We start from the raw sequence: 115,343 nt of genomic DNA, 5'->3' as shown, positions 1-115,343 counted from the left end.
GGATTGATAACAATATGTTGGATCATAAATATGGCGGGATAGATGTGTTATTTAGTCCAGATGGCACCTTTACATGACATTAAGGTTGTTAGGTTCAATACTTTAATTATTCGTTAATAAAATATAGGATAGTTCTATGATTAAGATAAGTCACTCTTTATATATTCTTATACTTTTTCCATTTTTAGGATTTAGTTTATCCATGCATGTTTGTGTCTATAGTGATGATGCGCAAAATACGCACAAGTATCAATTCAATTTTAACAGTATTGATGATACCAATAGTTACTACCCTCTTAGTGTCAAAGTCAATGGTAAAGGAATCTTTTGTTCGCCTGATAGCGATACTCTACTGTATACAAAGCCGATAATGATTTCAGGGTATGAAGTGGGTGATTATGAAAATGTTCCTGCTGATATCAATTACTCTTTTCAAGCGTTCATTACTACCGACATTGGACAAGATATATATCGTCAAATTGCGCCTAATACTAACGATAATAGTGGTACATTCGATCATCCTATGGTAGGCATTGTTGCCAACTCATCCAATTCTAATTCTGGTGTTTATCCACAAATTACCACAGGTAAGAAAAACTTTGTTAACACATTGCAACTGTCATTAGGTCCAGTAATGAGTGGCTTGAATTATGTATATTGTGCTCATTCTGGTCCTAATGATTTGTGTCAAGATGATGGCAGTAGTTATGATGTAATCACAGGCGGTATTTATGTGATATGGTCGCCAAAGCATGAACTTACATCTTTAATCCCCGTTTAACTTATATTTAGGAAATAATTATGCGTACTGTTTTATTAATGATCTTGATTGTATTATTCAATAATGTTTTTGCAGCAACGACTGGTGATCTAAAAATGTGTGTTTATAACTCAATAGATGTTAATAATATTTATACTATAACTATTCCACCAAAAAAGTATGATCACTGTTGGTATTATGGCGGAAAAGATCATAAAGGTCATCAGGTTACTATCCCTAGTAAGGATAGTTACCAAGTACATGTCCTAGTAGCTTATGGTAAAGGTTTGCACTGTATATCAATAGGTCACTTTAGAACAGATAATGGCGGTTTGGTTTGTGGGCCTTCTTCTAGTTTTTTCTATATTTCTATTGTGAGTCTGATTGATGGCAAAGGATTTTTGTTTATTGTAGCAGATGGTGAAAACCATGATTTTGGTGATGGTGATCGCTCATATGACATTGGTATAATGCCTCCCAACCAATCTGTTGATTCAAGTCATCCAGCACGCCTAAATATACTAACTAAATACCTGCGTGTTGGTGATTCAAATGTCAAAGCTGGTCGATCTGCTTATGTGCATTGTCAGGATGGCTATTGTTACGATAAATGCTCGAATGGTGATAGTTTTTGCTCTGGAGGTGTCTATGTACAATACTCACCTAACGGTGAATGGACGTAGTGTCAGATAACTATGATACGCGAATAATTTAAAGATCGATGTAACAACAAAGTTTGTATTCTGTTTCTGTTCCTTCTTAGATTGCGTGCTATAATACTAGCATGTGTATGGACAGCACCTGACTTTAGCCAATAGTATAATTTTATCTACATCTACATCTACAATGGCAATATTTATCAATTGTCTTTACATTATCTTTATGGGGAAAGTATGAATAAGCAATTAGTTAGAATCCTGATTGGTGTCTTTGTCATTACAAGCACATGGCAGAATGTGGCATTAGCGGCATCATTGCCTGTTGTTAAGAGTAATCATTCAATGGTGATGATTAATAGCATTAATAATACAGATAGTGCAACCACCACATACTGGTATAACGATTTAGATCAACTAACGAGTGTCCAGAATCCACATGATTGGTCGGCACGTGAGCAAACATATAGTCAAGATGGTGATTTAATCACAGCTGCCGATGGCAAAGAATATACATTTAACGGTCAAGATCAATTGGTTGAAGTGAAGTTAAAGAGTGGTAAAACGATAAACTACCAGTATTATCCTAATGGTTTACGCTCAGATCGCATTATTAAGAACGGTGAACACGTCAGGTTTTATTATGATCAATCGGGTCACGTGTTAGCGACAGAGAATGTCACAGCAACCCAGAAAATTAAGCACAGCTTTTTTCTCTCAGGTCTTGGCAAAGATATGGCAACTGTTGCTGAGTATAACACTCAAAACAATCAAGACAGTTATTATGTTCATCAAAATGGTGATACGGTGATGATGTTAGCGCACGCTGTTGGCAATGGTGTATTAAAATCAGGTGGTTTAGAGGTAATGGGTAATCAGCATTATGATGCCTATGGTAATCCAAAATCCTTAGGTGATAGCTATCTTGCCCAAGCTTTTAAGTTCGCCCATCTAGAGAATAGCAATCAAGACAAAAACGTAAATAATAGCAATAGCTTAGATACCAATGCAGCGAATAACTTCACTTACAAGGGTGAGTATCAAGATGTAGACAGTAACATCGTTTACTTAAAAGCACGTGACTATGATCCTGCTAGTGCTAGATTTTTATCTAGAGACAGTTATGATGTATGGAATCATTATAGTTATGCTGATTCTGATCCTGTGAATAAGATTGATCCGAGTGGGCATAGCGCAATGCATTTGTATGGTATATTGCAATTTGTAGGCTCATTTATGCCTGTCATTGGTGAAATCGAAATGGGCGCAGACTTAGTTCAAAAAATTTCTAAAGCGACACAAGAAAAAGGTGGGCTTTCGGCAGGTGCTATTACTGGCATTGTCGTAGGAGCAGTTGCTCTAATTTCACTTATATCGTATGGAGTGTATAAAAAATATTTAGGATCGCGATCTCTTGCTAATAGTGTAGTGGATGTACCAAGACCTACTAATAGACATTTTCAGATATCTAGTAATCGAAAAATCTATATAAATTTACATTTAAGACAAGAGGAGAATACATTTACTGCTTTGGCTTCTAAACTAAAAGGAGAGCTAGATAATATGAGTAATGAGGAGCTCAAAAATATGTTCAAGAACAATAAGCAATCTTTAAAATTCGATTTCAATCAATATAAGAATGCATTTTCAAGTATGGGTATGGCTTCTGGGCGCGGCATGCAAAGGCTTACATTTAAATATCGCTTTTATGAAGCTTTAAGAAATGTTTTAGAAGACGTGAGCGTAGCAGACCCAATAGATGATATCTATGAGTTTTTGACAGACGAGAACCAAATTGACTTATTTGCAAACTATTATTTTGAAATATCTAATACTAACAATAGTGACGCTATGTATCAGACTGCTAGAGATTTTGGGTTCTTTAGAGAATGATCATTGTTAAAAATATCAGGCTTACCGTAACACAATAACACACCTTCTAATGTGCCAATACAGAATGAGGCTTCGATGGAGTTGTTGTAGCATCCCCAACTATTTGGCATTGATAGTCCCAGGGTAAATGCGGAGATCATTTCAGTCATACCGTACCCATACGGATAGCACCTAACTTTAGCTAATAGTATAATTTTATCTACATCTATATCTACAGCGGCAACAGTTGTTCATTATTTGCGTTTTTATTTTATGGGGAAGTTATGAAAAAGACGATTGTGCAACTACTGATAAGTTTGTTGTTGATCACAAGCACATGGCAGAATGTCGCATTAGCGGCATCATTGCCTGTTGTTTCAAGTCATCATCCAACGGCGATTATTAATAGCGGTAATAATACAGATAGCACAACCACCACATACAGGTATAACAATTTAGATCAACTAATGAGTGTCCAGAATCCACATGATTGGTCGTCACGCGATCAAACATATAGTCAAGATGGTGATTTGATCACAGCTGCTGATGGCAAAGAATATACATTCAATGGTCAAGATCAATTGGTTAAAGTGAAGTTAAAGAGTGGTAAAAAAATAAACTACCAGTATTACCCTAATGGTTTACGCTCAGATCGGATTATTAAGAATGGTGAACATATCAGGTTTTATTATGATCAATCAGGTCACGTGTTAGCGACAGAGAATGTTACAGCAACCGAGAAAATTAAGCACAGCTTTTTTCTCTCAGGTCTTGGCAAAGATATGGCGACAGTTGCTGAGTATAATACCCAAAACAATCAAGGCAGTTACTATGTGCATCAAAATGGTGATACGGTAATGATGTTGGCGCGCTCTGTTGGCAATGGTGTATTGCAATCAGGTGGCTTAGAGGTAATGGGCAATCAACAGTACGATGCTTATGGTAATCCAAAAGCTTTGAATGACAGCTATCTTGCCAAGGCATTTAAATTCGCCCATCTAGGGAATAGCAATCAAGACGATAACTCTAATAAGAACAGCTTAAATACGACTGCTGCCAATAACTTTACTTACAAGGGTGAGTATCAGGACTTAGACAGTAACACTGTTTACTTAAAAGCACGTGACTATGATCCTGCCAGTGCCAGATTTTTATCCAGAGACAGTTATGACGTGTGGAATCATTATAGCTATGCTGATTCGGATCCGGTGAATAAGATTGATCCGAGTGGGCATATGCCAAAGGCATTAGAGCTTTTGATGTTAATAGCGCTAACTGTGGTTGTTGATTCATTAGCTGGCTATATAACAGGATATGCCTTAGGTTTATTCTTTAAATCAAATATTACGATACAAAACATGATAATCCCATTTCTAGCTGGAGCTACAGGAGGGGCTGCTAGTGATATATCTTCTCAGCTCATATTTAAGAAAAAAAATCAAAAAATTAATTCTGGTGAGGTGATTGCAATGAGTGCTATTGGTGGCGGTTTATCGATTTTTACGAGTTTATTTGGAGCATCTAAAGGGTTAAAAAAGTTTAAGACTCAGCAGATAAGAGAAGATTTAAAACAATTAAATGAGATTTATGATAATTTATCTTTTAATGGTTCTAATCATACAGCAGCTGCAACATCAGAAAATGATTTACTGGATAAGTATACTAGAGCTTATAAAGACAAAAACGGAAATGATCGATTGATGCTTAATAATATGGTTAAGAAGGAAAGTGAAAATTACGATAAAGATTCAAAACTTTTCATATTTGTCAATAAAAGTGATAAAGACTTATCTGTACATTATGCCTCTAATGAACGATATTTGACAGGATAGATGATATGGAAAGCAACACACATAGGGAAAATAAAACTGTACAGTTCTTAGCTAGTTTATTAGTGGTCACAAGCACATGGCAAAATGTGGCATTAGCGGCATCACTGCCTGTTGTTTCAAGTCATCATCCAATGGTGATTATTAATAGCATCAATAATACAGATAGTGCAACCATAACATACAGGTATAACGATTTAGATCAACTAACGAGTGTCCAGAATCCACATGATTGGTCGTCACGCGATCAAACATATAGTCAAGATGGTGATTTGATCACAGCTGCTGATGGCAAAGAATATACATTCAATGGTCAAGATCAATTGGTTAAAGTGAAGTTAAAGAGTGGTAAAAAAATAAACTACCAGTATTACCCTAACGGTTTACGTTCAGATTGCATTATTAAGAACGGTGAACATATCAGGTTTTATTATGATCAATCGGGTCACGTGTTAGCAACAGAGAATGTCACAGCAACCGAGAAAATTAAGCACAGCTTTTTTCTCTCAGGTCTTGGCAAAGATATGGCGACCGTTGCTGACTATAACACTCAAAACAATCAAGACAGTTATTATGTGCATCAAAATGGCGATACGGTGATGATGTTAGCGCGTGCTGTTGGCAATGGTGTATTAAAATCAGGTGATTTAGAGGTAATGGGTAATCAGCACTATGATGCCTATGGTAATCCAAAAGCATTGAGTGATAGCTATCTTGCCCAAGCCTTTAAGTTCACCCATCTAGAGAATAGCAATAACGCCAATAATGGCAACAGCTTAAACACCAATGCGGCGAATAACTTTACTTATAAGGGTGAGTATCAGGACTTAGACAGTAACACTGTTTACTTAAAAGCACGTGATTATGATCCAACCAGTGCTAGGTTTTTATCTAGAGACAGTTATGATGTCTGGAATCACTATAGCTATGCGGATTCTGATCCTGTGAATAAGATTGATCCGAGTGGGCATGAGTCGGAGAAAGTTAGTGCTTATACTTTCAATATAATTGCAATTATCGGTGGAGTGTTAGGTTTCTTCTTTTCAGGTGGCTCTTATTTGTTTGCAGCATCGGCATTTTTCGGAGGTGCCTCAGGTACATTAGGAGTTATTGGTTTATCATTAGAGAACAAGACCTTTAATAAAATTTCTTCATATACTGGATATCTAGGCATGATATTAGATTTTGGAGCACTTGCAAAAGGAGTCTATGAAGGTAATAAAGGATTGAAGCTTGTCTCTAAGCAGAGTAATGAATTAATTCTAGAATTAAGCAATAGTGAAGCCTGTTCAATAAAAGACATAATAAAAGGTAAGCTTGGCGTTGAGATGAATCATGATGAACTTGTTAAAATACTTAATGATGCGTTAACAGACGCGTTAACTAAAAACAAGAAAAAGATTTGGTTAAAAGGTTTCAGATCAGGCAGTCGAACTGTTGTTAAAAAAATCAATAGAGCAATTGATAGGTTAAATGATGGACTGAAGCCAGGCTTACTTCAAAAAGTAAAATTGATGAAAATAAATTTAAAGAAGATCAGCGGAAATATCGAAGTGATAAGTCACAAAGAAATCATTGAAAATGTGATTAATCAATATATAGCAAGCATCAAAATCTAGACCACTAAGACCAAAAAATTAAGAGATAATTCGATCTAAATGAAGAGGAACAGATAATGACTACTAAACGCGAGAGTTTTAGCAAGTGTAGCATCCCAAACTATTTGGCATTGATAGTCCCAGAGTGAATGCGTAGATCATTTCAGTCATACCGTACCCATACGGATAGCACCTGACTTTAGCCAATAGTATAATTTTATCTACATCTACAGCGGCAATATTTTATACATTATCTACGCTGTTATTTTATGGGGACGCTACAGAAGTTATGAAAAAAACGATTGTACAACTACTGATAAGTTTGTTATTGGTTACAACTACATGGCAAAATGTGGCATTAGCGGCATCTTTGCCTATTGTTTCAAGTCATCATCCAACGGCGATTATTAATAGCATTAATAATCGCATTAATAATACAGATAGTGCAACCACCACATACTGGTATAACGATTTAGATCAACTAACGAGTGTCCAGAATCCACATGATTGGTCGTCACGCAAGCAAAAATATAGTCAAGATGGTGATTTAATAACAGCTGCAGATGGCAAAGAATATACATTTAATGGTCAAGATCAATTAGTTGAAGTGAAGTTAAAGAGTGGTAAAACGATAAACTACCAGTATTACCCTAATGGTTTGCGTTCAGATCGCATTATTAAGAACGGTGAACACCTCAGATTTTATTATGATCAATCGGGTCACGTGTTAGCAACAGAGAATGTCACAGCAACCGAGAAAATTAAGCACAGCTTTTTTCTCTCAGGTCTAGGCAAAGATATGTCAACTGTTGCTGAGTATAACACCCAAAACAATCAAGATAGTTACTATGTGCATCAAAATGGTGATACGGTGATGATGTTAGCGCACGCTGTTGGCAATGGTGTATTAAAATCAGGTGGTTTAGAGGTAATGGGTAATCAGCATTATGATGCCTATGGTAATCCAAAAGCCTTAGGTGATAGCTATCTTGCCAAAGCATATAAGTTCATCCGTCTAGAGAATAGCAATCAGGACAATAACGCTAATAATAGCAACAGCTTAAATACCAATGCCGCCAATAACTTCACTTACAAGGGTGAGTATCAAGATGTAGACAGTAACACCGTTTACTTAAAAGCACGTGACTATGATCCAAACAGTGCCAGGTTCTTATCAAGAGACAGTTATGATGTGTGGAATCATTATAGCTATGCGGATTCAGATCCTGTGAATAAGATTGATCCGAGTGGGCATATGCCTAAATGGCTCAAGGGGATTTTAATCTCTGCAGGAAGTGCTTTAGTGATTATGGTTTTGTCTTACGTGGCTACATATGCAATATCGGAATGGATTAGTGCTGGATTTGATAATATAGATTTATTTGGAGAGAACAATACAAGTTTTACTAAACCTGTTAAATTAGATACTGAAGTAGATCTCTCAAAAATAAAATATAAAGAAGGCATCACTATGTCCGAGTATTACGATCTTATGGAAATAGAAGCAGAGGGAAATAAGAGTGCATATTTCGAAAATCATACGATTGCTCAGAAAATATTGAAAAACTCATTGGAAAATCCTGCAGAGAACCTGAGTGAAGATATGATTGAGAGTATTTCATCTGAATTCTCCGAGAATGATACAGCGCAAAGCATTATCGGTAACATTAATGAAATAGGAAGTAATCTTAATCAATCTTTAAGTGAAACCGAACAACTTAGCTTAAAGAAAAACTTGTTATCTCTTAAGGAAAAACTTCTTGAAGATAAAGAAATATTGGAGTTTGTGAAAAACAAATTTACTACTGAATTCAATAATAATTTTGAATATGGAAGTCAGTTTATGAGGAAATATAACTCCCTGCAAACTCAAATGAAAATATTCAGACAAAGCGGTTTGTAGCGTCCCCAACTATTTGGCATTAATAGTCCCAAGGTGAATGCGTAGATCATTTCAGTCATACCGTACCCATACGGATAGCACCTAACTTTAGCCAATAGTATAATTTTATCTACATCTACATTTACATCTATAGCGGCAATATTTTATACATTATCTACGCTGTTATTTTATGGGGACGCTACAGAAGTTATGAAAAAGACGGTTGTGCAACTACTGATAAGTTTGTTATTGATCACAAATACATGGCAAAATGTGGCATTAGCGGCATCTTTGCCTATTGTTTCAAGTCATCATCCAACGGCGATTATTAATAGCATTAATAATACAGATAGTGCAACCACCACATACTGGTATAACGATTTAGATCAACTAACGAGTGTCCAGAATCCACATGATTGGTCCGCACGTGAGCAAAAATATAGTCAAGATGGTGATTTAATCACAGCTGCTGATGGCAAAGAATATACATTTAATGGTCAAGATCAATTGGTTAAAGTGAAGTTAAAGAATGGTAAAACAATAAACTACCAGTATTACCCTAATGGTTTACGTTCAGATCGCATTATTAAGAATGGTGAACATGTCAGGTTTTATTATGATCAATCGGGTCACGTATTAGCGACAGAGAATGTCACAGCAACCCAGAAAATTAAGCACAGCTTTTTTCTCTCAGGTCTTGGCAAAGATATGGCAACTGTTGCTGAGTATAACACTCAAAACAATCAAGACAGTTATTATGTTCATCAAAATGGCGATACGGTGATGATGCTAGCGCATGCTGTTGGCAATGGTGTATTAAAATCAGGTGGTTTAGAGGTAATGGGTAATCAGCATTATGATGCCTATGGTAATCCAAAAGCCTTAGGTGATAGCTATCTTGCCACGGCCTTTAAGTTAGCACACCTACAGAACAATAACCAAGACAATAACGCTAATAATAGCAACAGCTTAAATACCAATGCGGCAAATAACTTTACTTACAAGGGTGAGTATCAAGATGTAGACAGTAACATCGTTTACTTAAAAGCACGTGATTATGACCCAACCAGTGCTAGATTCTTATCCCGAGACAGTTATGATGTCTGGAATCATTATAGCTATGCGGATTCTGATCCGGTGAATAAGATTGATCCGAGTGGGCATCTGTCTCAAGGTACCAAAACTGCGCTTAATATAGGCATATATATCATTGGTATGCTGGGCATGATTTTATCTGATGGTGCAATAGGTGCTTATTTTTCAAGTGCGAACGGATTAAGTAAAGCATTTGGTTTTGGTGTTATGGTAGGCAAAAATGAAGTAGCAATGTTTCTAATGGGTGTAGCCCAAGGTGCTGTCTCAGGAGTAGATCCAGTAGATAGTGGCTTGGAGGCTGCGGGATTAAATAATTATGGTAAAGGATTTGCGCAAAATTTCTTAAGCACACTTGTTTGGGCTGTAATCAATATAAAAGGACCAGGTGATCCATCCGAAGAGCTTTTTAAAACAATGCGGCAGCGCAAGTGGACATTTATGGCGCAGGGGCCTTTTAGCTATTTAACGTCCAAAGTTGTAGGTACGCTATATGGTGATAAATTTATAACAAAAGATGATACAGCACCATTCATTATATCACTCGTCATGGGCCCTTTATGGGATACTGTTACTGAGACGGCTGGAGTACTTAGGCGTAATGCTAAACAAATTGTAAAATCCTTGACTCAGTCTTTCTTTCATACGGTGTGGGGTGCTGTTCTTAATGAGTCAAACAGCATGGTAACTAATGAAGATAAGGTTGATTTTCTTAAGTTAACAAATCAATCGATAAATAACTCAATGATGTTTAGTAGTATCTTTTCAATGTAGGTGTGAAAACAGTGATATGATTAATGTCAGCAAACAACACTAATATCAACCGATGGACGCAAGGTTGAGCAGACGGCTAACGCTTCATGTACAGGGTGGTTTGCAAATTTTGTAAATGGTGCATTATCTTGTGCTTTTTGATCGATTGCAGGAATTGCTTGTTGCATTAGGTTGTAATCAAAGCGTGGCGCCCATTTACGTGCGCCAAGACGTGCAGTGGTTGAACAGTTGTCAACCATGTGCGCAACACCTTTAAAATGCATATATGGATTAAGTGAATCAACGGCTTCGATAATTGACTCATTCACGATCTCTGAATAGCTGTGACCTTTTTCCGCTAAAACATCAACTTGGGCGATAATGCAGGCAAGGTAAACACCAGCAGTAATTGGGTCATTTGGCATATTGTTATTATCGCGCCCACTACGTACTTTCTCGCCGACTTTCCACATGTCAGTACCATCGATTTTGCCCATTGGTAGGCGCGAATGACGTTTGCCTGCCAAGGTGACTGATCGAAATTCATTGCCGCTTTCAACATCTTCATAGATCTCAAAAAGAATATCTAAGCAGGGTGTATAGGCAGCATTGTAGGCATTTTCAAATTTTTCTTTATCAGCTAGGCTAAAGCTGTCATAAACCTTTTTAAGCCCTTGTGTTGAGATGGTTTTTGAGATATTACCTGTGATTGCTTCAGCAGTACGCTTGAAGGCTTCTTCAGGATCAACACCATTATCGGTAAAGTGGCGATAAAGCACTTCAATAATGCCATGAACGGCACCGAGTAATACGCCGCGCTCGCCAAAAATGTCTGAACGATATTCCATCTCCATTGTTGTTGGGAAAACAAATGGTGCGCCACAGGCGATTGCCCAAGCAAGCGCATATTCAGTTGCCTTACCATTGATGTCTTGATAAACGGCAATGCTACTGTTAATGCCGGCACCATTAACTGTTTTACCTTGTTCATACAGTCGTCTTACCGAAGGCCCCATACCTTTTGGACACATTGCAACAATATTAATATCATTGCGAATCGGTGCATTGATTGTCTTCATATAGCCGATCAAAAAACCATGGGAAAAGCCAAGGGTACTTCCTGGTTTTGCCGCAGCAAAAATTTCTTTGTAAAGTTCAGCTTGTGCTGCATCTGAGATTAAAATGATCGCTAAATCAGATTTAGATATCACGTCAAACATCTCACCTAATGTGCCATCTGCTTTAGAGAAGCCCGCAGCTTCAGCAGATTTTTCTGATTTGGAATTAGCGCGCAAACCAACGCATACTTTAATATCAGTATCAGCGAGTGAATCACGCAAGTTTTGCGCCTGTGCTGGACCTTGTGAGCTCCAGCCAATCACACCGATTTGTTTGATACCATCAAATGCTTGTGGCAGCTTCGAGAATAAATGACGACCTCCGGCAACAATTGTTTCGCTGCTGCCGCCTAAGTTGTACTCTTTAACGTCAAAAATATTGCTTTGGATCTTCATGGGGTCTTACCTCGTTGTTTTTAATATTTAATATTTTAAAAATAAAATTCGCCGATAAACTTATTGTGCTATAAATTTGGTGTTGAAATAAAGTGAATTATCATCAATTATATATTGCGTGTTATGCAATAATTATTAAATCACGTGAATGTTGGAGTGATAGTTGATGAATGTGAAAAGTTTAGAGGTGTTTAAAACATTGGCAGAAACGCTTAGTTTTAGCAAAACCGCAGAGCGTTGTTACTTAAGCCCCTCAGCGGTGACAAGAGTTATTCAAAAGCTTGAAGAAAGTTATGAGGCAAGTTTTTTTGAGCGCAACAATCGTAATGTTTCATTAACTGACGCTGGTAGATATATGTATGACTTTAGTATTAAAGTGCTTGATGCAAATGATGAGTTATTTGCGTTATTACATCCGGATGAGGATAATTTGCGCGGTGATATTCGTCTGTTTTGTACGGTGACGGCGTCATATGTGATTTTGCCACGGATTATTGAGGCACTTAATGCACGCTATCCCAATGTGCAGTTGCAATTAGAAACAGGATCAATGCAAAATGCGCTTAATTTGGTTGCTAGTAACCAAATGGATGCGGGTATTTCATTTATTGATGAGCATAAGCTTGATGATAATCTATATGCCCATCCTGTACTGATCACCAGTATGGTATTAGTCGTGTCAAAAGACAGTGATGTGCAGTCGATCGATCAAGCCTTAGCGCAATATCCTTTTATTATGCCCATTCAGTTTTTAAACGATAACACGATAGATACATGGTTAATAAGGCAAAAAAAATCACCGCGAATATATGGTGAAGTTGATGGCAATGAGGCGATTTTATCACTTGTTGCATCAGGTGTTGGTGTGTCTGTATTGCCGAGAGTTGTCGTTGAACATAATCATTTGGCAAGCAAAATCAAAATGCTCAATATTGCTGATATGACAGCGGTAACGGTGGGTATTGTGATGCGTAAACAATCCCTAAAATCACCAGTAAAGCTTAAATTTTGGCAGTTATGCCAGAGCTTGGCGTTATTGGATTATCATTGATTAAATATATAGAGGGATGTACCACAAAGAACAAGAAAATCAATAACAGAAATGCTGTAAAATGATTCACGGGCGGTATATACTCAAAAACGACAATTAGGATTTGGAAGGGTTTGTAAACAAAATGATTACATTAGATTGTTTGAATAACATGCTTGATGATAGCAAGGTCAAGATTCGCCAAGCTGCAGAGAAATTTAATCTCACAGTTGATGATGAGCAGATCAATCGTTTGATTGATTATTTATCATTGCTTAAGAAGTGGAACAAAACCTATAACATGACGGCAATTACTCAGTGGGATGAAATGCTGGTAAAACATGTCTTTGATAGCATGTCGGTGGTTTCTTTTATCAAAGGAAAACATGTTGTTGATGTCGGTAGTGGTGGTGGTTTGCCAGGTATCGTCTTGGCAATCTTATTACCTGAAGTTAACTTTGTGCTGATTGATAGCGTTGGTAAAAAAGTACGTTTTTTAAACCATGTCAAGAAAGTGCTCGATTTGGATAATGTTACTGCGGTCAATATTCGCATTGAGGATTACGAGCCGTCGACCTTGTTTGATACGTTGATTTCACGTGCCTTTAGCTCAATTGCTGATTTTGAGCGTTTATGTCGCCATTTATTGGCAAGTGACGGGCAAATGATTGCGATGAAAGGAGCTGAAGTTGAGCAAGATACATTAGATGTATTGCCACTAAAATATGAGATATTTGAGGTCGATGTGCCGCTGTTAGATGCTACGCGTCATGTGATCCGGATGTATAAAGCATGAGTAAAATAGTAGGGCTCATATTTTGTGCGCTATTAGCTGTTATTGCCTATATCGTGGCTTTTCTACCCTTTGCCCCTTTTACGATTTATCATCAAAGCTTAGAAGTTCATCCATTGGAGCCGATGGTGTTATCAATTATCATTGGTATTATCTTTGGCAATGTGTTCTTTCGTCATAAAGCAGCAGCTCATCAACAGGAAAATTTGCAAGGTGTGATCAGCTCAGCGCACTTGTGGCAGAAACTCACTCCAGGTGCCAATTTTGCGGCAAAATCGCTATTGCCATTAGGCATCGTGCTAATGGGGGTGAAGTTTGATTTGCTTTCGGTGCTTAAAGTTTCAGGACAAGCATTATTGATTAACCTCATTTGTTTATTAATTGCCTATATTGTCACGCTTTGGTTATGTAAGCGCTTAGGTGTTGATGAGAAGATGTCAGCCCTTATCACCATTGGTACGGCAATATGCGGAGGTTCAGCAATTGTTGCAGCAGCTCCCGTTGTCAAAGCCAATCAAACGCAAGTGGCGATTGCGATGACAATCGTGTCGTTATATGGTTTAATTGCCATTTTTGTCTTGCCGTTACTGGGACATGCCTTGAGTCTAGATGAGTTTCAATTTGGCGTATGGGCGGGGACCTCCATTCAAGCAGTGCCACAAGTGGTGGCAGCAGGCTTTGCTTTTGGTGCGATTGCCGGACAAACAGCAACGATTGTTAAGATGGTCAGGATTTTACTTCTTGCGCCGATGGTGATGCTAATCGGCATTAGGCATCATAAAGCCAATAAAACGGATGGTGAAGTGCAAAAGAAAGTGCCGTGGCATCAGTATTTCCCTAAGTTTATTTTATATTTCTTGGCAGTGGTTGTGCTAAATACCTTGGGGTTATTTGGCTTTCTAGATCGACTAATTGATCTTTCAGTAAGCCATTATATTGCCGAGATTTCTGCTTTTTGTATGACGATGGCAATGGTCGGAGTGGGTTTAAATACCGATCTGATTGTCTTGCTTAAATCAGGCGGTAAGCCATTGTTAGCCGGCGGTTTAGCGATGATTATCCTGCTTGTCATATCACTGGGCTTGATTATTGTGCTGTGACCAGTTTTGAGTTAAATTTTGTATGAGTTCTTTAATTGGCATCGGTCGATAGAAATAATAACCTTGGATGCAATCACAGCCTAGCTCAATCAGTTTATCCACTTGTGCTTTGGTTTCAGCGCCCTCAGCAATCAGATTGATATTGAGCTCATTGGCTAATAGCACAATGGCTTTAACCGCACCAATGACAGGTTGATTGTGTGATTGATCAAGGCGTTGTGTGAAGCTTTTGTCAATCTTGATTGTATTAAAACTGTAATTGATAAAGCGATTAAGAGATGAATATTGCGTGCCAAAATCATCCATTGATAATCCGATATTATGCATTTTAAGTTGTGCAAACATTTGGTTTATATTTAATGAGTTGCCTTCTAAATGCTGCATCAGTTGAGATTCAGTAATTTCAAACTCAATATTAAGCCACTTGGGAACAGGATGTTGTTTAATTTGCTCAATCAATGATTGCATATGTGCTGGAAAGTTATAAACAACTGGGGAGATGTTAAGAGTAAGTTTAAAATGTTTGGAGGGTACTAAATCTAACAGACAGAAATAGTATAATACTTCATTAACGACATAGTAATTGAGCTTATCGGCAAGCCCCATACGTTCCACAATTGGAATAAAAATATCTGGACGAATATTACCAAGCTCAGGGTGATTTAAGCGAATAAGGCTCTCACAGCCAATGATGGTCCCATTATGCCCATCGACAAGCGGTTGAAAATGGAAGTAGAAAGATTTCTCGGCAAGTGCTTCATACATATAGTTTTCAAGGGTTTGTTCCGTATGATAGAAATTATCAATAGTTTCATCATAGGTAACACAGTCTTGTTTGTGACTCTTGGCATAAAATAACGCTAAATCAACGCGCCGTAAATTTAAGGTGTAATCCAGCTGTGGCGTAAACAATGCTATTCCTAATGTTGTGGTAATGCTTAGTGTTTTGTAGTCTAAGCGATAGCTTTGTTGCATTTTCTCTTGTAGATGGCTGCCAAATGTTTGTATATCCTCGTTCACCGGGAGTGTCACAAGGATGCTAAATTCATTGCCGCCAGTGCGCGCAGCAATACTACTTTTGGGTAAAGTTTCAATTAAACGTTGTGAAAAAGCGATTAATAGTTTGTCACCTGTATCATGCGAATAGGTATCATTGATACGTGAAAACTGGCGGATATCAATCACTAAAATATAGTGATGGTGTTTAGTGACGGGGAGTAGTTTCTTAACAACATTCAAAAAAGCTCGGCGATTATACAGTTCAGTCAGACTGTCGGTCATCGCAAGTTCTTCTAAAAGTACAGCCTTTTTGCTAAGTAATGCATTGCGATCATTGACATGTTGCAATAAGCGTGAAGTTAAGCGACGCATCGAGATAATCACAAAGCTGATAAATAGTAAACTAAATATCAATAAGCCTATTAATAACAGCCACGAATAAATCGAACCAAGATAAGTCATAGGTTGGATATGCCTATCGTGCCACATGGTTATATGCAGACAGGTAATAATTGCTACAGTAATAAGTATTGTGCTTGAAAAAATCAGTGCAGATTTCTCGGCATAAAAGCTTAAAGCATAAACAATAGCAAGACCGTAGATAATGCTAACAGGTGATAGTAGACCATAAAATAAATAATCATTAATGATGGCTATCGCGGCAACAATCATAATAATATGTGATTTGGCTTTGTTGCTTAGCTTGGCGCGATAAAGCATCAAAACAACCAAGGCTAAAGCTAAAGATAAGTCCAAAGTGTATTTAAGCGACCAGCCACTATCAAACGCGCGAAATACCGACAATGTACTTAATAAAATTGATGAAATAGCAATTAAGATAAGCATGGCATTAATCAAGCGAGTATGTGCCTTTAAGGTGATGACCTCCTCAAGCGTGCCTTTTGAGCGATTAATATGCTTTGCCATAGGTTATCCTTATCGTCCTCCATGGAAACTTAAGTTGAGTATAGATTAATAATCGGTTAAATCAGTACTTGAGGCTCAAAGTTTAATAAAAAAATAATTAGCGCTATCACATTATCTGGCGATTGGGTATAATTTGCGATCGTATTTTAACTGAGCTAGCATTTTTAAGGTTTTGCCGATGTCACTAAAAGTCAAAGAGCGCAGACGCGCGCGTTTTCATGCCGTGCAGGCTTTATATCAGCAATCATTGGCGCATACACAAGTCAACGAATTGAAACTTCAGTTTTATGCTGATAATGTTGATCGTCATCCTGTTGAGTGGGATTTTTTCTATCGTTTAATCGATGGTGTCGATAAGAATAAAGAAGCGATTGATCAGAAAATCAACCATTATGCGATTAATGATTTATCGTCAATCAACCCAATCGATTTGGCGATTTTACGCTTAGGGGCTTATGAGCTTATCGATTGCTTAGATGTACCTTATCAGGTGGTTTTAAATGAGTATGTTGATCAAGCAAAAGAGCTAGGCACTGAAGAGGGACACCGTTTCGTCAATGGACTCTTGGATAAAATTGCTAAAGAAATGAGACAGCAGTCATTCTAAATTTCTGATCAGTGGTATATGCCACTGTAAAATATCATCTGACATGTATATAATCTTTTGAGCTTCAAATGCTTCAAATATAGGTTATAGACACGATGGAAAAAAAGGTAAGTCGCCTTCGTTGGCAAATGGATCGCGTATTTTGGTGTGATTTGTTATTGATAACAATCATTATGGCAATTGCCTTATGTCTTTACGGTCTGCCGGTACTGTTTACGCCTGATGAAGGGCGCTATGCTGAGATTGCGCGTGAGATGGTCGTCAATCACCAATATATCGTGCCACACTTAGATGGTGTGATTTACTTTGAAAAGCCACCAATGATTTATTGGCTAACTGCTTTATCACTCAAAATCTTTGGCTTTAATATTTGGGCGGCACGCCTGCCTAATCCAGTATTATCGATTATTGGTGTGTGGTTTGTGTATATCGTTTGTCGTATTGTCTATCAAAAGCGCCGTGTATCACTGTGGGCTGCATTGATTACGGGCACATCGATCTTATATTTAGGTGGTGGGCGCTATCTAAATCTTGATGCCGGTGTCGCCTTTTTCTTAACGATAACCATGTTGTCATTCTGGGCATCAAGACAATATCGCCAGACAAGTTGGCAAGCAAATATATGGCTATTAAATGCCTTTATTTTCTCAGGCCTTGCGGTAATGACTAAAGGACTCATTGGTATTGTGTTTCCGATGATGATTATCGGTTTATGGGCGCTTATCGTTGGTAAATATCGTCTGCTATTAGATTATCGCTTATATCTTGGTTTAATCGTCGTATTAATCATTTCAGTGCCATGGATTGTTGCAGTTAATAACGAGCACCCTGAATTTTTTCATTATTATGTGATTGTTCAGCAAATCTTGCGTTATGCGACGGACGAGCAAGGGCGACAAATGAGCAAGTTTGTCTATTTTGGTATTTTCATTATTGCCTTTTTCCCGTGGTTTGGCTTTTTACCACAAGTCTTTAAATCAGTATTCACTAAGTTTAAAACGCGCAAAAAGCATGAAAATGAATGGTTTTTGTTTGTCTGGGGTATGGCAATTTTGCTATTTTTTGCGTTTTCAAAATCAATTTTAATGGGCTACCTAATTCCAATAGTGACACCCTTTGCAATCTTGATCGCGCGACGCATTGACAAGATACTTAACGAATCGAGATTACGTAAGTCAACCAAAGCGAGCATTATTGTTGCCTTGGTGTTTTTCATTATTATTGCAATTGCTTTTGTGATCTTGCCATTTATTCCTAACTTTGCGATGTTTTTTGGTGGAATTGCAGGTTTCTATTGGCCAGCGGCTATTGTCTCTCTTATCACTGCCATTGCAGGGTTTATTTATCTGAAGCGCAATAATCTCAAAGCGATTATGCTATGGTTTGTCTGTGCGATGATGATTATCTTGAACTTAGGTTGGTCAGGTTCTCAGTATTTTGCGCAAAAAAGTGTGCGCCCATTGACGAATATTGTCGCGCCCTTGCTTAAAACCTACCCGCATGCCATTGTCGCAAATTATGGTGGTTATTATTATGATGCACAGTTTTATTTGGATCGATTGACGTGGATTGTTGCTAATGAAGGTGAGCTTGCTAATACTGCCAAAATGCCAAATTCAGGTGCAGATAAAACGCTAAGAACCGCAGATCAATTCTGGCCAGTGTGGCAAAGCGATCGCCGTGTGTTTGTCTTTACCGATGAGAATAATTACAATGCTTACTTTAAAGCAGGGCAGCCTTATCAAGGGTATTTGTTAGCAGAAACACCAAAGCGCTTCTTGCTAACCAACCACCCCTTAGCAGAATCAGCCTTTATGCATGGAGCGTAATACAATGGATAAAAACTATCAGTATTTACACGATAAGTTCAAATATATTAATGATCTTAATCACGCACTTGAGATGTTGTGCTGGGATGAGGATGTGATGATGCCAATAGGAGGTGCTAGAGCGCGCAATAGTGCATTAGCCAGTCTCACAACAACCATTCATCAGCAGTTAAACTCACCTGAAGTGGTGAGTCGTTTGCAGGATGTCGATGAAAGCGCTTTAAATCAATGGCAATTGGCTAATATTAAGCATATGCGTAAAGCTGTTGTTAATGCGACGATTTTGCCTGAGCGTTTAGTGGCGGACTTGGCGGTGACAACCAAAGAGTCGACACAAGCATGGCGCACGCTGCGTGGTCAAAACAATTGGCATGACTTCATGCCGCTTTTGAGCAAAACCGTTGCCTTGGTAAAACAAAAAGCAAAGATCAAAGCAGAGTATTATGGTGTTGATGCCTATGATGCGCTGCTTGATGAGTTCTCCCCAGGTGTCAATAGACAATACATCGATCCGATATTTGATGAGCTTAAACACTTTTTGCCACAAGCCATTCCAATGATTGTTGATAAGCAAAGAAGTAGGGTAAGTTTGCCATTTAACCAAAGCTTTGCCATCGATAAGCAGCATGAATTATCCCAAGATCTGATGCGTATTATTGGCTTTGACTTTAACCATGGTCGCATTGATACTTCACAGCATCCTTTTTGTGGCGGAGTGCCTTCTGATGTACGCATTACCACGCGCTATAATGAACATGACTTTTTATCCAGCGCCTTATCGGTATGTCATGAAACAGGACATGCCTTGTATGAAATGGGTTTGCCGCAAAAGTATATTACACAACCTGTAGCCAAAGCATTGGGCATGGCAGTGCATGAGAGCCAATCATTGCTTGTTGAAATGCAGGTGTGTAGTAGCCCTGAGTTTATTGCTATTCTTGCGCAATATGCACAACGTCACTTTGGTCAAAATGACAGCTTATCAAAAGATAACTTGATGACGCATTTATTAAAGGTGAGACCTGATTTTATTCGTGTTGATGCCGATGAAGTCACTTATCCATTGCATGTAATCTTGCGCTATGAGATTGAAAAAGCGCTCTTTACTGATGAAATCACGGTGGCAGATTTGCCGGCTATTTGGCAGGAGAAGATGAGCGATTATCTTGGGGTCGATACGACGAATAATTATAAAGATGGTGTCATGCAAGATGTACATTGGTCATCTGGTGATTTTGGTTATTTCCCATCATATGCATTGGGAGCATTATTGGCAGCGCAATTATTTGCTGCAGCGAAGCACAGCAATCCAAAAATTATGTCAAGTATTGCTAAAGGTGATTTTAAGCCATTAATGAGCTGGCTTAATCATAATATTCACCAATATGGCTCGCTATATACGTTTGATGAGCTGGTCACAAAGGCTAGTGGTAAAAGTTTAGATGCGAGCGCTTATATCGAGCATATTAAAGCGCGCTATATGTAGCCTTTGAATTTTAGAACTGCTGAACACCGGCAACTTGCCATAAATGCTCGCCATCTTTGCGTGTGAAATGCCAGATTTCTTCAAAGTTCTGCCAGTCACTATGGGCATCTTCTTTGACTTGTCCGACGAACATGACACTTGCAATATATTGATTTACTTGACGATCACAGCTAATGACTTTGCAGCTCAAATCTTTAAATTGTGCTAATTCATCATTGTGCTCGATGTCATTTAAGACACTGTGATAGAGATCTTCAGTGATATAGCTTCTGATCTTTTCAAGACCTTCTTTATTGTTTAAAGCTTGTAGTTGGTTAAATAAATTTAACGCTTGGTGATTAAAGACAGTCTCAGGTGTGCCATCAGCTAATTGACCATTAACGATGCCATTACTTACTTGCGCTGATTGATCGTGCTGCTCAGTTGCACTTTCTTGTGCATTGCCTGTAAAGGCATTAGCAGCGCTATGCAATGGTGATGCTTGGTTAGGTGAAGCATTAGTGTTACTATTGTGCATTTGTTGCTGCATGGCTTTCCTACGCATAAAGAAAACAAAGAGTGCGATCAATGCAATAACGATAAGCAGTCCTGTCATACCATGCGCGCTAAAGAGCCAAGCAAAAAGTGCACCCAATCCAAGGGCAGTTAAGATCTTGCCAAAGGTGCCCATGCCACCTTTTTTCTGAGCAGTGTTGCCAGCAGCTGTGCTATTGTGTGTTTGTGTCGGTGCTGAGCGACTATAACCATGGCTTGAGCCACCGCCAAAACGCTTAGCTTCAGCTAATTGGAAGCCTGACATTGCTAACAGCATAAATGAGAATATCACGCCAATTTTCTTAAGCATCGTATCGTATCCTTTGGTTTTGCTAAATGAAATCTTGCCAATCATAACCAAAAGCTGCCGTAGAAACTAGTTGAATATTTTAGCAGGGTGGTTGCTATTTTGTTCTGTTAATCAGTGGGTAATTTAAAAAGCGCGTATAAATAGCTAATGAGAATGGGAAGATTGAAATGCTCAACCATATCTGATAAAAATCGCGTTTGAAAAATAGAGAACTGACATATTGCGTCTAAACTTTTACATAATTGATGTGTGCAACAGATTAGGATAATATCGAACTTAAACAATAACTATACAATTTAGCGGGAGGACATATGAATGCACTTGAAGACATAAATCTAATAAAGCTAAACCTGCACGATATAACACTGCTTATGAGGACTTTTAATGAGTTTGGGTTATATCAGTCAGGGAATACTTTAGCAAATGAATTCGCAGAAAGATTAATTGAATATAGCAAAACGAACTGGTCATTAATAAAATTATATTTTAATGATGAAGTAAGTTTAACCCAATTGTGTCATGAATTTATTAAAACATGCCAGAACCACAAAGAACTAATTGCTCCACAAGATATATTGGCTTGCTGGGATTATCATAATGTGATTACCAATCAATCTATATTAAATGCGATTGAGCCGCTTTGCCTTGAAAAAAAGGATGTCAATATTTTTAGTTATGGGATTGGTAATGGAGAATATGAGCTATCATTAAAATCATTTTTAGAGGAAAAATATTCAATCAATGTTGGTGTTTATGGATATGATCCCTATCCTGATATTAAATCAAATAGTATATGTTATGTAACTCCTGAAGAAAGTGAGCAAACATCCTATGATATTATCATTGCTCGATGGGTATTGCATCATGTCGAAGATAACTGCCGCTGGAGTGAGTTTTCATCTTTCCTTCGATGCTTATCTCAGCATGGAAAAGCAATTATTATCGAGCATGGTTATACTGAAACGCCGCCTGAAACTCTTCATGAAAAGTTTCTGGCATTCTTAAATGCAACCTATGATGTCATCACCAATTATCACTTACGACCATCGGGATTTATTAACCATAATCAAACGAATCATTCTTTTTATATAAGCTATCTGAATATGGATGATATTGCAAGAATTGGCAGTGGGTACAATGTTACAGTTACGACGCTAGGTCCAAAATTCCCACAGCAAACAGAAGTAGTCATCACAAGATAAAAAACCATTTTTTGTGCCAGCAAAAAGTATTGCTAGCACTACCCCATCTATGATGCGTTAACCCCCACCATAAATTTCTTAAGACTATTGTTAAACATTCAATTTAACTGTTCGAAATGATATCTAAGCTTTTCGCACAATAAAATTGTTATATTTTCAGTAATTTAACTCCAAATATCAGGGATTTCTCCTGCTATAAATGCAGGCAAAGTGCGTAAATATATATAAATTTTGATTGTAATTAATTATGATATCTCATGACTAAACTTTAGCTACAAAAACAAAGACAGATAATGGAATTGAAATCATGCACATGGCAAGATGTTGCCCAATCGGTAAAGCAAGAAAACATAGAATTATTTGATGCAATTGAAGACATTGTATCAGTGGATGATGTTTTCTATGAAGGAACCTATTGTTATGGTGAAAACATTCTACTTAATGGGAAGCTCCAAACTAATGGGATGCTAGATGATTTAAACTATGCACATATTCCCTTGTCAATAATTCTATCAAATAATGCTGAGCTTTATATTGATAATAGCACTAGAACAATTCCCTTAAATTTATTGCATCAGGGTGGCATCTTTGGAACGTATGAAATTCTTGACGTATTATGCAACATCAACGCTAAACCACTTTGGTCAATTACTGCTGGAAGTAAAAGTATATTTTGTTTACAAAAGCTAACTGAAGTATCAAGACTTAAAAAGCTACAACAGCATTTCCATCTTAAAAATGATATATTTCCAGCAACCTATCATCAGCATTATCACCTATTTAAAGCAATTGCTGAGTCTCAGTCATGGACATGCAAAGTCTTGTTTTTCCCTAAATCGATTGTAGAGCCCGTCATCAAACGCAAGCCTTCCCATCATTTATTAACTGATTTCATTACACAATACTCATGGAAATCAGTAAATTCATCTGTGGAGATGATGAAAAATTCATTACATTGGGAACAATTATCACTAACATTGTCCCAATATAATATCAAACTGGATCAACAACACATTGAAACTTTAAAACACTTAATTCAAATTCATAAAGGTAAAGCGCCAGCATTTAGAGTATCTACATCAATGGATGCCCCTATTGATGAAATCAAATATGCATTATCAGAAATCTATCAATGCCGATATCCGCCAGATATAATTTCTCTAGCTGGAACAGCCGAGAGTTCCACTATAAAAAGTGTATATTACTCGTTTTTACACCCGACACTTTTAGATGGTAACGTTGTATTATCTGAAAGCTTAAGAAGCTATTATGCGTTTTGTGAAAAGATTTCCTATACACTGAATTGTATTAACCAGAATAACAAAGATATGCCGCTTCCCATTAATATATACAGTTCCAAGAAAGATATACATGACAATAAGTTAGTGAGACCAAGTCATGAAATTGGCATAGATATTGCTACTGATAATTTATCCAGCTCTAGATTTTTCCGCGCTTGTGCTGAAGTCATTTTTTAGAGCAAGTAATAATTTAAACTCATCACAGTCAAGACTCATTCCCTCAGAAAAAGACTTTATACAATCTAATGATGAAAAAATTTGCCGTACTTCATTGTTAAAGTCATCGCCATGATCGTAAGCTAGGTATTTTTGTGCTAAGTAATATTGTAATGAAGCATCCGTTGCCAGGCTTAAATTACTCGTTACGTCATCTAAATTTAGGTACCTTAGTAAGAAACAGGCTTGAAAAATTGATCCCAACATTAATGCACGTGTAATGCATATATCTTTAATTGGTACAGACTCACTGGCTTGATCAAAGTTGACAGGAAATCCACCTGAAAGAATGGTTGTGGTATTACCGTTGTATGTCTTTAATTTAATGTCGTTTTGTAATGGTTTATTGCCATCAACTGATTTTAGAAGTGATTTGAACTCCTTGTCTTCAGAGCTAGCGCTAATCAAAAAGATATCATGACATAAGTGCTCTTTAAAATTAAAGTCTACACTAATATCTTTTCCTGTTGTTCCTATAATGACTTCTGAATTATGAATTAATTCATCCAATGTTGAAGCCAATTCAACGCTGCTTTTATCTTTCAGTGATTTGCACTTTTCAGACTCTGTATCAAAAGCAATGACTTCATAGCCATTATTAACAAGCTCTCTTGATAAGGCAGCCCCGATATTACCTAACCCAACCACTCCATATACCTTATATTGTGAATAAGGTAATTTGCTGATTTTTTGTAAAACGGTTTTTACCACTTTACTGACAATTTTAGGAGATTCTAATATTTTTTTAACCGCCGATAACGCGGGCTTTAAAATGGGTATATTCATATGTTGAGAAGCACTATTGTACAGACCTCCTCTTGTATGCTCTATGACAATCACATTATATTTATTCTTCAAATAACGAGGAATTTCCTCTAACGCCCTGCCGCCTTCATCTAAAATAATGATGTTATCAATATTATTTGCATCCTCGATGTCAGCTAATGCATATTGCCACATATCTCTAATTGTCTGTTTTATTGCAATAGAAAACTCTCCTGGCTTTACCGTGTGGTTAATGGTGTGAATGTTAATTCCTTTACCTCTCAAAGTTTGAATAGCAGGAAAATAATCGGAATACAACTTACCAGCAAATCTAATTTGTTCTGGTATTGCACCTGCACACAATAAACCATCAAATAAGCATAACTCCGTTTCCATTAAGTGTTGTACACCAATCACATAAGATCTTGATAAAATATTTTTCAAATAAACCCGACTTGTGTCTGATAGGTCATTCACCATATCATCAACCAAATCCACTTGATAAGGTGACATTTTACTTTTAACTTGATTTACAACATACATCGTAACCCCCTTGTATTTAAAGATTTATATTATCTGCTGAAGCTAATCTTTTAGCATAAGCATAACCATTATAAGAGGATTCACTTTTAGATAATATAAACTCAAAAGGTAATATACGTATCAACGTATCAAAATCTGAAATACACATAAATGAGCTAATATTTAACGCTCAAACATGAATATTACAACACCTATATCCCTATTAGGGTTTGATCTTAAAATGCAGATATCCATGCCAAAATTTATATATTCCTTTAATTTTTGCCTCTAGATGGGGGCTATTAGCAAGTAAGGCAACCTACGTTTAAGTGACGGGGTGGTTCACTTAAAGATAAGCTATCTGCACTGCTAAATAATAACTAATTTAACTCAATAAATCTACAAACAGACTTGTAATCATTTAGAAAAATGGAAAATATACATCTTATATCCAAACTAAATAATCACCACCGTATTCACCCAGACCATAATAAGACTAACAAATATAAAGCAAGCAAGTAGACCAAACAAAAATAACTCATTCATCATCATTATCCCAGTTAAGGTTGATCGCACACATGCTGAGTATAGTCAAAGAAATAATGATGGTTTGCAATTATCAACTATACTCAACCTAAGAATGATTAGATGGAACCTAAACAAATAATGGATATAAGAAATAAACTCCCGTTTTATCGTGGGCTATGCTTATTACTGGGCTTGGTTGAATCTGCTATTGCTGCAAATGTTGTCGATAATCATGACCTAGATGATTTGCATCCTACGATGGCATTGCATAATTCAGATAATCGACTGGATAATCACTGGTATTTTGGTCCAACACTTGAGACGCGCTATACGCATACTCGTTTGAATCTTTTTAATGTTGTAGGCACAGCCGCAACATTTGAATGGATGGGTGGCGCTATTTTTGGTGTTATTAGCACTTATAATCATTGGCAAGCGCATTGGTATATCCATGGTGCGGCAGGAACAGGGCGCATTAATCTGCGTGCCAATGATTATAACATTGATCAACACACTAATCTTGAGCATTACTTTGCAACGTCAACTTTAAGCCTTGGTTATGAATTTATTCAAGGAAGATTTCATATAACGCCAGGTGTTTACACTACGGCAAATTACTCAAAATATCGTACAACTGAACCGATGATGTTGGCTTTGATCAATACCAGTGGCACCAATCAGGATGATCTATATTTGCATGCAGGGGTATTGCAATCTAGTGCATTTCATTTTAATCATTATTTTTCAATCTCCAGTCGCACTGAGCTTGGTTATATCTATTACAACAATACGCAAGTGGATTTTTATCAAGCTAATGGTTTAGGCACGCTGTCACAATCGACTACGAATCATGGTGGATTGTATTCATTATTAGGTGTTGGCTTTAATTTTGATAGCAGCTATGGACGCTTTATTATTGCGCCATGGGCAAGCTATATTTATGTTCCCGCAAAAAACAATAGCATTAACAGCAATGTGAGTGCTGTTGGCTTGAAGCTTTTGTATCTTATTTAGTGCATTGCGCTTGATTGGGAATATACAAGCTCTGACCAATATAAATCTTATTGCTGTTTTTGATCCTGTTATACTTTGCCAAGCAACTTGTTGTGATCTTGTGATGCTTGGCAATTAATGACAATGTATCGCCTTTTTTAATAACATAGTCAGAAGCTTCGCCAAGTAACTTTATTTGCGAAGCATAACAAAGCGGGTTAAGTAGAAATAGCGCCAGAATAAGCGCTATGGTTTTATGAATCATTGATTAGCAAGAGTGTACTGCTGGAATAACAAGCTTTTGACCCACGAGAATCTTAGATGGGTTGGTGATGTTATTTTCTTTAGCAATACAGTTGGCGCCTTTAGTTTTTGATAAGCCATGTGCTACAGCGATATCATACAATGTATCACCTTTTTTAACGGTATATGCCGCATTGCCAATAGCAGTTGGTGCTGGAACTGCAGCTGCGGCTGCAGTCGGTTGGCTATGCATTGCAGGTTGCTCTTGACCGATTGCATTGTTCTCTTCATTTGAGAAATAGTTGCTTGGCCCCATCGGGATCGTGTAAGTCAAACCAACAGAAGCCGTTGCTTGACCCATGTTGTGACCGCCTTGTGGTAACCAGTTGTATTGGTATTGTGCAAATACATTCAATGTGCGAGACAATTGGTAACCAGCGCCCACTGCAACAACAGGTCTGAAGATTTTGCTGTAGTTATCATTAGCACCAACACGGTTCCATGCATAGCCTGCTTTACCAAAGACATTAAACTGTTTGTTGCCACCAAAGTAGTACTTACCAACTAAGAATAATGGCACATTCCAAACATTGATTTTGTTACCTGCTGTCTTTGATACTTGGTTTGCATATTGCAAATCCATTTCCGCACCAACGCTAATGCTACGATTTAAAGCGTAGTCATAACCTACTAAACCACCTAAAGCTACACCACCTTTGTGGTTTGCAAAACCATTTTGTGCAAATGAATAACCAACGTTACCACCAACAACCAAACCACTTTGTGCGCCCGCATTTGCTGCAGAGATGCTTAATAAAGCAATGGCTGATAAGCCAATTATTTTGTTCATTTTTGTCATGAGATAAACCCCCTATAGATTTGTTTTGTACCAAAGACCTATTTTTGGTTCGCGCAAATTAACGTAAAAATTTGGAAAAATCAAATACGATACGCTTATTTCTATTAACATTACGTTTATTATGATCAATGTTTGGCTATACTGGCCAAGGAGTTTATGGAAAGATAAAAAGGAAATTGTTATGCCTCTCATTCAAATATATTTTGGTCGCAGGTATCACCCCGTTAGTTATGGCATTCGTTGGGTAACGCGTTCACATTTCTCACATGTCGAGCTGCAAGTTGATGATGATTGCTATAGTAGTAATGGTTCATTAGGTGTTTATAAGCGCAGCTATGATGATTTACGTAAATCTCAAGATATGCTAGAAACGTGGTGTACAGAAATCAGTGATGCACAAAAGAATAATCTGATTAGTTTTTTAAACAATCAACTTGGTAAGAAGTATGATTATTCATCCGCTTTGGGGCTTGGCTTGTGGCGTCGTGACTGGATGGATGAGCATGATAAATGGTTCTGCTCAGAGCTTATTGATGCCGCATTTAAAGCGGCAAAATCACCTTTGACCAATAATGATTTTGCTTCACATCGCTTAACGCCGAATGATTTAAGAACCTCATTGGCAATAAAGCGCGAAAAGCTTGAGAAAAATATTCACAACAAAAGTTGGTGGCAGAAATTAAAGTTTTTTTAAAGCAATATCCGTATGTTACGTATTCTCATAGGGAGGAGTTACTTGCGTCATAAAAAAAACATGAAGAAAGAAACAAAGAAATAACTATCAACAAAAAAGAAATTAAGTATAATGGTAATGATTGATTATTAAATGTCGTTGAATTTTCCCAGAAGAGTTGATCGTTCCCTGAGTGTAAGTCGAAGGGAGTGCTAATAAATTCGACATGTAAGTGCCTAAACAATAGTTTCGTGGTAATGATGGATATTTCGATTAAGCCCGAGAATCTAAAACAACACCTGATAATATTTGCATAGGTAACTTATACTGGCTTCGACTTATGCTCAGCCAGCGACCAATGAATGTTGATAGATAGTATAGTTATATAATTTAAGAAGGATGTAGTTATGAAAAAAGTGATTGTTGTTGGTGCGACGGGTACGATTGGGCAAGGTGTTTGTGATACATTGCAAAACCATGGCTATGAGGTTGTGAAAGTATCACGTTCAGGTGATATTGAGGTGGATATTGCAGATCTTAACTCGATCAAAGCCATGTATGACAAGATTGGCTCATTTGATGCTTTGGTATCGACCACGGGTAAAGTAACTTTTAAAGCGTTAACTGAAATGACGGTAGCTGATTTTATGCTTGGGCTTCACAATAAATTGATGGGACAGGTCAATCTCGTGCAAGAGGGGTTAAAATATATTAACGATAACGGCTCATTTACACTAACCACAGGGATTTTAAATCAAGAGCCTATTGCGCTTGGCGCCTCTGCTGCAATGGTTAATGCCGCACTTGAAGGTTATATCAAAGCTGCAAGCTTAGAGTTGCGCCAACAAGTGCGTATCAATGCAGTAAGCCCAACGGTTATCACCGAAGCTCTTGCATCTTATGCACCATTCTTTCCAGGGTTTAAATCAGTATCAGTACATGAGGCAGCACAAGCCTACCTAAGATCCGTTGCTGGTATTGAAATTGGCAAGGTTTTTAAAGTCGGGTTTTAATAAAAGCTTCTTTGACATCGAACACCGCAAAATGATTTACGAGCGGTATACCCCGCCAATTGGGCACACAGTTCAACATTTTTTGAGACTCTTTTTGTGCCTCTAACTGCGGTCCAAAATCTGGAGGGTATTATAGTCATAGGCAAACCTCCCAGTGACCGGTTTTCTTAGAACCAACCCGTTTTAGTAAGTTGTGCTCTTTCAATTTTTTAATTCTGCGTTCAATGGTACTAAGTGCCTTGCCGGTTTGCTCAGCCAGTAGCGCATTGGTGATAGTCGGGTCTGTTCTTATTAATTCAAGGATGGTTTGATCAAGTACCGATAGTTTTAAACCCGCATTTAAACCCTTGTTTAACCCTTCACTTAAACCCTCATCTTTAATGGGTAGTGATGTGCTTTCCTCAATGGCATCCAGTATCATTTGCAACATAAATTCAATAAATGGTGAGCAATCGGTTTTGGCGGTACTACTGCGGATGGCAAGGTAATACGCTTGCTGATGCTGATGCACCAGACTTTCGACGGGAATATTAATAAAGACAGACTGCCACTGCGATAGAATCAGTGTTTGCCACAAGCGCCCCATGCGACCATTACCATCAGAGAACGGATGAATAAACTCAAATTCGTAATGAAAAACGCAACTGGCAATTAAAGGATGCAAGTCAGTAGTGCTTAGCCAGTCCAGTAGCTCATGCATCAACTTGGGTACACGATCGGCCTGTGGCGCCATATGTACCACTTGATCACCCGACATAACACCAACACCCTGACTGCGGTATCGACCTACTTCCTCAATCAACCCCTTCATTAAAAGCCTGTGTGCAGTCAGTAAATCGTTATTATTAGCAGGCTGCCAAGTGTTGATGAGTTCATACGTAGCAATGGCATTTTGAGCTTCTAGTACTTCTTTGGGCGGGGCAATCACACGTTTACCATCAAGAATGGCAGTGATTTGCTCTTGTGACAGTGTATTGCCCTCAATGGCCAATGACCCCTGTACCGTACGCATACGATTCACCTTGCGCAGACGCAGCAGCTTTTCCTGTTCAAACTCAGCGCTTAAGCGACCGACAGCCTGACTGATTTCAACCACCAGATTGAGGGTGTCGGTAGTAATCGTAAAGGGTGGTTTGTAGCTCATTGTTGCATCCTTACTTTCTATTGGATTATCTTGCTCATGTAGTATATGGCGGCATTATAACAACTTAATAAGCACCTGCATTTAGATTTCCATTACTTCAATGTAAAAGCGCGAGGTTTTAATGGTTTAAACACTTCACGACATCTAAAGCTGCGGCTTTACGCGCAGGTAGCAAGCCGCTTAATATCCCTAAGCTGACGACGGAGATAAACGCTAGTAATACCGCAAAGGGTGAGATGAACCAGATAAACTGGATCTCTTGCACAAATTTTGAGGCGATATATAAGATTAACTCATAGCTGCCAACGCCAAAAATAAAGCCGATAATACCAGCACTTAAGCATAGTAAAATGGCTTCAATCAAATAGCTCCAAAAAATCGTGCGATCTCCGGCACCAATGGCTTTTAATAAACCGATTTCATATAGATTTTCAGAAATTGATGCTAGCATCATATTGGTGATACCAATACCTGCAACCACTAGTGACACGATCGAGATCACGGCGAGCATTAACGTGAAGATATTCAAAAAAGTCTGTATATTATGCAATAGATCTATATCCGGTGACACCATAAAGGTACCGCTATTGCCATATTTGCTGGTGAAGTAATTTTTAAGCGCGTCACTCACCGGAATGACCGTGTTTACATCATCAACACTAAAATAAAACTGTGCTAAAAAGCTCCAATTGACCTTTTGTAAATAGGTGAAAGGCAGAAGAATCTGCATGTTAATATTATTCCACGCATCACTGCTTGAGCTAGATTTTTTCTTTAGCACGCCAATTACAAAGCAGGTATAACTGCCACCATAATCACCGATTTTAATGACATTGCCAATTGCGCTTTGTGTTGGGAAAAGCTCATGATTAATATCATTACCAATAATGCAGACGTTATCAGCATTTTGAATGTCCAGTGCCGAGAAGTTACGGCCTTGTGCTAGCTGTGTATTCACAATAGGCAAGAAATATTCATTAACGCCTTGAATTGATATTTGACTTTGATGCACCTTGTTACTGTTGAAAATCACACTATTGGCATAACTACTAATCGAAGGCGATAGCATGGTAATCTGTGGGAAAATCCGCTTTATCGGCATAAGATCATCTTTAACTGAGAGCTGCTCAAACGCCGAATTGCTATGATCTGATGCTGATTGCATCCAGTTCTTGTAGGCATAGAATAATACCGTTTTTGCGCCCAATTTATCATAAGACGCTAGAATTTTATCTTTAGCATATTGCCCAAGCGTCATCATTACAATAATGGAAGCAACACCGATAATTACACCCAATGCAGTCAATAGTGTTTGACCTTTCTTGATCATCAATGTACGCAATGCCAATACAAAAAGATGTGTTAAGGCATATGTGTAGCTGCTGCTTGAGCTTGGCTTTTGTTTGTTGGCTTGAGCTGTTGCTAAGTTATTCTTTTCCGAGGAATTTATTTGGTTGTCCTTTTTAATATCCGCAAGCACTTTACCATCTTTAATTTCGATAGTGCGCGGCGCAAAATCAGCAATTTCCTTATCATGTGTTACTAAAATAATCGTTTTGCCGCGTTGATTAAGCTTGGTTAATAGCGCCATAATGTTCTGGGTATTATGACTATCCAAATTACCCGTTGGTTCATCGGCAAGGATAATGTCGGCATCACGCATCAACGCTCTAGCAATCGCGACACGTTGTTGCTCACCGCCTGATAGCTCTTTAGGATAATGATCTAGGCGATGGGCAATGCCGACTTCTTTAGCAATGTCATACGCTTTTTGTTTTAATACTTTGCGATCATGTTGGATATTGATCGGATAATTCATCGGTAACAGGATGTTATCCAATACACTTAGCTTGGGTAATAGATGAAATTGCTGAAATACAAAGCCAATATGTTTAGCACGTATCTGTGCTAGCTTACGACTATCAGCATGGGCAAGTGACTCGCTATTGATTTTGATGTTGCCTGATTCAAGTGTCAGCATTGCACCTAATAAATGCAGTAGTGTTGACTTGCCTGATCCTGACGCCCCGACAATGGCAACAAACTCACCTTGTGTGATGTTTAGATTAATGTCATGTAGCACAGGTGTTGATTTCATTGAACCATGGTAGCTAAAACTAAGATTACTTACCTCATATGCCAAACTCATATGGCTATACTCCGCTGAAGTAATCAATCGGCTCAACTTGATCACCGACTGTTAAGCCTTTGGTGATTTCAACATCTTGTGTGGTTTGTATGCCTAAGCTGACTTCTTGCGTTTTACCGTTGCTTAATTTGACATAATTATGCCCATCTTGAGTGCGAATATATTGCTTAGGGAGGGCAATGACGTCATGCTTTTCATCAATGTAAATATCACAAATAACATTCATTCCTGGAAGTAAAACGGCATTCTTTGTTGTGACGAGTACTTTAATTGGATAAGTCGTTTGTTGTGTTGAGTTAAATGACGTTCCTGAATTATTTGGCGAGGGCGCGAGAGCGACGCTAGTAATAACACCATCAAAGCTAGTATTGTTGTTAGCGGATGCTTTGATCATAACTTTTAAGCCTTTTTTCATTTGCAGTATGTTTGACTCAGTAATATTTGCAGTGACATAAAGCTTCGATAAATCATCAACTTTGAGAATGAAGTCACTGTTTTGAGTGCTGCCTGAACCTTGGGTGACGTACTCACCTTCAGATTTCTGAATATAAACCACTGTTCCGGCATAAGGTGCTCTAATTGGGTAGACCTTCTCCGGTGATTGTAGTGAGCTGACGATACTCACAAGAGGATCACCTTGAACGACGTGCTGCCCCAGATTGACATAGATTTTTTGGATATAACCAGCATAAGGAGCTGCAACCACGGTTTCTTTATTGGCACTCACTTCTCCTGAAGCGGAAATTTTATTTATCAGCGTTCTTTTGCTTACCGTGTAGGGCGTATCTGTTGTTGCCAATGGCTGACTGGTTTTAACAGCGAAGTAATAATAAAGCCCGTAGCCAATCGCAATTAGGATAATAATGATAATGAGCCATTTAATGATTCTTGAAAACATAACGCTCAATGTCTCCTTTATAGAAATGATATTGATAGGTGTCTTTTAATAAATTTGCATAGAGATTAAGCATCGTTTGTTCGGCTGTTTGTAAGCTGCTTAATGCATTGATTAAATCAAGATAAGACTGACTTCCAGCTTGAAAATTACGCTTCACCGATGTGTAACTTTCTTTGGCATATTTCTGCAGTTCGATTGCTGTTGGCAAGGTGTCATATTGGTTTTTGAAATCATTGAGTAAATCGGCTAGCGTTTTCTGTACATCGAGTATGCTGCCTTGATTGTCATATTGATTTTTAAGTTTTGTTTCCTCAGCAATGACGATATTGCGATCCAATGTGCCGCCATCAAATAGGTTGAAACTCAATGTTAAGGTTGCGTTCCAGCTAAACTCTTTGCGTGCACTAATGCCACCAAAAAAGCCATTTTGTGCATAAGGATTTTGATAGCCACCATTGATAGAAAAGGAGGCGTTTGGCCAGTAATTACGTTTTGCTTGGTTAATACTCCAATCATCTTTTTGTCGTTGTAATTGCCATAATTTGTATTGATAGAGATATTGCTCAGAGAAGCGCGTTAATGCTTTAGGGATGTCCTTTAGGTCTTGCAATGCCAAGACATTAAAACTGAAATCTTGAGGGCTAAAAGCACTAATACCCATGCTTTTGAGTAATTCCTGTTTGGCAACTCTGAGGTTTTGTTTTTGTTGCTTTAATGTAATCTCGGTACTTAATAGCTGTGTTTTTAAGTTAAGCTCATCCGAGCGTGATTTAAGCCCTTGTTTATATAAGGTGTTGGCACTTAAATACTGTGTTTGATATTGCTGGTAAAGTGTTTCTTGCAACTTAAGGTTGTGTGCGCTGAGTGAATATTGGATAAAATTTTCAGCCACTTTTTGGATCAACTGATCCTTAGTATAGCGATAGTTAAGTTGATCAATTGCGGTTTGGATCTTGGCTTGGTAATAATTGGTGATCTTAATGCCATTTTGACTAAAGTCTTCCGACAACTGTAAGCCAACGGTATTGCCGGTATTAAAGCCTGTACTGTTGACTGCACTGTATGTCGTATCACTTGCTGTTGATGTGCTGACTAAGTCAAGCTTTGGCAAGAAGGCGGCAAAAGCATTATCTTTTTGCAAAGTACCAATGTTAAGTTGTGATTGCTGTGATTTTAAACTCGGAGAATGCTCAATCGCATATTGTACTGCTTGCTGTAAACTGAAGCTTTTGCAAAACCCAAAAGAAGTCATCGTGCTTAGCATACATAGGCTAAGATATTTTAGATGTTGGTTCATGGGGATTTTTAGCAGTCAGCAGGCTTTGGAATAATCAGTGTTTGTCCTGCTGCTAAACGATTAGGGTCGGTGATTTTATTGGCTTTAGAAAGACAGGTCATACTGATATTATTCTTGCGTGCAATGCTATATAGGCTATCGCCAATCTCGACTTTATAAGTTACTGGTTGATCATTATCTACAGCGTTAGCAATTGATGAGATTTCTTTGGTTTTTGTTTCAGGTGCACCGATTGCTTCAACGATTTTGGTTGTGTTATTGTCGCTAGATGCCTTGTCTATTGTGGTTTTGTCATTATTGCTTACTGTTGAAGATGTATTGTCTTTAATAGCCTGTTCTGTCGGTGCTGTGGTAGTTGACTCTTTGTGTTGACTGCTAAATTGTGCGCAACCTGCTAACAACAGTATTCCAGCTGCAAGAATATAAAGTTTCTTTTGCATAACTCACTCCTTCTTTTGATGATACCTCACCAGTGTAGCTATAAAGCATAAGTGCTGCAAAAGGTTTACGGCTGAATTGTGGAGTACAGGTGTGTACTGTTTGTGAACCATTATAAGAATGGGAGATAATAGAATGAGTCAGATTGCTATCGTAAGCAAATGATATAAATCAGCTTTTGATAATAGTTTGTTACTCAATATGAGTTATGCTTATGGCGGTATGTTATTCCATATCACCTAGTGAGTGCTCACCTTTGATGCGCACAAAGATTTCTTCACGATGTACAGACACCTCTTTAGGTGCGTTTATGCCTAGACGAACTTGATTTCCTTTGACGCCCAAAACAGTGACTGTTACTTCGTCCCCAATCATGACAGTCTCGCCAAGTCTTCTTGTTAAAATTAACATGTTAAAGTTACTCCTTATTATATAGCTTTATCTTCCAAAGCTGAATTAAACCTATACCAACCCTTTGCAAAGCAAATGCACAACCCCAAGCTTAAAATGCTTTTAGTCCTCGCAAAAAGTATAGACTTAAAATATTTATATGCATCTAAAAACTGGATAATTCTAAACAAATAAATAAGTTTTACCAGAAATTTATGCATTTAAATTGAAATTGACTAGTTTTGCCACAGCAGTAGTAGGGCTTTGGGTGAATTATCAGTTATACTGAAAAGCATTATTAAGCTGCGCTTATATCAGATGTTTTTATTTTATAAGTTAAATAAAATTATTTTTAGTTATCTAAATGATGAGCAACGTGCGTTAGTGGCAGATGCTTTTTTATTTGGTGCTGATGCGCATGAGCTGCAGGTTAGAAGCTCTGGCGAGCCTTATTTTACCCATCCAGTGGCAGTTGCTTGTGTATTGGCAGGTATGCGCCTTGATTGTGAAACGGTGATTGCTGCTCTTTTGCATGACACGATTGAAGATACTGAAATCTCATCAGAAATGATTGCCAAACGTTATGGTGAAAAAACAGCGCAATTAGTTGAAGGTGTTACTAAGTTAAGTAAGATAGAAACCCATTCAAAGGCAGAGTTGCAAGCTGAGAATTTCCGTAAAATGGTTTTGGCAATGGTTCAGGATATTCGCGTTATTCTGATTAAGCTGGCTGATCGGTTGCATAATATGACAACCCTTGCGCCGCTTCGCCCAGATAAGCGTCGACGGATTGCATTAGAGACCTTGGAGATTTACGCCCCTATTGCGCATAGATTGGGGATGCATCATATTAAAAACTCCTTTGAAGAGTTGGCTTTTGAGGCAATGTATCCTTATCGCTATAAAACGCTTAAAACAAAAGTATTACATGCGCAAAAGCATCGTGATCGCTTGTTTCGTAAGATTATGGAGCGATTACAACACCATTTGGCTGAGCTGTTAGAAAGTGAACAGTTGGTTTCTGGGCGCAAGAAACGTTTGTATAGTATTTATCGCAAGATGCGTGATAAAGAGATGTCATTCTCTGAAATTATGGACATCTATGCTTACAAAGTGATTGCACCAACGCGTCGTGAGTGTTATATGATCTTGGGTGCAATTCATGAGATCTTTCGTCCAATTCCAGGGCGTTTTAAAGATTATATTGCGACACCAAAAGCCAATGGTTATCAGTCATTGCATACTACAGTTTTTGGTCCTTATGGTGTGCCAATAGAAGTGCAGATAAAAACCAAGATGATGGATGATACGGCAGAGAAAGGGGTTGCCGCACATTGGATTTATAAGGCCAAGTCATTAAGTCATGATAATGCTCAGAAATGGCTAGAAAAACTTTCTGATTTGCAACAACACGTCACCAAATCAACCGACTTTGTTGAAAGTGTTAAGCTTGATTTATTTCCTGATGAAGTTTATGTGTTCACACCAAATGGTGAGATTATTGAGTTACCCAAAAGTGCGACATGCGTTGACTTTGCTTATCATATTCATACCGATATTGGTAATCACTGTATTGCGGCTAAGGTCAATCGTAGGATCACACCATTGAGTTATATATTAACCCATGGCGATACCGTTGAGATCATTACCTCGCCTAATGCCCACCCAAATCCCGCATGGCTTGAGTTTATTAAAACAGCGCGTGCTAAACACGCGATAAAACATGCTTTAAAGCGCCATGAGCATGAAGAGTTTGTGCATATTGGGCAGCAGATTCTCACACAAGCGCTACTAAAAAATCATATGGATTTTTCGACTATTTCAGCGGAATTATTACAAGAGGTATTAGTTGAATTTAATTTCCCTACTATTGCCGAGTTACATGCCGCTATTGGGCAGGCGAATTTTTCAGCGAATACGTTTGTACACTTTGTTGAGCAAAAACAACAACTTGAAAGTGATGGTTATGACTCACAACGCAAATTATTAATTGATGATAGTTATTTGCGCCAATTAGCAAGCTGTTGTACACCAATTCCTGATGATCCAATTACAGGTGTATTGATCTCTGACAAAGGACTAATGATTCATCGTATTAAATGTAATGAGTTATTAAAACTTAAAAAAACACATGAAATTATTGAAACACAATGGGCAAAAGACTGCACAGGTTATTACCCGGTGAAGTTGCGTGTGAGTTTGCAAAATGTACAAGGTGCGATTGCCAAAGTCACTGCTAATATATCACGTCATGATGCACAAATTTTAAGTTTCAATATTCTGGAGTCTGATGCGCAATATGGTATCGTGCAAACGATGGTTGAGGTGAAAGATCGTGTGCATTTGGCGCGTGTCATCCGTGGGTTAAAGCACTTAAAAATATGTCTTAAAATAGAGCGTGTTTAATTAAGAAGTCTTTTTGCCTCTTCAAAAGAGCGCTTAACACAGTCCTCAACGGCTAAGCGCGTAAAGTAGTTGCCCGTTAATGCTAAAGTTTTGTCCTTGATCAACTCATTCTTAATCCCATCAATAAACTGTTGATGCTGTGGTTGATAACATGGTACGCTATTTTTTTTGTGTTTTAGATCAATTAAGGCATCTCTAGGAATATTAAGTTTCGATAAAAACCCATCCACTAATTGTTGGTAAGGGGTATTTGTGTTTTTAAAATGCACTGTCATGCCACGATATTTCTGATGTGTTAGCGTGTCGCGCGTGACCATTGAAAAGAAGTCTTGATTCACACCAATTAAGCCATTGATTGGTTTGATATGTTTGATCTTGTCTTGATCAAAAACTAAAGCGACTGTTATGAGCTTAGAAATATCAGGTTGATGCTGAAGATGAACAAGTGGATGATTAATTTGTGCAAGCAATCGATAGCAAACATGCCACGGTATTGCTAAAACCAGCTTATCTGCTGTGAATACACCATTATCTGTGGTGATATGCCACTGTTTGTTCTGCTGCTCAATGCTCATGACTTGAGTATTTAGATTGATCGTTGTATTTGGGTTAGCTATATCTCTAAATAGGCTTGACATGCCGTGCTCAAAAGTAAAACTGCGTGGTAAGCTTTTATCTTTAGCACGTGTTTTAAAAAGAAAGTCAGCCGGGAAATGTTGGCTATCTTGACAAAGTACGGCATCAAAGCAATAACGTAGTGTTTTTTGATAATTTTGAGATCCGAAGACAAAGCTGAAATATTCTTCAACGGTGCGATCATTAGCATGGCTAAATTTAAATAGCGGCAAGCCAATACCTGCGCGAATTGGATTAAGCTTACTGACAACACTCGCGATTTTATTTTGTGCTATTAGTAGTTTAAAGGGGTGTTTTTCACGTTTTTGCAACTGATTCAAAAGTCCGCTATCACGACACAAACTAATTAAATGTTGATAAGAGTTGTAAATGGTATGCGCACCTAGTTCAAGCCAAAAATCACGTGTTTTGGGGCTGTGGTAGGTTTCAATGCAGCCACCAAGCTTGTCATTTTGCTCAAGGATAATGCTTTTATATCCTTTAAGCGCTGCAAAGTGTGCAAAGCTTACCCCTGAGATGCCGCCGCCAATGATGGCAATGGGATAGTGTTCTGCCATGATAATATTCCTTTTATGCAGATAATGCGTGAACTAATGAAGTTGCATATGCGCCTGTTCCTAAGCTAAAAGTAAGCATTAACGTATTATCTGATTCGTTATAATCATACTTAAGATCATTAGGATATGCATAGATGCTGCGAAATTGCATCTCGCAATGTGTTGTTAAATAATCAATAAACTTGCCATGAGTTTGCGTAAATTGTTCATATTGGCTCAATGCCTCATTACTAAAGAATAACTTTTGCTGTTTACCAATCAGTGGTGCGGCAATGCTTAACTCCTTAGACTCAATACGCTGTTGGATTTCGTTTTGGTTCTCCTCAGTGACTTGAAAGACACTATTGCCATCGCTAAAGCCGACAATATCACCGATTAATGCTATTTGATCTGTGTGATTTTGTTGGCGAAACTGCACATAAGCATTAAACAAAAAGCTGCGCATAACGGATAATAAAAAGCCATGATCTTTTGGGTTAAGCTTGATTTTATCGTCAATAACATCATGCGCTTGTTGTAGATTGTCATGACCAAAACGCTGTTCACCAAAAAGGTTTATAAAGCCATTTTGCATAATATGTTTAATTCTGGGCTCTATTTCTGTAAAGGGTAATGTTAAATCACGCAATACAAGGGTAAAGCGATTGGCTTTGTGGCTGCCAATTTTAAGTTTTTTATTGTGGCGACTGATGCGTAGAATGTTGCAATTGTCGACATTGAAATCACTAAAATCGATATCAGCTTTTCCTGGGTAATATAGCGAGAACCACTGGCGAGTAATCGCGTGTTTATCTTTCAAACCACTGTAGCCAATATCGCGCTGCTTAAGATTTGTATATCGAGATAATGCGCGAATAATATCTTTGGTGTTTAAACCATTTTTTTCGGTAAAGAGCCAAATATGCTCGCCTTCACCGGTTAAATCAAAATCAAAGATTTCTTCAACCAAGAAGTCCTCATGATATGTTTTGAGAGCGCCAATCAATTGACTCATTGCTTTTCTTCACCTTCAGAAGCATAGTCTTTAGGGTATTGTGGTTCATTGTTGAGCTGATGGGTTTTTTCTTTATCGCGATAGGCTTTGGGTTGCAATAAAGACTGTCTTGATGGGTCAAGATTAAGCTTAACACTGTATTCTTGCGAATGTTTTTGTAGCTCAGAAAATTGCTGATAGATGTTTTCCATAATCTCATGTGTTTTATGCACATGCTCATTGATGGTATTTTGATAGTGTGTTAACAATGTCTTAGTTTCATCTAGTTCATTGCTAAGATTTTTGCTACTTTTACGCACACTTAAGCCAATCGCAAGTCCAATGATAAAAGCGGCGATGACACCTAAAATTAATGAAATAAGCATGGTTGCTCCTATTGTTGATAAATAAGGGTAACCGCATGGCAGGCGATACCTTCTTTTCTGCCGGTAAACCCAAGTTTTTCAGTCGTAGTTGCCTTGATGTTAACTTGATTTAGTGTAAGCTGCAACAGCGTTGCAATACATTGACGCATTTCAGGAATATAAGGGGCAAGCTTTGGCACTTGAGCGACAACAGTGACATCAATATTGGCAATGTGATAACCTTGGGCTTTGATGCCGTGCTGCGCATGCATTAAAAAATCTTTGCTTGCTTGATTTTTATGTTTGGGGTCAGTATCAGGGAAATGCTGACCAATATCACCTAAAGCACCAGCACCAAGGATTGCGTCGGTAATGGCATGTAAAATGACATCACCATCAGAATGTGCTTGAAGTGAGAAAGGTGCATCAACCTCAATGCCGCCAAGCATTAATGGCTTATCTTCGTTGCTGATGCGATGCACATCATAGCCGTGACCAATACGAAACATCATTAATCCTCAACACTTAATGGGAAGCTATTGCTAACCCATGCACGAAAACCACCATCCACTGAGATGACATTGTCATACCCCATTTTTTGCAGGTTATCGGCACTTAATGCTGAGCGAAAACCGCCACCGCAATATAGGTATATCTTTTGATTTTTGTTAGGAATGAGTTGTTCAACTTTGACTTCAATCATTCCACGGCTTAAATGATTGGCCCCAGGCAAATGTGAGTGCGCAAATTCAGACTCTTCACGGACATCAATAAGAAGACCATCTAATGTGTTGTTATCAAGCATCTGTTTAATGTGGAAAACATCGCACTCTTTAATGCGTGTTTTGGCATCATTAACCAGTTTAAGAAATTCAGTGTTGTGTTGCATCTTACGTCCTTTGCTTTTTGATGATATGTGACGGGTGTTATTGTACCTTAGTCTCTCATCAACTTATAGTTTTAATGACAAATAAATAATATCGTATATAATATCAATATTAGATGGTGACCAGTGGCATGCTGTGAAAATAATATTAGATACCAATGTGATATATAGCGCGCTCTACTCAAAAAATGGTGCCTCATATCAAGTACTAACAACATCCATTGCTCACAGTGCAATAATAACATGCGCATCGGTCAGTTTAATATGTGAATATGAAGCCGTATTAAAAAGAAAGTTTGAGCATAACTTTGTGGATCAATTCTTAAGATCATACATTGATCTATCCGAAAAGGTATTGATATCTTATAGATATAGACCAACAGGTTGTGACAACAAAGATGAGATGGTTTTAGAAGCAGCTATAAATTGCGCTGCTGACTATATTGTGACACATAATATTAAAGATTTTAAAGGAGCTAAAAACTTCAATGTAGAGGTAATAACTCCACAACAATTCTTGAAAATATTAAAGGAGATTTATCATGGCTAATTTTGCATTAAGATTACCTAACTCAATCTATGATGATTTAAAACAAGTTGCTGAGATAGAGGGAGTCTCTATGAATCAGTTTGTTATGAGCGCAGTATCTGAAAGGGTTGCTTTAGCTAAAATAATGTCGAATCTTAACAAAAACACCGTCAAGATGGCACCAAATGAGCTAGTCGCCTTTTTGGATGAAAATGTAAGTAATAATAAGCCTTTGAGTAAAGATGAGATGTGATAGAACCACTACCTAAATCAACGCCATTCCGTATTGCGAAGATTGTTTTTTATTGCTAGCGTCGCGAAAGGCTTGAATGATGCATAATCCAGTAGATAAAAATTCCCCAAACACCACTGATTAGGACAGTGATCGTCCAAGCAAAGCCTGGCATCATTTGCGGCGTAACATTATGTTTGGTGAAGTTGTTTAAATCACGAATGACTGCTAATGTGCAAACAAGATGCACGATGACAGTGAATGCGCTGATAACGTAATAAATATTTTGATACAGATTGATCACGGCTTGATGGAAGTAATCCATGGTCATTCCCTCATGTTCTTTCAGTTTTAAAAAATAAACTCAGGTTTTTTGTCGATATCTTGGCGTTGATTATGCTTATGATGTTCACTGATAATCTCAACAACTTCATCGATGGAATCAGTCATAATCAAAAGCTCAGTGTCATCCTCACTAATAACGCCTTCAGCAACAAGTTTGGTCTTAATCCACTCAACCAGTCCGCCCCAGAAGCTTGTATTAAAGAGAATAATTGGCATATGACGTTTTTTCTTGGTTTGTACTAAAGTGGCAATATCAAAAAGCTCATCTAATGTACCAAAACCACCTGGCATGCCGATATATGCCATTGAGTGTTTGACAAACATCGCTTTGCGTGTGAAGAAGTAGCGATAGTGCAAAGAGATATCTTGGTGTTGGTTTGGCACTTGTTCAAAAGGTAAATGAATATTTAAACCAATACTTAAGCCTTCGCCTTTTGAGGCACCAATGTTACCTGCAGCCATAATGCCATGACCGCCGCCAGTAATGATGCTAAAGCCTTCATTAGATAATCTGTGGGCAATTTCCTCGGCATCTTTAAAGTGAGGTGAGCTGCTTGGCAAGCGCGCTGAGCCGAAGATACTCACAGCTGGTTGAATGTCATCTAGGCGTTCATAACCTTCGACGAGCTCTGACATGACTTTGAAAATATTCCAAGTAGCACGTGATTGGTCGAAGTGAACATTGCCATAAGTTGTTGCATCGGTATGTGAGCGAGGGTGAACGGTTTTTCTTGTTTTGTTCATTTTTTTATTATCGTATTCCATAGTAATAGTGAAATATGGTAACACAAACGTAAGTAGATACCCACCACAAACCATTTTGCAGAATTGCTTGCTTTGCACTTTCCTTGCTTTTACCAAGTTGAATTTTGGCAATAGTCCTAGCTATTGCCTGCAATCCAACTTGTCAAAATCCTCACAAATTGCTTTGCAACTAAACACCGCAAAATGATTTGTGGTGGGTATATGCTATGTTAGGTGCTGCGTAATTTAAGAAATTATTGCATAATAAGCGCCAATTAAGCATATCATTAAAACAAAAGGAAACATGATGGGTTTTTTAACAGGTAAAAAAGTTTTAATCGTCGGTCTTTTAAGTAATAAGTCGATTGCCTACGGTGTTGCGGAGGCTATGCATCGCGAGGGTGCTGAGCTTGCATTTACTTATCAAAATGAGCGTTTTAAAGAGCGTATTGAGAAGTTGACTGCACATTACAATCCAGCGGCATTAATTGAATGTGATGTTACCAATGATGAGCAAATCGATAATGTATTTGTTGAGCTTGGCAAAAAATGGGATGGCTTAGATAGCATTATCCATTCAGTAGCTTATGCGCCAGCTGATCAGCTTGAGGGTGATTTTATTTCAGCGGTTAATCGCGAAGGCTTTAAGGTTGCACATGATATTAGTGCTTACAGCTTTGCGGCATTAGCAAAGGCGGGACGTAGCATGATGCAAAATCGTAATGGCTCTCTAGTGACATTAACTTATTTAGGTGCAGAACGTGCGATGCCAAGCTATAACACGATGGGGATTGCCAAAGCGTCACTTGAGGCAACCGTGCGTTATACTGCATTATCCTTAGGTGCTGAAGGTATTCGTGCCAATGCCGTTTCAGCAGGACCAATTCGCACATTGGCAGCGTCAGGGATTAAGAGCTTTAGAAAAATGTTAGATTATAATGCGCAAGTGGCACCGCTTAAGCGTAATGTTGATATTATTGAAGTCGGCAACACAGTGGCATTTTTAGCATCTGATCTTGCCAGCGGCATTACTGGTGAAGTGGTATATGTTGATGCCGGTTATCATTGTGTGAGCATGGGTGGGATGGAGTAATTTACTCATCCAGTGTCTTTAGGTATTTCAAAAATTTATGTGTCAGTAATTGACGCTTACTTTGTTTTGCAATGGCTTGATCATTACTATCTGTAATATAAAAACTGTCTTCAATTGAGAATCCTGATGTGTGAATCCGTGCACGAATAATACGGAGATTGTGTATTTCAAAGAAATAACAAAGGGCGGCTAACAGTCCTGGTCGATCAGGGTGTTTTACGATTACTTTGCTATAGCTTTTATGTCGAGGGCTGAGCCATTGAATGTTTTTCTTAAGGCGCTTTGTGGTTGATTTATCGACTAATGCATTTAATTTAGCCGGTTTATAATCAATTTTTTGATGTGTCAACTGTGCTTTTAAATGTTGCTCTAGCCATAGTAGTTCTTGCTCGCTTTGCAATGGATGATAATTTAAATTCGTGACGTTAAATTGATAAATCATTTTATTCTCAAGGAGCTTAAAAAAACTTGCTTCCGTGATGTTGATGCTTGCTTTATATAGCAAGTAGCAGAGTGCAGACAGTCTAATCTCTTTATCTGAAGCTAAAATAAGTAATAGCGTTTGATTCAAACTGTGATCAAAGTGCGTATGGATTGATAGGGACTGGTTGTTCTCTATCACATATTGGTAGAGTAAGTTGTTTTGCCATATCAAGGTGGCTAATGCCTGTTCTGTAAAGTAACGCGCAGGTAGGTATTGCCATAATGCTTTAATTGCATTGTGATCAGTGCATTCGAGCTGTGCCAAAACTTTCTTTTGCGTTTCGTTTACTTGCTCTTTAAGTGATAAGTTGACGGATTTGCTTAATAACTCACTAGTGCGCGTATACAGATGCTCAAACATCGTCTGTTGCCAACGCTTCCACAATGTGGGGTTGGTACCTTTAATATCGGCAATGGTCAAAAGAAACAAGCTATCCAGATAGTATTGGCTTTGGCAAAATTCAGCAAATTGCGTGATAATCGCACCATCATAAATATCTTCTTTTTTGACCATTCTCGAAAATGCCAAATGATGTTTAACCAACCATGATAGCAAATGGATCTCATCTTGTTTTAAACGCCAAGTTTCAGCATATTTTTGCACAAGACGTGCACCGAACTTACTATGATCGACACCGGATCCTTTGCCAATATCATGAAAGAATGCGGCGATATACAATAATCGTTGCGCGGGATGTTTAAGCATCACTTGATAGGCTAGTGGAAAATCTTGCGCAAAGTTCGTCGTTCGCATGTTGCGTAGGTTGCTAATAACCTCAATTGTATGGCGATCAACAGTGTATTGATGATATAGATCAAACTGCATCTGCCCTTTGCTAATGGCAAACTCTGGAATGATTTTTTCCACAATCCCTAAATCCATCATAATACTTAGCGCACCTTTGATATTGTATGGGTAAGTGAAAATCGCTAAAAATTGTTGCTGTAATGTTTGGTTAGAAAGAAAGTTTTTTTTAGATGATTGTGAAAGTAGTTGCAGTATGTTGCGAACGATATGGGCATCAAGTGTTTTAATCTCTTTGTGTTGGCAAAAATATTTAAAAGGCATCAAAATATTATTTATATGGCTAGGGTAGTCGTTTTGTGCATGCTTTAAAATACCACCATAAATACTAAAACCTTCGCTAAGTGCGATCTCATTGCTGGTTACTTGTGATGCCATTAGCTCGTGGAAAATAATACGATTGATAAGCTTAACATGACGAATACTGTTGTAATAATGCTGCATAAATAGCTCAATGCTTTTATGTGGCTTCTTGTGCTTGAAGCCAAAAAAATCAGCAACCATAAGTTGCTTATCGATTAGCAAGGCGTTTTGCTCACGCTGATACAAAATATGCAAATAAAAGCGAATAGCAGAAAGTAAACGATGTGCCTTACTTAAACTCGTTAGCTCGTCTGCAGTAATATAGTGATGCTCAACAAGGTAATGTAAATTGACATTAGGATGAAGGTAAATCAATAGCCAGTGAATACTTTGTAAGTAGCGCAGATTGCCCACAGTATTTTTAAGATCGGGCTGTTGGTTAATTGGGAAGTTATTGTCACGATCAATTTGCTCAGCATATTTGCTATAAATAAAATCTCGATGAACAGGAAGATTTTGTTTGCTTTCAACCAATGACTTAAATGTGTCAAATAGTGTGTTATTGCCACAGATAAAACGCGCATCCAAAATAGCAGTAAGTAAATTAATGTCATCATTGGCACACTGTATGATGCTGTTAATGCTATGAGTTGAATAGCCAACTTTAATTGGCAAACTTTGTAATTCCTGAATAAATGCCAAAAGTTCGGGACTTTCTAGTGCCTGGTCATTTTCCGCCAAAAACAATAAATCAAGATCTGAATATAAAGCGCGATCCTGACGACCATAGCCACCAATGGCGATCAGAGAAATATGGGCTATTTGTTGCGGAAAATATTCTATCAATAGTTTATCGATGCGCTTACTATAAATGAGCAATGTCTTATAGATAGAGTGTTTTTTCTTAAGAAAAATCTCTGTGACATCGTGCATAATACTCTGGCAGTGTTGTTTCATCATGATGTAGATAAAAGCTTACGATAAGAATAACTCTAGATTTTATACTCATTACAAACTGCTAGGCAATGAAACATCGCAAATGATTAACGAATGGTGTAGCTATTAGACAGGGCTATTTGCTTCTAAGAAATCTGCGAATGCGTAGGATCAGATAAGAGATAACAGTAAGTGCAACAACGAGCGCAATGATTGGGTGATCTTGTACAATTTGTGGAATAAATGATAGCGTTGTTGGAATATTCATCTCTGTGATTATTCGCTCTGCTGCATAGCTGTTGCTGTAGAGCATTGTTGCGAATGCTGCAAGACATAGTAAAAATCTCATCGTACACCGTTGTAGCTATTGTAATGCAGAGATTGTAGCACAAATTTGTGAGATATTAACCATAGATAAGTAGATTTTTTCTCAAATCTTGTAAAAAATACGCCATTTTAGTCAATTATAAAGTCATTAACTGTCTACAATAAGTACCTTTCTTTGATGGTTTTGATTTGGTCACGCATTTTTCCTGCTTGTTCAAATTCAAGATTGCGCGCATGTTCTTTCATTGTTTTTTCAAGTTTCTTAACGAGTGTCACGGCTTCTTTCACACCAAGAATCTCATCAATGGCAATATCTTTAACCTTTTTACGGGCATTATTTTTGGCTGCTTTTTTTCCAAATTCAGGTGATAGTTCTAACAGATCTCCAACCTTCTTTTTAATAGATGTCGGCGTAATATCGTGATCAATATTAAATTGCTGTTGTTTGTTGCGCCGCCGCAATGTTTCATCCATCGCGCGTTGCATTGATCCGGTAATCACCTCGGCATATAAAATGGCCTTGCCATTAACGTGACGTGCAGCACGACCAATAGTCTGAATCAGTGAGCGCTCTGATCTTAAGAAACCTTCCTTATCCGCATCAAAGATTAAAACCGTGCTGACCTCAGGCATGTCTAAACCTTCACGTAATAGATTGATACCAACCAATACATCAAAGACGCCCATGCGTAGATCGCGAATAATCTCAACACGCTCAACGGTGTCAACATCCGCATGAAGATAACGGACATTAACCCCGTGTTCAGATAAATAGTCCGTGAGATCCTCAGCCATACGCTTAGTAAGGGTTGTGATAAGAATGCGCTCATCTTTTTCCACTGCTTTGTTTATCTCAGATAAGGCATCTTCTACTTGTATGTTTACAGGTCTGACTTCAACTAGCGGGTCAAGTAATCCTGTTGGACGCACAACTTGTTCAGCTATATTTTGTTGATGTTCTTTCTCATAATCAGCAGGTGTAGCTGAAACATAAATTGCTTGGGTAACTAATGCCTCGAACTCATGAAATTTAAGTGGACGATTGTCTAATGCTGAAGGCAGACGAAAGCCATAATTAACAAGATTTTCTTTGCGTGAGCGATCTCCTTTGTACATGCCGCCAAATTGCGGTATGGTGACATGTGATTCGTCAATTACAATAAATGCATTTTGCGGTAAATAATCCAATAATGTCGGTGGTGGCTCACCTGGTGCGCGAGCCGACAAAAGGCGTGAATAATTCTCAATACCTGTGCAGTAACCCAGTTCATTAATCATTTCAATATCATATAATGTGCGCTGCTCAATGCGTTGTGCTTCAATCAAGCGGTTTTCTTTTTGAAAATACGCAACACGCTCACGTAATTCATCTTTGATTTCTTCCACCATGCTTTTTTGGCGCTCTTTTGAGCTGACATAATGTGTACTTGGAAATATGGTTGCGCGATAGGTGTTTGCTGTGATTTTGCCAGTAAGTGGATCGATGAGTTTAATACTCTCAATCTCATCATCAAATAGCTCAACTCTTACGGCATCTTTATCAGAATCTGCAGGAAATATATCGATAACTTCGCCACGCACACGATATGTTCCACGTGAGAAATCCATATCATTGCGATGATACTGCATGTCACTCAAGCGTCTTAAAATACTGCGTTGATCGATTTGCTCACCTGCTTTAAGATGCAGTAGCATTTGCATATACTGCTCAGGATCGCCCAAGCCATAGATTGCTGATACAGTGGCCACAATAATTACATCTTGGCGTTCTAAAATCGCTTTGGTGGCTGATAAACGCATTTGCTCAACATGTTCATTAATCGATGAATCTTTTTCAATATAAGTATCTGATGCAGCAACATAAGCTTCTGGCTGATAATAATCATAATACGATACAAAATATTCAACGGCATTCTTTGGGAAAAACTGTTTCATCTCGGCATATAATTGTGCAGCAAGTGTTTTATTGTGTGCAAGAATCAAAGTAGGGCGCTGAACACTTTCAATGACATTAGCCACTGTATAGGTTTTCCCAGAGCCGGTGACACCAAGTAATGTTTGATGTTTTAAGCCTTCTTTCAAACCTTGAGTTAAGGATGCAATTGCCGTTGGCTGATCTCCCGCGGGAGTGTAGTTTGTATGGAGTTCAAAGGCATTTTGTTTTCTCTCTAAGTGCATCGTAAGGTCGCTAATTTCAATTCAAACACAAGTCATGATAGCAAAGCAATGCATCTTTGTGACATTAAAACATAGCAATTTGACTACAGTTATTTCAGCGAAAACGCAAGCATCAAAGTGTTGATCTCTTTATGCAAGCTTTAAATTTGATTCTATCTTTAAATTACAAGAGAGGTAACAAACTTAGATAAGGATATTCGTCATGAGTAGTAATATAGAAAGATTTATTTATGCCATTGCTGAGATGCGTTATGAAGAAGCAAGACGTAATCCGCAAGATGAGCCACGTTTTATGTTAAATCTAGTCACTGAGGAAATTGAACGCGGCTTAATTGAGGCAACTTTAGCATATACTGGATTTCATTTAAGTAATACCGCTGAAGTATTGGGCATAAGTCCTGCGACTTTGAAATCTAAAATCAAAAAGTATGATATTTTTGTATTGGATTTTTCAAGTTAGTCATAATGAAAAAAGTTGCAGTAATGATTACCTCGACCCATGCGGGAGAGGTCGTGCAGCGTAGGCTGCGCGGGTGAGGGGTAATTAAAGTTATCTACTTACTTAGGCAATGCCTTCACGCACTAAGTCATGCATATGGATAATCCCAGCAATTTCATTTTGATGATTCAAAACCGCTAATGTGGTAATTTTCAATTGATTCATAAGGCTTAATGCTTCAATTGCCATCGCATCTTCGGTAATTGTCTTTGGTCTTTTGCCCATAACATCAGAGATATTGAGCCCTTTTTGATAAAGGGATTGTTGAAAGATTCTACGCAAATCACCATCGGTAAAAATGCCATTGAGTGTTTTGTTATCATCAGATATAAGTGTCATTCCTAAGCCTTTAGAGCTGATCTCTAAAATAGCATCTTCTAATGTGCTTTGAGATGTAACAATGGGCAGAGATGTACCGCTTTTCATAAGATCGGATACTTTTAACAGCAAACGCTTGCCTAATGCACCACTTGGGTGTGAGTTAGCAAAGTCTTCCGCACTAAAGTTTTTAGCATTTAATAACGCAATCGCTAAGGCATCACCCAGTACCAATGTTGCTGTTGTACTTGATGTGGGTGCTAAATTGTGTGGACAAGCTTCCTTTTCAACACCGAGGTTAAGGGCAATGTCTGCTGCTTGCGCCAATGCTGACTGCGGTTTGCTAGATATGGCGATAAGTGGGATATCAAGGCGCTTAATCATCGGGATTAATGAGGTTAGCTCAGGGGTTGAACCAGAGTTTGAAATGGCAATGACGATATCTTGACGTGTGATCATGCCAAAATCACCGTGCCCCGCCTCAGCCGGATGGACGAAGAATGCAGGTGTTCCCGTGCTGGCAAGAGTCGCTGCAATCTTTGAGGCGATATGGCCTGATTTGCCCATGCCGATGATAATCACGCGGCCCTGACATTTGAGAATCAACTCACATGCGGCGATGAAACTATCATCAATATGTTTTTTAAGCTGTTCAAGCGTTTCTATTTCTAGATTAATTGTTTTTAGTGCGTCTTGAGCAAAAGGATGGTTGTTTGACATAACAAAATCAAATAATAAAGCATTTTCAATGCGTGTTATTGTAAGTGAGGATAAGAGAAAGTCAAAATGGTTTGCGATGGGTTGTACCCTGCATAAACTAAATTAGGTTAGTGGCATGGGCTTAATTTTGCTTTGCCAGTTTGCTTAGCGCAGACCCTTTGCAACACAGCGTCAATGGTATAAGAGATCTCAGATTTTTGTTGTGTTTTACGGCATTTGTATTCGATGATGTCATTTTCTAGTCCGCGTTCACCAATGATAAGTTGATGTGGCGCACCGATTAAATCCGCATCAGCAAACATAATACCAGGGCGTTCTTTGCGATCATCAAATAACACATCAAAGCCGGCAGCTCTAAGGTCATTATAAAGTTTATTGGCAACCTCAAAGACTTTAGCTGATTTATGCATATTCATTGGAATGATCGAGATGTCATACGGCGCGATCTCACTTGGCCAAATAATGCCATTATCATCATGCGATTGCTCGATTGCTGCTGCAACAATCCGTGTGACACCAAAACCATAGCAGCCCATGATAAGGTCTTGCTTTTTACCATTTTCATCTAGAATATTCGCATTCATCGCTTTGGAATAATTATCACCCAGTTGGAAAATATGCCCAACTTCAATGCCGCTGGTAAGCTCAAGTGTACCTTTACCATCAGGAGATATATCGCCGACAACCACATTGCGAAGATCAGCAACATCATAGCCTTTAATGTCGCGATCCCAGTTTGCACCAAAGAAATGGAAGTCATCTTCATTAGCACCACATACAAAGTCGTGTAACATGACAGCGCTATGATCAGCAATCACTTTAATCGGTGAATTAACAGGACCTAAAGAGCCGATATTCGCATTAAATGCTTGTTGTATTTCGGCTTCGGTGGCAAAAGTAAAAGGTGCGTTTATCTGAGGTAACTTTTCGATTTTGATCTCATTTAACTCATGATCTCCACGTAGCACTAAGGCAAAGAGTGTATTATCACTGTCCTTGATAATAATTGTTTTGATCGTGTTTTCAGGTGATAAGTCAAACTGCTGACAAATATCGCTAATGGTTTTTAAGTTAGGTGTTGCGATCTTTTCAAGTGATTGAGAAGGAGACTTGCGTGTTGTGAGATCTGGCTTTAAATACTCTGCCATTTCAATGTTGGCAGCATAATCACTTTGATTGCTGTAGCAAACAATATCTTCGCCTGCTGCGGCAAGTACTTGAAACTCATGTGTTTTGCTGCCACCAATGGCACCAGCATCAGCATTAACGACACGAAACTTAAGCCCCATACGCGTTAAGATATTACAATATGCTTGATGCATTTTCTGATAGGTGTGTTCTAAGCAATCATAATTGCTATGAAATGAATAAGCGTCTTTCATAATAAATTCACGTGAGCGCATCACACCAAAGCGTGGACGTATCTCATCGCGGAATTTTGTTTGGATTTGATATAGATTAAGGGGTAATTGTTTATAGCTTTTAATTTCTTTGCGTGCAATGTCAACAATCGGCTCTTCATGTGTTGGTCCATAGCAAAAATCACGCTGGTGGCGATCTTGTATTTTGAGAAGCTCAGGACCGAATTTTTGCCAACGGTGCGTTTCTTGTAATAGCTCAGCAGGCAATATACTAGGCATTAAAATCTCACAGGCGCCTGCGTTATCCATTTCCTCGCGAACAATTGTTTGAACTTTTTGTAGCACTTTCATGCCTGTAGGTAGCCATTGATAAATGCCTGAGGCAAGTTTGCGAATTAAGCCAGCACGTAACATATACTGATGACTAATTAATTCAGCGTCTTTTGGTGTTTCTTTTTCAGTGGCAAGTAAGGTTTGCGATATTCTCATATTTAGAATCTTGTGAAAAGCAATGTGTGAGGTTACGTTAGCTCGTTTTTTAAGTCGGTTCAAGCGGATTTTCGGAATTTGTGCCATTTGGTTTATCCGCTAATAGCCGGTTGCGCAAAAAAGCATATAAGAATAGTGCCAAGGGTGCCGCGTAAACCCAATAAACAACGTGCCCTTTAACGATAATACTAAAGTTGTTGAAATAGAAAATAGAGGTAAGTGAGGCAATAAAGGTAATGCAAGCAAGAAAGAAGATAGCATCAGCGATATAACGAAGTTTTTGTTTCATGGTGGTTGCCTCCAATTAGGTAAACTATGTTAATTATATAATGCAAGCATGCAGTTGGGTAGTCGCGTTTAATTAAATGCTAATATTCCCAAGGATTAATATAAGATACCTCAAGTGCCTGAAATGCTTTCATTTCTGCAAGTTTACGTTTAAATTTCTATTTTAACTATGAAATCAAGATGAATCTGTTCAATAAGCTTATAATGATGATTGATATATTTGTTCTAAATCTAAACAAATTTGATGCGCTGGAAGCACTTAATATATTACCGCTTGAAATTAGAGATTATGCCAGAGGCTTGAAATTGGAGCGCAAGCGTATTGAGTATATTGCATCGCAATGGTTGCGCTATAAGTTGTTTAGTGAGTGCTTAGGTATTACTCCTACTGATCTGCGATTTTCAAAGTCCAAAAATGGCCGACCATTTCTCGTTGATAGTATGATCGATTTTAATATTAGTCATACGCGTGATTATGCTGTTATAGCAATTGCTAAAGGGCAGCGTGTTGGTATTGATGTACAGACTAAAAAAGAAAAAATCGATGTGCTAGCGATAGCAAAGCAGTATTTTGCACAGAGCGAGTATGGCTTGATTGCTGCTAAGAAGGATGAAAGTGCGCAAAAAGATGTGTTTTATTGGCTATGGGCATATAAAGAAGCAAGTCTGAAACTAACTGGTGAGGGGATTGCTAATGGGTTAAATCGTTATATTTTTGAAGTCAATGAAAGTGGTGAATGCAAAAAGAAAAATGCTCAAGACAACTATTACTTCCATCAACAGTTAGATAGTAACACGCTGCTTTGTTTAAGTTTTGAGAGAAGTAACAGTAAGGTTAGATTAAAATTTTTGTAGAATTTAAAGCGTATTAATGGATAGAAAAGTTACTGCTGAGGTGCTGTCGCACTTTATTGAGAAACGTTAAGCTCAGCTTGGCCAACAACTGCTTTGGTTGGTGTGTACACCACTTCAGCTTTCCATACACCTGGACATGATATTGAACCATTAGCGCTTTGATGGGCAAGCGTTCTATAAGCCCAAGAGTAATCACTGGCTTCTTTGTATTTCATAATTGGGAACGTTGTGCTCACGCAATGCGATTGGCTAGGTGCAACCCAGTGAAGTTTTAAATCCCCTTGTTTGGCGCCATTCCAGTCAGTATAAATCTTTGCAACTAAACGCCCATCTTTGGCGCTTAGTTTAACTGTTGAGCTTGGCAATGAGCTACTATTTGAGGTGACTGATGCTGGTGTTGACATTGCTGTAACAGATGCATCTGTGCTTTGTGGCGCCGGTGCTTTAGGTGATGTGGCACAAGCAGATAATAATGCGGCACTAGAAACAATGCCAAGTAGTGTGATTTTTCTCATCGTTGTCTTCCTTCTGTTGTATGAACCTATAAGAATCACTGATTACTATAGACCTAATCCTAGCGTATAGCAAAAAGATATCAAGGAGGTTAGAGAAAATTTAATAAAAAGTGGCGAAAAATTGATTTATGCCGAGTATTTTGATGTTAGACAATGATAGCAGCGGCAACACGGCGTCCTTCATTTGCTAGAATATTAAAAGTGCGGCATGCGGCAGCTGAGTCCATAAAATCAATGGATTTGCCTAGGCGGGCAAAAGCAATGATGATTTCTTGCGTTGGAATCTGTGATGTTGCACCGGTGCCAAGAAGATAAACATGCACATCAAGCTCAATAAGTGGATCAATGGTATCAAGATTAAGCTCATCAATAGATTTTACATTCCAATTATCATTAATAATTGCCTCAGGTGTGATAATCACGCTGTGAGAGAATGTTTGTTGTGGAAGTGTTAGCTCGCCAGACTTGTAGTGTTTAACAAAAATTGGTGAATCCGGTTTTTCATGTTCTAATTGCATTGTTGATGCCTTTAAATTAAAAGATAAATTGAATGAGTAAATAGAGTTTATTAATCAGTGGTAGCAAGATGCTTGCCAGTAAGTTTGATTGACCAAAAGGAATAAATAGCAGCAAAAGCACGATCAAAAATCCCCAGCGCTCTAAACGGTTGTACTGTAGCGTTGCTTTATAAGGTAATAATGCGCTAATAACACGACTGCCATCAAGTGGTGGAATGGGTAATAAGTTAAATACCATTAGCATCAAATTGAGTATGACACCAAATTGTGCCATCTGATGGAAACCAAAGTTTGGTACAAATTTCCACAGCAAAAACCAAATAATTGCCATAATGAAGTTGGCTAAAGGTCCGGCAATTGCCACAAGAATCATATCTTGGCGTGGCTTTTTGAGGTTGTTAAAATTAACAGGCACAGGCTTTGCCCAGCCAAATAAGAAACCAGTACCTAATAAAAACATTGCAGTTGGCAGAATGATCGTGCCGAGAATATCGATATGTTTAATCGGGTTTAAAGTAACTCGCCCCATAAGATAGGCGGTTTTGTCACCGCGTAATTTGGCGATGTAGGCATGTGCTGCTTCATGTAGTGTGATAGCAAAGAGCATTGGGATGATAAACATCACAAAAGCTGTTAAATAAGTGTTAAGATCAGCAGGCATTGTCTATTAGTGCTTTTTTCATATTTTTTCGCAGTGAAATAAGTGTATTATAAAGCCTTAGCAGAATGAAGAATTTATGCCAAGGAACATACAGATGAGCGATGTAGTTACATTAGATTTACCCAAGTTTTCACAAATAGACATTGATAGCGCCAAGACTGAAGTGGAAAAGTGCATTCAGTATTGTCGTGATTTAAAAGAGCAATTACTTAAAGAGAGTAATTACACATGGGATAATTTTATTTATCCTTTGGAAGAAGCCGAAGATGTGCTTAGCAAAACTTTTGGCCCTTTGGGGCATTTAAATGCCGTTAAGAACACACCGCAGTTGCGCGAAGTCTATCAGTATTGTGTTGAGAAAATATCAGAATATTCAACACAAACTGCACAAGATGAGCGTATGTTAAAGGCATATCAAACTATTTTGCAACGTGATAAATCTTTAGATCAAGCGCAGATTAAGGCGATTAATGATGCTATTCGCAGTTTTAAATTATCAGGCGTGGACTTAGAAGGTGACAAGCGTCAGGAATTTGAGCAAGTCGTTACTAAGCTTGCCAAGTTACAAAGTGATTTTGAGAACAATGTGCTTGATGCAACGATGGCGTGGCATTATCACACATTAAATGAAGATGAATTAAAAGGTTTATCAGACAGTGTTAAAGAGCAAGCGCGCTTAAAGGCGCAAACAGAAGAAAAAGATGGGTTTATCTTAGGTCTTGACGCACCAACCTATATTTCTGTAATGCAGCAAGCAGATAATCGCAAGCTGCGCGAGACCTTTTATAAAGCTTATGTCACGCGTGCCTCGAGCGAAGCGGACAATAAAAGCTTTGATAACGCTAAGATTATGCAAGAGATTATGCGCTTAAGAGCACAAGAAGCTCGACTTTTAGGATTTAAAAACTATGCTGAAGTCTCATTAGCAACGAAGATGGCAACCTCAGTTGATGAGGTGATGCACTTTATGCATGATTTGCTACAAAAGGCAAAACCACATGCACAAAAAGAGCTGCAAGAGCTTATAGCATTTGCTAAAGCGTCTGGATTGGATGATGAGTTTAAACCATGGGATAGCGTGTATTATTCAGATAAAATGAAAAAGGCACGCTATGATTTTACCTCTGAAGAGCTGCGTCCTTACTTTCCTTTAAACCATGTAATGAAAGGCTTATTTAGTGTATTATCATCTCTTTATGGTGTCACAGCAAAAAAACGTGATGACTGGGATCGCTACCATCCACAAACAGATTTATATGAGTTTTACGATGAAGAAAAGCAACTTCGTGGGGCAATTTTAGTTGATTTCTTTGCAAGAGCACACAAGCGTGATGGTGCGTGGATGGATGAATGTCGTACGCGCTATAAGCGTCTTGATCATTCAGTGCAAACACCTGTGGCGTATGTTACTTGTAACTTTATGCCCGCCAATGAAGGTGCTGATGCGTTATTGACGCATAATGATGTATTGACTTTATTTCATGAATTTGGGCATGCCTTGCAGCATATCTTAACTCAAGTAGAGCATTTGCCTGTTTCAGGGATTAATGGTGTTGAGTGGGATGCCGTTGAGTTACCAAGTCAATTTATGGAGAATTTCTGCTGGTGCGAGGAAGGGTTACAATTGCTGTCAGAGCATGTTGAAACCAAAGAAAGCTTACCAAAAGAGCTCTTTCAGAAGCTAGTTGCCTCACGTCAGTATCAATCAGGCTTAGCGATGTTGCGTCAGCTGGAGTTTGCACTGTTTGACATGCAACTACACCAAAGTAGTGTAGAGGGTTTAGATATCCATCAAATAATAGAGGATGTGCGCCAATCAACAGCATTGTTAGAGGTGCCTAAGTTTAATCGCTTTGAAAATGGCTTTTCACATATTTTTGCAGGTGGTTATGCCGCAGGTTACTACAGTTATAAGTGGGCGGAAGTGTTATCCAGTGATGCTTTTGCTGAGTTTGAACAGGGTCAATCCGTATTAAACAAAACCATTGGTCAGAAATTTATGCAAATTATCCTGGAGACGGGCGGTTCAGCACCAGCGGCCGAGCTATTTGAGAAATTTAAAGGTCAAAAACCTTCAGTTGATGCACTACTGCGTCATAATGGTATTCTTTAGATGAGTAGAGCCATTGGTGGTGAGGCGGAAAATAGAGCCTTAACGTTTCTAGAGAATCAAGGTTTTCACTTAATTGCCAAGAATTTTCTAACACCATTAGGTGAGATCGATCTGATTGGTCAAATTGCTGATGTATTGATATTTGTTGAGGTTAAGGCGCGAAAGTCAGCACAGTTTGGCTCGGCATTAGAAATGGTGACAAAATCTAAACAGATAAAAGTGCGTAAAACAGCGCAAGTTTTTCTGCAGCAACATCGAGATTATCAACATGCCGAATGCCGCTTTGATGTCATCGGCATTACAGGAGATGACATCCAGTGGGTACAAGCAGCTTTTTAAACAGATACTTCGACAGAAAGTTATAGAAAGTTTCATTTGAATAATGAAAAAATTGTCTATAGCGCGTACAATGTGCGCAAATTTTAAAGTAGACTCAATATAATAAATGACATCATTACATAATTCTCATTCAGAAAAACCTAAGCAATATAAGGCGGTTTCGCTTATTTCTGGTGGTTTAGATTCCATGTTGGCAACCAAGGTGATTGCAGATCAAGGCATTCATGTTGAAGGGATTAATTTCTTCACTGGGTTTTGTGTCGAAGGGCATACTCATGCCATTCGTAAGAAAGATCAAAGCAAAGAAAAACGCAACAATGCCTTATGGGTTGCTGAACAGCTTGGGATAAAATTGCATATTATCGATGTAATCGAAGAGTACAAAGATGTGTTATTAAATCCAAAATATGGCTATGGAGCCAATATGAACCCGTGTTTGGATTGTAAGATTTTCATGGTCAAAAAAGCCAAAGAATGGGCGCTTGAAAATGGTTTCGATTTCATTATTACCGGTGAGGTCATTGGTCAGCGTCCGATGTCGCAACGTAAAGACACCATGCCAGTTATTCAAAAGCAATCAGGTATCGATGATTTATTATTGCGTCCATTATGTGCTAAAAATCTACCTGAAACCAAGCCTGAGCGCGAAGGGTGGGTTGATCGTGAAAAGCTATTTGGTTTTCACGGGCGCAATCGCACACCGCAATTTGAGCTAGCCAGTTCATATGGTTTTGTTGATTATGCGACTCCTGCAGGTGGTTGCTGTTTTTTAACCGATAAGCAATACTCGGACAAGTTGGTTGATTTATGGAAAGGTCGTAATGACAAGCGTGATTATGATTTTGATGACATTATGTTGTTGAAAGTTGGTCGTCACTTGCGTCCAAAGCCAGAGTTTAAATTGATTATTGCCCGCGAAGAAGGTGAAAATAACTTTTTAAATGGTTATAAGCGTCAGTTTCCACATATCACCGTTGAAAGTCATGGCGGACCACTGACATTGATCGATGGCAACTTTGACACCCAAGATGAAGCATTTGTTGCCAGAATTATTGCGCGCTTCTCACAAGGAAGAGAAGCTGACGAAGTGACTGTGCGCTTTGCTTATCCTGATGGTGTTGCACGTGAGCATACAGTGAAGCCTTTTACCGTTGATGAAGTACAGCAAGCGTGGTATGTCTGATGGAGGTTAATGTTGAGCTAGATTTACGTCGCTTATTATGTCCGATGCCTGTGATTAAAACGCAAAATGCATTAAAAAAGATGACTGCAGGTGAGCACTTAAAAGTGACGTGTACCGATCCGGGTGTCAAGCATGATATTCCTGCTTGGTGTAAGATCAATGGCTATGCTATCTTAGAACAACTTGAAGTAGATAATGAATTCATCTTTGTGATTAAGGCGTAACAAATGGATCAAGGTTTATTAAGTATTTTAGTATGTCCTGAATGTCAATCATCATTGATATATGACAAACAAAACAAGATGCTTGTGTGTAAAGCGGATAAATTGGCATACCCCATTATTGATGGCGTACCGCGTATGCTATTAGAAGAAGCCCAGAAGCTAACGCTTGAAGAAGTCAAGCACTATGAGTAAGCGCCATATTATTATTCCAGCGCGTTTGCAATCCAGTCGCCTTGCCAATAAGTTGTTACTTGATTTGGCAGGCAAACCCATTATTGAGCATGTTTATGAGCGCGCATTACAATGTGGCTTTGAGCAAGTGGTGATTGCAACAGATAGTGAAGAAATTCAGGAGGTAGCACACAGTTTTGGTGCGACAGTTTGCATGACGGCAGTAGATCATCAATCAGGCACTGATCGCTTGGCTGAAGCCGTGCATAAATTAGCAATAGCTGATGAGGATATTGTTGTTAATATCCAAGGGGATGAGCCATTAATTCCGATGGAGAATGTGATTCAAGCTGCTGATTTGTTAGTGGATAGATCGCAAGCGGTAATGGCAACTTTATGTGAGCGAATAACTGATGAAAATGAAATTCATGATCCAAATTGCGTAAAAGTTGTATTTAATCGCGAGCAATATGCGTTGTATTTTTCAAGAGCACCGATTCCATGGCAGCGTGGTGTGTTTGACCAAGATGAGATTAAGATGGGAGATCATTATCGTCATATTGGTTTATATGCCTATCGCGCGGGTTTTCTAAAGGTATATGCACGGATGGAAAAAAGTCTGTTAGAGCAAATTGAATCTTTAGAGCAGTTACGTGTGTTATGGCATAATCAAAAAATAGCAATTGCTGAAGCTAAGGCGTCAACGCCTCCTGGGATTGACACACAAGCTGATTTAGATAAAGTAAGGAAGATGTATGACAGCTTTTGTGCTCGATAAAGCTTTGGCTGATTCCAGCAGTCTCATCAAAGATCTTGGAGATATTCAATTACGATTATCAAACAATGCACTGGTGACGTGGTTTCTCATCGTACCTAAAGTGACCGTCACCGAATGGTTTGAGCTTGATATTGATATGCAACTAAGACTCAATGCTTTGATTAATACGTTATCTCGTTTCCTCAAAGAGGATTTGCGCGTTGATAAAGTCAATGTTGCAACGATTGGTAATGTAGTCTCACAAATGCATATTCATGTGATCGGACGCAAAAAGGATGATTTTTGTTGGCCTGATGTAGTGTGGGGTAACAGCAAAAGCCAAGCGTATGTGCCACATCAAAAAGATAGTCTCATTTCGAGCTTGCTAAAGCTTGTTTAAGCTGCTATGAGCCTTTGGGAACAATTCAAAAAAAACATCGATAAAATATCTAACTTTAGGCAAAACGATAGGATCTTTTTTGTAGAATATATATAAGTCAATATCTGAGTTATATTCATTTGATAGAATTTCAATGAGCTGGTTATTTTTAATTTCACTTTCAACAAAATACTCGTGGAACTGTGCAATTCCTAGACTATTGATGGTAGCCTTTTTAATGAACTCCATATCATTGATCGTCATGCCAATGTTGAGATGTTCAATTTCTTCAGCCCCTCGAATTAAATGTGGACGTCCAGCATGCTTAATAAACAGATGAGGTTTTGCTGATAGCTCTGTAAGTGTTTTTGGTAAGTCATGAGTTTTAATATATTCAGGCGATGCGCATAGTATATCGCGAGTTGTCATGATTTTGCGTGCAATAATATTTTCCTGCATGACCCAGCTGGAGCCAAAAATAATATCGATAGAAAAATCATTGAAATGGATCGGGTGTTCATGGTGAATTAACTCAACCTGAACATGAGGAAAACGTTGGCGATAAATAGTAATGATTGGCAGTATAAATTTTTCATAAGACATTGGATTACAGTTTATCTTAAGTACACCGTTTGGGCAGTCATTGATATGCTCAATAATTTCTTTTGTAATGTCAGTTTCAATCATCACTTTATTAAATTGCTGATAAAGAATGTGGCCTTCTGCAGTTGGCTTTACACTTCTTGTTGTACGTATCAAAAGTGCTATACCGATGCTTGATTCAAGTTGCCGGATGGTTTTACTGATTGCAGCAGTGCTAACATTTAAGTATTTGGCCGCTTTGCTAAATGAGCCCAGTCGCACGACGGTGATAAAAGCTTCCATATTACTTAATGATAAGGGGTAAGTACTGGGCATTGTTGAGTTCCGTTTTTACAAGATGAGCTTACTTAAGGAGATTATATTGTTATTTTATAGATTTTATAAAGTTCAATCTGGTTGCTTTTAGGAAAATTATTAACCAATGGTTAAATGTGATTAACTTGTATGGCGCTTATAATAAGAGTAGCTTGGTTTTACAATGGGAGCAATAAAAAATAATAGAGGTAATATTTATGCGTCTAAACGAAATTCAATTTGCGCTAGTTTGTTTTCTTATTGTACCAATGTCCGGTTTATGTATTGATTTGTATGCACCTTCTTTGCCAGCGATAGCCAATGCATTTTCTGTCTCAGAGGTGCTAACTAAATACTCCATATCATTTTATCTATTATCATTTGGTATTTTTCAGTTGTTTGCAGGTCCTATTACAGATAGATTTGGCAGAAAAGCACCGATGCTTGTTGGGTTGATTGGCTTCGTTATTGTCTCCTATGCTATGACATTATTAACGAGTTTTTATTTGTTTTTACTATTTAGAATCTTTCAAGGTGTATGTATTTCATTAGCAGGTGTTAGTGCCAGAGCAATTATTCCAGATGTGTTCAAAGGAAGTGAATATAAGAAAATGATGAATTACATGACAATAATCTGGGCACTAGGGCCGATAGTTGCTCCATTTATCGGAGGGTATTTGCAGCATTATTTAGGTTGGAGATCACCTTTTTATTTTCTTAGTATGTATGGAGTGATAATGTCTTTGTTAACATGTTTTATGTATCGCGAAACGCTTAAACAAAAAACAACACTTTCATTAAAATCCAGTTTTATGGGATATGCTGAGATGGCGTGCCATAACAGGTTTGTGCTAGGTACAATATGTTTGGGATTGTTATATTCGTTTTTAGTTATCTTTAGTGTCATTGGGGTTTTTGTGATTGACAATACTTTAGGCTACTCGTCGATTACGTTTGGGAAAACGGCACTTTTAATGGGATTTGGTTGGTTTTTGGGGAATATGTTAAATCGATTTTTCTTGCATTATAGTGAGACATTTAATCGTTATAAAATGTATGTGGCAATGATCATTTCAATTTTATCGTGTCTTTTTTTGGGTTTACTGCCACTTATATTTGGACAGCATTTATGGCTGTTGTGTGTGTTTATGTTTATCAGTATGTTAGCTGGAGGAGTGGTCTTTCCTAATTTTTTTGCGCTTTGTATTGGTTATTTTGCGCATAAAGCCGGCAGCGCAAATGCATTTATGGGAGCATGCTTTATTTTGTTATCAAGTGGTTTCACCTTTATTTTTGGTGCTATTGGAATTGTTTCAATTAGCGGATTAGCTGAGGTTGTTTTAGTTTTTTCAGTGATTTGTTTGATGTTGATAATGCGTTTATTTTCCCTAGATAGGAAGGAAGTCAATCAAAAAAAGAGGATTTAAAATTAAATCAGAACAAAAAAGGAGATATAAATGCCTACGAATAATTTAAATCTTGAAAGAATAGATCTCCCGCCTTGGGGGTATAGCTAAAAGCAAGTTGGCTTATGAGCAATAAAGTAAGCGTAAATTTAAAGTGGTGAAATATCTTCATATTAGTTGTTGTTCTAAAAAACGAATGCTTGTTATACCAGAAAATTCTGGCAGTTGGGATTTTATGTTTTATTGGCAGCGAGTTTTGTTACAATGTGGAAAATGTTTTAAAATGGAAAATGATGATGCTAAGTCTTATTTCACCGGCAAAAAGTCAAGATTTCAGTCAGAATGCGCCAACAGAGCTTACCAGTAATGTATTATTCGCTGAGCAAATAAAGCAGCTCGTGGCTAAGCTTAAACATTATACGCCAGATGAGTTTGAGCATTTAATGAAGATATCACCAAAGCTTGCAGAAGGTGTGTTTGATATGTATATCAACTTTGATGGCAATCACTACGGCAAAGACAATGCTAAGCAAGCATTATTTGCTTTTACAGGTGATGTTTATCGAGGTTTGGATGCGCTTACTTTATCACCGGCACAAATTGATTATGCGCAAGAGCATTTGCTAATGATTTCAGGCTTATATGGATTGATTCGACCATTGGATTTAATTCAGGCATATCGTTTGGAAATGGGGACTAAGTTTTATATCGATGATGTGTTGCTATATGATTTCTGGCGAGAAAGGTTAACAAAGAAGTTAAATGGCATTGTTAAAGAGAATAATCACCAAGTAATCGTTAATTTAGCATCGAATGAATACAGTAAAGTAATTGATAAGAAAATGATTAAAGCGACATGGCTTGAAGTTGATTTTAAAGAATTCCATAAAGATAAATATCAAACCATTGCGCTTTTTGCCAAGCGTGCGCGTGGTCGAATGGTGCGCTATATTATCGACAATAACATTAATGATATAGAAGCGCTTAAAGGCTTTGATTATGATGGTTATGTCTTTAATCCAGAATTCTCGCGCGATAAATCATTTTGCTTTACTCGAGTCAAACCATGAGGATCAAGCTACTTGCCCTAGGTGAGAAAATGCCAGCGTGGGTACAAGAGGGCGTTAATGAATACCAAAAGCGATTAACGGGATCATCTGTTCAGTTACAGGTGGTTGAGTTACCTATTGCCAAGCGCACAAAAACAGGTTCAATTGATGGATGGTTGGCACAAGAAGCGAAAACAGTATTATCCAAGCTGAATGAGCAAGATCATTTAGTTATTTTGGATGTGCAATCAAAGCTTATTAGTACTGAAGAGCTTGCGCAAAAAATGGAAAACTGGCAGCAAAACACACCAAACGTTGCGATTTTGATCGGTGGCCCAGATGGAATTGATGATTCGATCAAACGTTTGGCAAAGGAGAAAATATCGCTGTCAAAAATGACCTTCCCGCATCCGATTGTACGCATTATTTTTGCCGAGCAGATCTATCGTGCGTGGACAATTTTACAGGGTCATCCCTATCATAAATAGCGAATTGCTGAGAAATAATGATGGAATATGTTTAATATATTGTCAGGGTTTTGCTCACATTCCTCATAAATGAAATCAAGATTCTTGGGGAAATGCATAATCTTCTTTTTGGTCACTGACTCAAGCCAACCATGAATATTAAGCTCTTCAGGGTAGGTTGCGGTCATTTCAAGATAGCTAAAAGTAATACCATCATCTGAATAAGAAATATAGATAATCGTTAATTGCCCTTTGTGATCACGGATCTTGATCGGCAGTTTGAGGGCATCATCTTCATTAGCTAATTTCATATATCTTGCAGTGGATTACTAATGAGCTTAAGTCTAACAGGTATTTTAATACATGCAAATCAGGTAATTATTTTGAATTTAATTTATGGAGTTAAATCTGGGAAAATATTTAGATATCATGGCGGAATGGACGGGACTCGAACCCGCGACCCCCTGCGTGACAGGCAGGTATTCTAACCAGCTGAACTACCACTCCGCTTTTGATGGTGCCGACACCAGGACTTGAACCCGGAACCTGCCGATTACAAGTCGGCTGCTCTACCAGTTGAGCCATGTCGGCAACAGAAAGGCATTCTATAGATTTCCGATTAGATGTCAACGCCTAATTTTTAAAAATAATGAAATATTTGCTACACCCATCACAAATCATGTTGTGGTGTTTGGTATCAGTTGATCAAGGGTTGACAATAAGTGACTGTGCAAAGCTTTGAGTGATTAGTTGAGGGCGTGTAATGGCTGAACCAACAACGATAGCATATGCGCCAGATTGATAAGCTCTATTTGCCTCTATTGGCGTGGAAATTCCTCCTTCAGAAATAACAGGTGTTGTTAGTGCTGAAGATAGTTTCTGTACTAGCTTGATATTAGGTAATGGGGTATTTCGTGTATCCTTGGTATAACCGCTTAATGTTGTAGCAATGAGATCAAATCCAAGCTCATGTGCATAGATGCCTTCATCAAATGTCGCACAATCAGCCATGAGAAAAAGCTCTGGAAACTGGCAACGAATCTGATGTACAAATTGAGCCAATGTTTGTTTATTAGGTCTTTGTCTTGCCGTTGCATCAAGCGCAATGATCTCGCAACCTGAACTTGCAAGTTCATTGATCTCATTCATTGTTGCAGTAATAAAAACTTGGGAATCTGGATAATCTCTTTTAACAATCCCAATAATGGGTAAATCGACTTCTTTTTTAATGGTAGCAATATCGATGGCAGAGTTTGCGCGAATGGCAATAGCGCCACCTTGTTTGGCAGCTAATGCCATTTTTGCCATGATGTATGGACTATGCAGTGGCTCATCACTAAGTGCTTGACATGACACAATTAAGCCGCGAGGTAAAATGTTGGTAATAGATGTTGGCATCGATGCTCTCCTAATATTATCTATGCGTAAGAATAATCACGGTTTTGTGTTATATGATAGGCGCCCATTAATCCGGCAGTATTTTCAAGCTTTGCTTTGATCACTTTAATGGTGCGATGTGCGGGTAAGTATTTGGCTTGTAGTGCATGATTGATGTCGTTAAATAAAAAATCACCTTGAGAAGAGATAGCCCCTCCTAGAATAATTACTTCCGGATCAAGTAGATAAATCGCACTTAAAAGCCCGTCACTTAAGTTGTGAATAAATGTTTCATACACAGTAAGTGCATATTTCTCTTTTGCTTTTACTTGCTCAAAAAATTCAACACCATTGAGTTTATGGCCACTTATTATATGATAATGCTCAAGGATGCCGCGAGTTGATACGACCTTGTCAATACACGAATTGTTGGTGTTAAGGTAGCCGATCGCCGCAGCGCAGTTATGGGCACCTTTATAGAGCTTGCGATTAAGGATAAAAGCACCACCAACACCCGTGCCGAGTGTTAAGCATAGAAAGTTATTAGCATCTTTGGCAGCACCCATTTGCATCTCACCTAATGCTGCACAATAGGCATCATTCTCAACATAAGTATTAATGTTAGTCGCTGTGGTCAACGCTTTGACAAGCTTGCAACCACTATAATCAGGCAGGTTGTCATTAGCGTAAATAATTGTGCCATGCTGACTATCAACTTGACCGGCGCTACTGATGCCGATATTGCTAATGGATTCGCTAATCATTAGCTGTTGTATGAAGTCAATTAATGCCTTTGGGATAGTGCTTTGGCAGTTTGTTTTAGGTGTTGGGAATTTACCGTGATCATGCAATTTACCTTGTTGGTCAATCAAGCCATGTTTTATGTAAGTGCCGCCGATATCAAAGCATAGTGTTTTCATCGTTTATGAGTTCCGTGTTAGCCGTTTAGACCGTTTTTTCATTTCTTATAGGCTCATCAACGGTTGCGTAGGTTAAGCCTGTGACTGTTTTAGATGTGCGAAAAATAAAACTCAGTAGGTAACTTAAAATCATGCTTAAGAGCACACCAACAAGTCCATAATACATGAAATAAATATCAGTTTTGGTCACAAAGTAAAGAATAACCACACTGATAAGTACTGCGAAGAATACGGCATTACCACTAACGCGCTTAGAGAATATGCCGATAATAAACGCGCCAGCAATAGGCCCGCCAAATAATCCTAAAATTGATTGGAAAAAAATCTGCAGGTGTGATTGATTGGTTACAGTCATATACAAGGCAATAATAGTGCCAATAATGCCTGCAATGATAATAACCAATCTTGCAATGAGTACCGCTGTTTTTTCGGAAGTTTTATTGAAAAAGCGTTCAGTGATATCGGTAACAAAGCATGCTGATATACTGTTGAGGCTACTTGATATCGTCGATTGTGCAGCAGCAAAAATCGCCGCGATAATAAAGCCTGCAATACCAATGGGCATTTGCGTCACAATAAAATAAGGCACGATAGAGTCGAGATTAAAACCAGTGGGTAAATCAGCACTATGTTGTTGATAGTAAATAAACAGTAAAGTACCCATGCCAAAGAAGATAAAAATTACTAAGAAAGCAAGTTTAGCATTGAGATAAATGGCTTTATTGGTTTCTTTGATATCTTTCGTTGCATTATATCTTTGTACGACATCTTGGCTACCGATGTATTGATAAAGGCTGTTAAATATGCCGCCAATAAAAATGCCAATGATTGTTGCGTGGAATAGACTGAACTCGAAATTATTTTTTGTTAAGAGCTTGCCTGAGGCGACTGCATGATAGATTTCATGTCCTGGATTATGGATCTTGGCAATCAAGAAAATAATAATCAATAGCGCGCCACCTAAGAGTAGGATGCCTTGGATGACATCTGCCCAAATAACCCCTTCAATCCCACCTAGAAAAGTATAGATAATACATAATACACCAATGGCAACTGCCCAGCCAGGAACACGACCTCCCGCCTTGAAAAAGTTGTCTGTATCTTTACCACTGCGTTTTGAGAAATAAATGCCAATGGCAAGCATACCAAGTAAATATATGATCAACACGCAATAGTTGACTATGCCTAACTCTATTTTCATGTCTGCCCTCCAGTATGTATTGGTTTTATGGTAAATTAAAATTTAGAAATATTGTGCCTTGAGCGCTTTTAGCTCATTAAGTCTTTTATCAGAAATTGCTTTAAATGGCTTTTTGCATATCCCTGCGTTTACATCATGCAGAGTAAGCATTGCTTTAAGCGATTGAAAGAAACTCTCTTTTAGTAAAGCAGAAATAATATCATTACACTCATTTTGCAATTTGCGTGCTTGTGCTAACTGATCGTTGTCAACAGCTTCTAATATGCCGCGAGCGCGAGCGCTGTTGATGTTGTAGGTGCTACCAATAGCGCCATCAATGCCGATAGCCGCAGAAGGAAGCAATAGCTCATCAAATCCCGAGTAGATGATCTTATCACTAAATTTCTCACGCAGGCGTTCCAGTAAAAACAAATCAGCTGCTGTGAATTTTACGCCAATAACATTTTTAATGGCAAAAAGCTCGGCAAATTGTTCAAGGCTCATATTGACACCTGTGAGCATTGGAATGGTGTATATCACCAGTTTGTTATTGACTGCGTGCGCAATGGATTGGTAGTAATCTTTAACTTCAGTGAAATCAAACTTGTAATAAAAAGGTGTCACCGCAGAAATGGCATCATAACCTAATTCAGTTGCATATTGTCCAAGCTCAATGGCTTCTTGCAGATTAGGTGAGCCGACTTGTGCAATTAGAGTGACTTGGCTCTTAGCTTCAGATTTGGTGATACTAAATACTTTTTTCTTATCAGCAGTTGATAGCATAAAGTTCTCACCCGTGCTGCCACCAACATATAAACCATCAACTTTTTGTACATCAATATTAAAACGAATGATCTCTCTTAATCCCGCTTCATCAATATTGCCGTGCTCATCAAATGCCACCATAAGTGCTGAAAATATACCTTTCATTTTGTTTACCTCATTTAGTTTTTTACTTTGATTCCTGTTGTTATTTTTTGTGTTCGCGTGAACATTTCAATTTAAAATTTTTCAGTTTAGGTTCTCTTTATAAATTATCTCGCTTTTGACTAATACGTTATGGTTGATATCAAGTCGCTCGCCATGTAGTGCTAAAAATAAATGCTTCGCCGCAAGATAGCTTTGCTGAGCGTGATCTTCTTTTATGGTTGCTAGAATTTGACCTTCTTTGATGAGCTGCTTGATATTAGCACTCATACCGTTACTGATAATGTATAGATTAATATCAGGATGCTTCTTATTTTGCTTATTTATGGCAGTGACAATTTCTGCAAGGTAGCGACTGCTATAAATTGCTTTGACGTTGTCGGTAAGATATTTATCTATGAGTATGTCAATGTTTTGCAAAATATGTTCAAAATAGATGGGACCTTCAGTAAGGATGTTGCTTGCTTTAGCTCCGTTACAAAAACCTTCAAGGTACTGCTTTGAAGAGATATTATCGCTTTCGGTATCCAAGATAAGTACTTTTTCATGACCGCGTAGCAAGGGGGACAAAATATTTGCTGTCATTTTTCCTGATTTCACATAGTTGCTGCCAATGTGTGGAATATCCTGTGAAATCGGGATGTCCAGTGTCATAAATTGGATACTTGAGTTTTGCTGAATAAGCTTCTTAACCTGCTCTTTATGCTGTGGAATGATGATAATGCCATCAGCTGCATCTTGTTTTATTATCTTTTGTAATAGCTTGATCTGCTCATCAGGTGAATTAATATCAGTTTTAACAATCTCTAGCGAAAAATTGTAGTTTTTAAACTCATTTCTGGCTTTTGTTAGCCCATTGGTCATTTCTAAACAATAATTTTCATTAATGGATTCAATGAGAAATGCATAAATTTTCTTAGGTGTCTTACTGGCTAATGAACTGCCAATTAGGTTCTTCTGGTAACCCAGTTTTGTTGCTAGCGCAATGACTTTGTCACGTGTCTCAGGCTTAATGCTAGCATTGCCTGCCAAGGCACGTGCAACGGTTGTGCGTGATAGGTTAAGCTGTTTAGCAATTTCTTCTTGGGTGATCATAACTATCTTTTAATGTTCGCGTGAACATTAAAGTAAATCAATAAAGCGCAAGTGTCAAATATTTGTGTAAATTAAATACATTATTGTGTTTTATGTTATTTGGGTATTTTGAGTGATGCAGTAAGGTTTTATATTTTTTTTATATTTCCGAATAAAAGGCCTATCGAATTTTTATTCTCATCACTCGTACAATTTAGCCTGAGTGATTATTGTCAACATTAAGAGAGGTTTTAGATGACAATATTTTCAGGCGTGATAATGGCAGTATTAGCCATTTATATGATTATTGTTTTAATTTTCCCAGAGCGATTTTAGGTAAAAGTATGTATCACAATATTTGGTTATTCGTTATTTTTATTGGCGTTTTGTTAGTTATTACAAAGCCATTAGGAACATATATTTATAATGTTTATCATGGACGAAGAACGTTTTTAGATTGGTTTGCTTCACCACTTGAATCTGGTTATGGCAAGTTAATTGGCTCTCATCTGAATAAAGAACAAAGTGCTAAACAATATTTATTGAGTTTGTTAGTGTTTTCGCTATTCGCACTTTTTTTTGTGTTTATTATATTGATGTTGCAGGCTTTCTTGCCTCTAAATCCACAGCATATTGAGAATATGACGTGGCATCAGGCATTTAATACCGCAGCAAGCTTTGTTTCTAATACCAACTGGCAAAGCTACTCCGGTGAAACTGGGGTGAGTTATTTTTCACAGATGGCAGCATTGGCTGTGCAAAATTTTGTCTCTGCTGCTGTAGGCATATCGGTAGCTATCGCTTTGTTTCGTGGCATTGCGAGAAACAATGAAACAACAATTGGTAATTTCTGGCAATACTTAGAGATTATGCGCTACGTTTAGCCGCTTCGCATGTTGGTGAAGATGTACGCTCATATAAGAAGCTTTATGATTCACATGCCAATATTGCTGCCTCACCTTGTGTGCTGGTTTGTTGTGCCTATGATGCGTCAACACCAAGATTGCTTAGAAAGGGCAAACAGCTTGCCACAATCGCCAATGCACGATTATTAGCGATATTTATTCATAACCCACAAAAGCAACTATCGCGTGTGAAACTAAGGGAAATTAGACGTTATAAAACACTGGCACTTGAGTTGGGCTATCAATTAGAACATATTTCAGGTGGCAGGTTATCAAAAGCGATTATTCGCTATGCCAATGATCACAATGTCACTGATATTGTCATTGGTAAGTCAAGACGGGCTAAGTGGCTAGATTGGCTGTTGGGGTCAGTTGTTTATGATGTGATTCGTCATAGTGAGCATAAGCAAGTGCATGTGATTAGTACGCATAAAGCGCGTCTCTCTGACCTTTTCTCACGCTTTAAAGAAACTAAACAAAGTAGCAATACAACGTGGATGAATGTCACTAAAGCATTAGCAATTACGTTTGTCTCTGGGCTCTTTATTTTCTTTGGATTAAGTTTTGTCGGTTTATCTGGGCAATCACTTATTCTGGTACTGCTTTTGATATTATGCGCTTATCGCTATGGGCTTAAAGCATCAATCGCCTCGTCGATTCTAAGTTTTATAATGTACATGTATATGTATTTGACGCCTACTTTTCAATTTACGATAGGCACCTTTTCGCAAGTCATTACCTTTATCATATTTATGTTAGTTGTTTTGATAGTGAGCCAACTAACGGCACGTACGCGCCGCTCATTAAAGGTATTGCGCTCACGTGAAAAGACTTTATCGATGCTTTATAAATTCTCCAATGAGATTACGATCAAGCAAAAAGAGCAGTCGTTTTATCAGCGCTTTTTAGCAGCCTTAGCGCAGTACTTTGATTATGAGTTTGCATTTATTGTCGCTGATGATCATAAGTTATATGAGATCATTCCCAATGCATGTCAGTTAAGTGATAAAGAGCAAGCCGCAGTGCGTTGGTGTTGGAGCAATAAAACAGCTTGTGGTAAAAGCACGCAAACCTTTAGCGCGTTACCGTGGTATTTTGAGCCACTGATTGTTGATGGGCGTATGCTTGGCATTATTGCCATTTGTGTGAAGTTTGAATATAAAATCGAAGCTTTCATGTTTGATCAAATACTCATTAAAACAATGCTGTCACATGTTGCTAATGCATTATTACAACAGCGTTTATCCCAACAAGAGCAAGAAGCGATGATTTTAAAAGAGCAGGAAAAGCTGCAAAAAACATTGCTATCATCGGTGTCTCACGATTTAAAAACACCATTGGCATCTATCACCGGTGCCTTATCTAGCGTATTAAGCTACGAGGAGATGTTTTCCAAAGAGGATAAAGTCGAGATGCTTACTGTTGCCTTAGAGGAAAGCAGGCGCTTAGATCAATATATCGATCATATTCTACAGATGTTGAAGTTTAGCGCAGGTATCACCATTAATAAGCAAAACGTGCCGTTAAAGAGATTAATTAGCGAGGTGCTGACTATTGCCAAAAAGCGTTTTGTGAGTCACCAGTTTAAGCTGCAATGTCTTGATAAAGACCTTGTGATTAATGGTGATAAGTTGTTATTGGAGCAGGTTTTGCTTAATCTAATATCCAATGCGGTTAAGTTTAGTGCGGCTAACAGTCAAATCACTTTGAGTTTAAAGTGTATAAACACTTCGGCAGTCATTGAGGTCATTGATCAAGGCATTGGACTTGAGCAGACCGAGCTAGAGAGTGTATTCTCAATTTTTCATCGACTCAAAAAATCAGATAGTTATACTAAAGGGCATGGACTGGGTCTTGCCATTTGTAAGGATATTATTACAGCCCATCATGGTGAGATTTATGCTGCCAGTGAGGGTACTCATAAAGGCAGTACATTTATTGTTAAATTACCGATAGTGAATCCATATGAATAAGAAAATATTATTAATTGATGATGAAGCGCAAATTCGCAAATTCTTGAAAAAAACCTTATTGGTTCTTGGCTATGATGTCTATGATGCCGTCAGTGCTGAACACGCGACAGAGATTTTAAACCAGCAGCATCCGGATCTTATTCTATTAGATCTAGGCTTACCTGATCAGGATGGACAAAAATGGTTAGCAAATCTAAGAGTTAAGCACCTGCACATGCCAGTGATTGTGGTATCCGCAAGATGCGATGGTGATGAAGTAGTCAAAGCACTTGAGCATGGTGCGAATGATTATGTCAGAAAACCGTTTGATATGCCTGAGCTCGTTGCGCGTATCAAACGTAACCTTGAGCTTGTCGATGCGTTTAAAGCTGAGGACAAGGCAGCAGAGTCCGTTTATCGATTTGAAAATATGCGTGTTCATATTGCCGATCATCGCGTGATGATCAATGATGAAGTGGTTCATTTATCAAAAAAAGAATTTCTGCTGTTGAGTGTGTTTTGTCGAAATGCGGGTAAACTATTGACCCAAAATCAGATCTTGCAGCAGATATGGGGCGAGTATTTCTCTGATGAAGTACAGTACTTGCGTGTCTATGTCGGGCAATTGCGTAAAAAGCTTTCTGCTTGTACTAAACAGCCATTGATTACAACCGAGTCCGGCGTGGGATATCGGTTTGTTAAGGTGGATGTTTATCAATAGAGAATGATCAAAAAATAGATGGTACTATTTCTCACCTCTTTCCTTACGGGAGAGGTCGTAGAGTATAGGCGACACGGGTGAGGAGTGATTCAACTTATTTATTCATCTATAATAGTTTGCCTTACAACATCTTCTTAACAATATTATCCTTAGCAATATACTTATGATAAAGCGCTGCTAAGATGTGCAGTATGACAAGTGCTAGTAGGATATAGGCAAACCAAGGATGCCAGCTGAAAATCTCACTACCAAGCTCTGGGTTTTGCGGCAATAAGATAGGCACATTAAACCAATAGAAAAATTGCCATTGACTTTGAAATAACTGTGAGGCGATAAGTCCCGTCATTGACATACAAAATACACAAAGATAAAGACCGAAGTGGACAATCTTGGCAAGGAAAATGTGTAAGGATGACATCGCTTTAGGGTAAGGGATTTTCTTTGATAATAAGCGGGTGATGATTAGCAGAATCACCGCAACAGCTAACGACAAACCGATTGATTTGTGTATTGTCATAAAAAATGCACCATTAAACTGGGCAAATAAATCATCAAAGAAAAAACCAATTAAGAGTTGCAAGATGACACCAATCGCAATGACTAAGTGAAGCAGTCGAATAAGAAAATTGTACTTCATTGTTTCTGATCCTTATCAAGTGAGTTTTCCAAATTATATTGCTCTATACCCGTCACAAACCGCTTTACAGAATTTCTTGCTTTGTATTCTGCGCGCTTTTACCAAGTTTGATTTTGATAATAGTCCTAGCTATTACCTGCAATCCAACTTGCCAAAATCTTCACAGGCTACTTTACAAATAAACACCGCAAAATGATTTACGATGGGTATAGTATAAACAAAAAAACATAAATCACCATCAACTGCTAGGCGATGCTCGAAATAGTTTCTATACTTAGCACTATCATTGGTAAAGAAGGACTAAGCTGCAATGAAAAAATTATTTGGTTCATTAAATAAAAAAGCAGACAAAACACACGATCAAGCATCTGATGTAGAGCTAGAAAATGACGAGTTTGATTCTGAAGTATCAAACCAACAAAAAGGTAAAACGCCGCTAACAAAACAGCAGAAGCTTATTATTTTAGGTGGTGTGGGTGTGGCGTGTGTGCTGGTATTTCAATTGTTTATTATCACTAATCAAAAAGAAATCCAAGCGCATCAAAAGGTATTGCAATCGCATATTGAGGATCAGGCAGGTGCCATTAGAAATACGCTGTCAAATATCATTCACGCCGAGGCTGAGCAGGTGAGAAAGTCTGCAGATGCCAAAATTGCTGAGTTAAAACAAATGATTTTAAACAGTAATACTCAGGCAGTAACGCAGTTACAGCAAATGCAAATGAAACTAGATGAAGTGCAAAAACAGACCAAAAGCTTAGATAAAGTCAGCGATGATTTGGCAAAACAGTTCTCAGCCAAGCTTGCGCAAATAGCAGCAAGTAGCGCATCAAATGATAAGGGTCAAGCTATGCAGTCAATCATAACTACGCCAACAACGGCGGATAAAGTAGCGACAAGCTATAAGATTTACTCTGCTAATAGTTATGGTCTTGTACTGCAATCCACTAATGGCACCTTCACGATTGCTAATATTGGCAAGATGTTGCCAGGCTTGGGCGAGATTACATCAATAACTGCTAATGAAGTGATTGCCGGAGATTATAAGATTATTAGTGACCCGCAAGGATTTAAGCTTGATGAGTCTGCTGCAATTTCAGCGTATCAATAGCATGGAGAAAAATGTGCAGCAACAGACGATTAATCATCATATTGAAATTCAAGGCATTGGCTTACACTCAGGTGTTAATGTCAATATGCGTTTATTACCGGCAGCGGTTGATCAAGGGATTGTTTTTCGGCGCACGGATTTACCCCAAATGCATGATATTAAGATTACGCCATTTAATATTACTGAAGCAGTGATGTGCACATTGCTGGTCTCGCCAAATGATAAAACGATAACGATATCTACGATTGAACATCTCATGTCAGCGCTTTGTATGTTTGAGGTTGACAATGTAATCGTTGAAATTGATGCGCCGGAATTGCCAGTCATGGATGGCAGTAGTATCGCCTTTGTTGAGGCTTTGCAAAAAGTAGGCGTTAAAGCGCAGGATAAAAAGCGTCAAATGATTAAAGTGTTAAAGACAATACGGGTCACTGATGAAGATAAGTTTGCAGAAATTTCCCCGAGTGATGAGACGCGTTATCGCTTTGAAATCAAGTGGGATCATCCAGTGATTGCCGCTACTCCCTTAGTTGTCGAGTTTTCAGGTAATCAACAGGAGTATATAGCGCAAGTTGCCAAGGCACGCACGTTTGGTTTTGTTGAGCAACTGGAATACTTGCATGCAAACAATCTTGCAAAAGGTGCCTCACTTGACAATGCCGTTGGTGTTACTAACGAGGGTGTTGCAAACCCTGAAGGCTTAAGATATCCCGATGAATTTGTAAAACATAAACTGCTAGATGCCATTGGTGATTTTTATGTCGGTGGTGCCATATTAGGATATTTTAATTGTTATAAATCAGGACATACGCTCAATAATAAACTCTTAAGGGCTTTATTTGCAGATAAGAGTGCATGGAAGTTGTGTTAATATGACGAATGCCTGATAATTGACAGCAGCTAATAAACGTCTAATTTTGTGTTAGATAAAACTGTTAAAGTAAATCATGGTAAACGTAATGGATATAAGCTCGGTTACATTGAATAATCTCTATGTTTTTAAAGCGGTTATTGAAGTCGGTTCAGTATCCGAAGCTGCTAAGCTTTTAAATAAGAATCAATCAACGGTAAGTGCTGCATTGAGGTTGATTAGAAAGACATTTGGTGATGATGTGATGCAGATTCAGGACGGACGCTGTGTGGCAACTGCCAAGGGTCTGCAATTATGTAGCTATATTGGTCATATTGTCGGGCTAGCAAAACACAGTAGTGTAGAGGCAGAGAAAAAGTGCTACAAAGTACTGACCAGTGATTTTTTTGCACTGTTGTATATGCCTGAGTTTATTGAAACCTGCAAAGTCCATGATATTGAAATCGAAATGGAAGTACTGAAGCTTAAAGACTTAAATAAAGCACAATGTGATGTGAGTCAGTTTGATTTATTTATTGGCATGGAAGACCGTGTGTTGAGCATTCCAACGCAACCATTGATGGAAACACAGTCTGTTGTGATCACAAGTCAACAAAGTGATTTTGATAAAATGACTTTGGTTGATTATCTGCAGGCGAAACATATCACCATGCACGATAAAGAAACCCCCTATATTCGCCAAACTATCGGACATCATCCGCGCAGTAAGGTGGTGCTGTCTAACAGTATTTTGACATCGATGAGTTTATTAAGCAGTATGCCCAATACGGTGATGTCTACCGAGCATCATTTATATGAGTATTATCGTGATATTTTTAAGGTAAAACGTGTCAACTTTGATTTTGCCTTTGAGAAAAAACTGGTGTTTTATAGTTGGCGCAAAACTGTGCATAGTGAAGAGCTAGCAAGGTTTTTTATGCAATGGTGGGAAGATAAGATGGCGCTGGGTGATACGGCAATAAACAGTGAAAGCTTAACGAAATAAGCTTGCTCCAACTAAAGTAATTACAGCGACAATCAATAATATAATTGCGCTAATAATTTTGATACCTGCAGCACGTGATGCATTACGCCATTCACCGTGTTTAAGTCCCCAGAAATTTGACATTAAAATAATAAATGTCATAAACAATGGCCAAGCAATAATCGGACCCAAAGCGCCTAGGATTTGTGAGGCTTTGGCATAACAAACCGTTGATTCAAAAAACATCACTGCCATGGCAATAATTAACAGTTGGTCTTTTAAGGTCATTTTTTGTGTGGAAACGGCTTTGGTTTGATGTTTGGTCTTAGCGTTTAACATCGCAAAGTAGATAACATAAGGTATAAAACCACCAACAAATACAAAAAACCATGGCAATATCGCAAGAATAAAGGGGGTACTCACTTCATTTGTCAGTGCGGCATATGCACTTAATGCATAGGCATAGCTAGCCCCTTGAAGTGCAGAGCTTATTCCTGCAAAAATTGTAATTAAAATGGCAAATAATGCTACCTTAGTTGCTTTGTTGGTCGTGCTAGTTAAGGCTTCTTTCTCACGTTGTTGTGCGGCAAGTCCTGCCAATAATACGCCAACTAATAAGAAAACAACCGCTATGATTACTAAACTGACAAATCCCGTGCTTAGCTGCTGTTGTGGGAAGAATATCAGCGGGATAAGTGTGCCACCTGCCGTACCGATACCAATATTGATAACAAAAGCAACACCGATACCAATATGTTTAAGTGCAACACTTAAACAGACCATGCCAATACCCCAGATCAAACCGGCAATCAGTGGAATAGCAATTGCCATGGTAGGCACTTGTAGTAGCAAGCCAAAAAACGCCGGATCGACTATCAAGAAGGTCAAAAGGGGGATAATAATAAATCCCCAGAAAGCAAAATTAAGCCACATTTTGACTGGATTGATTTGTATATGTTTTGTTGGGGTGGCAAAGCTGCCGTTTAAAATGCCCGCTAAAATCGAGAAAAATAAAGCGCTAATAATCGTCATTATAGTAGATGATAATCAAAAGTTTTTCTTAATGCATCTTGCATTGACACTTTAGGCGTCCAATTAAGGTGTGTCTTGGCATTCTCAATCGATGGTACACGGCGATCGACATCTTGATAGCCTTCACCGTAATAGTCTCCTGCGGTTGTCGCAATGATTTTAGTATTCTCAGCACGTGCTTTGTATTCAGGATAACGCTTCATCGCATCAACGGTTAACTCCGCGAGCTCTTTAATTGAATATTCATTATCCGGGTTGCCAATATTAAAAATACGGCGATGTGCTTCGTTGTCGCGTTTTTTAACGATTTCAATCAAAGCATCGATGCCATCATCGATATAGGTAAAACAGCGACGTTGTGTACCGCCATCAACTAGTTGTAAATCTTTACCATCGATAATATTTGAGACAAATTGCGCTAATACGCGGGCGCTGCCTTTTTTAGACGATTTGATTTCATCCTGCTTGGGACCAATCCAGTTAAATGGTCTAAATAATGTGTAATTAAGCCCTTCTTGCATGCCATAGGCGTGAATGACGCGATCAAGTAGCTGTTTAGAACAAGAGTAAATCCAACGCGGTTTATTGATAGGTCCTGTTACCAAGGCGCTGGTTTCTTCATTAAATGGAATGTCTTTGCTCATGCCATAAACTTCTGATGTCGATGGGAAAATAAGGTGTTTTTTATGCTTAACACATAGCTTCACAATATCAACATTTGATTCATAGTCGAGCTTATAAACAAATAATGGATCAGAGACATAAAGCGCGGGGTTGGCAACAGCAACTAGCGGGAAAATAACGTCACATTTTTGGATATGTTCTTCAACCCATGCCATATTTTCAAGTACATTATCTTTAACAAAGTGTAAGCGTGGATGATCCAAAAATTCAGTGATTTTATGATCGGAAAGATCCATGCCATAGATTTCCCAATCGGTATCTCTTAAGATTTTTTCAACCATACTGCTGCCAATAAAGCCATTGACGCCTAAAACTAATAATTTAACGGACATATTGTTACCTTTTTTATTCACTTTCTTTTGTGTTTTCAGTTTTTTCATTTTGTTCAGTTTTTTTAGCGTGCGACTTATCTTTTGATTCAGTCGTTGTTATATAGTCTTTAATAATAAATCGTGGTCGCTTGCGTACTTCTTCATAAATCCGCCCGATATATTCACCAACGATACCAAGTCCCATTAACAGCATGCCAATGAGGAAATACATGATCGCAAAAAGCGTAAATACGCCATCTGCATCAGGACCAAAGGCAAGACGCTTTACAATCAGATAAATAAACAACAAGATACTCAAAAATGACACGATTAAACCAGTCATCGTAAAGAACTCAAGAGGTGCCTTTGAGAAGTTGGCAAAGAAGTCAAAATTATAACGAATCAACTTATATAAATTATAGCTTGAAGTCCCTTCTTCACGCGCGGCATGGCGCACACCAACATCGGTTGGATTTGATGAGAAGCTATGCGCTAGCGCGGGTAAAAAGGTTGAGTTCTCACCGGTAGCAACAACGCGATCAATCACTTCACGTGTATAGGCTCTAAGCATACAACCCTCATCAACCATATCAATACCGGTTAATTTCAAACGCAATGAATTATGCAGTTTGGAAACAAATAAACGCCATTTTTTGTCTTGGCGATCCATGCGGTAGCCACCAACGACATCGTGACCTTGCTCGATTTTTTCTAACAATAGCGGGATATCTTCTGGGTAGTTTTGCAGATCAGCATCCATCGTTACGATAACATCACCATCAACATGCTCAAAGCCTGCCATAATCGCCATATGCTGCCCAAAGTTACGATTAAAGTTAATTACCTTAACTTCATTTGGACGCTTGTCATGCATCTGGCGCAATAGCTCAATTGATTTATCTTTACTGCCATCATTGGTAAAAATGACTTCATAGGGTTTGTTAATGGCGTCAAGTGCCGGGAAAAGGCGTGAAAAAAGTGTAGGCAATACTTCTTCTTCATTGTATATCGGAATTACCACACTTAAATAAGGCTTAGTCATATTAGCTCCTTAAGCTCTTAATATTTTGTTAAGTGCGTTAAGCACATCATCTTGTTCAGCAAAGGTCATATCTGGGAAAAGAGGCAAGCTAATCACATTAGCACCAATCTCCTCAGCATTGGGGAAATCATCTTTTTTAAAGCCATATTTGTTAGCGTAATAAGGGTATAAATGTGCCGCTTCATAATGCACACTGCAACCAATATTATGTTGTTTTAGCTGAGTCATCAGCTCATCACGCGTGATTTTAGCAACCTGTGTATTTAGTGTTGGCGCAAACAAATGCCAGGCATGCTTGTGCTCAAACTGTGGTGCTTTTGGCAGGATGAGTGCGTCAAAGTTTGCAAGCTTTTCATAATAGCGCTTTGCTAGTTGCGTGCGCTTTTCGATGAAACCGTCTAAAGCAGGCAGCTGGTGTATCCCAAGTGCTGCTTGCAAATCCATCATATTATATTTAAAACCAGGTGAAACGATCTGGTAGTGTGCACTACCTTCTTTACCAAAACGATTCCACGCTTCACGATCCATACCATGAAAACGTGTCAAAGAAATATGCTTAGCAATTGCATCATCACGTGTCACGACACATCCGCCTTCACCAGTGGTCATATTTTTATTCGGATGAAAGCTAAAGACTTGCATATCGCCAAACGTGCCTAGCTTTTTACCTTTATACTCAGCACCAATCGAGTGCGCTGCATCTTCAATCACAGTGAGATTGTATTTTTGAGCTAATGCATAAATAGGATCCAGATCCACGGGTAATCCGGCAAAATGCACAGGCATAATGACTTTTGTGTTAGGTGTGATTGCTGCTTCAATTTTTTTAACATCGATATTATAAGTATCACGTTCAACATCAACAAGCTTAACCTTGGCACCAACGATTTCAATGACATTTAAAGTGGCTGCAAAGGTCATTGGTGTCGTAATCACTTCATCTTCGGGCTTTAAATTAAGTGCCAATAAGGCCAAATGCAATCCGGCAGTTGCAGAATTTAAGCATAATGCATGTGGTGCACTATGATATTCCTGAAGCATGCTTTCAAACTTCTTAAGCTTTGGCCCCGTTGTTAACCAACCAGAACGCAAGCTATCAACGACGTCGGCAATTGCCTCTTCTGAAATGCTTGGTTTGGCAAAAGGTAAAAATGTATCTCTCATTTATTTGTCTCTATTACTGATTGATGTTGATTTATGGTTTTGCAACCAAATAAACGCCTAAAATAATCACGAAAATTCCGGCAACACGTGTTGCTGTCAGGGTCTCACCTAATAAAAAATAACCGGCAATCGCGGTGACAATGTAACCGATAGATACCATTGGGTAGGCTAAGCCAACAGGCACGCGTGACAACACCATTAGCCACACGACAACGCTGATGACGTAACACATAAGCCCTAGAATGACGAAATAATTCGTTGCAACTTTCCAGCCAATTGGCCATATATTGGCAAGTGTGAAACTAAACTCTCCAATGCGATCCATGCCAAACTTTAAAAACAGTTGTGCTGAGGCGTTTAATAGCACACCAAACAACAATAGACTCCATACAACAACGGTCATTTTTTAATTACCCTCTTATGACTTAAATAAAAAATTAAGTCCAAACCACATTCAATAGGCTAGCATTGTAATGGCTTTAAGAGTTAAAGACAAACACATCGCATTAAGAAACACAGAAACTAATCATGAGTATTATTTATATCTCAATGTTTGATAGCATTTTCTGCAAATAGTGCTGGTCAGTTTTATCAAAAGCATCCTCGTCATCTGAATCTATGTCTAATACGGCAATGAGTTCGTCGTTAACAACCCAAGGCACGACAATTTCTGATATGGTACTGCTCGAGCACGCAATATGATAAGGCAGTAAATTACTGCTGAATATAATTAACTAAGCTTTCAACTTCATCATGCTTTTGATGATAGCGTGAGCTTGCCCATTTACTTAAGTCACCAATTGATAAAAGTCCTAAAAAAGTATTATTGTCATCATAGATGGGTAGGTGGCGAATACGTTTTTTAGTCATGAGTTGTAAGGCTTCTTGTGCGGTTTGATTGTGGTTCATCGAAATAATCTGCTCGCTCATAATATCAGCGACAAGATGTTTTTTTAAGTCTTGATTGCGTGCAGAGACTTTGAATAAAAAATCACGTTCAGTGATAATCCCATGAAATTCATCGTTATCGATAACAAGTAGTGAACCGACTTTATGTTCAGCCATTTTTTGTGCCGCCTCAAATAGACTGCTATTGGCACTAATGCTAAAAACGCGTTTTTCTTTATTGACGATTTCTTTGAGTTTGCTATGCATGAGGTTGCTCCTTATGGTTGAGTCAGAACATCGTGTTCTTTCATGTTCTAGAGTATAGCCTAACCTTTGCAAGATAATTGTAAAGGGCAAATTATTGCAAGGGATGGAAAAAATAAATTTTTATTGTTGCGATTCGCAGGTGATGATGATAGCTTGTGTTTATTGTCATTGAAAAAGCTCAAGGAGGCTTGTGATGTTAAGATTAGTCAAAAAACACATACTGCTTCCACTTTCTTTTTCCCTTGAAGTACCTCTACGACTGCCTCGCTGGTAGGCAGCTATTTAATTCCCCTTTTGTATTTTACAGTTATATTTTATTATCACATTTAAGCAAACTAAGTAAATCACGTATCATTTTTTGGAGGATAACGTAAGTGAGTGAGCAGGGTTATATTTGGCAAAACGGTCAATTTATCGAGAAAGAAAAAGCAGTTGTGAGTGTAATGACCCATGCATTACATTATGGTACAGCAGTATTTGAAGGAATCCGCGCGTATAAAACACCCAAGGGCACTGCGATTCTAAAGCTAAAGGAGCATATGCAGCGTTTTGATTATTCAATGCGTGCTTTGGGTATGAACCCGCCCTTTGGTGTTGAGCAAATGTGTCAAGGGGTCATTGATACCGTTAAAAAAAGTGGGCTTGAGTCTTGCTATATTCGGCCGCTGGCTTTTTATGGTGATAATCAAAGTGTTGGTGTATTGCCAAAGTCGGATCATCCGATTGAGGTCATTATTTGGTGCCTACCAATGGGGCGTTATTTGGCAGCTGAAAGTGTCGATGTGATGGTCAGTAAATATATTCGTATCCACCCGCAATCAACCATATGTGACGCCAAAATATCAGGTCATTATGTCAATAGTATGCTTGCCAGTATGCAGATTCGTGGCACGCACTATCATGAGTCTTTGCTATTGGATGCTGATGGCAATGTTGCTGAAGGGGCAGCGCAAAATATCTTTTATGTTAAGAACAATGAGATCTTTACAACACCATTGGGTACGATCTTAGATGGCATTACACGCCGAATGATTATTCAAATCGCCAAGGAACAGGGCTATACGGTGCATGAGCAGTATTTCAAAGTGGAAGATATTATCGATGCTGATGAGGCGTTTTTCAGTGGCACGGCTGCTGAAATTACACCGATTCGGAGTATTGATGATCAGAAAATTGCCGGTCACGGTGAAATTGGGCGTGTTACTAAACATATTAAGCAGTGCTTTAGCGAAATCACTCAAGGCATTAAAGCATCTGAGGCCTTAACCTACGTGTAGGGGCGTATGGCATACGCCGACAAGCATAATTATTTTGAGGAAGGAGAGTTAACGATGAGTACACAAACTAAGCAGTCTAATAAGCAGCGTGTTTATATTTTTGATACCACATTGCGTGATGGTCAGCAATCGCCCGGTGCGGGCATGAATTTTGAAGATAATATTGCTTATGCTGATTATGCACATGCACTTAATATCGATGTCTTAGAAGCAGGTTTTCCTTCGGCAAGCCAACTGGATTTCCAAATTGTGCATACAATTTCTGAGCGTATGGCAAATCGACAATCCAATATGATCATTGCGGGGCTTTGCCAGCTCAGAGAGGCACAAGTTTTAAAGACGATGGAGGCATTAAAGCCGTCACTTGCTATTGGTAAAGCACGTATTCATGTTTATTTGCCCGTTGATCCTAACTTAGCGCAAGCAAGTCTAGGAGATAAAAATGATGCGCAAAAACACATTGATGAAGTCTATCGTTTGATTAAGATTGCAACGGATCAAGGTTATGAGGTCGAGTTTAGTGCTGAAGGTTATTCGCGTTTAGCAGATGGTTTTGACTATGTTACCGAAGTGTTTAAATCAGCGGTGAAAGCAGGAGCTGCAGTAATTAACTGTCCTGACACAATAGGTGGGGCGTGCGAGCGTGAAGGAGATGAGTATTTTGTGAAAAACATGACAAAGCACGCGAGTATTATCAAAGAAGCTTTCCCTGATAAAGATATTATTTGGTCGGCACATTGCCATAATGATTTTGGCTTGGCATTGGAGAACTCAATGAATGCGGTTTTTGATGGTCCAGCACGTCAAGTTGAAGCATGTATTAATGGTGTAGGTGAGCGCGCGGGTAATGCGGCATTAGAGCAATGCGTGATGTTTATCGATGCTTTTGGTAAGCAAGAAGATGCTCATTACTACACTAATATCAATATCAATGGCTTAAAAGAAGTCTCAGATTTTATTGCCCAAAAGATGCTCCCTAAGCAGCCACATTCTCCGATTGTGGGTTTAAATGCAACACGACATACTTCAGGAGGGCATACCAATGCAATCTTGAATAATCCATTGGCTTATCAGCCATTTGATCCAAAATCCATCGGCAGTGAAATCTCTTTTGTTTTTGGTCCGTTATCCGGTGGTAATCATGCTAAGAAGATTATCGAAGATTTTGGTTATGTCTGTGAAGAACATGAAAAAGCAAAAATAGCGCAACAGATCAAAGATATTTATCATGAGCGTCGCAAAGGCGTAACTGATCTTGAATTATTGAGTGCCTATAAGAAAATCCGTGCACCGATTAAGGCGAGTAAAATTGCATATGGCAAATCAGAGGACAGCAGCTCAGTGACAATTACTGGGCAATTCTTTGGTCAAGAAAATCTAAAAGTTGAGCTAGCCGGTGAAAACTCCGCACTTGCCGCGTTACTTAGTGCAACGGATAAATACATGCCGGGCATTGAGGTTAAAGATTATTATGCAAAATCCCTAACAGAAGCAGGGGTGCGTTCAAGCTCAGAGGCGACTATTATTGTTAGCGCACCAAATCATAATGCCTATAAAGGTATTGCTAAAGATCATGATATTGAGATCTCAGCACTCAAAGCATTTATCGAAGCAGTGAATCAAATGTATGTAGATGCTAACTATAGAGCGAAGAGTACATCGATACAAAACAATCAACAAGAGGTGCCCCATGGCTAAAAATATTATTGATAAAATCTGGGATCAGCATGTCGTTGAGTCAAAAAAAGGCTTTCCAGATATTTTTTATATCGATCGAATGTTGATGCATGAGGTTACCTCAGCGCAAGCATTTGATAAGTTACGTGAATTAAATATACCCGTGCGTAACCCGCAATCCATTGTGGCGACCTTGGATCACAGTATTTCTACCTCACCGATTGATCGCACACAGATGAATGATCCCATTGCCAAGGCGCAAGTAGAAACGTTACGTAAAAATGCCAAAGAGTTTGGTGTTGAGCTATATGATTTTGACAGTCAATATCAAGGCATTGTTCATGTCATTGGGCCTGAACTTGGCTTTACTTGGCCGGGAAGTACGATTGTCTGTGGTGATTCACATACTTCAACGCATGGTGCCTTTGGCGCATTAGCGTTTGGCGTTGGCACTTCCGAAGTCGGACATGTCATGGCGACAAATTGCATTTTGCAATATCGTCCGAGAACGATGAAAGTGCACTTCAAAGGTAAGCCATCAAGTTATGCAACAGCAAAAGATATTGTGATGAAATTAATAGCTGAAATTGGCATAGGTGGTGCTACTGGATTTGTGATTGAGTATAGCGGTGATGCGATAAAAGCATTATCGATGGAAGCACGAATGACTTTGTGTAATATGTCGATTGAATGTGGTGCCAGAGCCGGATTAATCGCGCCAGATGAGACAACCTTTGATTATCTTAAAGGGCGCAAATACGCACCTGATGCTGAGCATTGGGAAAATGCCGTGAATAAATGGCGCACCTTAACAAGTGATGACAATGCCAATTATGATAAGGTGATTGAAATTGATATTGAGGGCTTGCAGCCAATGGTGACGTGGGGGATCAATCCACAACATGCCGTGGCAATTAATGAATCCATTCCAGACTTAGACAGTATTCCGAAGCATCAGCAAAAATTAGCTAAAGAAGCTTATCGCTATACCGGATTTAGTGAAAACGAAGCTATTTTGGGTAAAGCGATTCAATGGGCGTTTGTTGGTAGTTGCACCAATGGGCGCATCGAAGATATGCGTGCTGCGGCTGATGTGTTAAAAGGGCATAAGATTGCACAAGGGGTAACGATGTATATCGTGCCAGGCTCTGAGAAAGTCCGCGCGCAAGCGATTGCTGAAGGACTGGATAAGATATTTATCGAGGCAGGTGCAGATTTTAGAATGCCAGGATGCTCCATGTGTCTGGCGATGAACGATGATAAAGTACCAGCAGGACAACGCTGTATCAGTACCTCAAATCGCAATTTCATCGGTCGTCAAGGCACGGGTAGCATTACCCATTTGGCCTCACCGCAAACGGTAGCCGCAAGTGCGATTAAAGGGGTGATTTGTAGTGTGGCACAGTTAGAACAAGAAGGAGTATTGGCATGAAAGCATTTCAAACGCTAACAAGTAAAGCGATCCCGATGTGGTTAAGTGATGTTGATACCGATATGATTATTCCGGCACAATACTTAACACAAACTACGATAGCCGGTTATGGCGAGCATCTTTTTACCCGTCTAAAATCAGCAGATCCTGAGTTTGTATTTAATCAAACACGATTTAAAGGTGCGCGAATCCTGATCAGTGGTAATAACTTTGGTTGTGGATCCTCGAGAGAACATGCTGTATGGGCATTGCAACAAGCGGGTGTCGATGTGATTTTAGCACCTTCTTTTTCGGATATCTTTTTCAATAACTCGGCTAAAAACGGTTTGTTATTGATTGCTTTAGATGGTGAGCTATTAGAGAAATGGTGTGAAAAGGCACAAAGTGAAGATCTTGACATAACCGTTGATTTAGCGACACAAACCATTACCGTAGATGGGGTATCTTATCACTTTGACTATGATCCTTTCCGTAAAGAGTGTTTACTTCAGGGGCAAGATGATATGGGCTATTTATTGTCTAAAGATCAGGAGATTAGTCGGTTTGAAACGATGCTAAAATAGAGAATGAGATAATGAGGTTGCGGATAACGCCTTTTTGGCGTACATTTTGACGCGAATAACTGAAGGTGAAAAACTATGAGCAGAAACGTTAACGCTATCGATTTTCTTAATGAGCAACTTGAAACACCATTGACTTTTGGTACATTGATTAAAAATATTCGTTTAACTGAATATGAAAATATGACACAGCAAATGTTTGCTGATGAAGTACTTAAAATCAGTAAAACAAGGTTGTCAGACATAGAAAATGACAGAAAAGGGCTGACTATTGCTAAGGCGATTGAGTTTGCCAAAATGCTTGGGCAAAGCAAACGTTTTTTTGTCACTATTGCCATTCAAGATATGCTAAGGAAGAATAATCTAGATTATGCAATAAGCCTTAGTGATGGAAAATTATCAGCGATTTGATTATTTATGATTGAACTAAACAAAAAGTTACAAACTCTTGAAGAATCCTTGTGGCTTGAAAAAACAAGATTTGATTTGGCTTATATGGACAGTGTTTTAGATGCAACTTTTTTTGAGTATGGGCGTTCAGGACGTATTTATACACGTGAGGAAACCTTAGCACATTCTTATCAGGAAATTAAAGCGAAGCTTCCACTTGAAAACTTTCAAGTGCATGATATTGGCGAGAATATTAAGCAAGTGACCTATGTTAGTGAGGTTGGAAATGCAAAGCTTCGAGCGAATCGCAGCTCAATTTGGGTTAAAAAATCAAATGAATGGAAATTGATTTTTCACCAAGGAACTCCAGTGCAATAGTCCTTGTGGGAAGTGGGTGCGGAGTATTTTGGTGAACGGTTTTGAGAGATATTAAAGGCTTTGGTTATAAAATGTGTGTCAATTAAGATTAATTTTTACTTTCACTTTATTCCGGATAAGTTATACTTTGATGGACTGAATTCCGTGTTAGTGAGGTTTTTATGTATGAAAGAAAAATAAATTTATCTTTACCTCAGGAGCAAAGTGCCTTTTTATGGGGCGCAAGACAAACAGGCAAATCTACCTATTTAAAGCAAGCGTTCCCTGACTCGTACAAAATTGATCTTTTATTATCCGATGTTTATGAGCGTTATAAAAAGTACCCTGGAACGCTTCGTGAAGTGATTGCTGGGCTTCCGAAAGAGCAAAGAAGCTTGCCTGTTATTATTGATGAAGTACAAAAAGTGCCAGCTTTATTAGATGAGGTGCACTATCTAATAGAATCACAACAGATAGCCTTTATTCTCTGTGGTTCAAGTGCTCGCAAACTTAAACGAGGAGGAGCAAATTTGCTAGGTGGTAGAGCTTGGCGCTTTGAATGCTTTCCTTTGACAAGCGCTGAAATACCAGAATTTGATTTATTAAAAGCATTAAATCATGGGTTGTTGCCAAGAATTTATGATGCAGAGGCTATTCATGTCAAGCGATCTCTACGAGCATATGTGCAAGAGTATTTAAAAGAGGAAATTCAAGCGGAGGGACTGGTAAGAAACCTATCAGGATTTGCTAAGTTCTTGGATGCTGCTGCTTTTTGTAGTGGTGAATTGTTAAATTACACTAAGATTGCAGCTGATTGTGCAGTGGACCAAAAAACAGTAAAAGCATACTTTCAAATACTGTATGACACATTGATTGGTTACGAAATAAAGCCTTATAATAAAAAAGTTACGCGAGATATTTTGTCAAAAACGGTAAAGTTTTATTTGTTTGACACAGGTGTCTTTAATCAGTTGACTGGTCAATACTTGACTACGCTACAAGGAGATAGAGCAGGTAAAATATTTGAACATTTTATTTTAATGGAGTTAATTGCTTTTCGCGGCTATAACGAATTAGATTATCCAATAGAATATTGGCGAACTAAAACTGGACTTGAGGTGGACTTTGTCATAAATCATGCAGAAATAGCAGTAGAAATAAAGATCTCAAAACATGTGCGTAGTGCTGATATTAAGGGACTTAAAGCATTTAAAGATGAACACCCAAATTCCAAAGCTTATGTGGTAAGCTTGGATCAGGAAGTTAGAGCTTTACCAAGTGGAATTTTAATTCTGCCTTGGCAAGTATTCTTACAGCGGTTATGGAATGATGAATTATAGATAAGTAGAAGGTGCTTAAAAAATGAAGAAAACAATCGCAATTTTAGCAGGGGATGGTATCGGTTCTGAGGTAATGGCGTGTGCCATTGATGTACTAGATGCAGTTGCCAATAAATACAACCACGAATTTACGTATAAAGAAGCTTTGATTGGTGGTGCCGCCTTTGATGTTTATGCTGAGCATTGCCCGAAACAAACCATTGATATTTGCAAATCTGCAGATGCCATTTTATTTGGTTCAGTGGGGGGGGCGGTCGATGCGCAAAATGATCCTAAATGGCAGGGTTGTGAGGCAAAGAGCATTTTAGCCTTACGCAAAACGTTTGATTTTGGGGTGAACATTCGTCCGATTAAAATGTTTCCGGCATTAAAAGATAATAGCCCTATCAAGAATGAACGCATTGTCAATGGTGCTGATATTGAGATCTTTCGTGAGTTATCAGGAGATATTTACTTTGGTGAGCATAAGCGCTTTGTCAATAAAGAAGGTATACGCTGTGCTACGGATGTTGCCGAGTATGATGAGCAGACGATTCGACATATTGTTAGAGCTGCCTTTAAGCGCGCGGGTGAAAGGCGCAAGATCTTGAGCTCTATTGATAAAGCCAATGTATTAGATACCTCAAGACTTTGGCGTGATATCGCTAATGAAGAAGCAAAAAACTTCCCAGATGTGACCTTGAAGCATATGTATGTGGATAATGCAGCAATGCAGCTAGTGTTGAACCCTGCGCAATTTGATGTGATTGTAACGGGTAATTTATTTGGCGATATTTTATCGGATCTGGCATCGGTGTTGCCTGGCTCTTTAGGGCTTGTACCATCGATTAGCTTAAATAAAGAAGGCTTTGGCTTATATGAACCTGCAGGAGGTTCAGCCTTTGATATTATGGGTAGAGATATTGCTAATCCGATTGCGCAGATTCTATCAGCCGCTCTTATGTTATCTTATTCATTTGGTATGCATGAGGAGGCGATAGCGATCGATCAGGCAACTGACCAAGTCTTAGCTCAAGGCTTTAGAACCGCGGATATTGCGGGTGGTACTGCAAGTATAGGCAGTAAAGAAATCACGCAGAAGATTGTCAGAGCACTGACAGAATCAGCATTAACCTATTAAGCGAGTTGTGAATGCGTGAAATAAACGAAGTATTTAAAAAGCTGCAAGCATTAAAAAAGCGTGCTTATGCGCCGTATTCAAATTTTAGTGTTGCTGCAGTGGTTGAGCTTAAAAACGGTGATGTTCACGAGGGTGTCAACGTTGAAAACGCAAGCTTTCCCGTGGGTTCATGTGCTGAAATGGTGGCAATTAATGCAGCGGTTGCCAGTGGCGCGCGTAAAGGCGATTTTAAAGCGATCTATGTCACAGCGGATGCCAAAAAGCCGGTCACACCATGTGGTGCTTGTCGGCAAGTTATGGCAGAGTTTTTTGATAATGATGTTGCGATTCACCTCTTTAATCAGAATGGCACAGAGCATCAACAATATTCAATTGATCACTTGTTGCCAGAGCGATTCTGTCTTTGACGATTACCCTTGGGATGTCGTCTGGCATTTTGCCCATTGCGATGTTCAATCTTTGGCTTTTTAGGTGTTACTTTCTTGATGGTTTTATAATTATGCGGATTAGATTGCGGTAGGCTGTGTACCGGATCAAAGTCATCAATAATAACGCGCTCGAGCGCTCTTTTTAAGAGTCTCTCAATATCGGCTAACTGTGGGAACTCATCGGCACTGACCAAAGAAATCGCCTCTCCAGTGGCGCCCGCGCGTCCTGTGCGTCCAATGCGATGGACGTAATCTTCCGGCACATTCGGTAAATCAAAGTTGATCACGCAAGGCAGTTGACTGATATCCAAGCCACGAGCAGCGATATCTGTTGCCACTAATACTTGTACTTCATTGTTTTTAAAATCACTTAATGCTTTGGTGCGTGCGCCTTGGCTTTTATTGCCATGAATCGCAGCACTCTTGATATTCGCTTTTTCGAGTTTACCAACAAGATGATTGGCACCATGTTTAGTGCGTGAAAAAACCAAGACTTGTGCCCAATTATGGGTTTTAATGAGTTTGATGAGTAAGTTAGTTTTTTGTTTTTTATCAACCGGAGCGATCCAATGTTTGACTTTGGGTGCTGCTTGATTCGGTGGGCTTACTGAGATTTCTAAAGGGTTATGGACAATAGATTTAGCAAGCGCTTTGATCTCAGGACTAAAGGTTGCTGAAAACATCAAGTTTTGGCGCTTTTTCGGTACAAGCGTTAGAATTTTGCGAATGGCATGGATAAAACCCATATCAAGCATACGATCGGCTTCATCAAGGACTAAAAATTTTAAGCGATCAAAGCGTATGGCATTTTGTTCATATAAATCAAGTAACCGCCCAGGTGTTGCCACCAGAATATCAGTCCCTTTACGTAAGCGCATCATTTGTGGATTGATTTTAACTCCGCCAAATACAACACAAGAGCGCAAATGCAAGTTCGTACTATATGCTTGAATATTTGTCTCTATTTGGGCAGCAAGCTCACGTGTTGGCGTTAAGATAAGGGCATGCGTTTGATTGGCAGTTGACTGTGGTCCTTGTGCTAACATTTCTAAAATGGGCAAGGTGAATGCGGCGGTTTTACCCGTGCCGGTTTGTGCTGCAGCAAGTACATCACGCCCGCTTAAAACAGCTGGAATGGCCTTTTGCTGGATGGGAGATGGTGATTTATAACCTTGTTCTGCCAGCGCATTTAAAATGGCAGTGCTTAAGCCTAATGAGGAGAATGACATCGATATTTATAAACATTGAGTAATTTGTGCTAAGCATAGACATATTGGCACTGAATGGATAGTTATTTTTTAGTTTTCAGAATGTGTTTGATAAAGAATGTCACCACCACGATCAAAGCTTGTTATCTCACCTTTGAGCTTCCATTGTGGTGTGAGTGAAAAGGTAGCAATCCCTTGCTGTTCACCCGTGAATACGCCAACACCATAGCTTAGATAAAGTCGCGAGGTTACTTGTTTGCCAATGAAAACTGCTGTATTGTTTTGCCCTGTTGTTGTGTTGTTTGTCGTATTGGTTGGATTATTACTTAAGTTGCCAAGTGAAAACTCAGCAAGAGAGAGTCTGTCTTTAAGCTCATCAATGACACCACTACCCCCTTCATTAATCGCAATTAAAAGCGCTGCTTGCGATAGTGCATCAGATGATGTTTGGCTGCTATTGGCATTATTTAGTACTTGACCAAATAAGATATAAGAAAGAATATCTGTTTGTGACATGCTCGGATCTGAGAACAGTTGAATTTTTGGATTATTTGCCATGCCAGTGATTTCAATGCCGATGGTATCAGGTGCATTTGATTGTGTTAGTTTCATAGAAGTGGGAATGTTGTAAAATGTGGTAATTGCTAGCATTGGATTACCAACTGGCGAGTTATTAAACTGAATAGTTGATTTAGGATCTACACTAAATGTTTTACCATAAGCGCTAAATACGCCATTAACTGGTTGCAGCGTACCAACGCCAAGCATTGGTTGATTTGGTTGGCTAATGATGTTTAACTTGCCTTGAATATTAGTGTCAAGGCCAAGCCCTGAGACATGGGCATTCTTACCCATATCGATATTGATATTCATGCTAAATGGTGTGTTTTTTTGTGTTTGTATTGCTTGATTACTATTGTTGACATAGACAACATCGTTTTGAATGGTATTTTGCAGACTACTGCTTTTCATATCAGCAAGATTAACAATTAACTTATTAATAAAGATATTACCGCTTAAATTACTGCTGCCGTTTTGTTGGCTGAAATGTAAAGTAGGGCTGACCGTGACTTCCATATCAGGCGTGTTAAGCACTAACAGTTTTTTGCCATTGATATTAATATTGGTATTTGGTGTGGCATCGTGCAAATCAACAAATCCACTAACAGTTAGTGGTGATTTCTGGATATTAGCAGTGAGGTTAATCTTAGCATTCAATGGGTTGCGTATCATAATATTGGCATTGATATCATCTAAGGTGGTATTTAATGGTAGTAGCTCAATTTGTGCATCTTTAAGTGCAACATCACCATCAACGTTTGGGTCAAACAAAGTGCCCGTGATTTGTAGGCTGCTATGTAAATCACCTTTATTAATTAATGTTGGGAATTGTGGGATAAAATTACTCACCCAATCAAGGCGTGTTGATGATAGCTCAAGTGCACCAGTTAAGTTTGCTTTGCTCAAATTATATAAATCAAAATTATCACTATTAAGCTTAAGTGACAGTGTGTTTTGTGGAAAGGAAATATTGCTATTTAATATGAGCTTTTGATCTTGAAGTGATAGATTGGTATTAAGATTAGTAGTATAGGATAATTGATGGAGCGGCACAATCTGTTGTAATTGCTTAAACCATGAGGTGTTGTTAGCGAAGAACAAGCCATGTCCAGAGATACTAAAATTGGCTTTGGGATCACTATTAGGTTGTTGTAAATAGTTCCCCTTGAAACTTAAGGCAAAGCTATCACCGCCATAAGGCAGATTAGGGATAAACTGCGCAGGGATGATCTCACCAACTGTTTGAACCGCAATGGCATTAGGTGCTAATGAGGCATTGATGCAAAAATGGTTATCATTGGATGCCAGAAGGCATAGATTACTCATGCTACTTTTATCAGGACTAATTGCTAAATCAACAGCTTTCGTCAGATGCCAGTTTTGCTTAAAGGTTTTACTAGTAAAGTCTAAAGTATTGAGCTTCGCCGTAATCTTTGACAGTGAGAGACTCTGTAATTGCATCTTAATCAGTGTTGAGATTTTATTAGAATCGGCATTGAATGTTAATGCGTGATTATCAACAGCTAATACAAGTTTAGTAAGATCAAATTGCTTATAGAGAAAGTCACGGACATCAAGGGTCATTTTGAGTGCTTTGGTTGTCTTATCGTTGATGTCAATTTTTCCTTGTGAATAGATGTTGCCACTGACGTTAAAAGGGTAAGTATTAAGATTATTCACAAAAACTTCCCATTGTGCTTGAATATCTTGTTTAGATTGCGTGAGTTTGATTTGCACACGATCATCATTACGTGGGTTAGTAAGCTTGAATTGATTTAAGTGAAAAACGCCATTGTTGCTAGATAGGCTTACATGACAACGTAACTCAGTATCGTTGCTAAAAATATCACAAAAGCTGGTTTTAAGTCGAAGATCATGATCAGTGGTATTAAGCTTGCCTCCGATGTTGAACTTGAGTGGTACCGCTGGATTTAAAGAGCTAAGATTAACTGACCAATCCAGTTGATCATTAAATAGCAATGTATTATTAATCGTGGCAAGATGATCAAGTTTAAGCTGATTGACGATTTTACCTCGATCAAAGCTTGAAACAAGTGAGTAAGGGTAAGGCTTCATTTTATAGTGAATAATACCATCGCTCATGATACTAAATTTATCTGCAAAATTACCGATGATTTGAGTTTGTGTGCTCCTGATATCAGCACCACTTTGTGTGGCAGATAGATTGACTTTTAAATGCGTTTTAAAAGGCGCGTTTAGTATAATATAACCGCTATTTACCGTTGCACTGGCTGAATAAGCGGGGACATTGGCGGAAACTTGGTTAAGCGCTAGTTTGTCATCAACTAAATTAATATCGTCTGCACTGATGCTTGTAGCATAGACGATTAATTGCTGATTCATCAAATATTGTACATCATTGACATTGATGTTTTTAGCATAGAGCGCAAGCGGCATACTAAAAGGACTATCATCTTCATGTGCTTGATCATTGTGATCGCTATCTGTTGAATGCGTGTTGACATCAACATAGACTTTATCTAAGGATAAATGCTTAACATCAAGCGTTTGGCGACTAATCAAAGACCACAATGATAACGACAGTTCAACGTGGCTTAAGCGAATATCGACGGTGTCGTTTTTAATATCAAGTTCATCAAGTTTGAGTTGGTTAATTTGACCTGAAATATTGCCTTTAAGACTAATGCCAAGCGGCTGTAAAAAGTGATTGGTCATTTTTTGCGTTATCTTCAATCCTGGCGTGGTAAATAATAAAAATCCAAGCGCCAGTGTAATGATCAATATGAGACTCAAGAGCGTGATTAAGCACCATTTAACGGTTTTACGTAGCCTTGTCATAGGCTTATCCCAATACTTAAATCAAAACGCCAGTGTTCATTATTATGATTTAATGTGCGTGTGAAAAATATCATAAAGGGTCCAAGTGGTGTTTTATAGCTAAGCCCGATACCTGCCGCACGTAGAATATCAACATCACTAAAATTAGGCTTATTGGCAGCATTACCCAAGTTATAATAAAGCATTGAGCTGAAGTTGCCATAAATGCGTTGCTCAATGCCAGCAAGACCTGTGGCAAGATAGCGACCACCCGTGACATTGCCATTGACTGTAGGCCCTTGGCTTAAGAAGGGATAGCCCAGAAGGTTGTTGACACCACCGGCATAAAAACGAAAATTAGGGGCAATATTTTGAATGTTATCGACCGTAATAAATCCCCAGTTCGCGGAAAATAGCAAACGGTTCCATTCAGGATTAATAGGAAGTGAGTAATAAATGCTCATGCTATTACGAATAAAATCTTGATCCGAAAGTGGGGACTTGATGGAGGCTTGTAATAGTTCATTCCACACTAAACCTTGACGCCAAAAGCCATTTTGCCAGCTGCCATCGTATAGAAGGGTTAAAGCCGGAACGAGGTATTTGCCGTTGGTATTATTGGGGTTAGCGACGGTATCATAATTGGTAAGATATTGCTGTAAACTCACGGTGGTTTGCCAATGACCATATTTGTGGGTGCGTGCAATGCCAAAATTAGTTTGGCGCTCATTGTAGGTATCGGTTTCAATATAGCTTTGCTCGGCAATAAGGCTCCAGTTATCATGTAATGGGTCTTTGCCTGGAAAAACATAGCTTGTGCTAAAAGTGCTATTGGCAGGAGATGCTGAGACGTTAAAGGAGAACTGCTGTCCGGTATCGGTAACATGACGAAAAAGCGTGCCAAAGCTTACCCTAGGACCTGTAAATGTGCCATAACCCACACCAAAAGTATAAGTGCGCGCATGCCCCGCGGTTAAGTTTAAATCGACAGGAACGGTCTTGTTAACTTTATCGCGCTTAGAGATTTTAGGGACAAGCTGAGCATTGCTAAAATAGCCGCTATCTTGTAAACGTTTATTGGCTTTGGTAATTTTTTTCTGCGACATAGCGTCACCGATGCTGACCTTGATAATATCATTGATAAAACGCTCAGCATAATCATAACGCTGTTGCTTGATATTAATGGCACCGATCTTATAACGCTCACCAGTATTAACGGTTAAAATAACTTCAGCAGTGTATTTAAGCATATTAATGCGAACTTCATGTTCCGTAAGCTCGCTATCTAGGTAGCCGGCGTTAAAAAAGCTATCAGTCAGTAATGCTTTAGATTTTTCATAAGCAGTTTGCGTTAGAATGTCACCTTGCTTTAGTGGTAAGTCATTTAGTGTTTTAGTAGCGATTTTAGAATGTTGACCTGAGCCATTGATATTAACGGTTAAGGCATCAATATGTAATGGTTCATTGAGTTTGACATTAAACGTTGCAATCCACAGCTTATCTTTGACACTAAAGTCTGTAGTAATGACTGGCTTATAGTAACCATAGGGCTCAAGTAACGTTTTGATTTCATCATCACTTTTTTTAAGTAGTAGTTGCATTTGATTAGGGTGAGAAACAGCAAACGACTTAAAGCGTGATAAGCTGATATTATCAAGAATGCTTGATGTGATTTTGTTATCACTAATACCATTAATGACAATATCGAGAGTTGGTGTTTTTGAATCACTTTTATTGTCATCAGCAGCGTACAAGAAGCTAAGGCTAAATAGGCTAAATATAAAAAATATACAAAGAATAGTCTTCCTTAACATCTTAATCTTGCTCTATAGGGTCATGTTGTTGATAAAGTGTAGTATAGTATAGGCTAACTTATGGTATAGATAAATAAACTACGCTATCAGAAAATACTTAATGGTATTAAGTGGCGAGATAGTGTGTAGTGAGTATTAATAATATGATGTTAACGAATAAAGAACAGTGGATGGCGTATGCGCTATTAGAGGCAAAGAAAGCGCAAGTGCATAATGAAGTCCCCGTTGGTGCGATTATTGTCAAAGATAATCAAATCATTGGGAGGGGTTTTAATCAGATGATTATGAATAACGATCCAACAGCACATGCTGAAATCATTGCATTGCGCGATGCAGGACAAACAATGCAAAACTATCGCTTACCTGAGTGTGATCTCTATGTCACTTTAGAGCCATGTATGATGTGTTTAGGTGCGATGGTGCACGCACGTATCAGAACGCTTTATTTTGCGACCAAAGAACCAAAAGCAGGTGTCGTCTGTTCAAAAGCACAGTTACATACAGAGCCATTTTTAAATCATTATCTAGATGTGGAAGGTGGCATCTTGGCAGATGAGGCCAGTGAGATGCTTAAAGCGTTTTTTAGTGAGCGGCGGTTGCAGAAAAAGCATAACAAATAAGTTGAGTCTTTATTATCCCCTTCATCCATGTAATGTCAGCTGCACGAATTATCCCGTCAGGGGAGAGGTTATATTGGGGGTTGGGGGTATTTTGAAATCTTATTCACTCTTTAAAACGTGCTGTATCTATTGATTTACATGGGTTTGAGCGGTGTTGAAATGATTGATTATGGCGGAGAGAGGGGGATTCGAACCCCCGATGGAGTTATTAGCCCCATACTCCCTTAGCAGGGGAGCGCCTTCAGCCTCTCGGCCATCTCTCCGCGGTACTGCGACAATTTATCGACTTGACCTTGCTATGTCAAGTGGTTAATGCTGATATTTTGCAATCGAATAGAATCAAATCAAAAAGCATAAAAATCGCTTATGAAGCTATGCAGTAAAAGTGGTGATTTATTTAATAACCATCCTAGGAGATTTCATTACCACTTCATCGTTTAATTCAATCCCAAGTCCTGGTGTTTCTGATACTTCAAAGAAACCATTAACAGGTTGTGGATCTTGTAGGCAAAGTTCGCGATTAAAGTCTTTTAAGGCATAGGTGTGATGTTCATGGATAATGAAGTTAGGAATTGCTGTTTCTAAGTGTAAACTAGCAGCAGTTGCTACAGGGCCGCCGCACACATGCGCTTGGATTTTGACATCATACATATCGGCATAATCGCAGATTTTTTTTGCTTCAGTTAGACCGCCACACAAACCAATATCGGGTTGCAAAACATCAACGGTTTGCTTCTCAAGATATTCGCGTACACCATGGCGTAGATACAAGCGCTCACCTGCAGCAATAGGGACATTAAGTTTTTGCTTAAGTGGTTCATGCAATTTACTATTCAAATAATTAACAGGTTCCTCAAAGTATAAGCAGTTAAATTCTTCAGCAATTTCACCAAGTTGCAAGGCGGATGTAAGACCTGGCAAGCTATGGCACTCAAAAATAATATCGCCATTTTCACCCAATACATCGCGAATCGCTTGCATGCGTGCACGAATGAGATTTAAATGATCACGGCGAAATGGCAAGGTGCAGTTGTAAATCGTGTCTCCCTTGTGATCAAACATCATCGGATCCACTTTAACCGCATCATAACCTTCAGCAACTGCTTTTTCAGTTGCTTTGGCATAGTCTTCGGGTTTGAATAAAGTCTTACGTTCATAACAATCCCAATCAAACTGTAATTGACTGGCGTAAGTGCGCAGTTTTTTATTGGTTTTACCACCCAGAAGTTGATAAACTGGTAAACCAAGCGCTTTACCTTTGATATCCCAAAGTGCGGTATCAATCGCACTCATCGCTGAGTAGACTACAGGTCCGCCACCTAATCCCCAGAAGCTCTCGCGCAGCATACGATTCCAAAGATGTTCAGTAGCAAATGGATCAACTCCTAATAACATCTCTTTCGCAAACTCTTTAATCATATGTGCCGCAGCGGAATGACCAAGATCATAAGCAAGACCTGCCTCACCGACTCCCGTTAACCCCTTGTCGGTATGAATGCGCACAAACACGGGTGACCATGCTGGACGCTTGGGGCAGTGAATATCAAAAATTTCAATTTGAGTGATTTTCATAAGTTACTATCCTTGGTTGAAGTTAGTATAAAGCTCAATATCCGCTTCATGCGCTAAGTATTTAACATAGCGCTTAATATTTTCAGGAATATTGATGAGATGACTGATAATGCCTAGGTTACGCAATATTGGGAAAACTATAATATCATCCCAAGACAATTGGTTGCAGCTAGCATAGATGTATGTCATAAGCTTATCAAGTTCATTCAAAATTGCTTGTGTGCTTTCAATGGCGGCATCTGGGAAGTGTAAATTTGCCTTAAAGCAACCAATGTACTTTTCTTTCTTACGCTCAAAATAGTCTTTGGCACTTTGCGTTGGAAAGTCTTGTTGATTAAGTGGATGATTCAGAAAGCTTGGGTAGACCAGTGATTTACTGGTATTGCTTAGCAGTGTCGTGAGTTTAATGAGTTTGGTGCTTGTCGTGATTTCGTCACTTAAGATTGGCTTTTTATCAAAATTATTGAGATATTGACAGATATCCAAGCTTTCAATCAAAAAGCTATCATCATCTTTTTGTAAAAAAGGCACTTGTTTCTTGCCAATGAGATCAAAGTGGGACTTCTCATCATCATTGGCAAGATAAATTAGTTCAAGTGGAATATGTTTTAGTCCAGAAATAATGCGTGGACGGATACAGAAAGGGCAGTGTTCATAAATATAAAGTTTCATATCAATAGTATATGTAAGCAATGGAATAAGCTATTGTCCACAAAAGCACTGTAAATCACAATTGTGATTAGCAGGTAAGTTTACTTTTTGTATGTTTTTGTATCTGGATCTGATTGATTCTTTGCGGTGAAATGTCTGCCGTGTGCGGTAAATTCAGATAAGGAAAACAATGACAGGTCTGACCAAAGAGATATGCTCCAAATTTTTAATCATGGGCAGCTTTGCTTTAAGTGGTTGTGGCGGCGGTGGTGGTGGATCTGAGGCTGGTGATAGTGGCTTTAGTGATTATCAGATTCAAACATCACATTTAAGTTTATATTCGACCTCCCAAGGGAATATTGTTGATGTGTCATTAGCAGGGGTGAAGTCTTTGGCAATAGGAGAAGAGCCTGTGAAGGTAAAAGCAATTATAGGGAAGGGGAACTGTCAAGACATCACACTAAAAACAGATGAAGCTGATCTTATCGTTGGTGGTGGTAAAAATGCTTTTACTGTCAACCTTGGCAGCTTGCAGTATTGCACACAAGAGCTAGTGCTAAAAACAGCAGATGGTGAACATCAGATAACTGAAAAATTGAATTTTATGAATGGAATGATATTTGCTAAAAATCAGGTCTTTATCAAAACTGATAATGATCAGAGCATTAGTCCAGACACTGCAAAATTGATAAAAGGTAATCGTTATAAAGTCGTCTACGCTTTGCTAGCGGAATATGAGGAAAAGAAGTTAAACTATCCCATTTTGCTAGATGCGGAGTTTAGCAATGAAAAAGCGGTTAATGTCGGAAAAAGACATTGTTTCTTGACAACAGAATCTCCTTATTGTGAAACCTTTTTCACAATAAAACAAGATGCTCAAATAGCAGAACTTGGCTTTACCTATTGGGTTTCAGCATCAGAAAATGCAGATAATCGAGTAAAACTTATAGATTACACTTTTGGTGTTATCTAACTTTCAAAATACTGCTGTGCTTGCTTTACCAACCAATTATGCACAATTTTTTTATTTGCAGTATGCCGGTGTGGTTGGTTATCAACTAAGTAATAGTATTGCGATAATGGCAAAGGTTCTTGCCAAATACTAAGACGTTTGTTTTGAATTAATGCATAAACAAGCGGCAAGTGCGTAACAAAGCTGCCCAATCCATTTTCAACGGCTTGAAGCGCATGAATAGTTGTGGCAACAGATATTTTTTTGCTAGGCATTGATAAATGCGTAGACCCACAGAAAATCTGCCAATCTTGTTCACGCAAGGGGTGATTCACGATAATTGCAGGGCTCTTGTTTATCTCATTGGCTTTAATGATCTTCGGGTTGTAGACAAGGGTCAGTTGATTTTGCCATAGCTTAACTGCTTTACTGGTTGGATCCGCTAATTCCAATTGAATGCTTAGATCAGCATTATCGACATCATGTGTTTTTAACTCAGTTGATGTCATCATATTGAGATTGATATCTGAGTGTTTTAGATAAAGATCACTTAGTCGTGGGATAAGCCACTGTACGGCAAGTGTTGAAAATATACGTAACTGTACCGTATCTTGATTAAGTGGTTTAATCTGACTGGTTGCTTGCTCAATATGAATCAATGCAGCTTCAATTTCTTTGTAATAACTCATGCCATCATGTGTTAATTCAACATGCTTCGTGTCACGGTTAAAAAGCGTTGTCCCAAGGTATTGCTCTAACTGTTTAATTTGTTGGCTAATCGCACCGGCTGTAAGATTAAGCTCGGCAGCAGCCTGAGCAAAGTGCTTGTGTTTGGCAACAGCAATAAAATAAGGCAAGGACTTTAATGGAGGCAATTGCATAAGAAGTCACGATTGTCATTAATTTGTGATTATGGTACGTCGAAAGCTTATAGCTGTAAAGATAAGTGATTAAAGTCATTAACGAGATACTAATTGGGTAATTGTTGTAGGTTCAGGATTTTGTTGATTCCTTTGGCTTTTTTGCCGTACTAAAATGCTTTGCAACTTCGAGCTTTTAGCAATCACGGCATTGGTTGCAGACATTTGATTCAAAGTATAGAAATGAAGCCCATGTACACCAAGGTCAATTAAGTCATCACATAGTTTAGCCACAACATCACTGGCAAAGTCTTGTAGTGCCACAGGATCATGTGCGTAGGCGGCAAGACGCTTATCAAGCCACTGCGGGATATCAGCATGACAAATTTGTGAGAAGCGCTTCAAGCCTTGATAATTGGCAATGGGCATAACTCCTGCCGTAATCGGAATAGTGATTTGATGATCATGACACATTTGCAAGAAGTGATAGAAAGCATCAATACTATAAAAATATTGCGTAATGGCGTGACTGGCACCTGCATTTATTTTTTGTTTTAAATTGTCGATATCCTCTTGTAAAGTCTTCGAGCTAGGATAAAACTCAGGATAAGCTGCAATCGTAATATCAAACTGTTTACCACTGATTTGGCGAATATAATCAATTAATTGATAAGCATAATTAAAGCTTACTTTAGTTTGTTTTTGAATATCTTGTGGTAAATCGCCACGAACAACAACAAGGCGATCAATGCCAAGCTTAATATACTCTTGCAAAAGATTAAAAATCGCCTGTTTATCAAGGTGAAAGCAGGTAATGTGTGGCACAACATCAATATGTTGTTGACGTAAATAGCGAATAAGCGTTAACGAGTTAGCGTAAGACTCGGAGCCACCAGCGCCAAAAGTAACGGATACGTATTTAGGTACATGAGGCTTTATTTCATCAATCGCTTGGTAAAGCTTGCCACTGTCAAGATGGGCTTTAGAGGGAAATAATTCAAAACTGATGTGGCTGTCATTTGGCATGGTGTTCACTCGTCAAAGATGTTGTTATTTCATGGTTTAAGATTTTCTCAAGATCGTCAATAAGATCATCAGGATCTTCGATGCCAATCGATAGGCGGATAAGACTCTCTGGAATATTGCGCTTACTGGTATCAATTGCGGCATGCGACATCTGGCAAGGCAGACTAATGAGACTCATTAAACTGCCAAAGCTTACTGAAATAGTAAAAAGTTGCGTCTGATTTACAATGTGTTTAGATAGTTCAAATGATTCAGTAGTAAAGCTTAATACCGAGCCAGATCCTGAGGCTTGAGCCTGCATAATATTATGGTTTGGATGTGTTGGCAGTCCTGCATAGTAGACTTTAGTTACTTTAGGGTGATTCTCTAGAAATTGTGCAATTTTAAGTGCGCTTTGCTGTTGGCGCTCAATGCGTAAACCTAATGTTTTAACACCTCTTAATAAAAGCCATGCTTGCATGGGGTCAAGTGCATTACCATTAGCATTTTGTAAGAATTTAAGCTCTTGTGCTAAATGTTCATGATTAGTGACAACAACACCTGCAGAGACATCGCTATGACCTGCTAAATGCTTAGTCGCTGAGTGAATAACAATATCAGCACCAAGCTCCAGTGGCTTCTGTAACCAAGGTGATAGCAAGGTATTGTCTACAGCAAGGATAATATCCTGCGCTAGCTTCGATCTTAAGGCGTTGATATCGGTTATTTGTTGCAGTGGATTGGTTGGTGTTTCTAGCAATACCAACTTAGTATTGGCCGTTAATGATTGTGTTAGTGCTTGCTCATCATTGAAGTCAACTTGCGAGCATTGAATATTAAAACGTGTTAGTACCTTGTGAAGGATTCGGTGTGTACCACCATAAATATCCGTGCCAATAATGATATGATCGCCTGCGTTTAATAGTTGTAGCACACAACTAATGGCTGCCATGCCACTGCTAAATGCCAGACCATATTGTGCATTTTCAAGCTTTGCTATGTAAGCTTCAACGTATGCTCGTGTCGGATTGCCACTTCTTGAGTAATCATATTGGTTAGTAGGATCCTCAGCATCATCTTGAGCGAATGTAGCTGTTTGATAGATTGGTAAACTATTGGCCTGATAAGGGTCGTTATTGTCAATTTCTGGATGAATAAGGCGAGTCCACTGATCCATATTATGCAACCTCGTAAATATTAACTTGACGCGATACTTGAGTGGCTTGCTTTGTTTCTAATGTGCCAACGGTTGTGTAATTATTACCACTGAGCTTACCAATTTGAAATGTCAGGCAATGTGCTTTAGCCCAAGTAATCGCTTGCGGTTGAATGACTTGGGTTGCTTTTTCTTTTGCGCAATCATAAGTAAGTGTTTCGTAGCGAATAGCATCTTTGAATTTATTGGGGTCTAAATGATAAACACCATCAACATCCTTAAGTAAAATACAGCGCTTGGCTTGTAATTGATGCGCAATAAAAAGGGCTGTTAAATCCGAACCACCTCGCCCTAAAAGGCAAGGTTCATTGTCTTTATTCTCAGCAATAAAGCCTGGTAGCACAATGGCTTGTTGTGTATTTAATAGCTCATGAAATAATGATTGATTGATATGAAGTGGAGTGGCATTGGCATAATCACCTTCAGCAACGATTGGGTTGGTGATGAAATTGCCTTGGACTCCTTGCTGTAGTAGTGCTTGTGTCAGGTATGCGACGGATTGTAGCTCCCCCGTGGATAGCAATAAAGCACGCGCTTTGGCACTGGTTTGATTGTTGCTTAGATTAAATGCATTTTGATTGCCTTCTAAAGCATCGGTAGTATTACCAATAGCCGAGACAACCGCAATGACTTTGTAACCTTTATCCACAAAGCGCTTTACTTCAAAAGCGGCGTCTTGGAAGTAATCAAGAGACTCCAAAATGGAGCTGCCAAACTTAAGCACAACGACTTCAGCTTGAAAACTACTACAGCGATATTGTGTCATGATTAAGATACCTTTTGTTTGTTTTGCTTATTTTGCTTACTTTGTTGTTCGGTGGCAGCAGCTAATGCTTGATCTAGGTCCTGAATGATATCAAATGGATCTTCTAAGCCAACAGATAATCGAATTAAACCATCATGAATGCCAAGGCGTTTACGCTCGTCTGCAGCAATTGGACCGTGCGTCATTGTCGCTGGATGAGTGATTAATGTTTCAATCGCGCCGAGATTCTCAGCTAACGCGCAGAGCTTAACCGAATTAATAAAGTTTATTCCATTTTGAATATCACCTTTAAGCTCAAAGGCGAGCATGCCACCGTGTGCGCCAAGGTGTTGCTTTTCAGCCAGTAGATACTGTGGGAAGCTATTTAAACCAGGATAGTAAATGCTTTTAACTGCCTCGTGTGTTGCTAGAAAACGCGCGACTGCTAAAGCATTATCAGAGTGTTGTTTCAAACGAAGCGGCAATGTCTTGATGCCTTGCAAAATAAGCCATGCCTCAAAGGGCTTTTGAATTGATCCTAAGCAGTTGCGGGTATAGCGAAAGCGCTCGTTAATCGCTTCATCTTTAGTGATTAACGCACCACCAACAGTCGCGTTGTGCCCATCAATGTATTTAGTGGTCGAATAGATGCTAATATCTGCCCCTAGATCAAGTGGTTTTTGCAGTGCCGCCGTCAAGAAAGTGTTATCCACTGCCAATAGAATATTATGTGCATTAGCAATTTCAGCGATCGCCTTGATGTCAGTTAATTTAAGTGTTGGATTAGCGGGTGTTTCAATTAAGATTAGTTGTGTATTGTCAGTAATCGCATGTTTGACATTTTGCGGATTGCTACTATCAACATAGCTCACACTAACGCCAAATTTTTGAAGTACTTCATTGAATAAGCGCACGGTGCCACCATAGACAACATCAGAACAAACGACATGATCACCCGCTTTGAGTAAAGTGCAAGCAAGTGCGCTAATGGCAGCCATACCTGTGGCGAAACATGCGCTACTTGGTGCTTTTTCAAGCTTGGCAAGTTTCTCTTCTAATACGCTCACCGTAGGATTAGATGAACGGCTATAAGTGTGCCCTTTATGGTTGCCAACACTTTGTTGTTGGTATGTAGTTGTTTGGAAGATAGGTGTTAGTAATGCGCCATTATTTGGATCTGCTTGGATGCCTGAATGAATGCATTGCGTGGTGAAGTGTTGCTCATTTGTAAATTGATTTGCCATTTTGAACCTCTTTTTAAGCTGTTTTTGCGCTTGGGGTCGCTGGCAAGAAGCCAGTGCCTTTGGAATCCTAGGCACTGGAATTGGTATTTAAATCGCTTGTTCGCGCTTAAGCAAACGACTTAAACCCAACCTCGACAACAGCGCCTAGGTTGGGCATCATCATTCGTTTGTAACAAGCGTATTTAAGCATAATGTCTTCACGAAAAAAATTAACAACTTGAACTTAAGCTAACAGAAATTTTTAAAGACTGTCAATTGTGATTTGCATTTTTTTATGATTTTTTTATTTGTATGGGGTAATCTGATTTTTGATTTTTGATTTTTGATTTTGGTGCCTTTTTGACGTACACTTAGGTTGTGTTGGAAATTTATGGAGCCTAAAATGCGAAGTGAAACCATGAATCTTAAGCAAGAGCGTATTAATTTAAGATTAAATAATATGGCGAAAACAGTTCTTGAGCGTGCTGCAAGCTTTGAGGGTAAAAGTGTAAGCAATTTCATTTTAAGTTGCGCATTAAAGCAGGCTGAAAAAACAATCCATGCGCATGAGACGATGCAGCTAGGGCAGAGTGACGCAGCAGCTTTTTTGACTGCTTTATCTCAGCCAGTGCAGTTTAATGATAAGCTGTTAAAAGCATTTGATGAGCATAATGCGCGTGTTAGTAGTAAGTAATGAGTTATTCAAATATTATTATTTCAGCTCTTGATAGTGAAACTCACAATCGTACACATTTTTGTTGTGGTGTTGATGCTTTGGATCATTATATCCAAAAGCAAGCAACCCAAGATGTTCGGCGTAGTATTGGGCGTACATTTGTTGCGACATCGGAAAAGGATATAACGGTTATCCTCGGTTATTACACACTTTCCACGCTATCAGTAGCTGTAGACTCTTTGCCTGATACAGTAGCGCGCAAGTTGCCGCGTCATCCAATACCTTGCGCTTTAATTGGGCGTTTGGCAGTCAGTGAAAGTGCGCAAGGTTTAGGTGTTGGCAGAATGCTTTTAGTCGATGCAATTAAGCGCACACTTGCCGTGAGTGAAGAAATTGCTATATATGCCATGGTTGTTGATGCAATTGATGAAAAAGCGGTATCTTTTTATAAACAGTTTGGTTTCAGAGAGTTTCACTCGGAAGCTCGTCGTTTATTTTTACCTCTAAAAAATATATAAAAAGATGACATAGATCATTGTTTTTGGATCTATTGGTATTTTTTGCTATAAGCGTGCATGACGCCTAGTTTTATGATTGTTAGACTCAAACTGGAAGTTTGTAATATTAATCATAAATGTAGGAGTTAATAATGTTAGAACATCACCCGCTAGTTAAAGAGTTTCCAGAGCATGCTGAAACAATCCATAATTTAAAAGAAACGGATAATCACTTTCACAAACTATTTAATGAATATGAAGCGCTTGATAAGGAAATATTTAGGATTGAAGCCAATCAAGAAGCGGTAACAGATAATGAGTTAACAAATCTTAAAAAACAGCGTCGCCGTGTCAAAGATATGCTTTACAACCAAGTGTTACAAACAAAAGAAGTGGTTTAGTCCTTAGTTATTGCCGTATTTCCTTAGGCTTTTTTGATTTCTCGAATATAAAATATATCACCTTTATCATGATAGATATTAACTAATTGACCTTGAGCAATTTGGTTTTTGTCATATTGGTGGATAAGGTATTTTTTGCCATCACTTTTATTTTCTACAAGATAGCTATACAAGTATTGGTCATGGTTTTTGGCATAGCCGTAAATAGCGCCACTGCCAGCACCAATGGCGGCACCTCCAGCGCCTCCAGCTAAGGTTGTTACAGGAATCAAAGGTGCTGCTAAACCAAAGGTTACAATGGTTAAACCAATGCCAACAATTGCTCCAGTCACTGCACCTGCACCTGCACCTGCACCAATTGTGCCAATAACGGTTGAGTCATGTCCAACCGCATGCAAGACGTCTTTTTTCTCGACTTTCATGCTATTGAGAACAGGACCGCTGCCAATCGGTTGATGAGCACAACCTGTTAGTAGAAGTAAAGATATGAAAAGGCTTAGGGTTGCTGATAAATATCGCATGTGATTTCCTAGGCTGTGGTTTGTTGGATAAACAATCCTGAAATGGCGTCAGATAAACCAATGACAAGTAATGGTTTAGCACTATCAAATGCTAAATTTACACGATTTGCCATGCTAAGAATTCTTGTTTTATCTGTAATGGTATTGTCTTTGAATTTTTGACTGAGCTTAATGTCACTAATCACCGTATAGGTTACGTCTTTGACAAAATTATCCGTTACTGATGTGGCGACACCACCTGCAACACCGCCAACAACGACATTGGCGCTACCTGTGGCAGCAATAGCAACACCGGATACAACACCCTCTAATGCACCACCATAGCCTTCAGACATCATCTCTTGTGCTGCGGTTTTGCTTTTTTGACCAACTTGTAGAATGTTGACTTGCAAAATAAAAGAAGCCTGTTGTGGATGATTAACGATAGTGTAGCCCTTTGATTCAAGACGCTTTAATAAAGCGCTTTTAATAGAGAAGTCTGGGTGATCTGTGGTATTGGTTAGCATGACAAATATTGTTGGCTTTAAATCAACAGATTCAGGTGACAAAAAGACACTATTGCTCATAAGCGTTTGGGTTTCTAAGTTGCGATGACTAACGGCAGTACCAATTGCTGCGCAACCACTAAAAAGTGTGATCGTTGTTAAAATTAATAGAGTTGAAATTATTCTTTTGATGTTCATTTAATTGTCTATTTAAATTTGAAGTGGACGATTCTAATAAGATTCATTTAAAAAGACAAGCGTAGTTTTACGTGGGTTTGTTCTTTACTGATGCTGTTGTTGCATCTCATGTAGTCGACTTTTGGTGCGTTCAAATTCAAATTTAAGTTTTTCACCTTGATAAATATCATTAAAGTCAGTCTCTGCTGCGATAATAACGTGTTTGTCTTCATCATAAAACTCATCAATCATGGCGATAAACCGTCTGCTTTCACTTTCATGTTTTATCGTTAATATGGGCATATCACTGATATAGATGGTATCAAAACGTTTGGCAAGGGCGATATAGTCACTCACACCGCGACCATCACCGCAAATACTAAAGAAGTCAAACCAAATAGCATGCTCATCAACGGCTTTGACTTTAACAAGGCGATCTTCAAGGATGATTTCAGTGTCATATATCACATGAGTTGATGCACTTTGTTTAAAGCGATTGGCAAGATCAAGTGTGGCTTCTGGTAAGGGGTAGAAGAAGTTTTGATTATGCGATTGTGTTAGTTGTCTGTAATCAGTGCCAGAATCAAGATTAAGAACGGTGACATGCTTAATAAGGCAGTCGATTGCCGGCAAGAAAAGTTCACGTTGTAAGCCACCTTGATAAAGCCGTTCAGGTGGGATGTTTGAAGTGGCGATAAGAGTAATGCCAAGTTCAAATAATTGTGTGAAAAGACCGCCTAAAATCATCGCATCTGCAATATCCTCGACAAAAAATTCATCAAAACAAATTACGCTATATTGATCAGCAATATTATGAGCGACTTTTTGTAAAGGATTATTTTGACCTTGGAAATTGCGCAATGATTGGTGTACTTGCTGCATGAAGTGATTAAAGTGCAAGCGCGTTTTATTGTCAATAGTTAGCGTATCATAGAATAAATCCATGATGAATGTTTTGCCGCGACCAACGCCACCCCACATGTATAAGCCTTTGATGGGGTCCGGCTTCTTTTTAAACAAGCGCCAAGTCTTGGACTTTATTGAGTCTTGCTCCTTAACGCGTGCAATGATTTGCTGTAAATAGTCAATCGCTTGTAATTGCAATGAATCTTCATTGTAGTGATGTGCATTGAGATAATTTAGATAACTGTCACGTAAAGTCATATGATCACACTATGGCTTTGGTGGTAAAAAAGCGATTTGAAAGCGCATCGGTTGTTGATTGGGCTTGGCACGTTTCCAAGGAATTTCTTGATAAGGCGTGATTACTAAATCAGGGTATTGTGCTAATACCTCTTTTGGGAATGTAGTAGTGCCTTCCATTTGCGGTACTAAAATAAACACTGCACCTTTTTGGTGTAAGTCATACATATCAAGTGCAGGATTAAGTTTAGGATCAAAAGCAATAAGCGCCATTGGATGGTCTTTGGAATAGCGGGTGATATAGCTAATCGGTTTGTTAAAGCCTGCGATATATTCAAGCTTGGTGTTATAACGTTGGTGCCATTCATTGGTGACGATTTGTGCGATTTCGCGCGCCGGATAATTGGCGCTACTGGTTTTACTGCGAGATAATGAAATACTATAGCCTACAAGCAACAAAAGGGTAATAAAGCCAGCCATAGCGATAAGACGTTTAAGCTTACTGGTGGTTAAAATAGGTTTTGCTAGAGCAATAAGAATAAGGCTCCATAAGCTTAATAATGGGATGCCCCACATCGTATGGATATTCCAACCGCCAATGATTGAAATAAGCACGGTAATAAGTGTCGGACCAAAGCCGACTAAGAACAAGAATTTGGCATTAAAGGCGCCAATATTCGTTTTGCTATTGAGCGTTGGTTTATTTTGGGTTTTACCTGCAAAACCGAATAAAAATAAGGCAACAGCGCCCATGAACGTTCCAATTTGTGCGAAAAAGAAATGCAAGGCATAACCAAAATGTCTTTGCAATAAATTTTCATGGATATGGCTATCAACTTTATCCATTGAGTAATGAATGGTTATAAAACCATATTTTATAAGCCACATGATATGCGGAATACAAATAATAATTAAGATGGTTAAGCTTAGATAAAGTTTCCAGTTGATTAAGTGGCGATGGAGTGATTTTTCAAAAAGGATAAAAAGCAGCATGGCAACTAAGGGGACAGCTGTGTAGTATTTCGCCATCATCGCAAGACCTGAGATGATGCCAAGTAGCAGCCAATGCTTCAGGCGATTTGTGGTGATGCTGCGATAAAAATACAAAGCCATTAACGGCCAAAGTCCAAGTTCACAGGCATTGTCATTAAAGTCAATAATCGCTAAGTTATAGTATTGAATGGCAATAAGAATAATGGCAGCAAATAGTGCTAAATAATCATTTTTAAAGATCAATCGCCCCAAGCGCCAAACTGACCAAAATGCAATAAGCGCCATCAGTTGAGAGAATAAATAAACACTCCAATCATGGTTGCCGCTAATAAAGAGTGCTACCTTAGTTAATAGCGCATTTAACCAAGGATCGCGTGGATAGCCCCATTGCAGCGTATGCGCCCACATTGCCCCTTCGGTGGCATCCATGGGTGTGACAAAGCGCATAATTGACGGCGCAAGCGTCCATAAAAATGCGTAAGTGAGGAAAAAGATCCAAAATAAGTGGCTAGCTTTGATTGTTGGTTTCATTACGTCTTGCATTCTTGTCTATCATGGCAATGCGCATCATCATAGCAGAAATAACGTATCAGAAAATGTTTTTATTAATGTTAGACATTATCACTTTGTGCTTCGTTGTTATCTTTAACAAAGCATAATAAGACAAAAGATAGAATCATGCTGAGTGTCAAAATGGAGAATGCCATATGGTAAGAAGAAACATCGAAGTGTTTGACAGCATTAGCGGGTGCCAAGCCTTGTGCATACTGCACAATTTGTCCAGCGCTATTGATGTAATTACCCTGCCATGTAAGCTCAAGAAAATAACCAATAAGAGGATCGAAAATCGCGCCAAAGATGGGCTCGCCCGTATTGATTAATGCAGCAACAGTAGCAGTGACAACGATAGGATTAATACGTCGGCCGATGGCAAAGCTCAGCATATAAATGCCCAATGAGAAACCAAAGATAAATAAGCAGATAGAGGCGGTTAGTGGTGTGGTTTTTACTGTGAGAACAAGCGCAAGGCTAATGGTGGCTATAACATGGAATCCTAGCATTAAACGCTTGGTGTTATAGTATTCTGATAGTTTGCCAATAATTGGTGAACCAATCGCCATACCAAGGAAGATCATCGAAATCATGCCTGCTGCATGCTCAGTTGACACACCATATTGCTCACGAAAATAGTTGTTACCCCATAGACCGGCAAAGGCATCAATCGCTGTGAAGCTTAAGCCTGAATAAAAGGTTAATAGCCAGTTATTGCGATTAAAAAGTACTGTTTTGATCGATGCCCACTCAAGACTGCTGTCCTTGGTGGAGATATTTTGTTGTTTGGGGTTGTGATCACGGATGATGAGAAAGTACAAAAGTGCACCAATAAGTCCAACGACAGCGCAAATGGCCAATGCCTTTTGCCAAGAGCCTGTATGTGAGATCAAATAAGATAATGGCGCTTGTCCAATGATCGCGCCTAACATCGCAGCAGTGGCTAAGAAGCTTGAAACGAAGGCAAAGCGTCGCGGGGAGAACCATACTGAAACTGCTTTGATATAACTAACCGTAGCAAAGGAAATGCCAACGCCAATCATAATGCGCCCAAGATAGCCAAGCCATAAATCACCGTGGTTAGCGCCATAAATAAATACCAAAAGCCCGAATGCTGAGCTCACCAATGATAGTGAGCTAATGATGCGAAAACCAAATTTATCCAAAATCAACCCTGAGAATAATTGGGTGATAACAATGGTCCAAAAGGTAATGGCAACTAATGATCCTGCTTCAGCTGGAGAGATGCTAAAAGACGACATAATGTCATTGGCAATAAGGCCTGGGAAAACCTGCATAATATATTTATAAAATAATAAAAAGGCGCTTAACACCACAACGAAAATAACATAACCTTTGATTTTATGAATTGCCATATATGTTAAAGGGATTGACTAGGGGTGAAAATATATTAACGATTTGACTGAAAATTAAAAGTAAAGTGTTTGGATTTGTCAGGTTTTTCATATGCATTGCTTAAAGTGAGGGGTATAGTATGTAACTAACTCAAGAATATATCGCTCGTAAATCATTTTGCAGTGTTTTAGTGCCGAAGAAGTTTCTGATGCTTTTGGATGATTGTATTGCGGGCAATAGCTGGGGCTATTGTCAAAATAGAATCGTTCAAAAAGGCGTAAAATTCAATGGTGGAAATGCTATAAAATGGTTTGTGGGCGGTATGAGTTGAACTGTTTTTCACCTCGCCCCTTGAGGGAGAGGTCGCGTAGCGTAAGCTGCGCGGGTGAGGGGAAGTTTAGGTTTAACTTAGGCGGATTCGTATTATAAAGGCAAAAAATAAGGACAACGGCAATGAGTCAACTTTTACCACATGAAGCAGAATATTTTTTCAAACTTCATCGATCTTTAATGGATTTCACCAACAAAAAATATGTGATTAATTCTAGCTTAAAATCCGTGGAAGATTTTCAGGACTTAAGTCATGATGAATTGCAAGGCGCTATTCCTGCTATAAGAGATAAGATGTATGCGGCAGCCAATATAAAGGAGTTCTGTGATAAAAACCCATATAACTTTAATGCGGAAGACTTAGATGTTATTCGTCAGTGGCAAGGTAAGTTAGCGATTGATGGCTTTCTAATGAAGCACTTACGTGAGCACTCGGTTGTTATGGCAACACCAGCTGCAAATAAAGGTACCGGTAGGGGTACTAGACTTTATGGCATTAAAGGAATTAGCCATAGCTTAGAAGATTTTTTTCCGAAGAACGGCTTGCCGTATCAGGTGAACTTTATATTATTGCCATTTTTGGAACATATTATCTATGATGGTTTTATTAGTACTTATAGCATCCACTTTGGTTCAAACATGCGCCGTAGCTTTACCAATGAATATAATCAAATCAAAGCCATAGATGGTATTTACTCTAAATACTCAATAGGTGATGATTTGGCAAATCCACCAAAGACGGCAGCGATTAAAGATGTTATTGCACATTATATCAAAGAAGCATTGGATCAGGGCGAGTTTCCGCATAAGGCGTTAGTTTATGCTGAAAAGCATAATGAAAGGGCAGTGTTTGAAAAAGAGTACACGGCTAAGTATATAAAAAATGATAAGAAGAATCTTAAAGCCAATCAGGCTTTGCCTAAAATGCACTATGGTGCATACCGTGAAACAATTATTGCAGTACAACCAACAAAGAAAGATTTATTAGCATTTTGCCAACAACATTATCCAAAGATTGTAGATTACATTACTGTTTTTTCAGTATGAAGATTGATCTACCCCGTCAATTTGGGACACTTTTGATTTTCGGATTTCATACTATCTTCAAACTGTTTTGGTGTCATGTAATTTATCGTTGAATGTTTCCTTTTGGTGTTATAGTAAGCTTC

Annotated in this window: 112 protein-coding genes, 3 tRNA genes and 2 pseudogenes (1 of these 117 running past the window's edge); 56 read left to right on the top strand and 61 right to left on the bottom strand. The window is 38.7% G+C overall.

Going from position 1 to position 115,343, the window contains the following annotated elements; translation table 11 throughout:
* From IE867_RS03930 to IE867_RS03895, 8 genes are all read left to right on the top strand, one after another.
* Positions 1-77: the 3' end of a hypothetical protein gene (locus tag IE867_RS03930; RefSeq protein ID WP_192483476.1), read on the top strand. The gene continues 523 nt to the left of window position 1, outside the view; the window shows 77 of its 600 coding nt (coding positions 524-600); the start codon falls outside the window, past its left edge; the stop codon is at positions 75-77.
* 59 nt (positions 78-136) lie between these two features.
* Positions 137-781, top strand: a complete 645-nt coding sequence (locus tag IE867_RS03925) for a hypothetical protein (protein WP_192483475.1) — start codon at positions 137-139, stop codon at positions 779-781.
* A gap of 20 nt (positions 782-801) precedes the next feature.
* Positions 802-1,443 (top strand): hypothetical protein, encoded by a 642-nt coding sequence (locus tag IE867_RS03920; protein WP_192483474.1) that lies wholly within the window; start codon positions 802-804, stop codon positions 1,441-1,443.
* Between the two features lie 210 nt (positions 1,444-1,653).
* On the top strand, positions 1,654-3,309 hold the full coding sequence (locus IE867_RS03915; protein ID WP_192483473.1) for an RHS repeat domain-containing protein: 1,656 nt from the start codon (positions 1,654-1,656) through the stop codon (positions 3,307-3,309).
* A gap of 263 nt (positions 3,310-3,572) precedes the next feature.
* Positions 3,573-5,120, top strand: a complete 1,548-nt coding sequence (locus tag IE867_RS03910) for an RHS repeat domain-containing protein (RefSeq protein WP_192483472.1) — start codon at positions 3,573-3,575, stop codon at positions 5,118-5,120.
* A gap of 5 nt (positions 5,121-5,125) precedes the next feature.
* Complete coding sequence (locus IE867_RS03905) at positions 5,126-6,736, top strand: RHS repeat domain-containing protein (RefSeq protein WP_192483471.1); 1,611 nt, start codon at positions 5,126-5,128, stop codon at positions 6,734-6,736.
* Positions 6,737-7,004: 268 nt separating this feature from the next.
* Positions 7,005-8,618, top strand: a complete 1,614-nt coding sequence (locus tag IE867_RS03900; protein WP_192483470.1) for an RHS repeat domain-containing protein — start codon at positions 7,005-7,007, stop codon at positions 8,616-8,618.
* 189 nt (positions 8,619-8,807) lie between these two features.
* Positions 8,808-10,463 (top strand): RHS repeat-associated core domain-containing protein, encoded by a 1,656-nt coding sequence (locus tag IE867_RS03895; RefSeq protein ID WP_192483469.1) that lies wholly within the window; start codon positions 8,808-8,810, stop codon positions 10,461-10,463.
* A gap of 26 nt (positions 10,464-10,489) precedes the next feature.
* Here the strand turns inward: IE867_RS03895 and IE867_RS03890 are convergent, their stop codons facing one another.
* The gene (locus tag IE867_RS03890) at positions 10,490-11,956 is read right to left on the bottom strand and encodes a ketol-acid reductoisomerase (protein ID WP_192483468.1); all 1,467 of its coding nucleotides are present in this window, start codon (positions 11,954-11,956) and stop codon (positions 10,490-10,492) included.
* A 166-nt stretch (positions 11,957-12,122) separates the two neighbouring features.
* Between IE867_RS03890 and IE867_RS03885 the strand changes: the two genes are divergently transcribed.
* The 3 genes from IE867_RS03885 (at position 12,123) to IE867_RS03875 (ending at position 14,879) form a co-directional block, all read left to right on the top strand.
* Positions 12,123-13,007: a LysR substrate-binding domain-containing protein gene (locus IE867_RS03885; RefSeq protein ID WP_192483467.1), complete on the top strand. Its 885-nt coding sequence runs from the start codon at positions 12,123-12,125 to the stop codon at positions 13,005-13,007.
* A 124-nt stretch (positions 13,008-13,131) separates the two neighbouring features.
* Complete coding sequence (gene rsmG, locus IE867_RS03880; RefSeq protein ID WP_225629949.1) at positions 13,132-13,782, top strand: 16S rRNA (guanine(527)-N(7))-methyltransferase RsmG; 651 nt, start codon at positions 13,132-13,134, stop codon at positions 13,780-13,782.
* Entirely contained in the window at positions 13,779-14,879 is a 1,101-nt protein-coding gene (locus IE867_RS03875; RefSeq protein ID WP_192483466.1) for a YeiH family protein, read from the top strand. The genes rsmG and IE867_RS03875 overlap by 4 nt, the downstream gene beginning before the upstream one ends.
* Here IE867_RS03875 and IE867_RS03870 read toward each other — a convergent pair.
* Positions 14,853-16,805 carry a putative bifunctional diguanylate cyclase/phosphodiesterase gene (locus tag IE867_RS03870; RefSeq protein ID WP_192483465.1) on the bottom strand — a complete coding sequence of 651 codons (1,953 nt, stop codon included), beginning with the start codon at positions 16,803-16,805 and terminating at the stop codon, positions 14,853-14,855. The genes IE867_RS03875 and IE867_RS03870 overlap by 27 nt on opposite strands.
* A 178-nt stretch (positions 16,806-16,983) precedes the next feature.
* On the opposite strand from IE867_RS03870, the gene nusB reads away from it, so the two are divergent.
* The 3 genes from nusB to IE867_RS03855 all read left to right on the top strand — a co-directional run bounded on the left by nusB (position 16,984) and on the right by IE867_RS03855 (position 20,727).
* Positions 16,984-17,412 carry a transcription antitermination factor NusB gene (gene nusB, locus IE867_RS03865; RefSeq protein WP_192483464.1) on the top strand — a complete coding sequence of 143 codons (429 nt, stop codon included), beginning with the start codon at positions 16,984-16,986 and terminating at the stop codon, positions 17,410-17,412.
* A gap of 95 nt (positions 17,413-17,507) precedes the next feature.
* Entirely contained in the window at positions 17,508-19,241 is a 1,734-nt protein-coding gene (locus tag IE867_RS03860; protein ID WP_192483463.1) for a phospholipid carrier-dependent glycosyltransferase, read from the top strand.
* A gap of 4 nt (positions 19,242-19,245) precedes the next feature.
* Positions 19,246-20,727, top strand: a complete 1,482-nt coding sequence (locus IE867_RS03855; RefSeq protein WP_192483462.1) for a carboxypeptidase M32 — start codon at positions 19,246-19,248, stop codon at positions 20,725-20,727.
* Between the two features lie 10 nt (positions 20,728-20,737).
* On the opposite strand, the gene IE867_RS03850 is transcribed toward IE867_RS03855, so the two are convergent.
* Positions 20,738-21,571: a hypothetical protein gene (locus tag IE867_RS03850; RefSeq protein WP_192483461.1), complete on the bottom strand. Its 834-nt coding sequence runs from the start codon at positions 21,569-21,571 to the stop codon at positions 20,738-20,740.
* Between the two features lie 311 nt (positions 21,572-21,882).
* On the opposite strand from IE867_RS03850, the gene IE867_RS03845 reads away from it, so the two are divergent.
* Together IE867_RS03845 and IE867_RS03840 are read left to right on the top strand one after the other, a co-directional pair.
* The gene (locus IE867_RS03845) at positions 21,883-22,773 is read left to right on the top strand and encodes a hypothetical protein (protein ID WP_192483460.1); all 891 of its coding nucleotides are present in this window, start codon (positions 21,883-21,885) and stop codon (positions 22,771-22,773) included.
* A gap of 293 nt (positions 22,774-23,066) precedes the next feature.
* A complete protein-coding gene (locus tag IE867_RS03840; RefSeq protein WP_192483459.1) occupies positions 23,067-24,251 on the top strand; it encodes a hypothetical protein in 1,185 nt (394 codons plus the stop codon).
* On the opposite strand, the gene IE867_RS03835 is transcribed toward IE867_RS03840, so the two are convergent.
* Positions 24,204-25,598: an NAD(P)-binding domain-containing protein gene (locus IE867_RS03835; protein ID WP_192483458.1), complete on the bottom strand. Its 1,395-nt coding sequence runs from the start codon at positions 25,596-25,598 to the stop codon at positions 24,204-24,206. The genes IE867_RS03840 and IE867_RS03835 overlap by 48 nt on opposite strands.
* A 645-nt stretch (positions 25,599-26,243) precedes the next feature.
* Here IE867_RS03835 and IE867_RS03830 point away from each other — a divergent pair.
* Positions 26,244-27,119 carry a hypothetical protein gene (locus IE867_RS03830; protein WP_192483457.1) on the top strand — a complete coding sequence of 292 codons (876 nt, stop codon included), beginning with the start codon at positions 26,244-26,246 and terminating at the stop codon, positions 27,117-27,119.
* Here IE867_RS03830 and IE867_RS03825 read toward each other — a convergent pair.
* Positions 27,112-27,363: a LysM peptidoglycan-binding domain-containing protein gene (locus tag IE867_RS03825; RefSeq protein WP_192483456.1), complete on the bottom strand. Its 252-nt coding sequence runs from the start codon at positions 27,361-27,363 to the stop codon at positions 27,112-27,114. The two genes, IE867_RS03830 and IE867_RS03825, sit on opposite strands and share 8 nt — an antisense overlap.
* Positions 27,364-27,366: 3 nt before the next feature.
* Positions 27,367-28,200 carry an outer membrane beta-barrel protein gene (locus IE867_RS14635; protein WP_203249660.1) on the bottom strand — a complete coding sequence of 278 codons (834 nt, stop codon included), beginning with the start codon at positions 28,198-28,200 and terminating at the stop codon, positions 27,367-27,369.
* Positions 28,201-28,381: 181 nt separating this feature from the next.
* On the opposite strand from IE867_RS14635, the gene IE867_RS03815 reads away from it, so the two are divergent.
* Both IE867_RS03815 and IE867_RS03810 read left to right on the top strand, forming a co-directional pair.
* The gene (locus IE867_RS03815) at positions 28,382-28,894 is read left to right on the top strand and encodes a hypothetical protein (RefSeq protein WP_192483455.1); all 513 of its coding nucleotides are present in this window, start codon (positions 28,382-28,384) and stop codon (positions 28,892-28,894) included.
* 386 nt (positions 28,895-29,280) lie between these two features.
* Positions 29,281-29,886: a short chain dehydrogenase gene (locus IE867_RS03810; RefSeq protein ID WP_192483454.1), complete on the top strand. Its 606-nt coding sequence runs from the start codon at positions 29,281-29,283 to the stop codon at positions 29,884-29,886.
* Between the two features lie 136 nt (positions 29,887-30,022).
* Here IE867_RS03810 and IE867_RS03805 read toward each other — a convergent pair whose 3' ends face one another.
* The 6 genes from IE867_RS03805 to csrA all read right to left on the bottom strand — a co-directional run bounded on the left by IE867_RS03805 (position 30,023) and on the right by csrA (position 36,223).
* Complete coding sequence (locus IE867_RS03805) at positions 30,023-31,030, bottom strand: Fic family protein (protein ID WP_192483453.1); 1,008 nt, start codon at positions 31,028-31,030, stop codon at positions 30,023-30,025.
* Positions 31,031-31,148: 118 nt separating this feature from the next.
* Positions 31,149-33,179: an ABC transporter permease gene (locus IE867_RS03800; protein ID WP_192483452.1), complete on the bottom strand. Its 2,031-nt coding sequence runs from the start codon at positions 33,177-33,179 to the stop codon at positions 31,149-31,151.
* 4 nt (positions 33,180-33,183) lie between these two features.
* Positions 33,184-34,077: an efflux RND transporter periplasmic adaptor subunit gene (locus tag IE867_RS03795; RefSeq protein WP_192483451.1), complete on the bottom strand. Its 894-nt coding sequence runs from the start codon at positions 34,075-34,077 to the stop codon at positions 33,184-33,186.
* Positions 34,058-35,341 carry a TolC family protein gene (locus tag IE867_RS03790; protein ID WP_192483450.1) on the bottom strand — a complete coding sequence of 428 codons (1,284 nt, stop codon included), beginning with the start codon at positions 35,339-35,341 and terminating at the stop codon, positions 34,058-34,060. Before IE867_RS03790 ends, IE867_RS03795 begins: the two co-directional genes overlap by 20 nt.
* 41 nt (positions 35,342-35,382) lie before the next feature.
* Positions 35,383-35,814, bottom strand: a complete 432-nt coding sequence (locus IE867_RS03785; RefSeq protein WP_192483449.1) for a LysM peptidoglycan-binding domain-containing protein — start codon at positions 35,812-35,814, stop codon at positions 35,383-35,385.
* Positions 35,815-36,037: 223 nt separating this feature from the next.
* Complete coding sequence (gene csrA / locus IE867_RS03780; protein WP_192483448.1) at positions 36,038-36,223, bottom strand: carbon storage regulator CsrA; 186 nt, start codon at positions 36,221-36,223, stop codon at positions 36,038-36,040.
* A 243-nt stretch (positions 36,224-36,466) separates the two neighbouring features.
* Between csrA and IE867_RS03775 the strand changes: the two genes are divergently transcribed.
* Positions 36,467-38,608, top strand: a complete 2,142-nt coding sequence (locus tag IE867_RS03775; RefSeq protein ID WP_225629948.1) for a RelA/SpoT family protein — start codon at positions 36,467-36,469, stop codon at positions 38,606-38,608.
* On the opposite strand, the gene IE867_RS03770 is transcribed toward IE867_RS03775, so the two are convergent.
* The 5 genes and pseudogenes from IE867_RS03770 to IE867_RS03750 all read right to left on the bottom strand — a co-directional run.
* Positions 38,605-39,801, bottom strand: coding sequence for a protoporphyrinogen/coproporphyrinogen oxidase (locus IE867_RS03770; RefSeq protein ID WP_192483447.1), 1,197 nt, complete (start codon positions 39,799-39,801; stop codon positions 38,605-38,607). The genes IE867_RS03775 and IE867_RS03770 overlap by 4 nt on opposite strands.
* 13 nt (positions 39,802-39,814) lie before the next feature.
* A complete protein-coding gene (gene truD, locus IE867_RS03765; RefSeq protein WP_192483446.1) occupies positions 39,815-40,795 on the bottom strand; it encodes a tRNA pseudouridine(13) synthase TruD in 981 nt (326 codons plus the stop codon).
* Entirely contained in the window at positions 40,792-41,160 is a 369-nt protein-coding gene (locus tag IE867_RS03760) for a ZapG family protein (RefSeq protein WP_192483445.1), read from the bottom strand. The genes truD and IE867_RS03760 overlap by 4 nt, the downstream gene beginning before the upstream one ends.
* 8 nt (positions 41,161-41,168) lie before the next feature.
* Entirely contained in the window at positions 41,169-41,651 is a 483-nt protein-coding gene (gene ispF / locus IE867_RS03755; RefSeq protein ID WP_192483444.1) for a 2-C-methyl-D-erythritol 2,4-cyclodiphosphate synthase, read from the bottom strand.
* Positions 41,652-41,668: 17 nt separating this feature from the next.
* Positions 41,669-42,028: pseudogene (locus tag IE867_RS03750) on the bottom strand (rhodanese-like domain-containing protein); the annotation flags it as partial.
* Positions 42,029-42,161: 133 nt separating this feature from the next.
* Between IE867_RS03750 and IE867_RS03745 the strand changes: the two are divergent.
* Together IE867_RS03745 and IE867_RS03740 are read left to right on the top strand one after the other, a co-directional pair.
* Entirely contained in the window at positions 42,162-42,575 is a 414-nt protein-coding gene (locus IE867_RS03745; protein WP_192483442.1) for a putative toxin-antitoxin system toxin component, PIN family, read from the top strand.
* On the top strand, positions 42,568-42,807 hold the full coding sequence (locus IE867_RS03740) for an Arc family DNA-binding protein (protein ID WP_192483441.1): 240 nt from the start codon (positions 42,568-42,570) through the stop codon (positions 42,805-42,807). Before IE867_RS03745 ends, IE867_RS03740 begins: the two co-directional genes overlap by 8 nt.
* Positions 42,808-42,862: 55 nt before the next feature.
* On the opposite strand, the gene IE867_RS03735 is transcribed toward IE867_RS03740, so the two are convergent.
* Both IE867_RS03735 and IE867_RS03730 read right to left on the bottom strand, forming a co-directional pair.
* Complete coding sequence (locus IE867_RS03735; RefSeq protein ID WP_192483440.1) at positions 42,863-43,111, bottom strand: hypothetical protein; 249 nt, start codon at positions 43,109-43,111, stop codon at positions 42,863-42,865.
* Positions 43,112-43,137: 26 nt separating this feature from the next.
* Positions 43,138-43,767: an LOG family protein gene (locus IE867_RS03730; RefSeq protein ID WP_192483508.1), complete on the bottom strand. Its 630-nt coding sequence runs from the start codon at positions 43,765-43,767 to the stop codon at positions 43,138-43,140.
* Positions 43,768-44,182: 415 nt separating this feature from the next.
* Here IE867_RS03730 and IE867_RS03725 point away from each other — a divergent pair, with 415 nt between their 5' ends.
* Entirely contained in the window at positions 44,183-44,968 is a 786-nt protein-coding gene (locus tag IE867_RS03725; protein WP_117001521.1) for an enoyl-ACP reductase FabI, read from the top strand.
* 1 nt (position 44,969) lies between these two features.
* Here IE867_RS03725 and glnD read toward each other — a convergent pair whose 3' ends face one another.
* The 3 genes from glnD to uvrB form a co-directional block, all read right to left on the bottom strand.
* A complete protein-coding gene (gene glnD / locus IE867_RS03720) occupies positions 44,970-47,519 on the bottom strand; it encodes a [protein-PII] uridylyltransferase (RefSeq protein ID WP_192483439.1) in 2,550 nt (849 codons plus the stop codon).
* A 112-nt stretch (positions 47,520-47,631) separates the two neighbouring features.
* Positions 47,632-47,844, bottom strand: coding sequence for a hypothetical protein (locus tag IE867_RS03715; protein ID WP_192483438.1), 213 nt, complete (start codon positions 47,842-47,844; stop codon positions 47,632-47,634).
* Between the two features lie 134 nt (positions 47,845-47,978).
* Positions 47,979-50,000, bottom strand: coding sequence for an excinuclease ABC subunit UvrB (gene uvrB, locus IE867_RS03710; protein ID WP_192483437.1), 2,022 nt, complete (start codon positions 49,998-50,000; stop codon positions 47,979-47,981).
* 202 nt (positions 50,001-50,202) lie between these two features.
* Between uvrB and IE867_RS03705 the strand changes: the two genes are divergently transcribed.
* Entirely contained in the window at positions 50,203-50,460 is a 258-nt protein-coding gene (locus IE867_RS03705) for a helix-turn-helix domain-containing protein (RefSeq protein WP_192483436.1), read from the top strand.
* 102 nt (positions 50,461-50,562) lie between these two features.
* On the opposite strand, the gene IE867_RS03700 is transcribed toward IE867_RS03705, so the two are convergent.
* The 3 genes from IE867_RS03700 to IE867_RS03690 all read right to left on the bottom strand — a co-directional run bounded on the left by IE867_RS03700 (position 50,563) and on the right by IE867_RS03690 (position 53,676).
* A complete protein-coding gene (locus tag IE867_RS03700; protein ID WP_192483435.1) occupies positions 50,563-51,537 on the bottom strand; it encodes a KpsF/GutQ family sugar-phosphate isomerase in 975 nt (324 codons plus the stop codon).
* Positions 51,538-51,644: 107 nt separating this feature from the next.
* Positions 51,645-53,387: a proline--tRNA ligase gene (locus IE867_RS03695; protein ID WP_192483434.1), complete on the bottom strand. Its 1,743-nt coding sequence runs from the start codon at positions 53,385-53,387 to the stop codon at positions 51,645-51,647.
* 49 nt (positions 53,388-53,436) lie between these two features.
* A complete protein-coding gene (locus tag IE867_RS03690) occupies positions 53,437-53,676 on the bottom strand; it encodes a hypothetical protein (RefSeq protein WP_192483433.1) in 240 nt (79 codons plus the stop codon).
* Positions 53,677-53,879: 203 nt separating this feature from the next.
* Here IE867_RS03690 and IE867_RS03685 point away from each other — a divergent pair, with 203 nt between their 5' ends.
* Positions 53,880-54,530, top strand: a complete 651-nt coding sequence (locus IE867_RS03685; RefSeq protein ID WP_192483432.1) for a 4'-phosphopantetheinyl transferase family protein — start codon at positions 53,880-53,882, stop codon at positions 54,528-54,530.
* Positions 54,531-54,583: 53 nt separating this feature from the next.
* Here the strand turns inward: IE867_RS03685 and IE867_RS03680 are convergent, their stop codons facing one another.
* The 3 genes from IE867_RS03680 to IE867_RS03670 all read right to left on the bottom strand — a co-directional run bounded on the left by IE867_RS03680 (position 54,584) and on the right by IE867_RS03670 (position 56,224).
* Positions 54,584-55,045, bottom strand: coding sequence for a TUL4 family lipoprotein (locus IE867_RS03680; RefSeq protein WP_192483431.1), 462 nt, complete (start codon positions 55,043-55,045; stop codon positions 54,584-54,586).
* Positions 55,046-55,191: 146 nt separating this feature from the next.
* Positions 55,192-55,563, bottom strand: coding sequence for an Mth938-like domain-containing protein (locus IE867_RS03675; protein ID WP_192483430.1), 372 nt, complete (start codon positions 55,561-55,563; stop codon positions 55,192-55,194).
* Between the two features lie 16 nt (positions 55,564-55,579).
* Positions 55,580-56,224: a site-2 protease family protein gene (locus IE867_RS03670; protein ID WP_192483429.1), complete on the bottom strand. Its 645-nt coding sequence runs from the start codon at positions 56,222-56,224 to the stop codon at positions 55,580-55,582.
* A 94-nt stretch (positions 56,225-56,318) separates the two neighbouring features.
* Here IE867_RS03670 and IE867_RS03665 point away from each other — a divergent pair, with 94 nt between their 5' ends.
* From IE867_RS03665 to IE867_RS03635, 7 genes are all read left to right on the top strand, one after another.
* Positions 56,319-58,337: a M3 family metallopeptidase gene (locus tag IE867_RS03665; RefSeq protein ID WP_192483428.1), complete on the top strand. Its 2,019-nt coding sequence runs from the start codon at positions 56,319-56,321 to the stop codon at positions 58,335-58,337.
* Positions 58,338-58,676 carry a YraN family protein gene (locus IE867_RS03660; RefSeq protein ID WP_192483427.1) on the top strand — a complete coding sequence of 113 codons (339 nt, stop codon included), beginning with the start codon at positions 58,338-58,340 and terminating at the stop codon, positions 58,674-58,676.
* A 106-nt stretch (positions 58,677-58,782) separates the two neighbouring features.
* Positions 58,783-59,859: a tRNA (5-methylaminomethyl-2-thiouridylate)-methyltransferase gene (locus IE867_RS03655; protein ID WP_192483426.1), complete on the top strand. Its 1,077-nt coding sequence runs from the start codon at positions 58,783-58,785 to the stop codon at positions 59,857-59,859.
* Positions 59,859-60,083 carry a sulfurtransferase TusA family protein gene (locus IE867_RS03650; RefSeq protein ID WP_192483425.1) on the top strand — a complete coding sequence of 75 codons (225 nt, stop codon included), beginning with the start codon at positions 59,859-59,861 and terminating at the stop codon, positions 60,081-60,083. The genes IE867_RS03655 and IE867_RS03650 overlap by 1 nt, the downstream gene beginning before the upstream one ends.
* 3 nt (positions 60,084-60,086) lie before the next feature.
* Positions 60,087-60,275, top strand: a complete 189-nt coding sequence (locus IE867_RS03645; protein WP_192483424.1) for a Trm112 family protein — start codon at positions 60,087-60,089, stop codon at positions 60,273-60,275.
* Positions 60,268-61,032: a 3-deoxy-manno-octulosonate cytidylyltransferase gene (gene kdsB, locus IE867_RS03640; protein ID WP_192483423.1), complete on the top strand. Its 765-nt coding sequence runs from the start codon at positions 60,268-60,270 to the stop codon at positions 61,030-61,032. Before IE867_RS03645 ends, kdsB begins: the two co-directional genes overlap by 8 nt.
* Positions 61,010-61,411 carry an HIT family protein gene (locus IE867_RS03635; protein WP_192483422.1) on the top strand — a complete coding sequence of 134 codons (402 nt, stop codon included), beginning with the start codon at positions 61,010-61,012 and terminating at the stop codon, positions 61,409-61,411. The genes kdsB and IE867_RS03635 overlap by 23 nt, the downstream gene beginning before the upstream one ends.
* Here the strand turns inward: IE867_RS03635 and IE867_RS03630 are convergent.
* Positions 61,397-62,275: a LysR family transcriptional regulator gene (locus IE867_RS03630; RefSeq protein WP_192483421.1), complete on the bottom strand. Its 879-nt coding sequence runs from the start codon at positions 62,273-62,275 to the stop codon at positions 61,397-61,399. The genes IE867_RS03635 and IE867_RS03630 overlap by 15 nt on opposite strands.
* Before the next feature lie 230 nt (positions 62,276-62,505).
* Between IE867_RS03630 and IE867_RS03625 the strand changes: the two genes are divergently transcribed.
* The 3 genes from IE867_RS03625 to rlmH all read left to right on the top strand — a co-directional run bounded on the left by IE867_RS03625 (position 62,506) and on the right by rlmH (position 65,230).
* Positions 62,506-63,714, top strand: coding sequence for an MFS transporter (locus IE867_RS03625; protein WP_192483420.1), 1,209 nt, complete (start codon positions 62,506-62,508; stop codon positions 63,712-63,714).
* 275 nt (positions 63,715-63,989) lie between these two features.
* A complete protein-coding gene (yaaA, locus tag IE867_RS03620) occupies positions 63,990-64,763 on the top strand; it encodes a peroxide stress protein YaaA (protein WP_192483419.1) in 774 nt (257 codons plus the stop codon).
* A gap of 29 nt (positions 64,764-64,792) precedes the next feature.
* Positions 64,793-65,230 (top strand): 23S rRNA (pseudouridine(1915)-N(3))-methyltransferase RlmH, encoded by a 438-nt coding sequence (gene rlmH / locus IE867_RS03615; protein ID WP_235998602.1) that lies wholly within the window; start codon positions 64,793-64,795, stop codon positions 65,228-65,230.
* Here rlmH and IE867_RS03610 read toward each other — a convergent pair.
* The 8 genes from IE867_RS03610 to IE867_RS03575 form a co-directional block, all read right to left on the bottom strand.
* On the bottom strand, positions 65,221-65,520 hold the full coding sequence (locus tag IE867_RS03610; RefSeq protein WP_192483417.1) for a hypothetical protein: 300 nt from the start codon (positions 65,518-65,520) through the stop codon (positions 65,221-65,223). The two genes, rlmH and IE867_RS03610, sit on opposite strands and share 10 nt — an antisense overlap.
* 119 nt (positions 65,521-65,639) lie before the next feature.
* A tRNA-Asp gene (locus IE867_RS03605) sits at positions 65,640-65,716 on the bottom strand.
* An 8-nt stretch (positions 65,717-65,724) separates the two neighbouring features.
* Positions 65,725-65,800: transfer RNA gene (locus IE867_RS03600), tRNA-Thr, on the bottom strand.
* A 114-nt stretch (positions 65,801-65,914) separates the two neighbouring features.
* Positions 65,915-66,607, bottom strand: coding sequence for an N-acetylmannosamine-6-phosphate 2-epimerase (locus tag IE867_RS03595; protein WP_192483416.1), 693 nt, complete (start codon positions 66,605-66,607; stop codon positions 65,915-65,917).
* 20 nt (positions 66,608-66,627) lie between these two features.
* Complete coding sequence (locus tag IE867_RS03590; RefSeq protein ID WP_192483415.1) at positions 66,628-67,506, bottom strand: ROK family protein; 879 nt, start codon at positions 67,504-67,506, stop codon at positions 66,628-66,630.
* Between the two features lie 25 nt (positions 67,507-67,531).
* Complete coding sequence (locus IE867_RS03585) at positions 67,532-68,707, bottom strand: sodium:solute symporter family transporter (RefSeq protein WP_192483414.1); 1,176 nt, start codon at positions 68,705-68,707, stop codon at positions 67,532-67,534.
* Between the two features lie 42 nt (positions 68,708-68,749).
* Positions 68,750-69,616: an N-acetylneuraminate lyase gene (locus IE867_RS03580; RefSeq protein WP_192483413.1), complete on the bottom strand. Its 867-nt coding sequence runs from the start codon at positions 69,614-69,616 to the stop codon at positions 68,750-68,752.
* 81 nt (positions 69,617-69,697) lie between these two features.
* Positions 69,698-70,708, bottom strand: coding sequence for a LacI family DNA-binding transcriptional regulator (locus IE867_RS03575; RefSeq protein ID WP_192483412.1), 1,011 nt, complete (start codon positions 70,706-70,708; stop codon positions 69,698-69,700).
* A gap of 323 nt (positions 70,709-71,031) precedes the next feature.
* On the opposite strand from IE867_RS03575, the pseudogene IE867_RS03565 reads away from it, so the two are divergent.
* The 3 genes and pseudogenes from IE867_RS03565 to IE867_RS03555 all read left to right on the top strand — a co-directional run.
* Positions 71,032-71,550, top strand: a pseudogene (locus IE867_RS03565) (potassium-transporting ATPase subunit KdpA); the annotation flags it as partial.
* Between the two features lie 101 nt (positions 71,551-71,651).
* The gene (locus IE867_RS03560; RefSeq protein ID WP_192483411.1) at positions 71,652-73,565 is read left to right on the top strand and encodes an ATP-binding protein; all 1,914 of its coding nucleotides are present in this window, start codon (positions 71,652-71,654) and stop codon (positions 73,563-73,565) included.
* Complete coding sequence (locus IE867_RS03555; protein ID WP_192483410.1) at positions 73,558-74,265, top strand: response regulator transcription factor; 708 nt, start codon at positions 73,558-73,560, stop codon at positions 74,263-74,265. The genes IE867_RS03560 and IE867_RS03555 overlap by 8 nt, the downstream gene beginning before the upstream one ends.
* A 121-nt stretch (positions 74,266-74,386) precedes the next feature.
* Here the strand turns inward: IE867_RS03555 and IE867_RS03550 are convergent, their stop codons facing one another.
* Positions 74,387-74,902: a cytochrome b gene (locus tag IE867_RS03550; protein ID WP_192483409.1), complete on the bottom strand. Its 516-nt coding sequence runs from the start codon at positions 74,900-74,902 to the stop codon at positions 74,387-74,389.
* Positions 74,903-75,212: 310 nt separating this feature from the next.
* Between IE867_RS03550 and IE867_RS03545 the strand changes: the two genes are divergently transcribed.
* The 3 genes from IE867_RS03545 to IE867_RS03535 all read left to right on the top strand — a co-directional run bounded on the left by IE867_RS03545 (position 75,213) and on the right by IE867_RS03535 (position 77,869).
* Positions 75,213-76,013 (top strand): hypothetical protein, encoded by an 801-nt coding sequence (locus tag IE867_RS03545; protein WP_192483408.1) that lies wholly within the window; start codon positions 75,213-75,215, stop codon positions 76,011-76,013.
* A gap of 1 nt (position 76,014) precedes the next feature.
* Entirely contained in the window at positions 76,015-76,884 is an 870-nt protein-coding gene (lpxC, locus tag IE867_RS03540; protein ID WP_192483506.1) for a UDP-3-O-acyl-N-acetylglucosamine deacetylase, read from the top strand.
* Positions 76,885-76,972: 88 nt separating this feature from the next.
* Entirely contained in the window at positions 76,973-77,869 is an 897-nt protein-coding gene (locus IE867_RS03535; RefSeq protein WP_192483407.1) for a LysR family transcriptional regulator, read from the top strand.
* Here IE867_RS03535 and IE867_RS03530 read toward each other — a convergent pair.
* The 6 genes from IE867_RS03530 to IE867_RS03505 all read right to left on the bottom strand — a co-directional run bounded on the left by IE867_RS03530 (position 77,858) and on the right by IE867_RS03505 (position 83,236).
* Positions 77,858-78,880 (bottom strand): L-rhamnose/proton symporter RhaT, encoded by a 1,023-nt coding sequence (locus IE867_RS03530; protein ID WP_192483406.1) that lies wholly within the window; start codon positions 78,878-78,880, stop codon positions 77,858-77,860. The two genes, IE867_RS03535 and IE867_RS03530, sit on opposite strands and share 12 nt — an antisense overlap.
* Entirely contained in the window at positions 78,880-79,896 is a 1,017-nt protein-coding gene (locus tag IE867_RS03525) for a bifunctional UDP-4-keto-pentose/UDP-xylose synthase (protein WP_192483405.1), read from the bottom strand. Before IE867_RS03525 ends, IE867_RS03530 begins: the two co-directional genes overlap by 1 nt.
* Before the next feature lie 13 nt (positions 79,897-79,909).
* On the bottom strand, positions 79,910-80,917 hold the full coding sequence (locus tag IE867_RS03520) for a glycosyltransferase (RefSeq protein ID WP_192483404.1): 1,008 nt from the start codon (positions 80,915-80,917) through the stop codon (positions 79,910-79,912).
* 9 nt (positions 80,918-80,926) lie between these two features.
* On the bottom strand, positions 80,927-82,081 hold the full coding sequence (locus IE867_RS03515; RefSeq protein WP_192483403.1) for a DegT/DnrJ/EryC1/StrS family aminotransferase: 1,155 nt from the start codon (positions 82,079-82,081) through the stop codon (positions 80,927-80,929).
* Between the two features lie 31 nt (positions 82,082-82,112).
* Positions 82,113-82,484, bottom strand: a complete 372-nt coding sequence (locus IE867_RS03510) for an EamA family transporter (RefSeq protein ID WP_117003242.1) — start codon at positions 82,482-82,484, stop codon at positions 82,113-82,115.
* Between the two features lie 311 nt (positions 82,485-82,795).
* Positions 82,796-83,236 carry a CBS domain-containing protein gene (locus tag IE867_RS03505; protein ID WP_192483402.1) on the bottom strand — a complete coding sequence of 147 codons (441 nt, stop codon included), beginning with the start codon at positions 83,234-83,236 and terminating at the stop codon, positions 82,796-82,798.
* A gap of 374 nt (positions 83,237-83,610) precedes the next feature.
* On the opposite strand from IE867_RS03505, the gene IE867_RS03500 reads away from it, so the two are divergent.
* From IE867_RS03500 to cdd, 9 genes are all read left to right on the top strand, one after another.
* Positions 83,611-84,513 carry a branched-chain amino acid transaminase gene (locus IE867_RS03500; RefSeq protein WP_192483401.1) on the top strand — a complete coding sequence of 301 codons (903 nt, stop codon included), beginning with the start codon at positions 83,611-83,613 and terminating at the stop codon, positions 84,511-84,513.
* Positions 84,514-84,567: 54 nt separating this feature from the next.
* Positions 84,568-86,211 (top strand): LeuA family protein, encoded by a 1,644-nt coding sequence (locus IE867_RS03495; protein ID WP_192483400.1) that lies wholly within the window; start codon positions 84,568-84,570, stop codon positions 86,209-86,211.
* Entirely contained in the window at positions 86,204-87,622 is a 1,419-nt protein-coding gene (leuC, locus tag IE867_RS03490) for a 3-isopropylmalate dehydratase large subunit (protein ID WP_192483399.1), read from the top strand. The genes IE867_RS03495 and leuC overlap by 8 nt, the downstream gene beginning before the upstream one ends.
* Complete coding sequence (gene leuD, locus IE867_RS03485; RefSeq protein WP_192483398.1) at positions 87,619-88,185, top strand: 3-isopropylmalate dehydratase small subunit; 567 nt, start codon at positions 87,619-87,621, stop codon at positions 88,183-88,185. The genes leuC and leuD overlap by 4 nt, the downstream gene beginning before the upstream one ends.
* A gap of 75 nt (positions 88,186-88,260) precedes the next feature.
* Entirely contained in the window at positions 88,261-88,593 is a 333-nt protein-coding gene (locus IE867_RS03480; protein ID WP_117003231.1) for a helix-turn-helix domain-containing protein, read from the top strand.
* Positions 88,594-88,599: 6 nt separating this feature from the next.
* Positions 88,600-88,950 (top strand): nuclear transport factor 2 family protein, encoded by a 351-nt coding sequence (locus tag IE867_RS03475; protein ID WP_192483397.1) that lies wholly within the window; start codon positions 88,600-88,602, stop codon positions 88,948-88,950.
* Between the two features lie 161 nt (positions 88,951-89,111).
* Positions 89,112-90,269 (top strand): ATP-binding protein, encoded by a 1,158-nt coding sequence (locus IE867_RS03470; RefSeq protein ID WP_192483396.1) that lies wholly within the window; start codon positions 89,112-89,114, stop codon positions 90,267-90,269.
* 22 nt (positions 90,270-90,291) lie between these two features.
* Positions 90,292-91,389 carry a 3-isopropylmalate dehydrogenase gene (leuB, locus tag IE867_RS03465; protein ID WP_192483395.1) on the top strand — a complete coding sequence of 366 codons (1,098 nt, stop codon included), beginning with the start codon at positions 90,292-90,294 and terminating at the stop codon, positions 91,387-91,389.
* An 11-nt stretch (positions 91,390-91,400) separates the two neighbouring features.
* The gene (gene cdd / locus IE867_RS03460; RefSeq protein ID WP_192483394.1) at positions 91,401-91,796 is read left to right on the top strand and encodes a cytidine deaminase; all 396 of its coding nucleotides are present in this window, start codon (positions 91,401-91,403) and stop codon (positions 91,794-91,796) included.
* Here cdd and IE867_RS03455 read toward each other — a convergent pair.
* The 3 genes from IE867_RS03455 to IE867_RS03445 form a co-directional block, all read right to left on the bottom strand.
* Positions 91,766-93,046 carry a DEAD/DEAH box helicase gene (locus IE867_RS03455; RefSeq protein ID WP_192483393.1) on the bottom strand — a complete coding sequence of 427 codons (1,281 nt, stop codon included), beginning with the start codon at positions 93,044-93,046 and terminating at the stop codon, positions 91,766-91,768. The genes cdd and IE867_RS03455 overlap by 31 nt on opposite strands.
* A gap of 69 nt (positions 93,047-93,115) precedes the next feature.
* Entirely contained in the window at positions 93,116-96,406 is a 3,291-nt protein-coding gene (locus tag IE867_RS03450) for a translocation/assembly module TamB domain-containing protein (protein WP_192483392.1), read from the bottom strand.
* Entirely contained in the window at positions 96,403-98,199 is a 1,797-nt protein-coding gene (locus IE867_RS03445; protein ID WP_192483391.1) for an autotransporter assembly complex protein TamA, read from the bottom strand. Before IE867_RS03445 ends, IE867_RS03450 begins: the two co-directional genes overlap by 4 nt.
* 143 nt (positions 98,200-98,342) lie before the next feature.
* On the opposite strand from IE867_RS03445, the gene tadA reads away from it, so the two are divergent.
* Complete coding sequence (gene tadA / locus IE867_RS03440; RefSeq protein ID WP_318779308.1) at positions 98,343-98,819, top strand: tRNA adenosine(34) deaminase TadA; 477 nt, start codon at positions 98,343-98,345, stop codon at positions 98,817-98,819.
* Between the two features lie 170 nt (positions 98,820-98,989).
* Here the strand turns inward: tadA and IE867_RS03435 are convergent.
* From IE867_RS03435 to grxB, 3 genes are all read right to left on the bottom strand, one after another.
* Positions 98,990-99,082 (bottom strand) — tRNA-Ser (locus tag IE867_RS03435).
* Between the two features lie 130 nt (positions 99,083-99,212).
* The gene (locus IE867_RS03430; protein ID WP_192483390.1) at positions 99,213-100,391 is read right to left on the bottom strand and encodes a mandelate racemase/muconate lactonizing enzyme family protein; all 1,179 of its coding nucleotides are present in this window, start codon (positions 100,389-100,391) and stop codon (positions 99,213-99,215) included.
* A 6-nt stretch (positions 100,392-100,397) separates the two neighbouring features.
* The gene (gene grxB, locus IE867_RS03425; RefSeq protein WP_192483389.1) at positions 100,398-101,063 is read right to left on the bottom strand and encodes a glutaredoxin 2; all 666 of its coding nucleotides are present in this window, start codon (positions 101,061-101,063) and stop codon (positions 100,398-100,400) included.
* Between the two features lie 169 nt (positions 101,064-101,232).
* Here grxB and IE867_RS03420 point away from each other — a divergent pair, with 169 nt between their 5' ends.
* Positions 101,233-102,015 carry a hypothetical protein gene (locus IE867_RS03420; protein WP_192483388.1) on the top strand — a complete coding sequence of 261 codons (783 nt, stop codon included), beginning with the start codon at positions 101,233-101,235 and terminating at the stop codon, positions 102,013-102,015.
* On the opposite strand, the gene IE867_RS03415 is transcribed toward IE867_RS03420, so the two are convergent.
* The 5 genes from IE867_RS03415 to IE867_RS03395 all read right to left on the bottom strand — a co-directional run bounded on the left by IE867_RS03415 (position 102,012) and on the right by IE867_RS03395 (position 107,064).
* Positions 102,012-102,875 (bottom strand): LysR family transcriptional regulator, encoded by an 864-nt coding sequence (locus IE867_RS03415; protein WP_192483387.1) that lies wholly within the window; start codon positions 102,873-102,875, stop codon positions 102,012-102,014. The genes IE867_RS03420 and IE867_RS03415 overlap by 4 nt on opposite strands.
* A 78-nt stretch (positions 102,876-102,953) precedes the next feature.
* Positions 102,954-103,880 (bottom strand): methylenetetrahydrofolate reductase, encoded by a 927-nt coding sequence (locus IE867_RS03410; RefSeq protein ID WP_192483386.1) that lies wholly within the window; start codon positions 103,878-103,880, stop codon positions 102,954-102,956.
* On the bottom strand, positions 103,870-105,036 hold the full coding sequence (locus tag IE867_RS03405) for a trans-sulfuration enzyme family protein (protein WP_192483385.1): 1,167 nt from the start codon (positions 105,034-105,036) through the stop codon (positions 103,870-103,872). Before IE867_RS03405 ends, IE867_RS03410 begins: the two co-directional genes overlap by 11 nt.
* A gap of 1 nt (position 105,037) precedes the next feature.
* Positions 105,038-105,841 (bottom strand): amino acid kinase family protein, encoded by an 804-nt coding sequence (locus IE867_RS03400; RefSeq protein WP_192483384.1) that lies wholly within the window; start codon positions 105,839-105,841, stop codon positions 105,038-105,040.
* Between the two features lie 2 nt (positions 105,842-105,843).
* On the bottom strand, positions 105,844-107,064 hold the full coding sequence (locus tag IE867_RS03395; protein WP_192483383.1) for a trans-sulfuration enzyme family protein: 1,221 nt from the start codon (positions 107,062-107,064) through the stop codon (positions 105,844-105,846).
* 382 nt (positions 107,065-107,446) lie between these two features.
* Here IE867_RS03395 and IE867_RS03390 point away from each other — a divergent pair, with 382 nt between their 5' ends.
* The 3 genes from IE867_RS03390 to IE867_RS03380 all read left to right on the top strand — a co-directional run bounded on the left by IE867_RS03390 (position 107,447) and on the right by IE867_RS03380 (position 108,617).
* Positions 107,447-107,737, top strand: coding sequence for a type II toxin-antitoxin system TacA family antitoxin (locus IE867_RS03390; protein WP_203249657.1), 291 nt, complete (start codon positions 107,447-107,449; stop codon positions 107,735-107,737).
* On the top strand, positions 107,737-108,237 hold the full coding sequence (locus tag IE867_RS03385) for a GNAT family N-acetyltransferase (RefSeq protein ID WP_192483381.1): 501 nt from the start codon (positions 107,737-107,739) through the stop codon (positions 108,235-108,237). The genes IE867_RS03390 and IE867_RS03385 overlap by 1 nt, the downstream gene beginning before the upstream one ends.
* Positions 108,238-108,368: 131 nt before the next feature.
* Positions 108,369-108,617, top strand: coding sequence for a YdcH family protein (locus IE867_RS03380; RefSeq protein WP_192483380.1), 249 nt, complete (start codon positions 108,369-108,371; stop codon positions 108,615-108,617).
* Positions 108,618-108,640: 23 nt separating this feature from the next.
* On the opposite strand, the gene IE867_RS03375 is transcribed toward IE867_RS03380, so the two are convergent.
* From IE867_RS03375 to IE867_RS03355, 5 genes are all read right to left on the bottom strand, one after another.
* Positions 108,641-109,138 carry a hypothetical protein gene (locus tag IE867_RS03375; protein WP_192483379.1) on the bottom strand — a complete coding sequence of 166 codons (498 nt, stop codon included), beginning with the start codon at positions 109,136-109,138 and terminating at the stop codon, positions 108,641-108,643.
* A gap of 8 nt (positions 109,139-109,146) precedes the next feature.
* Positions 109,147-109,821, bottom strand: coding sequence for a complement resistance protein TraT (gene traT / locus IE867_RS03370; RefSeq protein ID WP_192483378.1), 675 nt, complete (start codon positions 109,819-109,821; stop codon positions 109,147-109,149).
* A gap of 84 nt (positions 109,822-109,905) precedes the next feature.
* The gene (gene zapE / locus IE867_RS03365; protein ID WP_192483377.1) at positions 109,906-110,964 is read right to left on the bottom strand and encodes a cell division protein ZapE; all 1,059 of its coding nucleotides are present in this window, start codon (positions 110,962-110,964) and stop codon (positions 109,906-109,908) included.
* A 9-nt stretch (positions 110,965-110,973) separates the two neighbouring features.
* Positions 110,974-112,467 carry a glycosyltransferase family 39 protein gene (locus tag IE867_RS03360; RefSeq protein WP_192483376.1) on the bottom strand — a complete coding sequence of 498 codons (1,494 nt, stop codon included), beginning with the start codon at positions 112,465-112,467 and terminating at the stop codon, positions 110,974-110,976.
* Between the two features lie 80 nt (positions 112,468-112,547).
* Positions 112,548-113,864, bottom strand: coding sequence for an MFS transporter (locus tag IE867_RS03355; protein WP_192483375.1), 1,317 nt, complete (start codon positions 113,862-113,864; stop codon positions 112,548-112,550).
* A gap of 433 nt (positions 113,865-114,297) precedes the next feature.
* On the opposite strand from IE867_RS03355, the gene IE867_RS03350 reads away from it, so the two are divergent.
* Positions 114,298-115,221 (top strand): hypothetical protein, encoded by a 924-nt coding sequence (locus IE867_RS03350; RefSeq protein WP_192483374.1) that lies wholly within the window; start codon positions 114,298-114,300, stop codon positions 115,219-115,221.
* A gap of 8 nt (positions 115,222-115,229) precedes the next feature.
* Here the strand turns inward: IE867_RS03350 and IE867_RS14945 are convergent.
* A partial coding sequence (locus IE867_RS14945; protein ID WP_404826251.1) for an IS3 family transposase occupies positions 115,230-115,343 on the bottom strand: 114 nt, incomplete at its 5' end.

The sequence above is a fragment of the Cysteiniphilum marinum genome (assembly GCF_014857925.1).
Lineage (GTDB): Bacteria > Pseudomonadota > Gammaproteobacteria > Francisellales > Francisellaceae > Caedibacter > Caedibacter marinus.
Note: the sequence above shows the minus strand (reverse complement) of the source record. Positions and strands in the feature narration are given on the sequence as shown.

Bases quoted from the DNA above. Each gene is read 5' to 3' on its own strand.
- IE867_RS03405 (WP_192483385.1), bottom strand. From the start codon at position 105,036: ATGGATCAGTGGACTCGCCTTATTCATCCAGAAATTGACAATAACGAC.
- IE867_RS03610 (WP_192483417.1), bottom strand. From the start codon at position 65,520: ATGAAATTAGCTAATGAAGATGATGCCCTCAAACTGCCGATCAAGATC.
- IE867_RS03650 (WP_192483425.1), top strand. From the start codon at position 59,859: ATGGAGGTTAATGTTGAGCTAGATTTACGTCGCTTATTATGTCCGATG.
- glnD (WP_192483439.1), bottom strand. From the start codon at position 47,519: ATGATGAAACAACACTGCCAGAGTATTATGCACGATGTCACAGAGATT.
- IE867_RS03795 (WP_192483451.1), bottom strand. From the start codon at position 34,077: ATGTTTTCAAGAATCATTAAATGGCTCATTATCATTATTATCCTAATT.
- IE867_RS03655 (WP_192483426.1), top strand. From the start codon at position 58,783: ATGACATCATTACATAATTCTCATTCAGAAAAACCTAAGCAATATAAG.
- kdsB (WP_192483423.1), top strand. From the start codon at position 60,268: ATGAGTAAGCGCCATATTATTATTCCAGCGCGTTTGCAATCCAGTCGC.
- IE867_RS03740 (WP_192483441.1), top strand. From the start codon at position 42,568: ATGGCTAATTTTGCATTAAGATTACCTAACTCAATCTATGATGATTTA.
- IE867_RS03555 (WP_192483410.1), top strand. From the start codon at position 73,558: ATGAATAAGAAAATATTATTAATTGATGATGAAGCGCAAATTCGCAAA.
- IE867_RS03420 (WP_192483388.1), top strand. From the start codon at position 101,233: ATGACAGGTCTGACCAAAGAGATATGCTCCAAATTTTTAATCATGGGC.
- IE867_RS03715 (WP_192483438.1), bottom strand. From the start codon at position 47,844: ATGAGATTTTTACTATGTCTTGCAGCATTCGCAACAATGCTCTACAGC.
- IE867_RS03685 (WP_192483432.1), top strand. From the start codon at position 53,880: ATGATGATTGATATATTTGTTCTAAATCTAAACAAATTTGATGCGCTG.
- tadA (WP_318779308.1), top strand. From the start codon at position 98,343: ATGATGTTAACGAATAAAGAACAGTGGATGGCGTATGCGCTATTAGAG.
- zapE (WP_192483377.1), bottom strand. From the start codon at position 110,964: ATGACTTTACGTGACAGTTATCTAAATTATCTCAATGCACATCACTAC.
- IE867_RS03530 (WP_192483406.1), bottom strand. From the start codon at position 78,880: ATGACGATTATTAGCGCTTTATTTTTCTCGATTTTAGCGGGCATTTTA.
- IE867_RS03785 (WP_192483449.1), bottom strand. From the start codon at position 35,814: ATGCAAAAGAAACTTTATATTCTTGCAGCTGGAATACTGTTGTTAGCA.
- IE867_RS03705 (WP_192483436.1), top strand. From the start codon at position 50,203: ATGAGTAGTAATATAGAAAGATTTATTTATGCCATTGCTGAGATGCGT.
- IE867_RS03690 (WP_192483433.1), bottom strand. From the start codon at position 53,676: ATGAAACAAAAACTTCGTTATATCGCTGATGCTATCTTCTTTCTTGCT.
- IE867_RS03895 (WP_192483469.1), top strand. From the start codon at position 8,808: ATGAAAAAGACGGTTGTGCAACTACTGATAAGTTTGTTATTGATCACA.
- IE867_RS03520 (WP_192483404.1), bottom strand. From the start codon at position 80,917: ATGACTAAGCCTTATTTAAGTGTGGTAATTCCGATATACAATGAAGAA.
- IE867_RS03815 (WP_192483455.1), top strand. From the start codon at position 28,382: ATGCCTCTCATTCAAATATATTTTGGTCGCAGGTATCACCCCGTTAGT.
- yaaA (WP_192483419.1), top strand. From the start codon at position 63,990: ATGCTAAGTCTTATTTCACCGGCAAAAAGTCAAGATTTCAGTCAGAAT.
- IE867_RS03480 (WP_117003231.1), top strand. From the start codon at position 88,261: ATGAGCAGAAACGTTAACGCTATCGATTTTCTTAATGAGCAACTTGAA.
- IE867_RS03450 (WP_192483392.1), bottom strand. From the start codon at position 96,406: ATGACAAGGCTACGTAAAACCGTTAAATGGTGCTTAATCACGCTCTTG.
- IE867_RS03675 (WP_192483430.1), bottom strand. From the start codon at position 55,563: ATGCAATTAGAACATGAAAAACCGGATTCACCAATTTTTGTTAAACAC.
- IE867_RS03670 (WP_192483429.1), bottom strand. From the start codon at position 56,224: ATGCCTGCTGATCTTAACACTTATTTAACAGCTTTTGTGATGTTTATC.
- cdd (WP_192483394.1), top strand. From the start codon at position 91,401: ATGCGTGAAATAAACGAAGTATTTAAAAAGCTGCAAGCATTAAAAAAG.
- IE867_RS03510 (WP_117003242.1), bottom strand. From the start codon at position 82,484: ATGACCGTTGTTGTATGGAGTCTATTGTTGTTTGGTGTGCTATTAAAC.
- IE867_RS03475 (WP_192483397.1), top strand. From the start codon at position 88,600: ATGATTGAACTAAACAAAAAGTTACAAACTCTTGAAGAATCCTTGTGG.
- IE867_RS03525 (WP_192483405.1), bottom strand. From the start codon at position 79,896: ATGTCCGTTAAATTATTAGTTTTAGGCGTCAATGGCTTTATTGGCAGC.
- IE867_RS03825 (WP_192483456.1), bottom strand. From the start codon at position 27,363: ATGATTCATAAAACCATAGCGCTTATTCTGGCGCTATTTCTACTTAAC.
- IE867_RS03430 (WP_192483390.1), bottom strand. From the start codon at position 100,391: ATGAAAATCACTCAAATTGAAATTTTTGATATTCACTGCCCCAAGCGT.
- IE867_RS03885 (WP_192483467.1), top strand. From the start codon at position 12,123: ATGAATGTGAAAAGTTTAGAGGTGTTTAAAACATTGGCAGAAACGCTT.
- IE867_RS03445 (WP_192483391.1), bottom strand. From the start codon at position 98,199: ATGTTAAGGAAGACTATTCTTTGTATATTTTTTATATTTAGCCTATTT.
- IE867_RS03870 (WP_192483465.1), bottom strand. From the start codon at position 16,805: ATGGCAAAGCATATTAATCGCTCAAAAGGCACGCTTGAGGAGGTCATC.
- IE867_RS03735 (WP_192483440.1), bottom strand. From the start codon at position 43,111: ATGGATTACTTCCATCAAGCCGTGATCAATCTGTATCAAAATATTTAT.
- IE867_RS03545 (WP_192483408.1), top strand. From the start codon at position 75,213: ATGAAAAAATTATTTGGTTCATTAAATAAAAAAGCAGACAAAACACAC.
- IE867_RS03390 (WP_203249657.1), top strand. From the start codon at position 107,447: ATGCGAAGTGAAACCATGAATCTTAAGCAAGAGCGTATTAATTTAAGA.
- leuB (WP_192483395.1), top strand. From the start codon at position 90,292: ATGAAGAAAACAATCGCAATTTTAGCAGGGGATGGTATCGGTTCTGAG.
- IE867_RS03395 (WP_192483383.1), bottom strand. From the start codon at position 107,064: ATGGCAAATCAATTTACAAATGAGCAACACTTCACCACGCAATGCATT.
- IE867_RS03350 (WP_192483374.1), top strand. From the start codon at position 114,298: ATGAGTCAACTTTTACCACATGAAGCAGAATATTTTTTCAAACTTCAT.
- IE867_RS03625 (WP_192483420.1), top strand. From the start codon at position 62,506: ATGCGTCTAAACGAAATTCAATTTGCGCTAGTTTGTTTTCTTATTGTA.
- IE867_RS03910 (WP_192483472.1), top strand. From the start codon at position 3,573: ATGAAAAAGACGATTGTGCAACTACTGATAAGTTTGTTGTTGATCACA.
- IE867_RS03630 (WP_192483421.1), bottom strand. From the start codon at position 62,275: ATGGAAGCTTTTATCACCGTCGTGCGACTGGGCTCATTTAGCAAAGCG.
- IE867_RS03695 (WP_192483434.1), bottom strand. From the start codon at position 53,387: ATGAGAATATCGCAAACCTTACTTGCCACTGAAAAAGAAACACCAAAA.
- IE867_RS14635 (WP_203249660.1), bottom strand. From the start codon at position 28,200: ATGACAAAAATGAACAAAATAATTGGCTTATCAGCCATTGCTTTATTA.
- rsmG (WP_225629949.1), top strand. From the start codon at position 13,132: ATGATTACATTAGATTGTTTGAATAACATGCTTGATGATAGCAAGGTC.
- IE867_RS03495 (WP_192483400.1), top strand. From the start codon at position 84,568: ATGAGTACACAAACTAAGCAGTCTAATAAGCAGCGTGTTTATATTTTT.
- IE867_RS03535 (WP_192483407.1), top strand. From the start codon at position 76,973: ATGGATATAAGCTCGGTTACATTGAATAATCTCTATGTTTTTAAAGCG.
- IE867_RS03585 (WP_192483414.1), bottom strand. From the start codon at position 68,707: ATGAAAATAGAGTTAGGCATAGTCAACTATTGCGTGTTGATCATATAT.
- traT (WP_192483378.1), bottom strand. From the start codon at position 109,821: ATGAACATCAAAAGAATAATTTCAACTCTATTAATTTTAACAACGATC.
- grxB (WP_192483389.1), bottom strand. From the start codon at position 101,063: ATGAAACTTTATATTTATGAACACTGCCCTTTCTGTATCCGTCCACGC.
- IE867_RS03470 (WP_192483396.1), top strand. From the start codon at position 89,112: ATGTATGAAAGAAAAATAAATTTATCTTTACCTCAGGAGCAAAGTGCC.
- IE867_RS03415 (WP_192483387.1), bottom strand. From the start codon at position 102,875: ATGCAATTGCCTCCATTAAAGTCCTTGCCTTATTTTATTGCTGTTGCC.
- IE867_RS03875 (WP_192483466.1), top strand. From the start codon at position 13,779: ATGAGTAAAATAGTAGGGCTCATATTTTGTGCGCTATTAGCTGTTATT.
- lpxC (WP_192483506.1), top strand. From the start codon at position 76,015: ATGGAGAAAAATGTGCAGCAACAGACGATTAATCATCATATTGAAATT.
- IE867_RS03835 (WP_192483458.1), bottom strand. From the start codon at position 25,598: ATGTATGTTGTAAATCAAGTTAAAAGTAAAATGTCACCTTATCAAGTG.
- truD (WP_192483446.1), bottom strand. From the start codon at position 40,795: ATGAGTCAATTGATTGGCGCTCTCAAAACATATCATGAGGACTTCTTG.
- uvrB (WP_192483437.1), bottom strand. From the start codon at position 50,000: ATGCACTTAGAGAGAAAACAAAATGCCTTTGAACTCCATACAAACTAC.
- IE867_RS03590 (WP_192483415.1), bottom strand. From the start codon at position 67,506: ATGAAAACACTATGCTTTGATATCGGCGGCACTTACATAAAACATGGC.
- IE867_RS03725 (WP_117001521.1), top strand. From the start codon at position 44,183: ATGGGTTTTTTAACAGGTAAAAAAGTTTTAATCGTCGGTCTTTTAAGT.
- IE867_RS03380 (WP_192483380.1), top strand. From the start codon at position 108,369: ATGTTAGAACATCACCCGCTAGTTAAAGAGTTTCCAGAGCATGCTGAA.
- IE867_RS03920 (WP_192483474.1), top strand. From the start codon at position 802: ATGCGTACTGTTTTATTAATGATCTTGATTGTATTATTCAATAATGTT.
- IE867_RS03455 (WP_192483393.1), bottom strand. From the start codon at position 93,046: ATGTCATTCTCCTCATTAGGCTTAAGCACTGCCATTTTAAATGCGCTG.
- IE867_RS03800 (WP_192483452.1), bottom strand. From the start codon at position 33,179: ATGAGTTTGGCATATGAGGTAAGTAATCTTAGTTTTAGCTACCATGGT.
- IE867_RS03595 (WP_192483416.1), bottom strand. From the start codon at position 66,607: ATGCCAACATCTATTACCAACATTTTACCTCGCGGCTTAATTGTGTCA.
- IE867_RS03580 (WP_192483413.1), bottom strand. From the start codon at position 69,616: ATGAAAGGTATATTTTCAGCACTTATGGTGGCATTTGATGAGCACGGC.
- csrA (WP_192483448.1), bottom strand. From the start codon at position 36,223: ATGTTAATTTTAACAAGAAGACTTGGCGAGACTGTCATGATTGGGGAC.
- IE867_RS03805 (WP_192483453.1), bottom strand. From the start codon at position 31,030: ATGAGCTACAAACCACCCTTTACGATTACTACCGACACCCTCAATCTG.
- IE867_RS03355 (WP_192483375.1), bottom strand. From the start codon at position 113,864: ATGGCAATTCATAAAATCAAAGGTTATGTTATTTTCGTTGTGGTGTTA.
- IE867_RS03850 (WP_192483461.1), bottom strand. From the start codon at position 21,571: ATGCTTAAGAAAATTGGCGTGATATTCTCATTTATGCTGTTAGCAATG.
- IE867_RS03550 (WP_192483409.1), bottom strand. From the start codon at position 74,902: ATGAAGTACAATTTTCTTATTCGACTGCTTCACTTAGTCATTGCGATT.
- leuD (WP_192483398.1), top strand. From the start codon at position 87,619: ATGAAAGCATTTCAAACGCTAACAAGTAAAGCGATCCCGATGTGGTTA.
- IE867_RS03515 (WP_192483403.1), bottom strand. From the start codon at position 82,081: ATGAGAGATACATTTTTACCTTTTGCCAAACCAAGCATTTCAGAAGAG.
- IE867_RS03830 (WP_192483457.1), top strand. From the start codon at position 26,244: ATGGATATAAGAAATAAACTCCCGTTTTATCGTGGGCTATGCTTATTA.
- IE867_RS03635 (WP_192483422.1), top strand. From the start codon at position 61,010: ATGACAGCTTTTGTGCTCGATAAAGCTTTGGCTGATTCCAGCAGTCTC.
- IE867_RS03855 (WP_192483462.1), top strand. From the start codon at position 19,246: ATGGATAAAAACTATCAGTATTTACACGATAAGTTCAAATATATTAAT.
- nusB (WP_192483464.1), top strand. From the start codon at position 16,984: ATGTCACTAAAAGTCAAAGAGCGCAGACGCGCGCGTTTTCATGCCGTG.
- IE867_RS03680 (WP_192483431.1), bottom strand. From the start codon at position 55,045: ATGAGAAAAATCACACTACTTGGCATTGTTTCTAGTGCCGCATTATTA.
- IE867_RS03375 (WP_192483379.1), bottom strand. From the start codon at position 109,138: ATGCGATATTTATCAGCAACCCTAAGCCTTTTCATATCTTTACTTCTA.
- IE867_RS03665 (WP_192483428.1), top strand. From the start codon at position 56,319: ATGAGCGATGTAGTTACATTAGATTTACCCAAGTTTTCACAAATAGAC.
- IE867_RS03760 (WP_192483445.1), bottom strand. From the start codon at position 41,160: ATGCTTATTTCATTAATTTTAGGTGTCATCGCCGCTTTTATCATTGGA.
- IE867_RS03360 (WP_192483376.1), bottom strand. From the start codon at position 112,467: ATGAAACCAACAATCAAAGCTAGCCACTTATTTTGGATCTTTTTCCTC.
- IE867_RS03925 (WP_192483475.1), top strand. From the start codon at position 137: ATGATTAAGATAAGTCACTCTTTATATATTCTTATACTTTTTCCATTT.
- IE867_RS03770 (WP_192483447.1), bottom strand. From the start codon at position 39,801: ATGGCAGAACACTATCCCATTGCCATCATTGGCGGCGGCATCTCAGGG.
- IE867_RS03385 (WP_192483381.1), top strand. From the start codon at position 107,737: ATGAGTTATTCAAATATTATTATTTCAGCTCTTGATAGTGAAACTCAC.
- IE867_RS03915 (WP_192483473.1), top strand. From the start codon at position 1,654: ATGAATAAGCAATTAGTTAGAATCCTGATTGGTGTCTTTGTCATTACA.
- rlmH (WP_235998602.1), top strand. From the start codon at position 64,793: ATGCCAGCGTGGGTACAAGAGGGCGTTAATGAATACCAAAAGCGATTA.
- IE867_RS03575 (WP_192483412.1), bottom strand. From the start codon at position 70,708: ATGATCACCCAAGAAGAAATTGCTAAACAGCTTAACCTATCACGCACA.
- IE867_RS03890 (WP_192483468.1), bottom strand. From the start codon at position 11,956: ATGAAGATCCAAAGCAATATTTTTGACGTTAAAGAGTACAACTTAGGC.
- IE867_RS03730 (WP_192483508.1), bottom strand. From the start codon at position 43,767: ATGTCAGAGCTCGTCGAAGGTTATGAACGCCTAGATGACATTCAACCA.
- IE867_RS03790 (WP_192483450.1), bottom strand. From the start codon at position 35,341: ATGCTAAGCACGATGACTTCTTTTGGGTTTTGCAAAAGCTTCAGTTTA.
- IE867_RS03845 (WP_192483460.1), top strand. From the start codon at position 21,883: ATGAATGCACTTGAAGACATAAATCTAATAAAGCTAAACCTGCACGAT.
- IE867_RS03410 (WP_192483386.1), bottom strand. From the start codon at position 103,880: ATGCCAAATGACAGCCACATCAGTTTTGAATTATTTCCCTCTAAAGCC.
- IE867_RS03400 (WP_192483384.1), bottom strand. From the start codon at position 105,841: ATGACACAATATCGCTGTAGTAGTTTTCAAGCTGAAGTCGTTGTGCTT.
- IE867_RS03505 (WP_192483402.1), bottom strand. From the start codon at position 83,236: ATGCATAGCAAACTCAAAGAAATCGTCAATAAAGAAAAACGCGTTTTT.
- IE867_RS03810 (WP_192483454.1), top strand. From the start codon at position 29,281: ATGAAAAAAGTGATTGTTGTTGGTGCGACGGGTACGATTGGGCAAGGT.
- leuC (WP_192483399.1), top strand. From the start codon at position 86,204: ATGGCTAAAAATATTATTGATAAAATCTGGGATCAGCATGTCGTTGAG.
- IE867_RS03905 (WP_192483471.1), top strand. From the start codon at position 5,126: ATGGAAAGCAACACACATAGGGAAAATAAAACTGTACAGTTCTTAGCT.
- IE867_RS03840 (WP_192483459.1), top strand. From the start codon at position 23,067: ATGGAATTGAAATCATGCACATGGCAAGATGTTGCCCAATCGGTAAAG.
- IE867_RS03700 (WP_192483435.1), bottom strand. From the start codon at position 51,537: ATGTCAAACAACCATCCTTTTGCTCAAGACGCACTAAAAACAATTAAT.
- IE867_RS03645 (WP_192483424.1), top strand. From the start codon at position 60,087: ATGGATCAAGGTTTATTAAGTATTTTAGTATGTCCTGAATGTCAATCA.
- IE867_RS03860 (WP_192483463.1), top strand. From the start codon at position 17,508: ATGGAAAAAAAGGTAAGTCGCCTTCGTTGGCAAATGGATCGCGTATTT.
- IE867_RS03900 (WP_192483470.1), top strand. From the start codon at position 7,005: ATGAAAAAAACGATTGTACAACTACTGATAAGTTTGTTATTGGTTACA.
- ispF (WP_192483444.1), bottom strand. From the start codon at position 41,651: ATGATGTTTCGTATTGGTCACGGCTATGATGTGCATCGCATCAGCAAC.
- IE867_RS03660 (WP_192483427.1), top strand. From the start codon at position 58,338: ATGAGTAGAGCCATTGGTGGTGAGGCGGAAAATAGAGCCTTAACGTTT.